The sequence below is a fragment of the Enterobacter cloacae complex sp. HYC042_NIDB genome (genome assembly GCF_056673315.1).
The window spans coordinates 3545029-3659977 of sequence record NZ_CP109650.1 but is presented as its reverse complement, the minus strand read 5'-3'; the positions used below and the strand labels follow the sequence as shown (position 1 = coordinate 3659977).

Here is a 114949-nt window from a genome sequence, read left to right as displayed (position 1 = left end):
TGCGTGCGGTGGAAACCATCGACTTCATGACCGCGCACTGGGCGCACCTGCCGTATGACTTCTTAGGCCGCGTGTCTAACCGCATCATCAACGAAGTGAACGGTATTTCCCGCGTGGTGTATGACATCAGCGGTAAGCCACCGGCTACGATTGAGTGGGAATGATTTCCCTCTGAATTAACACCCAAACCCTCTGCCTGCGCAGGGGGTTTTTTATTGCCTTATTTCCCTTCGCCCAACCGATACGCCAGCGCCACCACCAGCGACTGCACCAGGCACAGCGTTGCCGACTGAGACCGAAACGCGTCCACCTGCGCCTCTTTCACCACAAAGCAGAGATCGCTGAACGTTGCCAGCGGGCTTATCTGACTGTCCGTAATCACGATCTGCCGGGCGCCGACGCTGGCGGCGGTTTCGCTGACCATCACCGTCTCTTCCGCGTACGGCGAGAAGCTGATCGACACCACGATGTCGCGCGCCTTAATGCGGCTGATTTGCTCGCGCAGCATCCCGCCCATGCCGTCGAGCAGGATAGGGCGGCACTCCAGGTGGCTCAGGGCGTAGGTGAGGTAGGCCGCGACGCTAAACGAGCGGCGCAGTCCGGCGATGTAGATAGTGTCGGCGTCGGCCAGCAGCTGTACCGCGCGCTCCAGCATTTCCGGCTCGGCGCGGGCGGCCAGCTGCTGTAGCGCCTGCGCGTTCGAGCGGGCGAACTCCTGCAGAATATCGAGCGGCGTTTCCGGCACGGCCTCGCTCTCCATTTCGCGGAACAGCCGCGCGCGATCACTGTAGCTGGCAGTCTCCTCCACCAGGTTCATGCGAAACAGCTGTTTCATTTCGTTGAAGCCGGTGAAGTCAAAGGCGTTGGCAAAGCGGATCAGCGTCGAAGGCGGCACGTCGGCGCGCTCGGCAATGACGGCAACCGTATCAAAGGCCACGCTGTTGGTGTTATCCAGCACGTAGCGGGAGACCTGCTGCAGCCTCTTGCTCAGGCTATCGTAGCGATCGCGGATTTGCTGCTGCAGTTCGTTCAGGCTGGTTGCTGTCGTCATGTTATCCCCCAAATACAGTCTGATGATTCTAAACGCAAAACCGCGTCTTTTAAATGTCGGCCATCCATCTGGCAGCAAAAATGAAACAGAAGCTTCAGTCATTTCCTCGCCCGAAATCCCTTAATAGCGCACGCAGCGTCAGTGTTGCTGGCTGTTAACATAAAAATCCATCCTTGATCACAATAATCATCATTTATTTTATTTCAACTTAAAATGGAATATTTGTTTCATATATAGTGTCCAGTACACAGCGTTCAGGTAACAGTCACGTATCAACAGCGAGAGGTTAAGGATGGAGACGGTAGCGAATTTTATTCACGGCGAATGTGTCACCGGTTCAGGCCAGCGCGTTCAGGCGATCTTCAACCCGGCCACCGGCGAGCAGATCCGCCAGGTGGTGATGAGTACGGCACAGGAAACGGAGCAGGCGATTGCCGCCGCGCAGCAGGCGTTTCCCGCGTGGGCGCGCCAGGCTCCGCTTAAGCGCGCGCGCGTGATGTTCCGCTTCAAGGCGCTGCTGGAAGAGAACATGACGCGCCTGGCCCGCATCATCAGCGAAGAGCACGGCAAGGTTTTCTCCGACGCGGTGGGCGAACTGACCCGCGGCCTGGAAGTGGTGGAATTTGCCTGCGGTATCCCGCATCTGCAAAAGGGTGAACACTCTGCGAACGTCGGTACCGGCGTCGACAGCCACTCGCTGATGCAGCCGCTCGGCGTCTGCGCCGGGATCACGCCGTTTAACTTCCCGGCGATGGTGCCGATGTGGATGTTCCCCATTGCGCTGGCGACCGGGAATACCTTCGTGCTGAAGCCGTCGGAAAAAGACCCTTCTCTCGCGCTCGCGCTGGCGCAGCTGCTAAAAGAGGCAGGCTTGCCGGACGGCGTCTTCAACGTGGTGCAGGGGGATAAAGAGTCCGTTGACGTGCTCCTGACCGACCCGCGCGTGCAGGCGGTGAGCTTTGTCGGCTCCACGCCGATTGCCGAATACATTTACCAGACCGCCTCCGCCCACGGTAAGCGCTGTCAGGCGCTGGGCGGCGCGAAAAACCACTGCATTTTAATGCCGGATGCCGACATGGAGATGGCGACCAACGCCATCATGGGCGCGGCGTACGGCGCGGCGGGGGAACGCTGCATGGCGCTCTCGGTGGTGCTGGCGGTGGGGGATAAAACCGCCGATGACCTCTGCACCCGGCTGGAAAAACAGATTGAAGCGCTACGCGTCGGGCCGGGGCTGGACCAGACACCGGAAAACGAAATGGGGCCGCTTATCTCCTCCGCGCACCGCAGCAAGGTGCTGGGCTATATCGACAGCGGGGAAGCGCAGGGGGCGAAACTGCGCGTGGACGGGCGCGGCTTCAGCGTGAAGGGCCACGAGCAGGGCTACTTCGTCGGGCCGACGCTGTTCGATAACGTCACACCGGAGATGACCATCTATAAAGAAGAGATTTTTGGCCCGGTGCTTTCTGTGGTGCGCGTAGCAGATTACGCCAGCGCGGTGGACCTCATTAACCGCCATGAATATGGTAATGGCTCGGCGATCTTCACCCGTGACGGCGGCTGCGCGCGCCGCTTCTGCGAAGAGGTGCAGGCGGGCATGGTGGGGGTCAACGTGCCGATCCCGGTGCCGATGGCATTCCACAGTTTCGGTGGCTGGAAGCGTTCCATCTTTGGCGCGCTCAACGTACACGGCAACGACGGCGTGCGTTTCTACACCCGAATGAAAACCATCACCGCGCGCTGGCCGGAAATGCAGCAGGAGACAGGCGCTGCGTTTTCCATGCCGACGCTGGGCTGACAGGAGGCATTATGCAAACCGAACGTATGACCATGGCCCAGGCGCTGGTCCGGTTCCTGAATCAACAGTACGTCAGCGTTGACGGCAACGAAACGCCCTTCGTGGAGGGCGTGGCGACGATCTTTGGGCACGGCAACGTGCTGGGTATTGGCCAGGCGCTGGAGCAGGATCCCGGTCATCTGAAAATCATGCAGGGGTGCAACGAGCAGGGCATTGCCCACATGGCGACGGGATTCGCCAAACAGCACCGCCGCCAGCGCATATTTGCCGTCACCTCCTCGGTCGGGCCGGGCGCCGCTAATATGGTAACGGCGGCGGCCACCGCCACGGCGAACCGCATCCCGCTTTTACTGCTGCCGGGCGATATCTACGCCAGCCGCCAGCCGGACCCGGTGCTGCAGCAGATCGAGCAGTATCACGATCTCAGCATCAGCACCAACGACTGCTTCCGTCCGGTTTCCCGCTACTGGGACCGCATCAACCGCCCCGAGCAGCTCATGAGCGCCATGCTAAGCGCGATGCGAACGCTTACTGACCCCGCAGATACCGGAGCGGTGACCCTCTGTCTGCCGCAGGACGTGCAAGGGGAAGCGTGGGACTACCCGCTAAGCTTCTTCGCGCGTCGGGTGCACCACATCGAACGCCGTCCGCCCGATCCGCAGCGACTGGCACAGGCGCGGGCGCTGATCGCCCGCAAGCGCCGTCCGCTGGTGGTGTGCGGCGGCGGCGTGCGTTACTCCGGCGCGCATGAGGCGTTTCGCGAATTTGTCGAGACGCTGCAGCTGCCGTTTGCCGAAACGCAGGCCGGGAAGGGGGCGCTGGTAAGTGACCACCCACTTAACCTCGGCGGCGTAGGAGTGACGGGCGGAATGGCCGCCAACCAGCTCGCGCCACAGGCTGACTTAGTGATTGGCGTCGGCACGCGCCTGACCGACTTTACCACCGGCTCCAAGGCGCTCTTTTCCCATCCGGACGTCGAATTCCTGCTGCTGAACGTGGCCGAGTTTGACGCCCTGAAGCTGGACGCCACCGCGCTGATTGCCGATGCCCAAACCGGGCTCCAGGCCTTAACCCACGCGCTCGGCGATTACCGCAGCGGTTGGGGAGAGGCGATCGCCCAGGCGAAATCCGCGTGGCGCGATGAATGCCGCCGCTTGTGGGATCGCCAGTGGCATCCGGACGACGCGCCCGAAGTGGCGGGGCATCTGGACGCGCAGCTGGCGGAATACGGCGAGACGCTCAATACCCGCCTGACCCAGACGCGGGTGCTGGGTCTGATCAATCAGCATGTGGAAGATAATGCCATCGTGGTGGGCGCGGCCGGTTCGCTGCCGGGAGATTTACAGCGCCTCTGGCAGGTCAAAACGCCGGACAGCTATCACCTGGAGTACGGCTACTCCTGCATGGGCTACGAGATTGCGGCGGCCATCGGCGCGAAGCTCGCCCGACCCGGGCAGCCGGTTTACGCCCTGGTGGGGGATGGTTCCTACATGATGCTGCACTCCGAGCTGCAAACCGCCGTACAGGAGGGCATTAAGGTCACCGTTCTGCTGTTTGATAACGCCAGCTTCGGCTGCATTAACAACCTGCAGATGGGGCACGGAATGGGCAGCTTTGGCACGGAAAATCGCCATCGCAACCCGGAAACCGGGCGGCTTGACGGGCCGCTGGTGAAAGTCGATTTTGCGCAAAACGCGGAAAGCTACGGCTGTCGCGCGTGGCGGGTGAACGACGAGCAGAGCCTGCTGGCGGCGCTTGAGGCGTCACGCGCCCACCCGGGCCCGACGCTGCTGGACATCAAGGTATTGCCGAAGACCATGACCCATGACTACGCCTCGTGGTGGCGAACCGGTGACGCGCAGGTGGCAGAGTCGTCTGCCGTGCGTGAGGCCGCGGAGCAAACGCAGGCGCAGGTGAAAAAAGCCCGTCAGTATTAAGTTTTCCTGTCTTAACGAAATTTTCATTTCATTTTCCCCTCACCCTAACCCTCTCCCAAAAGTGGAGAGGGGATGGGGTGGTGCACGCTTTTCTCCCTCGCTCCTTTGGGGAGAGGGCCGGGGTGAGGGGTGAGCAGTAGCTTCTTTCATGTTGTGAGATTGATAACAAAAATTATCTCATATATCTCAAAAGTGTTAACCCGCACTCAAAAACATAATTTTCACTATTTATAAAAATGAAATAAATGTTTTATTTATAGGGTCGTTAGTTCACAGCATTCACCAACACCGGGAGCCGTTATGTTTAACATTGCTTTACTGGGCGCTGGCCGAATTGGCCAGGTACATGCAGCTAACATCGCCAGCCACGGCGCGACCACGCTCTGGTCCGTGGTTGACCCGAATCAGGAATTTGCCACCCGTCTCGCCGCACAGTATCAGGCCCGCCAGCAGAGCGTGGATGAGGCGATGACCGACCCTAACGTTCACGCCGTGTTGATCGCCTCCGCCACCGACACCCACGCGGATCTGATTGAAATGGCCGCCCGCCACGGCAAGGCTATCTTCTGCGAAAAGCCGGTACACCTCGACCTCGCCCGCGTGCGCGACTGCCTGAAAGTGGTTAAAGAGTACGACGTGCCGCTGTTCATCGGCTTTAACCGCCGCTTTGACCCGCAGTTCCGCCGCGTGAAAACCGATGCCCAGGCCGGACGCATCGGCAAGCCGGAATCGTTGCTGATCATCTCCCGCGACCCGTCTCCGCCGCCTGCGGAGTACGTGCGCGTCTCCGGCGGCATGTTCCGCGATATGACCATTCACGACTTCGACATGGCCCGTTTCATCATGGGCGAAGAGCCGGTGTCGGTGTATGCCCAGGGCAGTAACCTGGTGGATCCGGCGATTGGCGAGGCGGGGGATATCGATACCGCGTTTATCGTTCTGAAATATGCCTCCGGCGCGATGGCGACCATCGTCAACAGCCGCCGCTCCTCTTACGGTTACGACCAGCGCCTGGAGCTGCACGGCTCCGAAGGGCTGCTGTGCGCTGGCAATATTCTGGAAAACCAGGTGCAGCACTACGGCAAACAGGGCTGCACCAGCGCACTGCCGGAACACTTCTTCCTGCAGCGCTACAAATCCGCTTACGCCGCGGAATGGGAACACTTTGTTGCGGTCCTGCGCGGCGAAGCGGTGCCTGACTGCAGCGGCGATGATGGTGAACGTGCGCTGTACCTCGCGGATAAAGCGCTGGAGTCGCTGCGTAGCCAGCGCGAGATCGTCCTCTAAACACAACAACCCTACACAGAGAGACATAATAATGAAAAAACTGATCTTAGCCGCCCTCATCGCAATGACGTCCGGGGCCGCCCTCGCCGAAAACGAGCAGATTGTTTTCAGTACGCCAAACCTGGCCATGCCGTTTGAGGTTCACATGCAGCGTACGGCGGTGAAAGCCGCGAAAGAGATGGGCGTGAAGCTTCAGGTACTGGACGGGCAGGGCAGTTCACCGAAGCAGGTGGCTGACCTGGAAAACGCCATCACCCGCGGGGCGCAGGGCTTTATCGTCTCCCCGAACGACGTGAACGCGGTCTCCAGCGCGGTGGATGAAATTCAGGATGCGAAGCTGCCAGTGGTCACCCTTGACCGCTCCGTCGACAGCCAGAAAAAAGTGCCCCACTTTGGCGCCAACAACTACAAAGGCGGCCAGGCGATTGGCGACTTCGTCAAAACCAAATTCCCCGACGGGGCAGAGATCATCCTGCTCACCGGCCAGCCGGGTTCCTCTTCCAATATTGAACGCACCAAAGGGATCCGCGACAGCCTGAAGGCGGGCGGGGATAAGTACAAGATCGTCGCCGATCAGACCGGCAACTGGATGCGTTCTGAAGGGATGCGCATCGTCGAAAGCGTTCTGCCTTCGCTACCGAAACGCCCGCAGGTGATCCTCTCCGCCAACGACGATATGGCGCTGGGCGCGATTGAAGCCCTTCAGAGCCAGGGCGTGAAGCCGGGTGAAATCCTCGTGACTGGCTTTGATGCGGTACCGGAAGCGCTGGCCCGCGTGCGCGACGGCTGGCTGGCGGTAACGGCGGATCAGCGTCCGGGCTTTGCGGTGCAGACGGCGATGAGCCAGCTGGTGGCCAACGTGCGCGAGAAGAAAGCCATCACCGGGGCCGACTACCCGCCAACGCTTATCACCAAAGAGAACCTGCAGCAGGCTGAGCGTATCGGTGAGGCCGGTAACTGATATGTCCCGAGCCGCCTCTGGCGGCTCAACATGAGGAGGAGCAGACCGATGTCGCAACCCTTACTGAAAGTGACCGACCTGGCAAAAAGCTTTTCCGGCGTCTGGGCGCTAAGCAGCGCCCAGCTGACCGTCGGCGCGGGGGAGATCCACGCCCTGCTGGGGGAAAACGGAGCGGGAAAATCCACGCTGCTGAAGGCGCTTGCGGGCGCGCAGCCGCAAACCCGCGGGGATATCTGGTTCAACGGCGAAATGCTGCCGGTGGACGACTCTCCGGTGGAACGGCAGAACAAGGGCATTATCACCATCTATCAGGAATTCAACCTGCTGCCCAACATGACCGTCGCGGAAAACATGTTTCTCGGGCGCGAGCCGCGTAAACGGAACCTGATCGTCGACGAAAGGGCGGTAAACCAGGAGGCGCAGGTCATTCTCGATTACCTGCAGCTAAACGTTGCGCCTACCACGCCTGTCGCCCGTCTGAGCGTCGCCCAGCAGCAGATGGTGGAGATAGCCCGGGCACTGACCCTCAACGCTCGCCTGATCATCATGGACGAACCTTCCGCCGCGCTGAGCGACAGCGAGGTGGAAAGCCTGCACCGCGTGGTGCGGGAGCTTAAAAACCGCGGCGTGAGCATTATTTACGTTACCCACCGCCTGCACGAAGTTTTCCAGCTCTGCGATCGCTTCACCGTATTTCAGGACGGCCGCTTCACCGGCACTGGCGCGGTGGCGGAGACCAACGTCGAACAGCTGATCCGCCTGATGGTCGGGCGCGACGTGGCCTTTAACCGTCGCCCCGCCAGCGAAACCCATCATCAAGACAAACCTGTCCGCCTGGCGGTGAAGGGGCTAAGCCGCGAAAAGCCGCCGTTGGATCCGCACGGCATCGCCCTGCACGACATCAGCTTCCACGTCCATGCCGGGGAGGTCTTAGGGATTGCCGGGCTGGTGGGCGCGGGACGCACCGAGGTGGCCCGCTGCCTGTTTGGCGCAGACGCCTTTACCTCCGGGAGCTTTGAGCTGGACGGCGTGCCGTACCAGCCGCGCGACCCGCTGTATGCCCTCGACCAGGGCGTGGCGCTGGTGCCCGAAGACCGTAAAAAAGAGGGGGCGGTGCTCGGGCTGTCGATTCGCGACAACCTGTCGCTCTCGTGCCTCTCCTCGCTGCTGCAGTGGCGCTGGTTCGTGAACACCCGCAAAGAGGACGATCTGATTGAGTCCTACCGGCAGGCCCTGCAGATCAAAATGGTCAACAGCGCGCAGGAGGTGCGCAAGCTCTCCGGCGGTAACCAGCAGAAGGTGATCCTCGCGCGCTGCATGGCGCTCAACCCGCGGGTGCTGATCGTCGATGAGCCGACGCGCGGCATTGACGTGGGGACCAAATCGGAAGTGCACCAGGTGCTGTTTGACATGGCGAAAAAGGGCGTGGCGGTGATCGTGATCTCCTCCGATCTGCCTGAAGTGATGGCGGTGTCTGACCGGATCATCACCCTCAGCGAAGGCCGGGTGACCGGCGAGATCCACGGTGACGACGCTAACGAAGAACGGCTGATGACGATGATGGCCATCAACCACAACGCCCTGAACGCGGCATAACGGAGTTTCTCATGACGCAGATGATTTCTAAAACGCAGGCCCCGGTCAAACGCGCCGGACGCATCGATCCCATCGCCTTCTTCGAGCGCTTCGGGGTGTTGATTTTCATGATCCTGCTGCTGATCTTTTTTCAGTCGCAGAACAGTAACTTTTTCTCTGAACGCAACATTTTCAACATCCTGACCGAGGTGTCCATCTACGGGATCATGGCCGTGGGGATGACCTTCGTCATTCTGACCGCCGGGATCGACCTCTCCGTGGGCTCCATTCTGGCGGTGTGCGCCATGACCGCGGCGTACGTCATTAAGGGCGATAACTTCACCACCGTCGACCCGAACGCCTGGGGCGGCATGAGCTGGCTGATCGGGCTGGGGATTTGTCTGGCGATGGGCACGGCGATTGGCTTCCTGCACGGCCTGGGTGTCACCCGCCTGCGCCTGCCGCCGTTTATCGTCACCCTCGGCGGGATGACCATCTGGCGCGGCCTGACCCTGGTGATCAACGACGGCGCGCCGATTGCCGGTTTTGACCCTGGCTACCGCTGGTGGGGACGCGGGGAGTTGCTCGGCATCTCCATTCCGATCTGGATCTTCGCCATCGTCGCCGTTGGCGGCTATCTGGCGCTGCATAAAACCCGCTGGGGCCGCTTCGTCTACGCCATCGGCGGCAACCCGGAGGCGGCGCGCCTGGCGGGGGTTAACGTCAAGCGTGTGCTCGTCAGCGTCTACGTGCTGATCGGCTGTCTGGCCGGGCTGGCGGGCTTCATCCTGAGCGCGCGTCTGGGGAGCGCCGAGGCGGTGGCCGGGATCTCCTTTGAGTTGCGCGTCATCGCCTCGGTGGTGATTGGCGGCACCTCGCTGATGGGCGGCTACGGGCGCATCGGCGGCACCATTATCGGCTCCATCATTATGGGCATTCTGATTAACGGCCTGGTGCTGATGAACGTCTCGGCTTACTACCAGCAGATTATCACCGGGTTAATTATCGTTCTGGCGGTGGCGTTCGATACCTACGCCAAGAGCCGTCGCGGCGCACTGTGAGGATCACGATGAAAGAGGTTCGTATTGGATTGATTGGCACCGGGTATATCGGCAAGGCGCACGCTATCGCCTATGCCCAGGCCCCGACGGTGTTCAACCTGCGCGGCAGGCTGGTGCGCGAGATGGTGGCGGAAGTCACGCCGGAGCTGGCGGCAGAGCGCGCCCGGGCGTTTGGCTTTAACCGTTCAACGGGAGACTGGCGGGCGCTGGTGGCCGACCCGGCCATTGACGTGGTGGATATTTGCTCACCCAACCACCTGCATAAAGAGATGGCGCTGGAGGCGATCCGCCACGGCAAGCACGTCTACTCGGAGAAGCCGCTGGCGCTCAACGCCCATGATGCGCGCGAGATGGTCGACGCCGCGAAGCGGGCCGGGGTGAAAACGCTGGTGGGGTTCAACTACATGAAGAACCCAACGGCGCAGCTGGCGAAGGAGATTATCGCCCGCGGCGAGATTGGCGAGGTGATCCACTTCTACGGCACCCACAACGAAGACTACATGGCCGACCCGCTGTCGCCCATCCACTGGCACTGCTTTAAAGAGACCGCCGGGCTGGGCGCGCTGGGTGACCTCGCGGCGCATATCGTCAATATGGCTCAGTACCTGGTGGGCGATATCGAGCAGGTCTGCGGCGATCTGAAGATCGTGGTCCCGGCGCGCCCGGCGAAGGCCGGATCGTCAGAGATGATTGCGGTGGAAAACGAGGATCAGGCCCACGCGATGGTGCGCTTCGCGGGCGGGGCGCAGGGTGTCATTGAAACCTCCCGCGTCGCCTGCGGCCGCAAGATGGGGCTCTCGTACGTGATCACCGGGACGAAGGGCGCCATCAGCTTCACCCAGGAGCGCATGGCGGAGCTAAAGCTCTATCTGCATGACGATCCGGTGAACCGTCAGGGGTTCCGCACGCTGCTCGTCGGCCCGGCGCACCCGGACTACGCTGCGTTCTGCATGGGCGCAGGCCACGGAATTGGCTTTAACGATCAAAAAACGGTGGAGGTGCGCGACCTGGTGGACGGGATTGCCGCCGACGCGCCGATGTGGCCGGACTTCGAAGAGGGCTGGAAGGTGTCGCGCGTGCTGGACGCGATTGCGCTCTCGCACCTGCAGGGCCGCTGGCTGAACGTGAACGACATTGTCTGATGAGGTATCAACGTGGAAAAGCAGTTTGATGTGATATGCATGGGCCGCGTGGCGGTAGACCTCTATAGTCAGCAGATTGGTGCCCGCCTGGAGGACGTGTCGAGCTTCGCCAAATACCTTGGCGGATCCTCCGGCAACGTGGCGTACGGCACCGCGCGCCAGGGCCTGCGCTCGTCGATGCTGGCGCGCGTCGGCGATGAACATATGGGCCGCTTCCTGCGCGAAGAGCTCAACCAGGTAGGCTGCGATACCAGCCATCTGATTACCGATAAAGAGCGCCTCACGGCGCTGGTGCTACTCGGCATTAAAGACCGGGACACCTTTCCTCTGATTTTTTATCGCGATAACTGCGCGGATATGGCGATTACCGCCAGCGATGTGGACGAAAGCTACATTGCCTCCGCACGTTGTCTTGCCATCACCGGGACCCATCTTTCTCATCCGCAGACCCGCGAGGCGGTGCTGACGGCGCTGGGCTATGCCCGCCGTCACGGCGTGCGCACCGTGCTGGACATCGACTACCGTCCGGTGCTGTGGGGGCTCACCTCCTTAGGCGACGGCGAAACGCGCTTTATCGCCGCCGACCAGGTCACCCGCGAGCTGCAGGAGGTACTGCACCTCTTCGACGTCATTGTCGGCACCGAAGAGGAGTTCCACATTGCGGGCGGCAGCACGGATACCCTGCAGGCGCTGGGGCAAGTGCGCGACGTGAGTCACGCAACGCTGGTCTGCAAGCGCGGCGCGCTGGGCTGCTCGGTCTACACCGACGCCATTCCGTCCCGGCTGGACGACGGCCTGACGGTGACCGGCGTGCGCGTGGAGGTGCTGAACGTTCTCGGGGCGGGGGACGCGTTTATGTCCGGCCTGCTGCGCGGCTACCTGAACGACGAGGGCTGGGAGCAGGCGTGCCGCTACGCCAATGCCTGCGGCGCGCTGGTGGTCTCGCGCCACGGCTGCGCCCCGGCGATGCCGAGCAAAATCGAGCTGGATGACTATCTCTCCCGCGCTGCGGTTGTGCCGCGCCCGGATCTTGACCCGCGTCTTAATCATCTGCACCGGGTCACCACGCGCCGCCGCGAGTGGCCGGAGCTGTGCGTGATGGCCTTCGATCACCGCAGCCAGCTTGAGGATATGGCGATGCAGTGCGGTGCGTCGCTTAAGCGCATTCCGGCGCTGAAGCAGCTGATCCTGCAGGCCAGCCGCGAGGCGGCGAGCCGCGCCGGGCTTGAGGGCAAAGCCGGCCTGCTGTGCGACGGCACCTTTGGTCAGGACGCGCTGAACGCGATCACCGGGGAAGGGTGGTGGATTGGTCGCCCCATTGAGCTGCCGGGCTCCCGGCCGCTGGAGATGGAGCACGGCAATATCGGCACCCAGCTTATCAGCTGGCCGCAGGAGCACGTGGTGAAGTGCCTGGTCTTCTTCCACCCGGAAGACGCTCATGGCCTGCGCCTGGAGCAGGAGCAGAAAATCGCTGAGGTGTACCACGCCTGCTGCCGGTCCGGGCACGAGCTGCTGCTGGAGGTGATCCTGCCCGCCAGCATGCCGCGCAGCGACGAGCTCTACCTGCGCGCCATTTCCCGCTTCTACAACCTGGGCATTTACCCGGACTGGTGGAAGCTGCCGCCGCTTTCCGCCGACGGCTGGACGGCGCTCGGCGAGATTATCGAACGCCGGGACCCGCACTGCCGCGGGGTGGTGATCCTCGGTCTGGACGCTCCGGCGGAACAGCTGCGCGCGGGCTTCAAGGCCGCAGCGGGGCAGCCGCTGGTTAAAGGCTTCGCCGTGGGGCGCACGCTGTTTGGCGACGCCTCCCGCGCGTGGCTGAAGCACGATATTGACGATGCGCAGCTGGTAGCGCGCATCCGGGACAACTACCTGCAGCTTATCGCCTGGTGGCGCGAGCGCGGACACGCATAATGGAGATAACAATGAGTGTGCAATTAGGCATTAACCCGCTGACGTGGACGAACGACGATCTGCCTTCCCTCGGCGCGGAAACCTCGCTGGAGACCTGCCTGAGCGAAGGGAAAGAGGCCGGTTTTGCTGGCTTTGAGCTGGGCAACAAATTCCCGCGTGAAGCGCGCCTGCTTGGCCCGATTTTGCAGCGCCACGACCTGCAGCTGGTCTCCGGCTGGTACTCCGGCCGCCTGCTGGAGCGCAGCGTGGAGGCGGAGATCGCCGCCGTGCAGCCGCACCTGACGCTGCTGCGCGAGCTGGGGGCGAAGGTGCTGGTCTTTGCGGAAGTGAGCGGCTGCATTCACGGCGAGCAGCAGACCCCGGTGCATCTGCGTCCGCGCTTCCCTCAGGCGCGCTGGGAGGAGTACGGCGAGAAGCTCACCGAATTTGCCCGCTACACGCAGCAGCAGGGAGTCCAGATCGCTTACCATCATCATATGGGCACGGTGATTGAGTCCGCCGACGACGTGGACAACCTGATGACCCACACCGGAGAGGCGGTGGGACTGCTGCTGGACACCGGTCACCTGACCTTTGCCGGGGCCGATCCGCTGGCGGTGGCGCAGCGCTGGGCGTCGCGCATCAACCACGTTCACTGCAAAGACGTGCGCGCCGACGTGCTGTCGGACGTGAAAAACCGCAAAACCAGCTTCCTCGATGCGGTGCTGAGCGGCGTGTTTACCGTGCCGGGCGACGGCTGCGTCGATTACCCGCCGATCATGAGTCTGCTGAAGGCGCAGGACTATCACGGCTGGCTGGTGGTGGAGGCCGAGCAGGATCCGGCGATTGCCCATCCGCTGACCTACGCTCGTCTGGGGTATAACAACCTGAGCCGCCTGGCGCGCGACGCCGGGCTTATTTGAGGAGGTGACATGTCACGTCTGTTATCACGCTGGCAGCAGCCGAACGCGGAGGGGCGCACTCAGTCCGTCACCCCGGAACGAGCAGGGTGGGGGTACGTCGGGTTTGAGGCGTATGAGCTGCAGGAGGGGCAGACGCTGACGCTGCCCGCCGTCAGGGAAGAACGCTGCCTGGTGCTGGTCGCCGGGCGCGCCTCTATCACCACTCCTTCCGCGCAGTTTAACGATATCGGCGAGCGGATGAGCCCCTTCGAGCGCATCAAACCGTGGGCAGTGTACGTTACCCCGCAGGAGACGGTGCAGGTGAAGGCGCTGACGGCGCTGGAGCTGGCGGTCTGCGCCGCGCCGGGCAAGAGCTCGTACCCGACGCGGCTGATTGCCCCGCAGGATATCGACGCTGAAGCGCGCGGCAAGGGGCACAACCAGCGCTACGTGCACAACATTCTGCCGGAAGACAAGCCCGCCGACAGCCTGCTGGTGGTGGAGGTCTGGACTAGCGAGGGCTGTACCAGCTCGTACCCGAGCCACAAGCATGACACGGATAACCCGCCGCAGGAGACCTACCTGGAGGAGACCTACTATCATCGCCTCAACCCGGAGCAGGGGTTCTGCATGCAGCGCGTCTACACTGACGACAGAACGCTGGATGAGTGTATGGCGGTCTACAACCGTGACGTGGTGATGGTGCCGAAGGGGTATCACCCGGTGGCGACGATGGCGGGGTATGACAGCTACTACCTCAACGTGATGGCCGGTCCGGTGCGCAAATGGATGTTCACCTGGGAAGAGGACCACGCGTGGATTAATCGCGAATATCCCGCAGAGAGGGGGGGCTGAGACGGCCTTTCTTGTCGGGTGGCGCTGCGCTTACCCGGCCTACGAAATCGTAGGTTCGTGCAAGCGTAGCGCCGCCGGGCGAATTGTCCTCAGTGCGTCCGCCTCGCCTGCTCAATCGTCCGGGCGATGGCTTCCGGCTGACTCACCATCGACACGTGGCTCGCGGCCACCTCGGTGGTTTTCGCATGTATCGCCTTCGCCATCGCACGTTCCAGGTCGGGGTTGATCATCCGGTCATGCTTGCTGACCACAAACCAGCTCGGTTTATCATGCCACGCCGCGTGAGTCACCTTTTCACCAAACGCATCGGCCTTAATTGGCCCCTGCGTGGCCGCGATAGCGTTTTGTTCACCCGGCTTCACGTCAGGCGCGAAGTCCTTCCTGACGGCTTCCGTCGGCAGGTATAAATAGCCGTCCGCCGTTTTAGCGATGCCCGCGCTACCCGGCGGCGGAGGGAAGCTACCTGCCAGATCCGCCGTCGACTGGCCGGAATCCGGCGCGAACGCCGCCACATAGACCAGCGATTTTACCCGTGCATCGTTGCCCGCCTCGCTAATCACGGTGCCGCCCCAGGAGTGGCCTACCAGCACCACGTCGCCGTGCGCCCGGGCGATGGCCCGTTTTGTGGCGGCAACATCATCATTAAGCGAGGTGAGCGGGAGCTGGACGGCAATGACCTCTGCGTGCTGTTTCTGCAGAAGGGTTATCACCTTATTCCAGCTGCTCCCGTCGGCAAACGCGCCGTGCACCAGCACGACGCTGGTTTTATTTTCCGCGAAGGCGCTGGCAGAAAGCGCCAGCAGGCCCGCCGTCAGTACAGACAGTGCTTTCATGTTCAGACTCCTTAAAAATGGTGGATCGCCGCGTGGGGCGGGACGGTGAATTCAATGGTTTTGTGGTCGAGCGGCTTGTGCGTCGGGTCAGCCAGGATGATCGTTACCTTGTGCTTGCCGGCGGGCAGCCCCACCAGGATCACCGGCTCGCCGCTGGCGTCAGCCCAGTGCCACGGCGCACCGTCCACCACCACGTGAATGTGCCCGATGCGCAGGTTTTCGGCCCGGTACTGGATAAACACCGCGCCTTTGCTCAGTGGCCCGGCAAGCGGCGGATCGACGATCAGTTTTGCAGGCGGTTGCGGCTGCGCCAGCGGGGCAACGGCGGCGGGGCCGTTAACGTCCGCGGCGCTCAGGTTGTCCAGCGGCGTGGCCTGGGCATGTGTTACAGAGGCCAGGACGAGCAGGGGTAAAATTGCGTAACGACGAATCATGGTTCTCTCCTCATCAGTTCTGAATGACGACAGGGAAAGAAAACCATTTTTATGTATCGGAGATATTTGCCGGAGGGGGCGTTTTGTACCCGTTTGTCAGCGCGTCGCGCGGGATACAGTGCGATACAGTTTGCCTACCGGGATGGCGCACGATCGCTATCGCCAGCCCGGCAATCACCAGCGTTAACCCCGTCGACACTCCCATTGCACCCGCGATCCCCAGCGTTTTGTTCAGCCACGCATAGGCAAACGGTGCGGCTGCGGCCATCAGCTGGCCCGGGATAAGCAGCATACCCGTGCGGCGGGCATAGCTTTCCGTGCTAAACAGCTCCAGTGGCAGCGTGGCTTTTACTATGGTGACCAGCCCGTTGATGGCGCCGTAGCCCAGCACAAACCCGGCCGCGCACCACGCAAAGAGGGGGCTGCTCATCCCCAGAATAAAGCAGAGCGGCATGGCGAGGGCGGTGAAGAGCGTGAGTTTGAAGGGGGTTAAGCGGCCGCCTGCCAGCACCTCCAGCGAGCGCGCGCCCGTCTGTCCGATCCCCCACAGCATGCCGATGGCGACCGGCAGGCCAAAGTGGGCAATAAACTCCGGCAGATGGGTGGAGGTGCCGTTAGAGACAAAGGTGATAAGGGCGATGAAGGCCGCATAAAGCCAGGCGTTACGCCGCTCGTTGCGCAGGGGCGGCGCGATGGCCTTTGTGTTTTCCATCAGCCGCTGCCGGGGAAGCGTGCGGATCAGCACTGCGCTCAGCAGGCCAAGCAGGGCATAAATGCGTAACGCGTCCTGCCAGCTCATGATGTGAAGCAGGCCATCGCCCAGCGGCCAGAAGACGGCAGACGCCAGCCCGCCCATCAGCGTAATACGTGAGATCGTCCCGCGTGCCTGCTGACCATATAGATTAACCAGCGCGGCGAACAGTGCGTCATACAGCGACAGACGCATCCCGATGCCGCACAGTAGCCAGGCGCCGTACCAGCCAGACAGCGTCCGGGTATACGCCATACCGGCGCAGCTTGCGGCAATCAGCAGCGTTCCGCCCATTACCACTTTCTGTCCGCCAAAGCGTGCCAGCAGACGGGCGACGAAAGGGGAGACCGCGGCCATCACCAGCATCGCCAGCGTCAGGCCGAGGTAAATCTGCGGTGACAACCATCCCCGGTCGGCTGAAATGGTCCGCGCAAAGGTGCCGGGCAGGTAAAACGAGATCCCCCAGTTGATAAGCTGATTACATCCGGCAGTAAGGGCAAGGCGACGAGGCAGGGCAGGTGTTTCCATTGTTTTTCATTCCGTTATGCAGTTGTCCTGAGCATAGCGAGCGCGGTATTGTGCTGGCAGGCCTGCAACCTTATGCGCTGTATAAGAGAAACTTTGAATGACGACGCTTAACCTTGGCTATCTCGCGACGTTCCGTCTGGTGATCCAGCGCGGCAGCTTTTCGGCGGCGGCGGATCTGCTGGGCATTTCCCAGCCCGCCGTTAGTCTGCAAATACGTCAGCTGGAGCAGTTTCTGCAAACGCGGCTGGTGGAGCGTACCGGGCGGGGCATTAAGGCCACGGCGGCAGGAGAGTCACTGCTGGTTCACGGAGAGCGCATTCAGCAGGTTGTGGACGAAACCCTGCGGTCCGTGAGCGCGTTCAGCCACGATGTCAGCGGGACCATTACCCTTGGCACGGGGGCGACGGCCTGTATCCATCTTCTGCCGCCCCTGCTGGAGCAGCTGCGCCGCGACTATCCGCTCCTGCGGGTGGGCGTAACAACGGGCAACACCCTCGACATCGTCAGGGCCATCGAAGAGAACCGTCTCGATATGGGGCTGGTGACGCTGCCGGTCAGCGGCAGAGCGCTGGACGTTATGCCGGTGATGGACGAGGAGTTTGTTTTTATCGCGTCGCGGGAACAGCAGGATGCTTTCAGGGAGTTAACCCCGGAGGCGCTCCATGCTCAGCCGCTGATCGCCTTTGAGTCTGGCAGCGGTACCCGGGCGCTCATTGATGGCTGGTTTGCGGCCAATGGGTTAGCGATCGCGCCGGTGATGCAGCTTGGCAGCATTGAGGCGATTAAGCGTATGGTTCGAGTGGGGCTCGGCTACAGTATCGTTCCGCGAATGGCGGTTGAGCATGATGCTGACCGTGAAGGGCTCTGCGTCATGTCGCTCACGCCCGTGCTGCAGCGACAGCTCGCCATCGTGATGCGGCAGGACAAGATCCTCAGCAAAGGGATCGCGGGGATTATTCGGCTGGTGCAAAACCCATCGCAGGGCTAGCGGTCAGCGGCGTCGACGTTCAGGCTGGACTGCTGCGACTGGATTTTGTCCTGATGGTGATACCAGGCGCCGATGGAAGAGTAAACGAAGCGGCCAAAGAAAAACAGAAAGCTGATGAGCAGTATAATGCGGGTCATCCGGGTGTTAAAACGGTGTCGTTTGCGCATACGCGTGGCCTGACTCACTCTTCTTTTTCCTGGGCATGCCCTTCTGGGCGACGGGGATATTAAGGCACAGCGGAAAGAGAGGGTCAATTCCGTCATGTGTAAATAACCGTCAACGTTTACATTAATTATTGTTATTGAAATTAATATTTGCATTTACCATATTGATAATATGAAGAAAATTATTTCAAAAAAAAGCGGTGCAAAGCTTATTTGCGTAAAATAGTTTGATTTATGTCAACGGATTCCCGGCCCTGATATTTAAAATCCCTCCTCCATACCGTTCGCCCCGCACGTCGCCGGGCTGCGCCAGGTCAGGTTGGATGCCTGTCATTATTTTCCTTCTGGAGAAAAAGGGGTTTAACCGGGCATCTATGAACATTTTTGCTTTCCTGAAAAAGAATCAACACCGCTGGTGGGTATTGCCGCTTATTTTACCGGTGGTTTTACTTCCCGTACTGAGCGTGGCGAATACGTTCACGCACCTGGGCGACGGGATAGCGGCACTTTATTATTTACCGCTCTCGTTTTTGCTTTCGCTGATGATGTTTTTTGGTCTGGAAGCCCTTCCCGGGATCGTGTTGTCGCTGTTTATCCGCTATTATCCGTCGGTCGGGATGTTTGAAACCGTCGCCGGCGTGCTCCATTTTATTGTCCCTATAGTGCTTAGCTGGGGCGGCTACCGGGTGTTTGCGCCCAGACGCAATATGACGGCGTACGGCGACGTACGGCTGATGGCGCAGCGCATCTTCTGGCAGGCCTTCTGCCCCGCGACGCTGTTTCTGCTGTTGTTCCAGTTTGCGGTGTATCTGGGCGTGTATGAGAGTCGCCAGAGCCTGGCAGGGCTTAACCCCCTCAACATTCGCACGCTGATCAACTATCAGGCCTTGCTGGTCAGCGGTCTGACGGGCGTGCCGTTAAGTTATTTGCTGATCCGCCTGATTCGTCATCCGCGCTATCTCAAAAGCCTCATCTCGCAGATCCGTACCCAGATAGACAAAAAGGTGACGCGCGCTGAGTTTCTGGTTTGGGCCATTGCGCTTGCCGGGCTGCTTTCGCTCCTGCTGCTGCCGATGAATGAAAACAGTTCGATTTTCACCACTAACTACACCCTGTCGCTGCTGATGCCGGTGATGCTCTGGGGGGCGATGCGCTTTGGCTATAAGCTGATTTCGCTTATCTGGATCCCGATACTGCTGGTGTCTATTCACTATTTTTACCGCTATATCCCCGTGAACCAGGGGTACGACATTCAGCTGGCAATCACCTCTTCCAGCTATCTGGTCTTCTCGTTTGTGGTGATTTACATGTCGATGCTGGCGACCCGGCAGCGGGCGGTGAACAAACGCTCCCGCAGGCTGGCGCTGCTCGACCCGGTTCTGCATATGCCTAAACTGCGGGCGCTTTCGCGAGATCTGGCAAAAAACCCGTGGTCGGCGCTCTGTTTACTCCGCGTTCCGGAGCTTGAAATTCTGGGCCGTAACTATGGCGTGTTACTGCGCATTCAGTACAAACAGCAGCTGGCGCAATGGGTTAACGGCACGCTCCAGCCCAATGAGCAGGTCTATCACCTGACGGGCTGTGACATGGCGGTTCGCCTTAATGCCGAATCGCACCAGCAGCGGATTGAGACCCTGGACGAGCACATCAAGCAGTTCCGCTTTGTCTGGGACGGCATGCCGCTGCAGCCGCAGGTGGGGGTGAGCTACTGCTATGTGCGTTCGCCGGTTAACCACCTCTATCTGGTGCTGGGTGAGCTGGGGGTGGTGGCCGATCTGTCGCTCTCCTCTAACCACCCGGAAAATCTTCAGCAGCGCGGCGCCGTCCATCTGCAGCGCAGCCTGAAGGATAAAGTCGCGGTGATGAGTCGCCTGCAGCGTGCGCTGGATAACAACGCATTCACGCTGCTCGCTCAGCCCGTACGCGGCCTGCGTGGCGATAGGTATCATGAGGTCTTGCTGCGGATGACTGATGCAAACGGGCTGTTGATCTCCCCTGAACAATTCCTGCCGATAGCCCAGGAGTTTGGCCTCTCTTCGCGGGTGGATTTGTGGGTGCTGGAGCATACGCTGCGCTTCCTCGCCGCGCATCGCGAAAGGCTACCCGGCCAGCGCTTTGCCATTAATCTGGCCCCTTCAACGGTGTGTCGGGTGCAGTTCCCGCTTGAGGTGAGTCGCCTGCTGGCGAAATATGCCATTGAGCCGTGGCAGCTGATCTTTGAAGTGACGGAGTGCAGCACCTTCTGCAACGCGGAGCAGGGGCTCCATATTCTGCGGCAGCTGCAGAAAATGGGGGTACGCATTGCGATCGATGATTTTGGTACCGGCTATGCGAGCTATGCGCGGCTGAAAAGCGTGGATGCGGACATTCTCAAAATCGACGGCGATTTCATCCGCAATATCGTCAACAACAGTCTGGATTACCAGATTGTGGCCTCTATCTGTCATCTGGCGCGCATGAAGAAGATGCTGGTGGTGGCGGAATATGTCGAGACCGAAGAGATACGTAGCGCGGTGCACGCGCTAGGCATTGATTATGTGCAGGGCTATCTGATTGGCAGACCGGCACCGCTTGAGTCACTGCTGGAAGCAGAGGCGTCCACGGCGGACGCCTGAGCCGTTACGCGGCGACGTCGGCGCTATCTTCCTCGATTTTGAGCATCCAGCCGGTGACCGCTTCCCAGTACTGCTGCTCTTTTTCCAGGTCCAGCAGGACCAGCGCGTTCTGGCTGAACCAGTCGTGCGGGAAGCTCAGCGTCCAGTGGTGATCGTCGGTTTTCAGCTTCAGCGTCGGCGGTGTGGTGGTGGCCTGACGCTGATTGTTCAGCAGCACGCCCAGGCGCAGCAGCTGAATAAGCGGCAGGAACTGCTTTTTCTTAAACAGCGTGAAGCGCGGCAGATCGTCGAGCTTGATGGCTTTACGGTGATAGCGCACCAGGGTTGCCATCATGGTTTGCTGCTCCTGGTTGAAGCCGGGCAGATCGCTGTTTTGCAGAATATACGCTGAATGGCGGTGCATCCCGCTGTGGTTGATGTTCAGCCCCACCTCGTGCAGCATCGCGGCCCATTTCAGCAGCGCGGCAAGCTGCGGGTGCGCCAGCTTGGGGTTCTGCTCCTGCCACTGCTCGTACATCTGCACCGTGGTTTCCAGCACGCGCTTCGCCTGCTCGCGGTCGATGTTGTACTGGTTGGCCAGGCTTTGCGCGGTGCGGCTGCGAATGTCCTGATGGCGGAAGCGGCCCTCCATCTCATACAGCACCCCCTCACGCAGAGCGCCGTCGGAAAGGCGCAGCTCTTTAATCGCCAGGGCGTCAAACACGCCGCAGAGAATAGCCAGGCCCGGCACGAAGACTGCCTTACGCTCGTCGGAAAGCCCCGGCAAGCTTAGGGCATCAAAACTTTTATGCTTCAGCACCTCTTCGGTCAGCAGGGTCAGACGTTCAGGCGTGATAAAACCGTCTTTTTCACCCATCGCCAGCAGCACTTCATGCGCCGCCTTGATGGTGCCCGACGCGCCCAGCGCCACGTTCCAGCCCTGAATGCGGTACTGCCAGGCCAGATTCTCCAGCTTCTGGATCGCAGCCATTTTCGCCCGCTGGAAGTTTTCACGGGTAATGGTGCCGCCGGGGAAGTACATCTGCGCGAAGCTGACGCAGCCCATGCGACGGCTCTCCACCAGGCGCGGCTCAAAGTCTTCACCGATCACCAGCTCCGTAGAACCACCGCCGATGTCGATCACCAGCTTGCGCCCTTTTTCCGGCTGGGTATGTTCAACGCCCATGAAAATCAGACGCGCCTCCTCGTTACCGGAGATGATCTCAATCGGGTAGGGGATCACTTTTTCGGCCCGCTTGAGGAACTCCGGCGCGTTCAGCGCCTGGCGCAGCGTGTGGGTGCCCACGATGCAAACGCTGGAGGGCGAGAAGCCCTGCAGGCGTTCGGCAAACAGCGACAGGCAGTTTAAACCGCGCTCCATCGCCTCTTCGCTGAGCATGCTGCGCTCATCAAGCCCATCCGCCAGGTGTACGCGCTGCTTCAGACGACCGATGATCTGCAGCGCGCCATCAACCTCACGGGCGATGACCATGTGAAAACTGTTAGAGCCAAGATCGACCGCGGCGTATTCCTGCGGGCGTGGGGTCTTATCATTTATCGGCATAGGTTAATCGGGTTGCTCGAGTGATTTGATATAGTCGTAAATCGCCAGCTGTGACCGCACTTTACGGCGGTTGCCGCGCGGTACGTAGCGGTTACTGAGTTCTTTGTCGATATAGCGCGCCTTCACCGTATCGCTGAACAGGATCTCGATAATGTCGAGGATACGCTGTTTCAGACGCGGATCCAGCAGCGGCGTCGCGACTTCAATTCGATAGTCAATATTGCGCGTCATCCAGTCTGCCGAAGAGAGATAGACCTGTTTATCGCCCGCATTATCGAAAATATAGACCCGATCGTGCTCAAGGTAGCGGTCAACGATGCTGATAACGCGAATATTGTCGCTGATGCCTTCCAGTTCCGGAATAAGCGAGCACATGCCGCGGATCAGCAGGTTAACCGGCACACCGGAGCTGGACGCCGCATACAGCCTGTCCACCAGCCCTTTATCGACCAGATTGTTAAGCTTCAGCGTGATGCCTGACGACAAGCCTTTCTGGGCATTGGCGATCTCTTTATCGATCATATCGTACAGCAGGCGGCGCGAGTTCTGCGGTGAGACCAGCAGATAGTCGAAGCTCACCGGACGGTACGGGTTTTCGATAAAGTTAAAGACCCGGCGCACTTCGTTGGTAATGCGGGCGTCAGCGGTTAAGAGCGAGTAGTCGGTATAAATCCGCGCGGTTTTTTCGTTAAAGTTCCCGGTGCCGATGTGGGCATAGCGCACCACGTCATCACCCTCTTTACGCGAGATCAGGAACAGTTTGGCGTGAATTTTCAGACCCGGCGCGGAGAAGATCACGTGCACGCCCGCTTCCGTCAGGCGGCGCGCCCAGTGAATGTTCGCCTCTTCGTCGAAGCGCGCCTGCAGCTCAACCACCACGGTGACTTTTTTGCCGTTGTGTGCGGCATGGATCATCGCGTCGATGATGCGAGAATCTTTCGCCACGCGGTAGATGTTGATTTTGATCGCCAGCACGTTCGGGTCGAACGAGGCCTGACGCAGCAGCTCCAGCACGTGTTCAAAGGTGTGGTACGGGTAGTAGAGCAGCACGTCGCGCTCGCGGATGGCGTCGAATCCGTTGCGGAACTTATCGAACCAGATATGACGCAGGCGCGGCAGCGGTTTGTTCACCAGATTGGCTTTGCCAACGTTCGGGAAGCCAATGAAGTCTTTAAAGTTGTGATAACGGCCACCCGGCACGATGGAGTCATAGCGCGAAATGGTCAGCTTCTCGCGCAGCATCTCCACCATGGCGTCCGGCATGTCGCGCTGATAGACAAAGCGCACCGGCTCGGCCGTCAGGCGCTGTTTCAGGCTGGAGGACATCAGCTCCATCAGGCTGGCTTCCATCTCGTGCACCAGGTCATATTCGGCGTCACGGGTCATCTTCATTGAGTAGGCGTTTAACGCATCGTAATCGAAGAAGCCTTTGAAAATGTCGTCCAGGCAGTAGCGCAGGATGTTATCCAGCAGGATCATCGGCTTGCGTCTGCGCGGGGTTTCCGGCGGCAGGTTCACGAAGCGCGGCACCTTGTCGGACGGGATCTCCAGCAGGGCATAACGGATGGATTCACCGCGAATAATTTCCACCGCCAGGTAGGTGTAGTCATCCTTCAGGAACTGCACCAGATCGGTTTCGCGGTTGATGAGAATCGGGGTAATGTGCTGGCGCAGGTACTGTTTAAAGTAGTGGCGCAGCCAGTTTTGTTGGTTAACGGAAAGCTGACGTTCGTTAATCAGGAAGATTTGATTGCGCGCCATCTCCAGCAGCAGTTCGTTATACAGGCCGTCAAATTCCTGATCGGCTTTCAGCACGCGGGACTGGATTTTGCCCAGCAGATGCCGCGAGTGCGAGTTTAAGCCCTGTTCTTCGCTGATGATGATGCGTCTTTTCAGCTCGGCAAAGCGAACCTTGTAGAACTCATCCAGGTTGTTGGAATAAATGCCTAAAAAACGCATGCGTTCGATCAGCGGGTTACTTTTGTCTGCCGCTTCCTGGAGTACACGTTCGTTAAATGCTAACCAGCTTAGCTCTTTCTCGATATATAACTTTTCCTGACCCATTACAGCTCACACTCCAGTTCAATCACAGGACGTGGTAAATCCGTCTCGTCCTTATTATGGCGAGCATTTCCACGATATGTCCAACAGTGCCAGAAAAGTATGACAGTTATTTTTTTTGTTGAGGAATTTAGCGGGTTGGGGGAGGGAATATCGGGTAAGCGAAGCGCCACCCGACATAGCAAACTACTCTTCGGTCGCATAACCCTGCGGGGGCAACTTCACGCCGTCCAGCCAGGCTGCGCCGTCGCGCATTTCGAGACGCCCGTCGACAAACCAGCTTACCACCAGCGGGTAAATGGCGTGCTCCTGCGTCTGCACGCGTTCGGTCACGTCGTCTTCGTTGTCGCCGTCAAAGACCGGGACTTTCGCCTGCAGGATCACCGGGCCACCGTCCAGCTCGTCGGTCACGAAATGGACGGAGGTACCGTGCTCCTCGTCACCGTTTTCCAGCACCTGACGATGGGTATGCAGGCCGGGATATTTTGGCAGCAGGGAAGGGTGAATATTCAGCAGTCGACCGGCGTAGTGTTCGACGAAGGCCGGGCTCAGAATACGCATATAGCCCGCCAGCACCACGAGGTCAGGCGCGTAGGCGTCAATCTCCTGCACCAGCTCGCGGTCAAAGGCTTCACGTCCGGCGAACTGGCTGGCTTCCAGCGCGTGAGCGGGAATGTTCGCTTCCCGCGCGCGCTCAAGGCCGAACGCGTCGGCCTTGTTGCTGAAAACTGCCCGAATGGTGCCATTGATTTTCTTCTGTTTGCAGGCGTCTATGATGGCCTGCAAATTGCTTCCGTTGCCGGAAATGAGCACCACGATGTTTTTCATTCAATGACCACACGCTGTTCGGAATCGGAGGCTTTAATCGTACCGATTTTCCACGCGTTTTCACCTTTCTCGGTCAGCAGCTTAACCGCTTTATCCGCTTCGCTTGCCGGCAGGGCGATAACCATGCCCACGCCGCAGTTAAAGGTGCGGTACATTTCGTGAGAGCTGACGTTGCCTGCAGTCTGCAGCCAGTTAAAGACGGCTGGCCACTGCCATGAGGATTCGTCAATTACCGCCTGGGTGTTGTCCGGCAGCACGCGCGGGATGTTTTCCCAGAAGCCGCCGCCGGTCAGGTGAGCAATAGCGTGAACGTCAACGTTCTCGATAAGCTCCAGCACGTTTTTCACGTAGATGCGGGTTGGGGCCAGCAGGTGGTCGGCCAGCGGTTTACCGTCCAGCTCGGTGGTCAGCGGATCGCAGCCGCTTACTTCGAGGATTTTACGCACCAGAGAGTAGCCGTTAGAGTGCGGGCCGCTGGAGGCCAGCGCGATCAGCACATCGCCATCGGCCACTTTGCTGCCGTCGATAATTTCTGATTTTTCTACTACGCCGACGCAGAAGCCCGCGACGTCATAATCTTCGCCGTGGTACATGCCCGGCATTTCAGCGGTTTCACCGCCCACCAGCGCACAGCCGGACTGCAGACAGCCTTCGGCGATACCGTTAATGACGCTGGCTGCGGTATCCACATCCAGTTTGCCGGTCGCGTAGTAATCGAGGAAGAACAGCGGCTCTGCGCCCTGAACCACCAGGTCGTTCACACACATCGCAACCAGATCGATACCGATCGTGTCGTGACGTTTTAAATCCATCGCCAGGCGCAGCTTGGTGCCTACGCCGTCAGTACCCGAGACCAGAACAGGTTCACGATATTTTTGCGGCAGCGCGCACAGTGCGCCGAATCCACCCAGACCACCCATCACTTCCGGGCGGCGGGTTTTCTTCACCACACCTTTGATTCGGTCAACCAGCGCATTACCTGCGTCAATATCAACACCGGCATCTTTGTAGCTGAGAGAAGTTTTGTTGGTCACGGCTTAAATCCCCACGCGATTGCATAGCTAGTAAGAAAAATCGGCGCAATTCTAACAGTCCAGGCAAACGTTTGCGAGCCTATTCTGGACGTGGGGATCTTTTTTTCTGTATAGCCCGTAAATGCAGCCAAACTTGACTCCGTTCACGAAAATGAAACCGGTTTCGGCGATCTGCTTGCAACGAATATCCCCTTTGCACATCATCGAACTGAAACCGGTTTCTGTAATTGTTTTTGCAGAAAATAACGCAGAATGAGGGAAAGCGAATGTCAGGATTCAAAGCAGATTTTCTGTGGGGTGGGGCCGTTGCGGCGCACCAGCTTGAGGGCGGCTGGAAAGAGGGCGGTAAGGGCGTAAGTGTTGCCGATGTCATGACCGCGGGCGCCCACGGCGTGCCGCGTGAAATCACCAACGGCGTGCTGGAGGGGAAAAACTACCCTAACCATGAGGCTATCGATTTCTACCACCGTTATAAAGAAGACATCAAACTCTTTGCCGAGATGGGGTTCAAATGCTTCCGTACCTCCATCGCCTGGACGCGTATCTTCCCGAAAGGCGACGAGCTGGAGCCGAACGAGGCGGGCCTGAAATTCTATGACGATCTGTTCGACGAATGCCTGAAGTATGGCATTGAACCGGTTATCACGCTTTCCCACTTTGAGATGCCGTTCCACCTGGTGACGGAATACGGCGGCTGGCGCAACCGTAAGCTGATCGACTTCTTCGTGCGTTTTGCAAAGGTCGTTTTTGAGCGTTACCAGCACAAGGTGAAGTACTGGATGACCTTTAACGAGATCAACAACCAGGCTAACTTCCACGAAGACTTTGCGCCATTTACCAACTCCGGGCTGAAGTACGCGCCTGGTGAAGACCGCGAGCCGGTGATGTTCCAGGCGGCGCACTACGAACTGGTGGCCAGCGCCCTGGCGGTGAAGGCGGGCCGCGAGATTAACCCGTCGCTGCAGATCGGCTGCATGATTGCCATGTGCCCCATCTACCCGCTGACCTGTGCGCCGGACGACATGATGATGGCGATGAACGCCATGCACCGTCGCTACTGGTTTACCGACGTTCACGTGCGCGGCAAATATCCGCAGCATCTGCTCAACTACTTCGAGCGTCGCGGCTTCGCGCTGGATATCACCGAAGAAGATAAAGCCGCGCTGAAGCAGGGCTGCGTGGATTACATCGGGTTCAGCTACTACATGTCTTTCGCCACCAAAGCGACGGCAGATAACCCGGCGCTGGACTACGACGAGAGCAAGAGCCTGGTCTCCAACCCGTACGTGCAGAAATCCGACTGGGGCTGGCAGATTGATCCGGTCGGGCTGCGCTACTCCCTGAACTGGTTCTGGGATCACTATCAGCTGCCACTGTTTATCGTTGAGAACGGCTTTGGCGCGATCGACGTGCAGGAGAGCGACGGCACGGTGAACGACCAGTACCGCATTGATTACCTTTCCGCACACATCCGCGAGATGAAAAAAGCGGTGGTGGAAGACGGCGTGGATCTAATGGGTTATACCCCGTGGGGCTGTATTGACCTGGTGTCTGCCGGAACGGGCGAAATGAAAAAACGCTACGGCTTTATCTTTGTCGATAAAGATAACGAAGGTAACGGCACCCTGAACCGCAGCAAGAAGAAATCGTTCGACTGGTATAAGCAGGTGATTGCGAGCAACGGCGATAACCTCTAATTGTCGGGTGGCGCTAACGCTTACCCGACCTACAATACACGTAGGCCCGCGTAAGCGCAGCGCCACCGGGCAAGACCCCGCACCCAAGCCGGAGCCCAGCCTCCGGTTTTTTTGTTTTTGATTGATGTACGTCAAGCAAGTTGGGTATGGCGCAATCCGAAAAAAGCGGTATAATCCCGCGATTTTTTTGCGGATGCCACCTCAGAGGAGAAAGAGAATGAAGATTGTGGAAGTGAAACACCCACTCGTTAAACACAAGTTGGGCCTGATGCGTGAGCATGACATCAGCACGAAGCGTTTTCGCGAACTGGCTTCTGAAGTGGGCAGCCTGCTGACCTACGAAGCAACCTCCGATCTGGAAACGGAAAAAGTGACCATCGAAGGCTGGAACGGCCCGGTGCAGGTTGAGCAGATCAAAGGTAAGAAAATTACCGTAGTGCCTATCCTGCGTGCCGGTCTTGGCATGATGGAAGGCGTGCTGGAGCACGTACCGAGCGCGCGCATCAGCGTGGTCGGTATCTACCGTAACGAAGAGACGCTGGAGCCGGTACCTTACTTCCAGAAGCTGGTCTCTAACATCGACGAGCGCATGGCGCTGGTGGTTGACCCAATGCTGGCGACCGGCGGTTCAATGATCGCCACCATCGATCTGCTGAAAAAAGCGGGCTGCAGCAGCATTAAGGTGCTGGTTCTGGTTGCTGCTCCGGAAGGGATCGCGGCGCTGGAAAAAGCGCACCCGGACGTTGAGCTGTACACCGCCTCTATCGACCAGGGGCTGAACGAGCACGGGTACATCATCCCGGGGCTCGGCGATGCCGGCGATAAGATCTTTGGTACGAAATAATCGAATAACGATAAATAAGCCGACTTTGATAGTCGGCTTTTTTTTGAATAAAAACCAACAATACTACACAGAGGAAAACACTATGACGCGCCGTGCTATCGGGGTGAGTGAAAGACCGCCGCTTTTACAGACTATCCCGCTTAGTTTGCAGCACCTGTTCGCTATGTTTGGCGCAACCGTGCTGGTGCCAATCCTGTTTCACATTAACCCGGCTACCGTGCTGCTGTTCAACGGCATCGGTACGCTGCTGTACCTCTTTATCTGTAAAGGCAAAATCCCGGCGTATCTGGGGTCGAGCTTTGCTTTTATCTCGCCGGTGCTGCTGCTGCTGCCCCTTGGGTATGAAGTGGCGCTGGGCGGCTTTATCATGTGCGGCGTGCTGTTCTGCCTGGTCTCCTTCATCGTGAAGAAAGCCGGTACCGGCTGGCTGGACGTGATGTTCCCGCCTGCGGCGATGGGCGCCATCGTTGCCGTTATCGGCCTGGAGCTGGCGGGCGTGGCGGCGAATATGGCCGGCCTGCTGCCTGCGGACGGCCAGTCACCGGACTCCAAAACCATTATCATCTCGCTGGTGACGCTGGGCGTGACGGTATTTGGCTCCGTGCTGTTCCGCGGTTTTATGGCGATTATCCCGATCCTGATCGGCGTGCTGGCGGGCTACGCGCTCTCCTTCGTCATGGGCGTTGTGGATACCACGCCGATTGCCGAGGCGCACTGGTTCGCGCTGCCAACTTTCTACACCCCACGCTTTGAATGGTTCGCCATTTTCACCATTCTGCCTGCCGCGCTGGTGGTAATTGCGGAGCACGTTGGCCACCTGGTGGTGACGGCGAACATCGTGAAGCGCGACCTGATCCGCGACCCGGGTCTGCACCGCTCCATGTTTGCCAACGGTTTCTCCACCATCATCTCCGGTTTCTTCGGCTCCACGCCAAACACCACCTATGGTGAAAACATCGGCGTGATGGCGATTACCCGCGTCTACAGTACCTGGGTTATCGGCGGCGCGGCGATCATCGCCATTCTGCTCTCCTGCGTGGGCAAGCTGGCGGCAGCGATCCAGATTATCCCGGTCCCGGTAATGGGCGGCGTTTCCCTGCTGCTGTACGGCGTGATCGGTGCCTCCGGTATTCGCGTTCTGATTGAATCCAAAGTGGATTACAGCAAGGCGCAAAACCTGATCCTGACCTCGGTGATCCTGATTATCGGCGTGAGCGGCGCGAAGGTGCACATCGGTGCGGCCGAGCTGAAGGGCATGGCGCTGGCGACCATCGTGGGCGTGGGCCTGAGCCTGATTTTCAAGCTGATCTCGGTGATCCGCCCGGAAGAGGTGGTGCTGGACGCTGACGAAAGCGAAAAAGCCCCACACTGATCCATTAACTGGGCGAAGGATCGCCCGGTTCTCTCCTGGCGGGTTCCGTGTTAAACTCATCGCCGATTTTATGTAAGATCTCTGGTTGAGGTATTTCTGAACGGACCGGCACAGCTCTCTCTGCCACTCTATCTCCCTGACGACGAAACTTTTGCGAGTTTCTGGCCGGGTGATAACCCCTCTTTACTGGCTGCACTGCAAAACGTGCTGCGTCAGGATCACAGCGGATACATCTATATCTGGTCACGCGAAGGCGCGGGGCGCAGTCACCTGCTGCATGCGGCCTGTGCCGAGCTTTCGGCGCGCGGCGATGCGGTCGGCTACGTGCCGCTGGATAAACGTACCTGGTTTGTGCCTGAAGTGCTTGAGGGCATGGAACATCTCTCGCTGGTCTGCATCGATAATATCGAATGCGTGGCGGGGGACGAGCCGTGGGAAATGGCGATCTTTAACCTCTACAACCGCATTCTGGAGTCGGGCAAAACCCGGTTGCTGATCACCGGCGATCGTCCGCCGCGCCAGCTTAATCTTGGGCTGCCGGATCTGGCGTCTCGTCTGGACTGGGGGCAAATCTACAAGCTCCAGCCGCTGTCAGATGAAGATAAGCTGCAGGCGTTACAGCTGCGAGCAAAGCAGCGCGGCTTTGAGCTGCCGGAAGACGTGGGCCGTTTCCTGCTCAAGCGTCTGGACCGCGAGATGCGCACCCTGTTTGATACGCTCGATCAGCTCGATCGCGCCTCCATTACCGCCCAGCGCAAGCTGACCATTCCGTTTGTGAAAGATATTCTTAAGCTGTAGTTATGCCGGGTGGCGGCTGCGCCTTACCCGGCCTACATATGGCGTCCGTAGGCCCGGTAAGCGCAGCGCCACCGGGCTAAAGATCCCCCAGCAAGTGCTCCACCAGCAGCGGAATCGGCCTACCCGACGCCACGCTCCTGCCGTTCTCGCGCCACAGCGCCGTGCCGCTGATATCCAGATGCGCCCACGGGATCGTCTGCGGGCAAAAATGGTGCAGCAGCCACGCCGCCGACGCGCTGATTGCCGCGTTGTTTGTCGGGGTGTTGCACAGATCGGCAATCGCGCTGTCGGTCTGCTTTTTCAGCCGCGCGTCCAGCGGCAGAGACCACACTTCGTCGCCGCTCCGCTTACCCGCCTGCGTCAGCGCGGCGCGCAGCGGCTCGTCCTGCGTCATCAGCCCGCTCAGCTCATACCCCAGCGCTTTCACCACCGCACCGGTTAAGGTCGCCATATCAATGATATAGCGTGCCTGCGGATGGCGCTGGCTGGCCCAGGCGATGGCATCCGCCAGCACCAGTCGGCCTTCGGCATCGGTGTTGTTGATTTCAACCGTCATGCCGTTGCAGGCCGTTGCTACCGAGCCGGGCTGCATGGCGTCCGGTCCGATGGCGTTTTCCGCCAGCGCAAGCACGCCCATGATGCGTACGGGCAGCGCCAGCTCTGCTAAGGTCAGCATCAGCCCCAGCACGTTGGCCGCACCGCACATGTCGTATTTCATGGTGTACATGCCTGCGCCTTCCTTCAGCCACAGGCCGCCGGTATCGAAGGTAATGCCTTTACCTACGTAGCAGCGCACCGGGCCGTCAGAAACGCCGTCGTAATGAATAGCCAGCAGACGTGGCGGGCAGGTCGCCCCTTTGCCGACGGCGTTCAGCAGCCCAAGACCCTGCTCAACAATAGCCTTTTCGTTCAGCACCTCGCAGCGCAGGGCAGGGTAGGCGGCACACAGTTTTTGCGCCTCTTCGACCATAAACTGCGGCGTACAGCGATCGGACGGTATATCCGCCAGGCGACGCGCCGCGACCATGCCGTGGGCGATGGCCTGCTGCTGGCGGAAAATTGTTTCCAGCTTCGCCTGCTGCTCCGGCAGGCAGAGGGCGGTGATGTGCTTAATACGAACGCACTCACTGGTTTTTTTCAGCTGTAAATCGCTCAGCCTGTGCGCCTGATTAAAGAGAAAACGCAGCACCTGCGCCAGCACTACCTCGTCGATATTTGTTGCGTCCAGCACGATATCTGCGCTGACGGGAGAGGCAAACAGCGGTCGCAGGGCGGCAAGCAGGCCTTCAGTGAGCGCGTCATGCCAGAGCGCATCCGGCAGCAGGGTGATGCGCGCAAAGGGCGCGCAGCCAAAGCGGGTGTCCGCGATGCCGTCAGAGTCACGCATTTCCGCAACAAGCGCGGTTTGCGGCAACTGCGCACAGGAGACGCGGGCGATTAAATGGCTTCGCGGCTTTGCGTCAGAAAGTGCGGTGATAAACTGATACGCAATCATCATGACTCCTCAATCGGTGCGCGGATCCGCGCGGCGTAGGCCTGCATCCACTCTTCGTCCACGGCGTGATAGTGCGTTTTCTCCCGCAGGCGCTCGGTACGAAAAACGGTGAGGGGCTGACGGGCCGTCGCCACCACAAACGAGAAGGTTTTGATGTTAGTGGCGGCGCCAAATTCGCCCCTGTTGTTCATGCACACCACGGAGAGATCGCCCACGCGACCGAAGCGCGACATCAGCTTGTCTTCCAGCTCGAACACCACGGAGTCTGCCGCCTGCTGCGGCGTCATACCCTGCGCCATGCGACGAACGATTTCGTAGCTCGTGCAGCCTTTCATCAGATCTTCACCGACGCCCGTAGCGGTGGCCGCGCCGGTTTCGCTGTCGCAGTAAAAGCCGGAGCCGATAATCGGCGAATCCCCAATGCGGCCGCGTTTTTTCATAAACAGGCCGCTGGTGGAGGTGGCAACGCTCATCGACCCCTGCTTATCGAGGCCGATAATGCCGACGGTGTCGTGTCCGTCGTACGGGCTTAAGCCTTTATCCAGCGTCTCGCGGCAGCGTTTGCGGTAGTGCTGCATAGCCCGTTCGGTAAGCATGCTTTTGTCGGCAAAGCCCTGACTTAGCGCCCATTCACGCGCGCCCTGGCCGACCAGCAGGCTGTTGTAGCGCTGGCGGCTGAGCGCGTGTGCCACGCGCACCGGGTTGGCGATATCCACCAGGTTCCCCACGGCACCGAACGCCAGCGTGTCGCCGTCCATGAATGCCGCGTCCAGCTCGACTTCGCCGTTTTCGGTCGGCAGCCCGCCGTAGCCGACGGATTTATAAAACGGAAAGTCTTCGACGGCGGCGACGGCATCAACCACCGCCGTAGCGACCGGTTTTCCCGCCGCCAGGGCAGACGCAGATTCCGTTACCCCTTCAAGCGCCATTCGCCAGGTTGCGATAATTCCCCACATGCTTTACTCCTGTTTTGCAAGGGTGGTGTCGGTTTGCGTAACGGTGGCAATTTCCGCCGCGCGGTACTGTTTGTCCACGATACGCATGAAAGGCAGGTACAGCATGGCGCCAATCAGCAGGTTGATTAGCTGCATCACGCTGCCGCTCAGGTGTCCGGTGACGATAAAACCGCTGATCACCGGCGGCAGCGTCCAGGGGATAAACACCCCGGTGGTGACGGCGACCGCGCCAATCTTCATCGCCGCATATTGCACGGTGACCAGCACCAGCGGCACCAGGTTGAACGGAATAAGCATGATCGGGTTCATGATCACCGGTAGGCCAAACAGAATCGGCTCGTTGATGTTAAACACCGACGCCCCGGCGCCGAGACGCGCCACTTCGCGCATGTTTTTACTGCGGGCAAAAATCAGCATCGCAATTACCAGCGACAGCGTAGCACCCGCGCCGCCCATCCAGATCATGTCAAAAAACTGTTCCGTGATAATGTGCGGCGGCGTCGTCCCCGCCTGGATCGCGGCGATGTTGTCGGTCTGATTTTCCATCCACAGCGGACGAATGATGCCGTTAATCATCGAGCCGGAGTTAATGCCCACTGACCAGAGAATGGTGATGCTGAATACCGTCATCAGCGCACCGAAATAGGAGGTGCCGTAGTGGCGCACCGGGGTAGCAACCACTTCATAAATAAACTGGTGGATGGTGTTGTAGTGAGTGTTCTCGAAGACGATGCGGATACCCAGTACCAGAATCATCACCAGCAGGGCGGGGATCAGCGCCGCGAACGACTCCTGCACCGCAGGAGGCACGCCGTCCGGCATTTTAATGACCAGATTTTTGCGCTTCAGCCAGCAGAACAGCTCCGTCCAGAGCAGCGAGCCGATCATCGCCACGAACAATCCTTTGCTGCCAATCCACTCCACCGGCATCACGGTAATACCGCCGTTTTCCGCCACCTTAATAAACGGCGTCAGGATCAGAAACGCGACCAGCGCCAGAATGCCGCAGGAGATGCGGTCCTCGCCGTAGTGTTCCGCCAGGCGGAAGGCGACCAGGAAGCTGATGAACAGCGACATGGTGGAGAACACCGCGTTGAATGGAATTTCAATAATCGCGCTCCAGCTCTCACCAAAGGCCTGAGACATAAACTGCTGATAGGCCTGGTTAGGGAAGGAGGAGATAACCAGCAGAATGGAGCCGACGATAATAAATGGCATGAATGACACGTAGGCACCGCGAATGGCCCCGAGATGACGCTGCTGGGCCGTTTTCGCCGCCAGGGGCATCAGTTTTGCTTCAAGAAATCCCAGAACATTGTTCATTGTGAACTCCGTACAAGATTGAGGGGTGTTGTTTATGTTATGTCTGTGGATTATCAGTGAAGCGCGGCGAGCGAAAGGTGAAACCGGTCACAAAGCAATCGCCTGTGTTATATAAATCTCATATGATTAGTTAACGGAATTGTTGCGATGGAAATTAAACTTCACGCCAATGCGACCACCACGCCGCGTATCCGCCGCTATCTGCAACAGTCAGATAAAAGCGACAGAGAGCTTGCTCTTGAGCTGGGGATCTCGGTGACCACCGTCAGGCGCTGGCGCAACCGCGACCAGGTTTCGGATAACCACACCACGCCAAAAGTGATACACAAAGCGTTGAGACAGGAGCAGGTGGCGCTGGTGAATGCGCTGCGCGACATCTCAGGGGCGCCGTTAGATGAACTGCTGCAGATGGTTAACGACGTGCTGGGGATCCGCGTTTCAAGGGCAACCCTGAATCGCTATCTCAAACCGGCCTCCGCGAAGCTAAAAGGGGGGCCGTTGCAGGGAATAAAAGCGCTGAAGGCTGGCATGCGGCCGCATACGCTGATGCTCCATCATCTGCCTTTATCCCTGCACATGGACGATGGGGGCGAACAACATCTGCTCTGGGCGCGCGAACCGGTGAGCGGCTGGTGTTATGCCCGGCTCTATGCAGGACTGTCGCCCCAGTTGCTCAATACCTGGACGCGGGCGCTGCTTGATGACTGTCCGGCTGATATACAATCTATTGAGACTTTTGGTTTTGAGCTGACGGACGCTGCAATAGATGTGGCTGTAAAAACGCATCTCCAAAAACACAACACGCTTCAGGTAGCGGTGCCATTAGGCGATGTTATTCCTCGCGTGAATGATGAACCGGCGGGAGAGGTGTTGATCGCGCTGTGCGAGTTTTATAACCGGGGCAAAACGCAGAAAAAGCTGGGAGAGAGTACGCCGCAGGCGTTTCTGGAAGCGCTGCGGCGTAGGGACTAGAGAATTTCGAGCACATCTTCCGGCGGACGGCCAATGCGCGCCTTGCCGTTCGCCACCACAATCGGGCGCTCAATCAGCTTTGGATTGTCGACCATCGCCTGTACCAGCTCAGCCTCGGTGAGGCGGCTGTCATCCAGATTAAGCGATTTATACAGATCCTCTTTCTGACGCATCAGTTCGCGCGCGCTGCCCATCCCCAGCATGTGCAGCAGCTCGCGGATCGTCTGCGCGTCCGGCGGCGTCTCCAGATACAGCACCACTTCCGGGTCGATGCCGTTAGATTTCAGCAGGCTGAGGGTGTCGCGGCTCTTGGAGCAGCGAGGGTTATGGTAAATTTTTACCGCGTCTGTCATGACTTCTCCTTTATTACATCTTCTCGTACGGCTTAAAGCGTTGTTGCAGGCCGCGCAGCTGGTCGATACGCGCGTCGTAGCGGGCCTGCTGCAGGCTGCCGAGCTTCACCTGCGAGCTGGCGCTGCTGAGCAGGGAAATAGCCTGATCGAGACGGCCCGCCAGCGCCAGCCCTTCAGCACGCGCCGCCAGTTCCTGATCGCGGTTACCGAGTTGCCCCTGCGCCTGAGCGAGCAGCTCCCAGCCGTTCTGGTCATCTTTATTGTTAAACGTGTAGCGGTTCAGAATGGTCACGGCCTGCGCAGGCTGACCGCCCTGCAAGTAAGCGTTCGCCAGGTTAAGCTGCAGCACCGGGTTGGTCCGTATGTCTTTCGCCCCTTTCAGGCGGTTAATCGCATCAGTGGCTTTTTTCTGCCCCAGATCGATATCCGTCGAGAGATCGAGATACCACGGATTGTTCGGGTCGGCTGCCAGCAGCGGCTGCAGCGCTTTACGCGCCTCGTCGTATTTACTGGCTTCCATCGCCTGTAGCGCCTGACCATACTGCGCGGCATTTTTTTCCCGCACGTTGCCTTTCGCCAGGGTATCCAGCAGATCGCTGGTGAGCTGGTTACGTCCGGAGTTGTACATGCCGAGCGTTCTTACTTTCGCCATGTAGAAGTCCTGCGAAGACTGTACGACCACCGGGCGCATCTGGTTGGCACGGTTGCGTGCGTCCGAGAGACGGCTTTCCGGCAGCGGGTGGGTGAGCAAAATTTCCGGCGGACGGGAAGAATACCGTGCCTGGTCGAGCAGTTTTTCCAGGAAGCTCGGCATGGCCTGCGGGTCAAAGCCGGAGCGCTGTAAAACCTGAATGCCGATGCGGTCAGCTTCCTGCTCGTTTTGCTGGGTGAAGCTGATCATCCCCTGACGCGTTCCCGCAAGCGTACCGGTCAGGGCCGCCATCCCGGCTTGCGGGCTGGCCATCGCCAGCAGAATAGAGCCTAGTGCGCCCACCCAGGTGAGCGGGGCGTTACGCTTCTGGTCTTCCATTGCACGCGCGAGGTGGCGCTGGGTAACGTGCGAAATTTCGTGCGCCATTACCGAAGCCAGCTGGCTTTCGTTGTCTGAGTAACGGAATAACGCCGAATGCAGCACCACGTTTCCGCCGAAGAAGGCGAAGGCGTTGATTTCGTCGTTATTAATCAAATAGAAGTGGAAGGGCGTTTTTACCGAATCGGCGTGCGCCACCAGGCGCATCCCCAGCCCGTTAATGTACTGCACCAGCAAAGGGTCGTTGATCAGCGGGGCGCTACCGCGCAGCTGGCGCACATAGTAATCACCCATCTGCATCTCTTGCCCGATAGAGAGCGTGCTTCCTGCCGTGGTGCCCATGTCCGGCAATGAATCGGACGAGTCAGCGAAAGCGGGCAACACCTGACCGACCGTCACTGCGGCAATCAGTGTTGCAACCAGTGTTTTTCTCAACTGCCTGAACATAACCACTGTCCTGTATGTTGGAGGTGCTAATTTGACCGATGAACCGGCATATCGTTCATCTCTGCTGCCCTGCGAGTGTAGCCGTGTTACCGCATGAAGAAAATCCCATTCATCAGGCTTTTGCGGATTGTGACAGGGATACAAAAAGCGAAAGTCTTTTTTGTGACAGTTAGATACAATTCACCGTCTCACTCCCGCCAATCGATTCAGGGAAGGGTTGTATGCTCGAAATGTTAATGCAGTGGTATCGGCGTCGGTTCAGTGACCCGGAAGCCATTGCTTTGCTGGTTATTCTGGTTGCCGGGTTCGGTATTCTGTTCTTTTTCAGCGGCCTTCTCGCCCCTCTGCTGGTGGCGATTGTGCTCGCATACCTGCTGGAGTGGCCAACGGCGCGCCTGGAACATATCGGCTGTTCGCGCCGCTGGGCAACGAGTATCGTGCTGGTGCTGTTTGTCGGCATTCTGCTGCTGATGGCATTTGTGGTGATGCCGGTTGCCTGGCAGCAGGGGATCTACCTGATCCGCGATATGCCCGGCATGTTGAACAAGCTGTCTGATTTCGCCGCCACGCTGCCGCGTCGTTACCCCGCGCTGATGGATGCGGGGATCATAGATGCGATGGCCGAAAACATGCGCGCCCGCATCATGACGATGGGCGATTCGGTGGTGAAATACTCTCTGGCCTCGCTGGTGGGGCTGCTGACGCTGGCCGTCTATCTTGTGCTCGTGCCGCTAATGGTGTTCTTCCTGGTCAAGGACAAAGAGCAGATGCTGAACGCGGTACGCCGCGTGCTGCCGCGCAATCGCGGGCTGGCCGGGCAGGTCTGGCAGGAGATGAACCAGCAGATCACCAACTACATTCGCGGCAAGGTGCTGGAGATGATAGTCGTGGGAGTCGCCACCTGGATTGGCTTCCTGATCTTCGGCCTGAACTACTCGCTGCTGCTGGCGGTGCTGGTCGGATTTTCGGTTCTGATCCCGTATATCGGCGCGTTTGTGGTGACCATTCCGGTGGTGGGCGTTGCGCTGTTCCAGTTTGGGCTGGGTACTGAGTTCTGGAGCTGCTTCGCGGTGTACCTGATCATTCAGGGGCTGGACGGTAACCTGCTGGTGCCGGTGCTGTTCTCCGAGGCCGTGAACCTGCATCCGCTGGTGATTATCCTGTCGGTGGTGATTTTCGGCGGGCTGTGGGGGTTCTGGGGCGTGTTCTTTGCCATTCCGCTGGCGACGCTGATTAAAGCGGTGGTGCACGCGTGGCCGGATGTGCCTGCGGTGGAAGAGAAGTAGTTTTTGTGCGGCCTGATGCCCTCACCCCGACCCTCTCCCATAGGGAGAGGGGGAAAACACTAAAAACGGCAACCTGGGTTGCCGTTTTGCTGTTTATCAGGCGCTTTGTTTCAGCCAGTTCAACACCACGTCGTGGTGGTTGCTGGTTTTGAAGTCGTCAAACACATGTTCAACTTTACCGTCAGCGTCAATCAGGAAGCTGATGCGGTGAATGCCGTCGTAGGTTTTACCCATAAAGGTCTTTTCACCCCAGACGCCGAACTGCTCGCAGACCTGGTGGTCTTCGTCGGAAAGCAGCGTGAAGTTCAGCAGCTCTTTTTCCGCAAATCGTGACAGCTTTTCTGGTTTATCCGTGCTGATTCCCAGCACTTCCACGCCGACTTTCTTCAACTCGTCCATGTTGTCGCGTAAGCCGCAGGCCTGTACGGTGCAGCCGGGGGTCATGGCTTTCGGGTAGAAATAGACCAGAACACGCTGTCCCTGGAAGTCGGTCAAATTTACTTGCTCACCGTCTTGATCCGGTAAGCTAAATTTCGGTGCGATGTCACCGGCTTTCAGTGGATTCATTACTCAACTCCATCCTGTTCGTGCTGCGAATAATTGACGACGCTTATACTGCCCTGCGCGTTTAATTCTGTACAGAGGGCTTTGAACGCTTGCTCGATATTTGACGCATCCTGCGAGGCAGGGCTGTGTGCGGTAATTTGAATAAAGAGCGTAGGAACGGTGCTTTCGTCGCCCGGCTGCGTGCGAGAGACGAGTTCCGCAATGTTCATCTGATGGCTGTCGAACAGCGCGGTAAAGCGCTCAATCAGATGCGGAGAATCAGGGACTTCAACCTGCACCCAGACGGTCGCGGGCATGGCCGGACGCGGGCGCGCGGTGGTGCGCTTCATGACGATCAGCAAATCCAGCTCCGCGCCTTTCAGCGGCAGGGTGGATTCAATAAGGGTAATGGCATTCCATGTTCCGGACAGCAGCATGATAAACGTGAACTCTTCGCCGAGCATCGCCAGGCGGCTGTCTTCGATGTTACAGCCGCAGCTGCTCACGTGACGGGTGATGGTGTTCACGATACCCGGCCTGTCGGCACCCAGCGCGGTGATAACCAGGTAATGTTGTGATGAGGTTGTCAAACCTGTTCTTCCTTTGCATGGTTAAGTCTTCCTAAGGAAAGCATAAAAAAAACGTGCATACAACCGCCAGAGGGCCTCAGGTCGCTTGCTTTTATTACAGTTCCAAACGTACCATTGAGGCTCTTGTTCGCACAGAGGATGGCTCATGTTCACGGGAAGTATTGTCGCGCTTGTTACACCGATGGATGAAAAAGGTAATGTCTGCCGGTCCAGCATGAAAAAGCTGATTGATTACCATGTCGCCAATGGAACCTCGGCGATCGTTTCGGTAGGGACTACCGGTGAATCTGCAACGCTGAGCCATGAAGAGCACGGCGATGTGGTTATGCTGACCCTGGAACTGGCTGACGGACGTATTCCGGTCATTGCGGGGACAGGTGCTAATGCGACCGCAGAAGCGATCAGCCTGACCAAACGTTTTAACGACAGCGGCATCGTGGGCTGTCTGACGGTAACCCCTTACTACAACCGTCCTACTCAGGAAGGTTTGTTCCAGCACTTCAAAGCCATCGCTGAACATACTGACTTGCCACAAATTCTGTATAATGTGCCGTCCCGTACCGGCTGCGATATGCTGCCGGAAACCGTTGGTCGTCTCTCGGAAGTAAAAAATATTATCGGTATTAAAGAGGCGACAGGGAACTTAAGCCGCGTTCATCAGATCAAAGAGCTGGTTTCAGACGACTTTATCCTGTTGAGTGGTGATGATGCGACCTCGCTGGACTTTATGCAGCTTGGTGGTCATGGCGTGATCTCCGTAACGGCGAACGTTGCGGCGCGCGATATGGCTGAAATGTGCAAACTGGCCGCAGCCGGTCACTATAATGAAGCGCGTGTCATTAATCAGCGTCTGATGCCGTTGCACAATAAATTATTTGTCGAACCCAATCCGATCCCAGTGAAATGGGCGTGTAAGGAGTTGGGGCTTGTAGCATCCGATACGCTGCGTTTGCCAATGACACCGATTACCGACCACGGTCGCGACATCGTCAGGGCAGCGCTGAAGCATGCCGGTTTGCTGTAAAGTTTAGGGAGATTTGATGGCTTATTCAGTACAGAAGTCGCGCCTGGCGAAGGTTGCGAGTGTTTCGCTTGTTATGCTGCTCGCTGCCTGTAGTTCAGACTCGCGCTACAAGCGCCAGGTGAGCGGTGATGAATCCTATCTGGATGCGACCCCGCTTGCTGAACTTCATGCACCGGCTGGTATGATCCTGCCGATTCAAAACGGCGATTATAATATTCCCGTGACCAACGGCAGCGGCCTGGTTGGTAAAGCGCTTGATATTCGTCCGCCAGCACAGCCTCTGGCGCTGGTAAGCGGGGCGCGTACCCAGTTCACCGGTGACACGGCGTCTCTGCTGGTTGAAAGCGCGCGCGGAAGCAATCTGTGGCCACAGGTCGTCAGCGTTATTCAGGCGAAGAATTACACCATTGATAAGCGCGATGACGCCAGCCAGACGTTAACCACCGACTGGATCGAGTGGAACCGTCTTGATGAAGATCAGCAGTACCGTGGACGCTATCAGGTCTCCGTGAAACCACAGGGTTACCAGCAGGCAGTTAACGTTAAGCTGTTGAACCTGGAGCAGGCGGGTAAACCGGTTGCGGATGCCGCCTCTATGCAGCGTTACAGCACTGAAATGCTGAACGTGATCGCCGCAGGTCTGGATAAGACCGCTACCGATGCTGCCAACGCCGCGCAGAACCGTAACGGCGTCACTTACGACGTTCAGAGCGGCGCGGATGACACCGGCCTGCCAATGCTGGTGGTGCGTGCACCGTTTAACCAGACCTGGCAGCGCCTGCCAGCGACGCTGGAAAAAGTGGGCATGAAAGTGACCGACAGCACCCGTTCAACCGGCAGCATGACGGCGACCTATAAGCCGCTGTCCGACAGCGCGTGGCAGGAACTGGGCGCCAAAGATCCTCAGCTTGCCTCCGGTGATTACAAGATTCAGGTAGGTGACCTCGATAACCGCAGCAGCCTGCAGTTTATCGATCCAAAAGGTCACACGCTGACCCAGGCGCAGAACGATGCGCTGGTCGCTGTCTTCCAGGCAGCATTCAGCAAATAAATACGAGGGCGGGTTAATCCCGCCCTTTTTATTTTCGTGCTACGCAAACGTGTGCGTGGCATAATATACCCCGTTTTGAACGCAAATTATCACACCAGGAGTAATGAAGATGCAGAAGCAAGCTGAGTTGTATCGTGGCAAAGCGAAGACCGTATACAGCACGGAGAACCCGGATCTGTTGGTGCTCGAGTTCCGCAATGATACGTCAGCAGGGGATGGCGCACGCATTGAGCAGTTCGATCGTAAAGGCATGGTGAACAACAAGTTCAACCACTTCATTATGACCAAACTGGCCGAAGCGGGTATCCCGACCCAGATGGAAGCGTTGCTGTCCGATACGGAATGTCTGGTGAAAAAACTGGATATGGTTCCGGTTGAGTGCGTGATTCGTAACCGTGCGGCAGGCTCCCTGGTGAAGCGTCTGGGCATTGAAGAAGGTATTGAGCTGAATCCACCGCTGTTCGACCTGTTCCTGAAAAACGATGCCATGCACGACCCAATGGTCAACGAATCCTACTGCGAAACCTTCGGCTGGGTGAGCAAAGAGAACCTGGCGCGCATGCAGGAACTGACCTACAAAGCCAACGACGTGCTGAAAAAGCTGTTTGATGACGCGGGCCTGATCCTCGTCGACTTCAAGCTGGAGTTTGGTCTGTTCAAAGGTGAAGTGGTGCTGGGCGACGAGTTCTCCCCGGACGGCAGCCGCCTGTGGGATAAAGAAACCCTGGATAAAATGGACAAAGACCGTTTCCGTCAGAGCCTGGGTGGCCTGATTGAAGCGTACGAGGCGGTAGCTCACCGTTTAGGCGTTAAGCTCGACTAAGTTCCTCAGTTGCCAAAGGATGTTCGCATCCTTTGGCGTCTTACCTTTGTTTCCTATGGTAATCTTGCCGTTAACCGCCTACGATCATAGCTATTATTAATGGAATAGTTCGAGGTGGTTATGCGCTGGCAAGGGCGTCGTGAAAGTGACAATGTAGAAGACAGACGCAGTGATGGTGGCGGCGGTCCTTCAATGGGCGGGCCCGGCTTCCGCTTACCCAGCGGCAAGGGCGGTATCATCCTGCTGATTGTGGTGCTGGTCGCAGGTTACTACGGGGTCGACCTCACCGGTCTGATGACCGGTCAACCGCTGCAGCAGCAACAGCATTCTCAGCGCTCCATCAGCCCGAATGAAGATGAAGCGGCCAAATTTACCTCCGTTATTCTCGCCACAACTGAAGACACCTGGAGTCAGCAGTTCGAGAAGATGGGGCGCACCTACCAGCAGCCTAAGCTGGTGATGTACCGGGGCGCAACCCGCACCGGATGCGGTACCGGGCAATCTGTGATGGGGCCGTTCTACTGCCCGGCAGACGGCACCGTCTATATCGATCTCTCTTTTTACGATGACATGAAACGCAAGCTTGGCGCTGACGGTGATTTTGCTCAGGGCTACGTTATCGCGCATGAAGTCGGCCATCACGTGCAAAAGCTGCTGGGGATTGAGCCCAAAGTGCGCCAGCTTCAGCAGAACGCGTCTCAGGCCGAAGTGAACCGCCTTTCCGTCAAAATGGAACTGCAGGCGGACTGCTTCGCGGGCGTCTGGGGCCACAGCATGCAGCAGCAGGGCGTGCTGGAATCCGGGGATCTTGAAGAGGCATTAAACGCGGCTGAGGCCATCGGCGATGACCGTTTGCAGCAGCAGAGCCAGGGCCATGTCGTGCCGGACAGTTTCACTCACGGTACGTCACAGCAGCGCTACAGCTGGTTCAAGCGCGGCTTTGACAGCGGCGATCCGGCCCAGTGTAATACCTTCGGCAAAGCCATGTGATGGTGTCGTTTGAACATCTGACGCGCGAGCTTGAGCGTACCGGGCACCGCCGTCTGGTGGTGCTCACTGGCGATGAACAATGGACGTTGAGCCAGGCGGCTGGCCTGCGTGATGCCTTTCCGGGAGACTGGCTGTGGCTGGAGGAGAATCCCTCAAAAGCCGTTAGCGGGCTGCTGGGACGCGAATATCTGCACGCCGTTTTTGACGCGCGTGCCGGGTTTGATGTTTCAGCCTTTGCCGCACTCAGCGGGACGCTGCGCGCCGGAAGCCTGCTGGTGCTGCTGGTGCCGCCTCTCGCTGACTGGGCCGACAGGCCCGACGGCGATTCCGTGCGCTGGAGCGACAGCGCGGAACCCATCGCCACCCCGCGCTTCGTTCACCATTTTTGCCGGACCCTTGCCGCCGATGCGGATGCGATCGTCTGGCAACAGCATCGTCCTCTCTCTCTTCCCGCTGCGCCGGATTCGCCCGCCTGGCAGCCAGCCAGCGGCGAGCCGCAGCGCGAGCAGGCGGAGATCCTCGACGCGCTTCTGACCATGCCTGCGGGCGTCGCTGCCGTGACGGCGCCGCGGGGGCGCGGAAAGTCAGCCCTGGCGGGGATGCTGCTCAACAGCATTCAGGGGAGTGCGGTGGTCACTGCACCGGCCAAAGGGGCAACGGATGTCATTGCGCGCTTCGCTGGCGAGCGTTTTCACTTTATGGCCCCGGATGTGCTGCTGGCCTCCACCACAGAAGCCGACTGGCTGATTGTTGATGAAGCCGCAGCCATCCCCGGCCCGCTGCTGGACAAGCTGGTGTCGCGCTTTCCCCGCGTGTTGCTGACCACCACTGTCCAGGGTTATGAAGGCACGGGCAGGGGGTTTCTGCTTAAGTTCTGCGCCCGGTTCAGCGGGCTGCGGCGTTATACCTTATCCACCCCCATTCGCTGGGCGGCCGGGTGTCCGCTTGAGCGGATAGTGGCGAATACGCTGCTGTTTGACGACGCGCTTATTGACCGCAAACCGGAAGGTGACGTGCGTATACGGTTGCTGGAGCCGCGGATGTGGGAGAGCGACCCGGCGCGCGTGGCAAGCGTGTATGAACTGCTGTGTGCCGCGCACTACCGGACGTCCCCGCTCGATTTACGCCGGATGATGGATGCCCCCGGCCAGCACTTTGCGGTTGCACACGCGGGGGCGGATATGGCGGGCGCGCTCTGGCTGGTGGAAGAGGGGGGATTGCCCCCCGATCTGAGCCGCGCGGTGTGGGCGGGCTTTCGTCGTCCTCGCGGGAACCTTGTGGCGCAGTCACTGGCGGCGCACGGCGGGTCGCCTCTCGCGGCGACGCTGAAGGGGCGGCGGATTAGCCGCATTGCGGTGCATCCCCACCGTCAACGGGAAGGCATCGGCCAGCGGCTTATTCGCAGCGTCAGCGGTGAAGATTATCTCTCGGTAAGCTTTGGCTATACCGACGAGCTGTGGCGTTTCTGGCGGCAGTGCGGCTTTGTGCTGGTGCGAATGGGCAGCCATCGGGAAGCCAGCAGCGGGTGCTACACGGCGATGGCCTTATTGCCGCATAGCGAGGCCGGGCACCGCCTGTGCGCGCAGGAGCACCAGCGCCTGTGTCGTGATATGCGCGTTCTTTCAGCCTGGAACGGTGAAAAGATCCCGGTGACCGATGCCTGGGAAGCTACCCTTAATAGTGACGACTGGCTGGAGCTGGCGGGGTTTGCCTTTGCGCACCGGGCGTTTTCAACCTCGGTTGCTGCCCTGACGCGGCTGGTGTTAGCTACAGACATGCCGCTTCCGGCGCTGCGCGGGAAAATAGAGGGTAAGACGGAGGAGATGGGGCGAAAAGCGCTGCTGGCTAAACTGCGGAGTGAAACCGCGCAAGCGCTTGAGAGCCTTGATTATTCCCGCTGCCAACAGCTGAAAGCCGACATTTTGCAATGGCAATTTTTTCAATGACTTCTTCAGTAAAGTGGCATGGTCATTACCCCGCAGAGGCGTAAAATCCTGCTCATCAATTAAGGAGACCGCCATGAAACACGACCATTTTGTTGTTCAAAGCCCTGACAAACCGGCTAAACAGTTACTGCTCCTGTTTCATGGCGTGGGCGATAATGCCGTCAATATGGGACAGATTGGCCGCTGGTTTGCGCCCGTTTTTCCGGAAGCACTGATCGTCAGCATCGGCGGCGTGGAGCCGTGCGGTCCAGACGGACGGCAGTGGTTCCCGGTTCAGGGCGTGACGGAGGAGAACCGTCAGGCGCGCATTGATGCGATCATGCCCACGTTTATCGACATCGTGCGCTACTGGCAGCAGCAGAGCGGCGTAGGCGCTGACGCAACGGCGCTGATTGGCTTCTCGCAGGGGTCAATCATGTCGCTGGAAAGCGTAAAAGCGCAGCCCGGTCTGGCTTCACGCGTCATCGCTTTTAACGGGCGTTATGCAACGTTACCGACAAGCGCGACCACGCAGACCACCATCCATCTCATTCACGGTGGTGAAGATCGGGTGATTGAGCTTTCGCATGCGGTAGCTGCCCAGGAAGCGCTGGTGCGTGAGGGCGGGGATGTGACGCTGGATATTGTTGACGATCTGGGCCACGCGATCGACGACCGCAGCATGCAGTTTGCGCTCGACCATCTGCGCTATACCGTGCCGAAGCACTACTTTGATGAAGCGCTCAGCGGCGGTAAGCCGAATGATGATGATATTGTTGAATTTATGTGAGGTTATCCCCTCTCCACAGGAGAGGGGATACAGACCGATTACTTCTTCTGGTCTTTCTTCGGCCAGTCGTCGTCATCGTCCCACTTGTCGTTAAAATCACGGTGCGGCGGGAGATCCGGCTTATTCGCGAGAAACTTTTTGTGGTCAACGCGCTTAAGGTCTTTAATCACGTTCAGCAGTACGCCGACCAGAAACACCAGCACCAGAATCCACCAGTACTTTGCAAGCCAATCCATTCGCTATTCCTCTCTGAGCGCTCGTCAGGCGACGAGTTGCTCCATAATACGTTGATACATGCGGGCCAGCAGTTGTAAATCGGCTGCGTTCACACACTCGTTGATTTTGTGAATCGTCGCGTTAACCGGACCCAGTTCGACAACCTGTGCACCCATGCGGGCGATAAAGCGTCCGTCTGAGGTGCCGCCCGTTGTCAGCAGCTGCGGCTTAATTTCATTATAGTGCTCAATGGCGTTCACCACCGCATCCACCAGCTTGCCGCGCTGCGTCAGGAACGGCTGGCCGGAAAGCCACCAGTCAACGGTGTAGCGCAGGTTGTATTTTTCCAGCAGAGCGACAACGCGCGCTTTGATCGTCTCGTCGGTCAGTTCGGTACTGAAGCGGAAGTTGAACTGGACGAAGAAATCTCCCGGGATGACGTTGTTACTGCCGGTTCCGGCCTTGACGTTGGCGATCTGCATGCTGGTCGGCGGGAAGAACTCGTTGCCTTTATCCCACTCGATGCCTACCAGTTCGTTCAGCATTGGCGCGGCGCGGTGGACCGGGTTATCGGCCAGATGCGGGTAGGCCACATGCCCCTGAACCCCATGTATGGTCAGGTTACAGGTCAGCGAGCCGCGGCGACCATTTTTGACGACATCACCCACCACTTCGGTACTGGACGGCTCGCCGACCAGACAGTAGTCAAGACGTTCATTGCGCGCCATCAGCGCCTCAACGACCTTCACGGTACCGTTATGGGCGCTGGCTTCTTCATCGGAGGTGATCAAGAACGCGAGACGGTTTTTGTGGTTCGGATGCTGAGCCACAAAGCGCTCTGCCGCCACAACCATCGCCGCCAGCGAGCCTTTCATGTCAGCCGCGCCGCGGCCGAAGAGCATGCCATCGCGGATGGTCGGCTCAAACGGCGGATTAATCCAGCGATCAGCGTCACCCGCGGGAACGACGTCAGTGTGCCCGGCAAAGGCCAGCGTTTCGCCCTGGCCACGCCACGCCCAGAAGTTCTGGGTGTCGCCAAAATCCATGCGCTCAACGGTAAAACCGATGGCGCGCAGGCGCTCAATCATTAATGCCTGACAACCTGCGTCGTCCGGGCTAAGGGAGGGACGGCGAATAAGCTGTTGAGTCAGCTCAATGACCGGGCATGACATACACTACACCTCTACGAAAAAGTCAGAATAAAGGGTTTCACTGAAACCCAGCAGCATAGGCTGACCTGGCTTGCAGAGCAATGGGCGTTTGATAATTGCCGGCATGTCGAGCATCAACTTTGCCGCGCTGTCAGCGTCAACGATGCTGGCGCGCACGGATTCGTCCAGCTTACGCCAGGTGGTGCCGCGGGTGTTCAGCAGCGCTTCCCATCCCAGTTCGTTAATGGCGGTATGCAGAAATTCTGCATCAAGCCCGTCGGCACGATAATCGTGGAAGCGGTACTCGACGTTATTAGTTTCCAGCCAGCGGCGTGCTTTTTTGATGGTGTCGCAATTTTTAATGCCGTACATCACAACCATGTTGAATCCTTTTGCTCTTATGGCGATTAAACATTCAGTAAATTCGAAGATATATCTTTAGGTGGAATATAACACACTCAGGAATGCTCTGGATTTACACTTCTTCTTAATTCAACTCACACTTGTACGCTGAATATACTTTCACCATTTAAGCATAGATGTCCACCGTGTTTAAATTCTGAATAAACTCAGCGCGTAAAATAAAACTCACCCGTTCGTAGGGTTATTTCAAAATATTGCTGGCCGTCACACAAAATTTAAACTCCTCCGTTCATATTTATCATAAATCCCCAACGGTGGCGGGGTACAATCACAGCGATTGGTTAAGCAGTCTTCACAATGATGATACGTTTTCGTAGAATGCGCATAATAATAAGAGAGGTTGTTATGATTGAACGTGAACTGGGGAACTGGAAAGATTTTATCGAAGGCATGCTTCGTAAATGACATTCAGTAAGAATTGCAAGAGCACTAAAATAAGTAAAATAACCATAGTGTGAATTAATCACACAATAAAAAGGCGGCCGATTAAGCCGCCTTTTTTATGACTGCGGGTTATTCCTGTCGCTCCCGGAGCGGGAAGCGACGACGCACCAGCACAAAGAACAGCGGCACAAAATAAATCGCCAGGATGGTGGCCGAAATCATCCCCCCCATGACGCCGGTACCCACCGCATGCTGGCTGCTTGAGCCTGCACCCGTGCTGGTTGCCATCGGCAGTACACCAAAAATAAACGCCAGTGAGGTCATCAGGATCGGACGTAGGCGCTGGCGGCAGGCGTGCAGCGTGGCGGCCATCAGTTCGTGGCCTTTGGCATTCATCTCGTTGGCAAACTCAACGATCAGAATGGCGTTTTTCGCCGACAAGCCGATCACCGTAAGTAGCCCCACCTGGAAGTAAACGTCGTTCTCCAGGCCGCGCATCCAGGTCGCCAGCAGCGCACCGATAACCCCAAGCGGCACCACCAGCATGACCGAGAACGGAACCGACCAGCTCTCATACAGCGCGGCAAGGCAGAGGAAGACCACCAGCAAAGAAAGCGCATAGAGGGCAGGGGCCTGCGCCCCGGAGAGACGCTCCTGGTAAGACATGGCCGTCCATTCCAGACCAAAACCGGCGGGCAACTGCTGCACCAGTTTTTCCATGGTGTCCATGGCGGTACCGGTGCTGACGCCCGGCGCGGCTTCCCCGACGATTTCAACTGCCGAATAGCCGTTATAGCGCTCCAGGCGCGGCGAACCGCTCTCCCAGCGCGAGGTGGCAAAGGCGGAGAAGGGGACCATCCCGCCAGAATTATTGCGTACAAACCAGCGGTTAATATCATCCGGCAACATGCGGAACGGCGCGGCTGCCTGGACATACACTTTTTTCACGCGGCCGCGATCCATAAAGTCATTTACGTAGCTTGAGCCCCATGCGGTTTGCAGGGTGTCGTTGATATCCTCGATCGACACGCCCAGCGCCTGCGCCTTACGCTGGTCGATATCCACCTGAAGCTGCGGGCTGTCGTCAAGACCGTTGTGACGAACGCGGGTCAGGCCGGGATCTTTCCCTGCTAGTTCTAGCAGCTTATCGCGCGCGGCCATCAGAGCGGAGTGGCCCGCGCCGGCGTGATCCTGCAGCTCCATATCAAACCCGGCGGAACTGCCCAGGCCGCTGATCGCGGGCGGGCTGCTGGCAAAGACGCGCGCCTCTTTAATACGTGCAAACGCTTTAGTTGCGCGTTCAATGATGGCGAACGAGGTTCCCGTTCTGGCGTCGCGTTCGTCCCAGTCTTTCAGGCGGACAAACATGCGGGCGACGTTCTGCCCGTTCCCGCCCGGGCCGGAGCCGACGGTAGAGAAGACCGAAACAACGTTATTTTTCTCTTTGGTGAAGAAGTACTGCTCAACGTTCTGAACCACCTTCAGCGTCTGCTGCTGGGTGGATCCGCTCGGGAGCTGCACCGAGGTGATGAACATCCCCCGGTCTTCCTGCGGCAGGAACGAGGTGGGAAGATGCAGGAACAGCCACACCATGCCGCCCAGCAGCACAACGTAAATCATCATCCAGCGCAGGCTGCGGTGTAGCACTTTGCCGACGGCAGATTCATACCGCTCGGCGTTGCGGTTGAACATGCGGTTAAACCAGCCGAAGAACCCTTTCTGGCCATGATGTTCCCCTTTGTGCAGCGGCTTAAGGAGGGTGGCGCAGAGCGCGGGAGTGAGGATCAGCGCCACCAGTACGGAGAGCACCATCGCCGAGACGATGGTGATTGAGAACTGACGGTAAATCGCCCCGGTTGTACCGCCAAAGAAGGCCATCGGGATAAAGACCGCCGACAGCACCATCGCGATACCGACCAACGCCCCCTGAATTTGTCCCATCGATTTACGCGTCGCCTGACGCGGAGAAAGCCCCTCTTCGCTCATGATGCGCTCGACGTTTTCGACCACCACAATGGCATCGTCCACCAGCAGGCCAATCGCCAGCACCATGGCAAACATCGTCAGGGTGTTGATGCTGTAGCCGAACGCGTAAAGCACCGCAAAGGTGCCCAGCAGCACCACCGGGACGGCAATGGTGGGGATCAGCGTGGCGCGGAAGTTTTGCAGGAACAGGTACATCACCAGGAACACCAGGGCGATCGCTTCCAGCAGGGTTTTGACTACGTCCTCAATCGAGGCTTTAACGAAGGAGGTGGTTTCATAGGCGACCTTGTACTCCAGCCCGTGCGGGAAATACTGCGACAGCTCATCCAGACGGTCCAATACCAGCTTCGCCGTCGCCATTTCGTTTGCGCCGGAGGCCAGCTTAATTCCCAGCCCAGAGGCCGGGTTGCCGTTAAAGCGGCTCAGGTAATCGTATTTCTCCGCACCCATTTCCACCTTAGCAACGTCGCCCAGACGCACTTCTGAGCCATCCTGATTCACGCGCAGGGTGATGTTGCGGAACTGGTCCGGGGTCTGAAGCAGAGATTGCGAATTAATGGTGGCGTTCAGGGCCTGTTTATCGACGGAAGGCGTGCCTCCCAGTTGCCCTACGGCAATTTGGGCGTTCTGGGCTTTGATGGCGTCCGTCACGTCGGTTGCCGTCATCTGATAGCTGTTCAGCTTGTTGGGATCCAGCCAGATACGCATCGAGTACTGTGAGCCATAGGCGTCGATATCCCCCACGCCGTTAATACGGCTGAGCGGGTCCTGAATATTACTGGCGACGTAGTCCGCAATGTCCTGTTTATCCATTGAGCCATCGGTGGAGACAAACGCGATGGTCAGAATGTTGGTATCACCGGTTTTACGCACGGTGACGCCCTGGTTCTGCACGGCCTGGGGCAATTTACGCATGGCCGACTGCAGTTGGTTTTGTACCTGCTGCACCGCTTCGTCCGGGTCGGTGCCCGCCTCAAAGCTCAGGGTAACCGTGGCCTGTCCCGTGGCGCTGCTTTGGGAGGACATGTACATCAGATTATCCAGACCCGTCATGTTCTGCTCGATAACCTGCGTCACGGTATTTTCCAGCGTTTGTGCGGACGCGCCGGGGTAGTTTGCTGTGACACGCACGTTAGGCGGTGCCAGATCGGGATATTGCTCAACGGGAAGAGAAGTAATCGCCAGGACACCTGTCAGACACAACAGGATGGCAAGCACCCAGGCAAAAATGGGGCGATCGATGAAAAAATTCGCCATGAAAGTGTGACCTCGTTTTGCTGCACGTCATTATTGTTTATTGCCCGCATCACTTTAGCGGTAAGGCCCAGGCCAAACGTGGAGAAATAAAGGAGATAATGTAAATTATCATGCGCTTTTCCCGGCGCTTCCCCCTTTACCGTTATTTACCTGTTAACGGCGCGGGTGCGGGGAACGTCACGCTGACCTGCGTGCCGCCGTTTTGCGGCTGCGAGAAGTGCAGCATTCCGCCGAGCCGTTGCGCGCGTTCTCGCATAATGTTCAACCCGTAGTGTCCCGGCGGCTCGCTGGCCTCGCCAATCCCGATGCCGTTGTCGCGAATGCTGACGCTGTGCGTGCCGTCCACGGCGGTCACGCAGCTGACGGTGATATCGCTGGCCTGCGCGTGCTTAATCGCATTCAGGACGGCCTCCCGCACGATCTGCAGCAAATGCACCTGCTTCTGCGCGTCAAGCGCCAGGGTGGAGAGGCGGCAGTCGAGGTGCAGCTTCGCCTGCGTCTGGCTCTGCAGGGCATCGAGAGACTCCTGCAGCGCCGCGGGTAAATTCGCATGGTTTAGCGTCAGGCGGAAGGTGGTCAGCAGCTCGCGCAGTTGCTGCCAGGCGTTGTTCAGCTCGCGGGAGAAGTCGGTGATGATCGTCTGCGCGGAGGCATTTTCCGCCGGCACGGCGTGTTTAAGCAGCGTGAGCTGGATCCGCAGATAGGAGAGTACCTGCGCCAGCGAATCATGCAGCTCGCGGGCGATGGTGGCGCGCTCCTCCATCAGCAGCAACTGCTGGTAATGCTTCTGCGCCTGGTTAAAGTACAGCCCACGTCCGAGCATGGTCGCCACGCTTCTCATCAGCGGAAGAGGAACGCTGCCCGTCTCGCTTTGCCAGCGCAGCTCGCCGTAGAGGGTATCCTGCATCAGCACCGGCAGGGTTTGCAGAGAAATGCCGCTCACCTCTGTTCCTTCACACAGCCGCCAGTCGTCGCTGGTGCGTAGCTCCAGGTAATTCATCTGCGTGTATTCATGCACAATCTGCAAAATATGCCGGAAGCACAGGCTGTCTATCTGCCCGGTATTCAGCGCCTGGGAGCATTTGAACAGCATGTCGAGCTGCTGGTGGGCTTCATGCAAATGCCGCGTCTTTTCCGCGACGGAGGCTTCGAGCGATCGATAGAGAGTATGTAGCTCGCCCGACATATGGTTGAAGGCGCGGGAGAGCTGGCCAAGCTCGTTGGGGAGCGCGGTGTCCGGCGCCGGGGTGGTAAATTCCCCTCGCTCAATGCGTTCGCTGGCGGCCACCAGGTTGTTCAGCGGCAACACCACCTGGCGACGGATGCGCCGCAGGGTAAACAGCGTCAGCAGCAGGATCCCGAGCGCGCCAGCCAGAGAGAGGAGGGTCACCGTCTGGATTTTATTTTCGGTGTAGTGCTGGAGGGCGAGCACAAAGGCATCAATACGGCCGACAAAATCCTCAATGTGAGCGTCATACCATGCGCTGTCGCCGCGGGCGATGTGCTTGTCCATGTCCAGCCAGGCCACATGCAGCTGCTGATAGCGCGCCTTGACGTTGTCCGGGACGTACCAGCGGTTCAGCTTCTCCAGGGAAGGCGCGCTTAACGTTCGCTGCCAGTTCTCACGATGCGCCATAAGGGAGGGGCTGTTGCGCTGCATCTCGTAGCCGAGGCGGTAGCTCTGCATGCGCAGCGAGCCCGCAATGTTGATAGCTTCGGCGTCACGCTGGCTGCTGGCAAGCGTCAGCAGCGCGACGGTGCTGGTCAGCACGGACAGGGCAATGATCGAAAAGAAAGCCCAGGCAAGGCTTCCGGAAACGGGGCGTTTAACGGTCACGGAACGGATCTCTGCATAAAATGGCTCAGCCACAGGTCATGGGCAGTTGTACATTGCCTGATAACGCGGTAGCGAGCAAATAGCTTATTCATACTAAAGATAAGGTTATTGATCCAAAAGCCGCTTTGGGCATTAACCTGAAATCTGGCGAGAAGTAACGCGCCGCCTGAGCCGACGGACGACAAAGCGGGCTTCACGGAGTAGTATAAACAGACTCATTTAGCCGTGGAGCCCGTATGTCCCTGAACATTACCGTTATCAAAGACAAAATCCTTTCTGAAAATTACTTTGTCCTGCGTAACATCACTTACGATTTAACCCGTAAGAACGGTGACGTGATTCGCCACAAACGCGAAGTCTACGACCGGGGCAATGGCGCAACCATTCTGCTGTATAACCGTGAAAAGCAAAGCGTGGTGCTGATTCGCCAGTTTCGGGTCGCGACCTGGGTCAACGGCAATGCGGACGGGCGCCTGATTGAAACCTGCGCCGGCCTGCTTGATGACGATGAGCCGGAAGTCTGCATCCGCAAGGAGGCCGTTGAGGAGACCGGTTTTGAAGTGGGCGAGGTGCAAAAAGTCTTTGAGCTTTTCATGTCCCCTGGCGGGGTGACCGAGCTGGTCCATTTCTTCATTGCGGAATACACCGATGCCCAGCGCACGCATCGCGGCGGCGGCGTGGAGGATGAAGACATTGAAGTGCTGGAAATGCCTTTCACCCAGGCCGTTGAGATGGTGAAAAGCGGCGAGATCCGCGACGGTAAAGCGGTGATCCTATTGCAGTATCTGCAAACCAGCGGCTTAATGAACCCTAAACCGATGTCGTGATAACGTGTATTTCAGATAAATCTATCCGATAAATCCGATTGAGCCCGCCCGCCCTGGGCACGAAGATACGCCCCAGATTGACCTTTTCGTTTCCGGGGCTGTGCCATTCATGCGCTACTGCGTTTTGCTTTTCTTCTTTTTCTGCGTGCTACCCGCACCTCTGGTGTGGGCTGCGCCCGCGCAGCAGTCTTTTTCAGACTGGCAGGTTACCTGCAATAACCAGAATTTTTGTCTTGCCCGGAATACCGGCGAGCATCGCGGTCTGGTCATGACGCTGAGTCGTAGCGCAGGCGCAAAAACGGACGCCAGCCTGCGCATCGATCTCGGCGGGCTTTCGGCCCCGCCGGTTAAAGAGCCTGACATTGCCCCGCGCCTGCTGCTCGACAACGTTCCGTTAAAGCTCAATTCGCAGCACTGGCAGTTAACCCCCTGGCATCTCAAAACTGACGATGCGGGTACCATCACCACGTTTCTGAAAACCATTCAGGAAGGGCAGGCGCTGACCCTGCGCGGGGGGAAGCAGGCGATCTCGCTGGTCGGTCTGAAGGCGGCGCTGCTGTTTATCGACGCCCAGCAGAAGCGCGTTGGCAGCGAAACGGCATGGATTAAAAAAGGAGATAGCCCGCCGCTGAGCGTGCCTCCTGCACCGGCATTAAAAAAGGTGGCCGTGGTGAACCCGACGCCGACGCCGCTGACGCATAGCGAGCTGAACGATCTGCTGGATTATGGGACGTGGCGGATGAACAACAGCCAGTGCTCGCTGGATCCTAACCGTCGTGAAGTACGCGTCACTGCATTAACGGATGACAAAGCGCTGTTGATCGTCAGCTGTGAAGCGGGGGCCTATAACACGGTCGATCTGGCGTGGCAGGTCTCACGTAAAAAACCGTTCGCCGCCCGTAGCGTCAGGTTACGTCTGCCGTTCACCCCCTCCAGCCAGAGCAGCGATATGGAGCTGATGAACGCCCGCTTTGATGAGAAAACGCGTGAGTTGACGACGCTGGCGCTGGGACGCGGTATTGGAGACTGCGGGATCCAGACGCGCTGGCGTTTTGACGGCCAGCGTTTTCGCCTGGTACGCTACGCGGAAGAGCCAAGCTGCGATAGCTGGAATGGGCCAGACGCCTGGCCCACGCTGTGGATCACTCGCTAGTTTTGCCGGATGGCGCTGTCGCACTACAACACGCTCAGCGCTTTCTCCACCACGTTCTCAACGGTAAAGCCGAAATACGGGAACAGCTTGTCGGCAGGAGCGGATTCACCGTAACCCCGCATGCCCACAATTGCCCCTTTCAGCCCCACGTACTTATACCAGTAGTCGGCAATACCCGCTTCCACCGCCACGCGCGCCGCAACGCTGGAAGGCAGCACCGATTCCCGATACGCCTCGTCCTGGGCGTCAAAAATATCCGTTGAAGGCAGAGATACCACGCGCACCGCGTGACCTTCGGCGGTAAGCTTCTCCGCCGCTTTCACCGTGATTTCCACCTCGGAACCGGTGGCAATCAGGATCACGTCCGGCTTGCCGCCGCTGTCCTTGAGAATATAGCCGCCGCGGGCGATGTTTTTTACCTGCTCCGGCGTGCGCTCGATCTGCGCCAGGTTCTGGCGCGACAGGATCAGCGCCGTAGGTCCGTTATGACGCTCAACGGCCAGCTTCCAGCCCACCGCGGCTTCCACCTGGTCGCACGGACGCCAGGTGCTGAAGTTTGGCGTTAAGCGCAGGCTCGCCAGCTGCTCTACCGCCTGGTGCGTCGGACCATCCTCACCCAGCCCGATGGAGTCATGGGTGTAGACCATAATCTGCCGGGCCTTCATCAGCGCCGCCATACGCGCCGCGTTTCGGGCGTACTCGACGAACATCAGGAAGGTGGCGGTGTAGGGCACGAAGCCGCCGTGATGGGCGATGCCGTTAGCAATCGCGGTCATCCCAAACTCGCGCACGCCGTAGTGGATATAGTTCCCGGCAATGTCTTCCTTAAGGGATTTAGAGCCGGACCAGATGGTGAGGTTGCTTGGTGCCAGATCCGCTGAGCCGCCGAGCAGCTCAGGCAGGAGAGGGCCAATCGCGTTCAGGGTGTTTTGCGATGCCTTACGGGTAGCGATTTTCGCCGGGTTGGACTGCAGATTTTCAATCAGCGCCTGGGTTTTATCGTCCCAGTCTTCCGGCAGGCCGCCGCTCATGCGGCGGGAAAACTCGGCGGCCAGCTCCGGGTGCGCTTTTTTGTAGGCGGCAAATTTTTCGTTCCAGGCCTGCTGCGCTTTTTCACCCGCTTCGCGCGCATCCCATGCTCTGTAGATCTCTTTCGGGATCTCAAACGGCGGATATTTCCAGCCCAGTTTCTGGCGGGTTAACGCCACTTCCTCTTCGCCCAGCGCCGCGCCGTGCGCCTCTTCTTTGCCCGCTTTGTTCGGCGAGCCGAAGCCAATGGTGGTACGGCAGATAATCAGGGACGGTTTGTCCTTCACGCTCTGCGCTTCCTGAATCGCTTTTTTTACCGCTTCCGGATCGTGGCCGTCAATCTCGTGCACCACGTGCCAGTGATAGGCCTCAAAGCGTTTTGCCGTGTCGTCGGTAAACCAGCCCTCGGTTTCCCCGTCGATGGAGATGCCGTTGTGGTCATAGAAGCCAATCAGCTTGCCGAGCCCCAGCGTGCCCGCCAGCGAGCAGACCTCGTGGGAGATCCCCTCCATCAGGCAGCCGTCACCCATAAAGACGTAGGTGTAGTGATCGACAATCTCGTGGTCGGGTTGGTTGAACTGCGCGGCCAGCGTACGCTCGGCAATTGCCAGGCCGACGGCATTCGCCAGCCCCTGGCCCAGCGGGCCGGTGGTCGTTTCCACGCCAGGTGTATAGCCGATCTCCGGGTGGCCCGGCGTTTTGGAGTGCAGCTGGCGGAAGTTTTTTAACTCCTCAAGCGGCAGGTCGTAGCCGGAAAGGTGCAGCAGGCTGTAGAGCAGCATCGAGGCGTGGCCGTTGGAGAGAATAAAACGGTCGCGGTCGTACCAGCTCGGGTCAGTGGGGTTGTGCTTCAGGAAGTCGTTCCACAGCACTTCGGCAATATCGGCCATCCCCATCGGGGCGCCAGGGTGGCCGGAATTGGCTTTTTGTACGGCATCCATGCTGAGGGCGCGAATGGCGTTGGCGAGCTCTTTACGGGACATAGTTCACTCCGTGGCAAGGTTAAAGTTTGGCGGCGAGAAGATCTTCGAGTTTTCGCTGGTCGACGGCGAACTGGCGGATGCCGTCCGCCAGTTTTTCCACGGCCATAGGGTCCTGATTATGCTCCCAGCGGAACTCCGCTTCGGTCATGGCTTTCGGTTTTGGCAGGACGGTAGAGGTCGGTACCAGCTTGCGGATCACCGTTTCGTCGCTCTCCTGCAGCTTTTTCAGCAGGTCAGGGGAGATGGTCAGACGGTCGCACCCTGCGAGCGCGAGGATCTGCTCGGTGCGGCGGAAGCTGGCGCCCATCACGATGGTTTCGTAGCGGTGTTGCTTGTAATAATCGTAGATATTACGCACCGACTTCACGCCCGGATCCTCTTCCACCACGTACGGGTCCATCGGCTGTTTCGCCTGATACCAGTCGTAGATGCGCCCGACAAACGGCGAGATCAGGAATACGCCCGCTTCGGCACAGGCGCGCGCCTGGGCAAAGGAGAACAGCAGCGTCAGGTTGCAGTGGATCCCCTCTTTTTCCAGAACCTCTGCCGCGCGGATGCCTTCCCATGTGGACGCGAGCTTGATCAGAATGCGTGACTTATCGATCCCCTGTTCCTGGTAGAGCTCCACCAGGCGGCGCGCTTTGTTAATACTCTTTTCCTGATCGAATGAGAGGCGGGCATCCACTTCGGTCGACACGCGCCCCGGAATGCTTTTCAGAATTTCCGCACCAAAATTAACCGCCAGCTTGTCGCTGGCTTCTGCAACCTGCTGCTCCTGCGTTTTCCCGCGCTGTTTACCGTAGGCAATCGCGTCGTCAATCAGATGGCTAAAATGGGCAAGCCCCGCCGCTTTCAGAAGCAGCGAAGGGTTGGTGGTCGCGTCCTCTGGCTGATAGTGGCGAATCGACTCGATGTCGCCGCTGTCTGCAACCACGGTGGTGAATTGTTTGATGCCGTCAAGCTGGTTCATAAATAATTACTCCTTGGAAATAAAAGAGTTAGATGAGTGCGTTAGTTCACACTTCTGAGAAAATCATGATGGACTTAACAAAAAAGCATAGCAGACGGGGCAGGCATTGCTTTTGAGACGGGTAACATGGCTGTTATAAATTGATAACAATTTTTAATGTGTGATGGTGAGAGTTTGGCAGCCTTCAAAGTTTATGCGCTGCTCAGCGGCGATACTATCTGACCGATACGTAAAAGGAATAACAAGATGGACGATCAGTTAAAACAAAGTGCCCTCGATTTTCACGAGTTCCCTGTCCCCGGTAAAATTCAGGTCTCCCCAACCAAGCCGCTGGCGACCCAGCGCGATCTGGCGCTGGCCTACTCGCCGGGCGTGGCTGCGCCATGTCTGGAGATCGAAAAAGATCCGCTGGCGGCCTACAAATACACCGCGCGCGGCAACCTTGTCGCCGTTATCTCTAACGGTACGGCGGTGCTGGGCCTGGGCAACATTGGTGCCCTGGCCGGTAAACCGGTGATGGAAGGGAAGGGCGTTCTGTTTAAGAAATTTGCCGGTATCGACGTGTTCGATATCGAAGTGGACGAACTCGATCCCGATAAGTTCATCAACGTGGTGGCCGCGCTGGAGCCGACCTTCGGCGGGATCAACCTGGAAGACATCAAAGCGCCGGAATGTTTCTATATCGAGCAGAAGTTGCGCGAGCGTATGAACATTCCCGTGTTCCATGACGACCAGCACGGCACGGCGATTATCAGCACCGCTGCCATTCTCAACGGCCTGCGCGTGGTGGAGAAAAATCTCTCCGACGTGCGCATGGTGGTCTCCGGCGCGGGCGCGGCGGCCATCGCCTGTATGAACCTGCTGGTGGCGTTGGGCATGCAGAAACACAATATCGTGGTCTGCGACTCTAAGGGTGTTATCTACAAAGACCGCGAGCCGAACATGGCGGAAACCAAAGCGGCGTATGCCGTGGAAGATGACGGCAAGCGCACGCTTGAGGACGTGATTGACGGCGCGGATATCTTCCTCGGCTGTTCAGGCCCGAAAGTGCTGACCCAGGAAATGGTGCAGAAAATGGCGCGCGCGCCGATGATCCTGGCGCTGGCGAATCCTGAACCGGAAATCCTGCCGCCGCTGGCGAAGGCGGTGCGCGAAGACGCCATTATCTGTACCGGCCGTTCGGACTACCCGAACCAGGTGAACAACGTGCTCTGCTTCCCGTTCATCTTCCGCGGGGCGCTGGACGTTGGCGCGACGGCGATCAACGAAGAGATGAAGCTGGCCGCCGTTCACGCCATCGCTGAGCTGGCGCACGCTGAGCAGAGCGAAGTGGTCGCCTCCGCCTACGGGGATCAGGATCTGAGCTTTGGCCCGGACTACATCATTCCAAAACCGTTCGATCCGCGCCTGATTGTCAAAATTGCGCCAGCCGTTGCCAAAGCGGCGATGGACTCCGGCGTGGCGACGCGTCCGATTCAGGATTTCGACGCGTACGTCGATAAACTCACCGAGTTCGTCTACAAAACTAACCTGTTTATGAAGCCGATCTTCTCTCAGGCTCGCGCAGACGCGAAGCGTGTGGTGCTGGCGGAAGGGGAAGAGGCGCGCGTGCTGCACGCCACGCAGGAGCTGATCACCTTAGGGCTGGCGAAGCCGATCCTGATTGGTCGTCCGAGCGTGATCGAGATGCGCATTCAGAAGCTGGGCCTGCAGATTAAGCCGGGCGTGGACTTCGAGATCGTTAACAACGAATCCGATCCGCGCTTCAAGGAGTACTGGAACGAATATTACGCGATCATGAAGCGTCGCGGGATCACCCAGGAACAGGCGCAGCGGGCGGTGATCAGCAATACTACGGTCATCGGCGCGATCATGGTCCATCGCGGCGAGGCAGATGCGCTGATCTGCGGCACCATCGGCGATTACCACGAGCATTTCAGCGTGGTGCAGGAGATCTTCGGCTATCGCGACGGCGTCCATACCGCCGGGGCGATGAACGCGCTGCTGCTGCCGAGCGGCAACACCTTTATTGCAGATACCTACGTGAACGACGATCCAACCCCGTACGAGCTGGCGGAGATCACCGTGATGGCCGCGGAAACGGTGCGTCGCTTTGGTATTGAGCCGAAGGTGGCGCTGCTGTCGCACTCAAACTTTGGTTCGTCTAAATCCGCGGCGGCGTGCAAAATGCGCCAGACTCTGGAACTGGTGCGCGAGCGTGCGCCGGAGCTGATGATTGACGGGGAAATGCACGGTGATGCCGCGCTGGTGGAGAGCATCCGCAACGAACGTATGCCGGATAGCCCGCTGAAGGGATCGGCGAACATTCTGATTATGCCGAACGTGGAAGCGGCGCGTATCAGCTACAACCTGCTGCGCGTCTCCAGCTCTGAAGGGGTGACCGTAGGACCGGTGCTGATGGGCGTGGCAAAACCGGTGCACGTGTTAACGCCGATTGCCTCCGTGCGTCGTATCGTGAACATGGTGGCGCTGGCGGTGGTTGAGGCGCAGACGCAGCCGCTGTAAGGGCGCGTGTGCTTACCCGACCTGGGGATTGAGTAGGCCGGATAAGCGCAGCGCCATCCGGCAGTTAAATCCAGTCGCGTACTTTAAGGAACTCACTCAAGGCAGCCTCCGGGCTGCCTTCTTTTAGCTCGTAGCTGTACTCCCAGCGCACCAGCGGCGGCATCGACATCAGAATCGACTCCGTGCGTCCGCCGGTCTGCAGGCCGAACAGCGTCCCGCGATCCCACACCAGGTTGAACTCCACGTACCGCCCGCGACGATAAAGCTGGAACTCACGCTCGCGCACGCCGTAGTCGGTGTTTTTACGGCGTTCGACAATCGGCAGGTACGCATCGGTGAACCCTTCACCCACCGCGCGCATAAAGCTAAATGCCGTATCAAAATCCGGCGTGTTGAGATCGTCAAAGAACAGCCCGCCGATGCCGCGCTGCTCGTCGCGGTGCTTCAGGTAAAAATAATCGTCGCACCACTTTTTATATTTCGGGTAAACGTCTTCGCCAAACGGCAGGCAAAGGTCCCGCGCGGTGGTGTGCCAGTGCACGGCATCCTCTTCGAAGCCGTAGTAGGGCGTCATGTCGAAACCGCCGCCAAACCACCAGACCGGATCGGCTCCTGGCTTCTCCGCGATGAAAAAGCGGACGTTGGCGTGGCTGGTCGGAACAAACGGGTTATGCGGGTGGATCACCAGCGAGACGCCCATCGCTTCGAAGCTGCGGCCCGCCAGCTCAGGGCGGTGCGCGGTAGCGGACGCGGGCATGGCGTCGCCGTGAACGTGGGAAAAATTCACGCCCGCCTGTTCGAAGATGCCGCCGTTACGCAGCACGCGGCTGCGCCCGCCGCCGCCCGCTTCGCGCTGCCAGCTATCTTCCTGGAATTCACCGCCGTCTGCGGCGGCCAGTTTCCGGCAAATCTCATCCTGCAGCTGCAGCAGGAACGTTTTGACCAGCTGTGCATTAGGTTTCATCAGCGTTTCCTGGAGTGCGCTTTCTGGTTATCGAACCAGTTGAAGTAACTGATAATGCCGGAGGCGATGGCGTTGGCGATCTTCTGGCGAAACGCCGTGGTGCCGAGCAGGCGCTCTTCTTCCGGATTGGTAATAAAGGACGTTTCCACCAGCACGGACGGGATAGACGGTGACTTCAGCACCACAAACGCCGCCTGTTCGGTGCTTTTACTGTGCAGACGGTGCACCGGCTTAATCCGCTTGAGGATATGCGAGCCGAGCGTCAGGCTGTTTTTGATGGTGTCCGTTTGCACGAGATCGAACAGCACCTGCTGCAACAGATGATCTTTATCCGTGGCTTTCTTCCCGGCTACTTCATCCGCCCGGTTTTCGCGATCGGAAAGGTATTTCGCCATAGCGCTACTGGCGCCGCGGTTGGAGAGGGCAAACACCGACGCGCCCGCGGCGGAAGGGTTTGTGAAGCCATCCGCGTGAATGGACATAAACAGGTCGGCGCCGTGCTTGTGGGCAATTTCCACGCGGTCGTACAGCGGAATGAACGTGTCGCCCGTGCGCGTCAGGCGGGCGTCAATGCCGTTGCTGCGTAAAATCGATCGCACATTTTTTGCAATTGCCAGCACGACGTGTTTTTCTTTCGAACCGTTTCTGCCGATGGCGCCGGTATCAATACCGCCGTGGCCCGGATCGAGCATCACCAGACGCTTTGCGCCCGGCTTTTTGGTTTTCGGTTTGCTGTGTCCGTTACTGGTTTTGAGCGTGCTCTCGTCTTTTGCCTGAGCCTGCTTAGCGATGCCCGTTAACGTTAAGGCCGCCAGCCCCGCTTTGAGAACCTGACGACGCGATGTGAGTGCTTTTAATGGTTTGAATGTGCTCATGCGGCCTGAATACTGAAAAATGGGGTCCTGGTGTTATATCGTATCGTGTTTCCCGTTACGACAGTCCTTATTGAGAATTGTTTTACTTTTCATTTCAATACGTGACAAAGTGACATTATGCCAAATTTTGGCGAGATTTTCCCCGGTTATTGGCTAAACGCCCCGTTCACGCCATAATCACTGTTTTTAAACCCGAAAAGGCGGTTAATACCATGGAGATACGCGTTTTTCGCCAGGAAGATTTCGAAGAGGTGATCACCCTTTGGGAGCGCTGCGATCTGCTGCGTCCGTGGAACGATCCGGAAATGGATATCGAACGTAAGGTGAATCACGACGTTAGCCTGTTTCTGGTCGCGGAAGTGAACGGCGAGGTGGTCGGGACGGTAATGGGCGGCTACGACGGCCACCGCGGCTCGGCCTATTATCTGGGCGTCCACCCGGAATACCGGGCGCGCGGCATCGCCAACGCGCTGCTCAATCGTCTGGAAAAGAAACTCATCGCCCGCGGCTGCCCGAAAATCCAGATCATGGTGCGGGAAGATAACGACGTGGTGCTGGGCATGTATGAGCGTCTGGGCTACGAGCACGCCGACGTGCTGACGCTGGGTAAGCGCCTGATCGAAGATGAAGAGTACTGAGATCCACCCGGCTGACTATGACGCGCAGGGCCGCGTCAGGCTGCCGTTTTTATTCTGGTGCGTTTTGCTCCTCCAGGCCCGTACCTGGGTACTGTTTGTGATGGCTGGTGCGTCGCGCGGGCAGGGCGATACGCTGCTGAATCTCTTTTATCCCGACCACGATGCCTTCTGGCTCGGCTTACTGCCGGGCGTACCGGCGGTGGTGGCTTTTTTGTGCAGCGGTCGACGGCATGTAATCCCGCGTCTGTGGCGTGCGCTTCGCTGGCTGCTGATCCTCGCCCAGATTGCGCTGCTTTTCTGGCAACCCGTGCTCTGGTGGCTGGGTGAACCGCTTTCCGGTATCGGCATCGCGCTGGTGGTGGCGGATATTGTGGCGCTGATGTGGCTGCTGACGAATCCCCGCTTACGCGCCTGTTTTACGCAAGAGTCAGATTAGCGCGGCACTTTTTGCCGATGCCGCACTCCAACAAGCGTTGATTTAATTAGAAAGGACGTTTCAATGAAATCGCTGCGTTTACTTTTATGCGCTCTCCCGCTGGCGTTAACCGGCTGTTCGACGCTCTCCTCCATTAACTGGTCCGCCGCGTATCCGTGGAACTGGTTTGGCTCTTCCACCGAAGTGACCGAGCAGGGCGTAGGAAAAATTACCGCGTCAACGGCGCTCGATCAGGACGCCATTCAGGATGCCCTGAGCAGTGACTATCGCCTGCGTAGCGGGATGAAAACCGAGAATGGCAACATTGTGCGTTACTTTGAAGCGCTGAAGGGCGACAAGCTGGCGCTGGTGATTAACGGTGATAAAGGGACGGTGAACCGCATTGCCGTGCTGGACGAAGATATTCCGACCGCCAGCGGCGTAAAGGTGGGCACCCCGTTTAGCGATCTTTATAAACAGGCCTTTGGCAACTGCAGCAGCGCTCCTTCAGACGATGGCGTGGCGGTGGAATGTAAGGCGGAAGGCAGCCAGCACATCAGCTATGTCTTCACCGGAACCTGGAGCGGTCCGGAAGGATTGATGCCCTCTGACGACACGCTGAAGAGCTGGAAAGTGAGCAAAATACACTGGAAGCAGTAATTTGCGCCTGAACAAACCGCCTCGCTGAAATCCGGGTATAATAGCCGCCATCAATGCCACGCTGACGTGGCATCTTTATTTCAGGAGGAGCGATGTCTCAGGTTCAGAGTGGCATTTTGCCAGAACATTGCCGCGCGGCGATTTGGATTGAAGCCAATGTTAAAGGGGACGTGGATGCCCTGCGCGCGGCCAGCAAAGTTTTCGTTGATAAACTGGCCACCTTCCAGGCCAAATTCCCGGACGCCCATCTGGGTGCCGTTGTCGCTTTCGGCAATAACGTCTGGCGTCAGCTGAGCGGCGGCGAAGGCGCGGAAGAGCTGAAGGACTTTATCCCTTATGGCAAAGGCCTGGCGCCAGCCACCCAATACGACGTGCTGATCCACATCCTCTCTCTGCGCCACGACGTGAACTTCTCCGTTGCTCAGGCGGCGGTTGAAGCGTTTGGCGACAGCATCGACGTGCAGGAAGAGGTTCACGGCTTCCGCTGGGTGGAAGAGCGCGATCTGAGCGGCTTCGTTGACGGCACCGAAAACCCGGCGGGTGAAGAGGTTCGTCGCGACGTGGCGGTCATCAAAGACGGCGTGGACGCGGGCGGCAGCTACGTGTTCGTCCAGCGCTGGGAGCACAACCTCAAGCAGCTTAACCGCATGAGCGTGCACGACCAGGAGATGATGATTGGCCGCACCAAGGAAGCCAACGAAGAGATCGACGGTGATGCGCGCCCGGTGACCTCGCACCTGTCCCGCGTTGACCTTAAGGAAGACGGCAAGGGGCTCAAAATTGTTCGTCAGAGCCTGCCGTACGGCACGGCAAGCGGCACGCACGGCCTCTACTTCTGCGCCTACTGCGCGCGGCTGCACAATATTGAGCAACAGCTGCTGAGCATGTTCGGTGACACTGACGGCAAGCGCGACGCCATGCTGCGCTTCACCCGCCCGGTAACCGGCGGCTACTATTTTGCGCCGTCCGTTGAGCGCCTGCTGGCGCTGTAAAACGCTCCCCATACGTAGGCCGGGTAAGCGTTAGCGCCACCCGGCAATTTTCCCCGCACCCTTATTCCCTTTTCTGCTTGTAAATCACCAAACGGTATATAAAACCGTTACTCCTTTCATCCCCGTTATAAATATTATGACTATAAGATAGTCATCACATTTATAAGGGTGCGCAATGGCCGTTACTGTACTGAAAAAAGGAACTCTGGCGCTGGCAGGTTTACTGCTGGTGGCCCAGGCGCAGGCGACCGAGCTGCTGAACAGCTCGTATGATGTCTCCCGCGAGCTGTTTGCCGCCCTTAACCCACCGTTCGAGCAGCAGTGGGCGAAAGAAAACAATGGCGATAAGCTGACCATCAAGCAATCCCACGCCGGTTCATCCAAGCAGGCGCTGGCGATTTTGCAGGGGCTGAAAGCAGATGTCGTGACCTATAACCAGGTGACTGACGTGCAGATCCTGCACGACAAGGGCAAACTGCTCCCGGCTGACTGGCAGAGCCGCTTGCCAAACAATAGCTCGCCGTTCTACTCCACCATGGGCTTCCTGGTGCGTAAGGGCAACCCGAAGAACATCCACGACTGGAGCGACCTGGTGCGTTCCGACGTGAAGCTGATTTTCCCGAACCCAAAAACTTCAGGTAACGCGCGCTACACCTATTTAGCCGCGTGGGGCGCGGCAGACAAGGCTGACGGTAATGATAAAGCGAAGACCGAGCAGTTCATGACCCAGTTCCTGAAAAACGTCGAAGTGTTTGATACCGGCGGCCGCGGCGCGACCACGACCTTCGCCGAGCGTGGTCTGGGCGACGTGCTGATCAGCTTCGAATCCGAAGTGAACAACATTCGCAAGCAGTACGAAGCGCAGGGCTTCGAGGTGGTTATTCCGAAAACCAACATCCTGGCTGAGTTCCCGGTGGCGTGGGTGGATAAAAACGTGCAGGCGAACGGCACCGAGAAAGCGGCAAAAGCCTATCTCAACTACCTGTACAGCCCGCAGGCGCAGGCCATCATTACCGATTACTACTACCGCGTGAACAACCCCGACGTAATGAACAAACTGAAGGACAAATTCCCGCAGACCGCACTGTTCCGCGTGGAAGATCATTTCGGCTCCTGGCCTGAGGTGATGAAAACGCACTTTGCCAGCGGCGGTGAGTTAGACAAACTGCTGGCGGCGGGGCGTAAGTAATGTTTGCAGTCTCGACAAAACGCGTGCTGCCGGGCTTTACCTTAAGCCTCGGGACCAGCCTGCTGTTCGTCTGCCTGATCCTGCTGTTGCCGCTCAGCGCGCTGGTGATGCAGCTTGCTCAGATGAGCTGGGCGCAGTACTGGGACGTGGTCACCAACCCGCAGGTGGTGGCGGCCTATAAGGTGACGCTGCTGTCGGCGTTTGTTGCCTCCATTTTTAACGGCGTGTTTGGCCTGCTGATGGCGTGGATCTTAACCCGCTATCGCTTCCCGGGCCGTACGCTGCTTGATGCCCTGATGGATCTGCCGTTTGCGCTGCCGACGGCGGTTGCGGGCTTAACCCTCGCGTCGCTCTTCTCCTTGAACGGGCTGTACGGCGAGTGGCTGGCGAAATTTGACATCAAGGTGACCTATACCTGGCTCGGGATCGCGGTGGCAATGGCCTTTACCAGCATCCCGTTTGTGGTGCGTACCGTGCAGCCGGTACTGGAAGAGCTGGGTCCGGAATACGAAGAAGCGGCGGAAACGCTGGGCGCCACGCGCTGGCAGAGCTTCCGTAAAGTGGTTCTGCCAGAGCTCTCTCCGGCGCTGATGGCGGGCGTCGCGCTGTCGTTTACCCGCAGTCTGGGTGAGTTCGGCGCGGTGATTTTTATCGCCGGGAACATCGCCTGGAAAACGGAAGTCACCTCGCTGATGATTTTCATTCGCCTGCAGGAGTTTGATTATCCGGCGGCAAGCGCGATTGCTTCGGTGATCCTCGCGGCCTCGCTGCTGCTGTTGTACTCGATTAACACTCTGCAAAGTCGCTTTGGTCGACGTGTGGTAGGTCACTGATGGCGGAAGTTACGCAATTGAAGCGATACGATGCGCCCCGCATCAACTGGGGTAAATGGTTTCTGATTGGCGTGGGCGTGCTGGTGTCCGCCCTCATTCTCGTCGTGCCGACGATTTATATCTTCGTCCAGGCGTTCAGCAAGGGGCTGATGCCCGCGCTGGAGAACCTGGCGAACCCGGACATGCTGCACGCCATCTGGCTAACGGTGCTGATTGCGCTGATCACCGTGCCGGTGAACCTGGTCTTCGGTACGCTGCTGGCCTGGCTGGTGACGCGCTTTAACTTCCCGGGCCGTCAGCTGCTGCTGACCCTGCTGGATATTCCGTTTGCCGTGTCGCCTGTTGTGGCCGGTCTGGTTTACCTGCTCTTTTACGGCTCCAACGGCCCGCTGGGCGGCTGGCTGGATGAACATAACCTGCAGATCATGTTCGCCTGGCCGGGCATGGTGCTGGTGACGATCTTCGTGACCTGTCCGTTCGTGGTGCGTGAGCTGGTGCCGGTGATGTTAAGCCAGGGCAGCAACGAAGACGAAGCGGCGGTGCTGCTTGGCGCATCCGGCTGGCAGATGTTCCGCCGCGTGACGTTGCCGAACATTCGCTGGGCGCTGCTTTACGGCGTGGTGCTGACCAACGCCCGCGCCATCGGTGAGTTTGGTGCGGTGTCGGTGGTTTCCGGCTCGATTCGCGGTGAAACGCTGTCGCTGCCGCTGCAGATTGAACTCCTGCAGCAGGACTACAACACCATCGGCTCGTTTACTGCCGCAGCGTTGCTGACGCTGATGGCGATTTTGACCCTGTTTTTGAAGAGTGTGGTGCAGTGGCGTTTAGAGAATCAGGAAAAACGTCAGCATCAGGAGGGAAATCATGAGCATTGAGATTGCCAATATTAAGAAGTCTTTTGGTCGCACCCAGGTGCTGAATGATATCTCACTGGATATCCCTTCCGGACAAATGGTGGCGCTGCTGGGGCCGTCTGGCTCGGGTAAAACCACGCTGCTGCGTATTATCGCCGGGCTTGAGCACCAGACCAGCGGGCACATCCGCTTCCACGGCACCGACGTGAGCCGCCTGCACGCCCGCGATCGTAAAGTGGGTTTTGTCTTCCAGCATTACGCGCTGTTCCGCCATATGACCGTTTTCGACAATATCGCCTTTGGCCTGACGGTGCTGCCGCGTCGTGAACGCCCGGATGCAGCAACCATTAAGGCGAAAGTAACCAAACTGCTGGAGATGGTGCAGCTGGCGCATCTGGCGGACCGTTTCCCGGCGCAGCTTTCCGGCGGGCAGAAGCAGCGCGTGGCGCTGGCGCGCGCGCTGGCCGTTGAGCCGCAAATACTGCTGCTGGATGAACCCTTCGGCGCGCTGGATGCGCAGGTGCGCAAAGAGCTGCGTCGCTGGCTGCGCCAGCTGCATGAAGAGCTGAAATTCACCAGCGTCTTCGTGACCCACGATCAGGAAGAGGCGATGGAAGTCGCGGACCGCGTGGTGGTCATGAGCCAGGGCAACATCGAGCAGGTTGACGAGCCGGAACAGCTCTGGCGCGAGCCTGCGACCCGCTTCGTGCTGGAGTTTATGGGCGAGGTGAACCGCCTGCAGGGCACCATTCGCGGCGGTCAGTTCCACGTGGGCGCGCACCGCTGGCCGCTGGGCTACACCTCCGCGCATCAGGGGCCGGTCGATCTGTTCCTGCGCCCGTGGGAAGTGGACGTCAGCCGCCGCACCAGCCTGGATTCCCCGCTGCCGGTGCAGGTCCTGGAAGCTAGCCCTAAAGGACACTACACCCAATTGGTGGTACAGCCGCTGGGCTGGTATACCGAGCCGCTGACCGTGGTCATGCGCGACGACGTCCCGCCGCACCGGGGTGAGCGCCTGTTTGTCGGGCTGCAGCATGCGCGCATCTATAACGGTAAGGAGCGGATTGAGACGCGCGAGGATATTGCTCTGGCGGAGTCAGCCTGATAGGTTATTGAGTATGTTTTTCGCCCGGTGGCGTGATGCTTACCGGGCTTTTTATTGAGTAAAAAACGTGAATACACTCGAACACACCATCGGCAACACCCCTCTGGTCAAGCTTCAGCGCATGGGATGTGCCAACGGCAGCGAAATCTGGGTCAAACTCGAAGGCAATAACCCGGCAGGGTCGGTGAAAGACCGCGCGGCGCTGTCGATGATTGTCCAGGCCGAGAAACGCGGTGAAATTAAGCCAGGCGATGTGCTGATTGAAGCCACCAGCGGCAACACCGGTATCGCGCTGGCAATGATTGCGGCGCTGAAAGGCTACCGCATGAAGCTGCTGATGCCGGACAACATGAGCCAGGAACGCCGCGCCGCGATGCGCGCCTACGGGGCCGAGCTGATTCTGGTAACCAAAGAGCAGGGGATGGAAGGGGCGCGCGACTTAGCGTTAGCGATGGCCGAGCGCGGCGAAGGTAAACTGCTCGATCAGTTCAATAACCCGGACAACCCGTACGCGCACTACACCACCACCGGGCCGGAAATCTGGCAGCAAACCGGCGGGCGCATCACCCATTTTGTCTCCAGCATGGGCACCACCGGCACTATAACCGGCGTGTCGCGTTTTTTGCGCGAGCAGGAGAAAGCCGTCACCATCGTTGGTCTGCAGCCGGAAGAGGGGAGCAGTATTCCGGGCATTCGCCGCTGGCCTGCGGAGTATATGCCAGGCATCTTTAATGCACAGCTTGTGGATCGGGTGCTGGATATTCATCAGCGCGAGGCGGAGAATACCATGCGTGAACTGGCCGTGCGTGAAGGCATCTTCTGCGGGGTCAGCTCGGGGGGCGCGGTAGCGGGGGCGTTGCGCGTGGCGCAGGCAAATCCCGGTGCGGTCGTGGTGGCGATTATCTGCGACCGCGGCGATCGCTATTTGTCTACCGGCGTCTTTGGTGAAGAGAGTTATTCGCAGGGGGCGGGGATTTAAGCGTCATGGAGATGATTCTATTCCGGGATAACACCCGGGCGCAGCAAACCGACATTGTCGCGGTGCAGTCGCAGGTGGTTTACGGCAGCGTGGGGAACAGCATTGCGGTGCCAAATATTCGTACCCACCGGCTGAACGTCACCGCCGTGCCGACGGTGCTGTTTAGCAACACGCCGCACTACGATACCTTCTACGGCGGGGTGATCCCCGACGAGTGGTTCAGCGGCTACCTGAAGGCGCTGGAAGAGCGCGAGATCCTGCGCGAGCTTAAAGCGGTCACTACCGGCTATATGGGCAGCGCCAGCCAGATCGCGCTGCTGGCGCAGTGGCTGAGGGCGGTCAAAGCGCAGCATCCTGACCTGCTGGTGCTGGTCGACCCGGTTATCGGCGATATCGACAGCGGAATGTACGTGAAGCCGGATATCCCGGAAGCCTACCGGGAACACCTGCTGCCGCTGGCGCAGGGGATTACGCCAAACGTCTATGAACTGGAAGTGTTAAGCGGTAAGCCGTGCCGGACGCCGGAAAGCGCTATTGCCGCCGCGCAGGGGTTGCTTTCTGACACTCTGAAATGGGTGGCGATCACCAGCGCGCCGGTCGCCGACGACCCGCAAAACATCCACGTGGTGCTGGTGACGCGTGAGGGCGTGACCGTCAGCGCTCATCCCCGCGTAGAAACCGATCTGAAAGGGACGGGGGATCTGTTCTGTTCAGAACTGGTGAGCGGAATTGTTGAGGGGAAAACCGTTGCCGACGCCATTCGCATGGCCGGCGATCGGGTGACTGACGTGATGCTTTATACCCAGTCGAAAGGCTACGACGAGCTTATCCTCCCTGCATAAACAAAAATGGCGCCCGAAGGCGCCATTTTTCTGTGCGGCAAGAATTACTTCTTGATGCGGATAACCGGGGTTTCGCCCACGGTGACGCTGCCAGACAGTTTGATCAGTTCTTTGATTTCGTCCATGTTGGAGATAACAACCGGCGTCAGGGTAGACTTGGCTTTTTCTTCCAGCAGTGGCAGATCGAATTCAATCACCGGGTCGCCAACTTTAACACGCTGGCCTTCTTCCGCGATACGCTTGAAGCCTTCGCCTTTCAGTTCAACGGTGTCGATACCGAAGTGAACGAACAGTTCGATACCGCTATCAGATTCGATAGAGAACGCATGGTTGGTTTCAAAAATTTTACCGATGGTGCCGTCAACTGGAGCAACCATTTTGTTGCCAGTTGGTTTGATAGCAATGCCATCACCAACGATTTTCTCAGCAAACACTACATCCGGCACGTCTTCGATGTTGACGATCTCGCCGGAGAGCGGAGCAACAATCTCAATAGTTCCGGAGTCTTTCTTATCATCAGAAACCAGAGATTTCAGTTTATCGAACAAACCCATGATCTTCTCCTAAGCAGTAATTTGGGCCGCATCTCGTGGATTAGCAGATTGTTTTTTCTTCAATGAACTTGTTAACCAGCGTCATTAACTCGTCCGTTGTCGGTTGAGCAAGAGCCTGCTCTGCTAACACCTTCGCATCTTCGAAGTTCGTGTTACGGATAATCTTCTTAATGCGCGGGATGGAAATGGCGCTCATAGAGAATTCGTCCAGACCCATACCCAGCAACAGAAGTGTAGCACGTTCGTCGCCTGCAAGCTCACCACACATGCCAGTCCATTTACCTTCTGCATGAGAAGCATCAATAACTTGCTTGATCAAGTTCAGTACGGACGGTGACATTGGCTGGTAGAGATGTGAAATCATATCATTACCACGGTCAACTGCCAGGGTGTACTGCGTTAAATCATTGGTACCGATACTAAAGAAATCAACTTCTTTGGCTAAATGACGCGCAATGGTCGCCGCCGCTGGTGTTTCCACCATCACGCCGATCTCAATTGACTCGTCAAATGCTTTACCTTCGTCGCGCAGTTCCTGTTTGTAGATTTCGATCTCTTTCTTCAGTGCACGCACTTCTTCAACAGAGATGATCATCGGGAACATGATGCGCAGCTTACCGAAAGCGGAGGCACGCAGGATAGCGCGAACCTGGTCACGCAGGATCTCTTTACGATCCATCGCGATACGCACGGCACGCCAGCCCAGGAACGGGTTCTCTTCTTTCGGGAAGTTCATGTACGGCAGCTCTTTGTCGCCACCGATGTCCATGGTACGGACGATAACCGCCTGTGAGCCACACGCTTCTGCGACGGCTTTATACGCAGCAAACTGCTCTTCTTCCGTTGGCAGCGCGTCGCGGTCCATGAACAGGAATTCTGTACGATAGAGACCAACACCTTCCGCACCGTTGCGCTCAGCGCCATCAACGTCGCGTACGGTACCGATGTTTGCGCACACTTCTACCTGATGGCCGTCCAGGGTGATGGCTGGCAGGTCTTTCAGCTTAGCGAGTTCCGCTTTTTCAGTCGCAACCTGCTCCTGAACCGCGCGCAGTTTTTCGATCTCTTCGTTAGTTGGGTTGACGTAAACCAGATTGTTTACGGCATCCAGAATCAGATAGTCGCCGTTTTTCACCTGAGAGGTGACGCTACCGGTGCCCACGATGGCAGGCAGTTCCAGAGAACGCGCCATGATTGAGGTGTGGGAGGTACGGCCACCCGCGTCGGTGATGAAACCGAGAACCTTTTTCAGGTTCAGCTGTGCGGTTTCAGACGGGGTGAGGTCAGCGGCAACCAGGATCACTTCATCCTGAATCGCGCTCAGGTCGATAATGGCCAGGCCCAGGATGTTGCGCAGCAGGCGCTTACCGATGTCACGTACGTCAGCCGCACGCTCTTTCAGGTATTCATCATCCAGCTCTTCCAGGGCAGTTGCCTGACCTTCGATAACTTCATGCGCAGCCGCGTCGGCCGTCATGCCTTTATCTTTAATCAGGGCTATGATTTCCTGCTCCAGCTCCTCATCTTCGAGCAGCATGATGTGCCCTTCGAAGATGGCTTCTTTTTCTTCACCGAAAGTTTCGCCAGCTTTAGTTTTGATCGCTTCCAGTTGCGCAGATGCCTTGGCACGACCGCTCAGAAAACGTTCAACTTCCTGATCAACCTTGTCGGCAGAAATTTTTTTCCGGTCGATGACGATCTCGTCTTCTTTCAGCAGCAGTGCTTTGCCGAAAGCGATACCCGGGGATGCTAAAATGCCTGAAATCATAACCCTACCTTACTTGTGACTGATATTTAAAAGAACCCGGAAACTTACTCGAGCTCAGCCATCAGTTTAACCAGATGCTCAACTGCTTTCTGCTCGTCTTCACCTTCAGCAGAGATGGTAACAACGGTGCCCTGAGTCAGGCCCAGAGTCTGCAGTTTGAACAGGCTTTTTGCGCTAGCGCTTTTGCCGTTGGAAGTTACAGTGATTTCAGAAGTGAAGCCTTTCGCTTCTTTAACAAACTGAGCAGCAGGGCGGGTGTGCAGACCGTTCGGAGCGGTAATGGTAACTTCTTGCTGGAACATTGTATTTCCCCAACTTATAGGTTTAGTGTTGTGGAACTAAAGTCTAGCCTGGCGGCTTAACTTTAGCCTGTATTGTTAGCGCTGACGTTTCAATCGTCATTAAACATTATGCAGCGAAAGGAAGACTTGAACCAAATCATAAAATCGATTCAGCAAGGGTATTTCGTTCACTGATTAATTTCACGCTTCAAAATAATTGCTGGTTTAAATACCAGACACATCGGGGTGAAGCAATGCCAGGAGGGGCAAAAGTTTGAAGCAGGCCACAAAAAAGCACCCGAAAAGGTGCTTTTTTACGCGTTATTAACATACTGGCACTACTGTTGCAGCTCTTTTTCCGTGAACAGATCGGCAAACAGTGCGGTGCTCAAGTAACGCTCACCCGAGGAAGGAAGGATAACCACAATATTCTTATTGGTAAAGGCTTCATCTTCCTGAAGTTTGAGCGCTGCCGCAACGGCCGCACCGGAAGAGATACCCGCCAGAATGCCTTCTTCATCCATCAGACGACGCGCGGTAGAGATGGCCTCTTCGTTCGTGATGGCAACGACTTTATCGATCAGCTTCAGATCCAGGTTACCCGGAATGAAGCCCGCGCCGATGCCCTGAATTTTATGCGGGCCAGGCTTGAGCTCTTCGCCCGCCAGCGCCTGAGCGATAACCGGGGAGTCGGTAGGTTCAACGGCAACGGTAATCAGCTCTTTTTTACCTTTTGTGCCTTTAATATAGCGAGACACGCCGGTCAGCGTGCCGCCGGTGCCGACGCCGGAGATAAATACGTCAACCTGGCCGTCAGTATCTTCCCAGATTTCCGGGCCGGTGGTCTTCTCGTGAATTTCAGGGTTAGCCGGGTTGCTGAACTGCTGCAGCAGAAGATATTTCGCCGGATCGCTGGCCACGATCTCTTCCGCTTTCTGAATGGCACCTTTCATGCCCTTCGCGCCTTCGGTCAGGACCAGGTTCGCCCCCAGCGCTTTGAGCAGTTTGCGACGTTCGATGCTCATGGTTTCCGGCATGGTCAGGGTCAGCTTGTAGCCGCGTGCGGCAGCAACATAGGCCAGAGCGATACCGGTGTTACCGCTGGTCGGTTCCACCAGCTCAACGCCTGGCTTCAGCACGCCGCGTTTTTCAGCATCCCAAATCATGTTTGCACCGATGCGGCATTTTACGCTGAAGCTCGGGTTGCGTGATTCGACCTTCGCCAGAATGCGTCCATTACCGATACGGTTCAGTCGAACCAGGGGCGTATGACCGATAGTCAGCGAGTTGTCTTCATAAATCTTACTCATGGCCTGTCCTTAACTGTATGAAATTGGGATACCGACCCAGCATACCTGCTAAGCAGGTAGGGGGAAGTAAGGAATTCGCATATCTATATACTGCAAGGAAATAATGGGGATCAGTATGGAATAAGGGGCGGCATAAGCCACCCCTGCTTTACACATTTTTGCATTATTTCCATAACGCGTGCTTAGCACGATAGCAGTCCACCCACATCGCCGTCGCGCCGCAAACCGCAACCGGCATGATGAACAAGTTAAGGAAGGGAATCATGGTGAACAGGCTGGTCAGCGCGCCGAACTGCATATTGGCGACCTTCCGGGTGCGCAGGGCGGTGCGCATCGCTTTAAACGGCACCTTGTGGTTATCGAACGGATAGTCGCAGTACTGGATGGCCAGCATCCAGGCGCTGAACAGAAACCACAGCACCGGCGCAACCGTCTGGCCAATGCCGGGGACAAAGTAGAGGGCAAGCAGTACAACCGCGCGGGGGAGGTACCAGGCAAACTTCTGCCACTCGCGCTTCATAATGCGCGGGATATCTTTCACGATCCCCAGCACGCCCGTGTCCGGTGGCGTCGCGCCGGTAAGCCGCGCCTCCAGCTGTTCCGCCAGCAGGCCGTTAAACGGCGCGGCTATCCAGTTCGCGATCGTTGAGAATAAATAGCCGAATACCAGCAGCACGGAGATGACCGCCACCGGCCAGAGCAGGTAGTTAAGCCACTGCAGCCAGTCCGGCACGTAGCTCATCAGCGACGGGATCCAGCTTTCGAGCTTTGTGAACAGCCACCAGAACGCGCCGCCCATCAGAATAATGTTGATCAGCAGCGGCAGAATGACGAAGCGACGGATACCTGGCAGTGAAACCAGCTTCCAGCCCTGAGAAAAATACCAGACGCCGCTGCGCGGGGGAGAAGACGATGTTGAAACCATAACCAGGCTGTACTCCTTTTTTCACAACCAGTGGAATTGCCCGCCTATATTATCCACTTGCGGACCAATGACCAGTTCGGAAATGTTCGAAAAACCAGCAAAAAGCACGATTTACTTCATCTTTATGCTGCGAATGCTCTGCACACACTTGCACTTGACGTAAACGGCAAATACTCTTAGTGAGTAAATGTTTGCCGTGGTGGCAAGGTGTTAGAACAACAGAGAATATAATGATGCAGGATTTGCGTCTGATATTAATCATTGTTGGCGCGATCGCCATAATCGCTTTACTGGTACATGGTTTCTGGACCAGCCGTAAAGAGCGTTCCTCGATGTTTCGCGATCGCCCACTGAAGCGCATGAAGTCCAGTCGTGATGATGATGACACTGAAGATGACATCACCGGTAGCGACGACGACGGCGTGGGTGAAGTTCGTGTTCATCGGGTCAATACTGCGCCCGGCGCGGCTCATGGGGAGCATGAAGCCCCCCGCGCTCCGCAGCACCAGTATCAACCGCCGTATGCCTCTGCCCAGCCGCGCCAGCCAGCGCCGCAGCCAGTGGAAGAACCTGTACGTCAGCCGCCGCAACCGCCTGTACAACAGCAGCAGCCCGCTGCGCCACAGCCGGTTCAACAGCAACCTGTGCAGCAGCCCGTGCAACAGCAACCTGTGCAGCAGCCGCAGCAGCCTGTTCATGTACAGCCTGCGCCGCAGCCCGCTCCGGCTCCGCACGTTGAGCCAGAGCCGGTCGTCGAGCCTGAACCGGTTGTTGAAAAGCCGCAGCGTAAAGAAGCGGTGATCATCATGAACGTGGCCGCGCATCACGGCAGCCATCTCAACGGTGACGTGTTGCTCAACAGTATTCAACAGGCAGGCTTCAAGTTTGGCGATATGAATATTTTCCATCGCCACCTGAGCCCTGACGGTAGTGGTCCGGCGTTGTTTAGCCTGGCCAATATGGTCAACCCAGGCACCTTTGACCCGGAAATGACCGGTGATTTCGTGACGCCGGGTGTCACTATCTTTATGCAGGTGCCGTCCTACGGCGACGAGCTGCAAAACTTCAAGCTGATGCTGCAGTCCGCTCAGCACATCGCTGATGAAGTGGGTGGTGTGGTGCTCGACGATCAGCGTCGAATGATGACCCCGCAGAAGCTGCGCGAGTATCAGGACCGCATCCGCGAAGTTAAGGAAGCCAACGCGTAATTGTCGCGTTTACTTCAACTCCTCCTCAACCCCCGCCTGTCGGGGGTTTTTTCTCATTGATGGTGCGATATGGACTCAATCGAACAACAACTCACTGAACTGCGAACCACGCTTCGCCATCATGAATATCTCTATCATGTTATGGACGCACCGGAAGTGCCTGATGCGGAGTATGACCGGCTGATGCGCGAGCTGCGCGAGCTGGAGGCGCAGCACCCGGAACTGATTACGCCAGATTCTCCGACCCAGCGCGTCGGCGCCGAGCCGCTGGGGGCTTTCAGCCAGGTGCGTCACGAAGTGCCGATGCTGTCGCTGGACAACGTCTTTGATGAAGAGAGCTTCCTCGCGTTTAACAAGCGCGTGCAGGACCGTCTGAAAAGCAGCGATTCCCTCACCTGGTGCTGCGAGTTGAAGCTCGACGGCCTGGCGGTCAGCCTTCTCTATGAAAACGGCGTGCTGGTGCGCGCCGCCACGCGTGGCGACGGTACGACGGGTGAAGACATCACCACCAACGTGCGAACCATCCGCGCGATCCCGCTGAAGCTGCAGGGTGACAACATTCCCGCGCGTCTGGAAGTGCGCGGCGAGGTGTTCCTGCCGCAGGCGGGATTCGAGAAAATTAACGAAGAGGCGCGTCGCACCGGCGGGAAAGTTTTTGCTAACCCGCGTAACGCGGCGGCGGGCTCTCTGCGCCAGCTTGACCCGCGCATCACCGCGAAGCGACCGCTTACTTTCTTCTGCTACGGCGTCGGTATTCTGGAAGGTGGTGAGTTACCGGACACGCACCTCGGGCGTCTACTGCAGTTTAAAGCCTGGGGCCTGCCGGTGAGCAACCGCGTTCAGCTCTGCGACTCGCCGGAAGCGGTGCTGGCGTTCTACCACAAAGTGGAAGAGGACCGTCCGACGCTCGGCTTTGATATCGATGGCGTTGTCATCAAGGTCAATTCGCTGGCGCTGCAGGAGCAGCTGGGCTTTGTGGCGCGTGCACCGCGCTGGGCGGTGGCGTTTAAATTCCCTGCCCAGGAGCAGATGACCTTCGTTCGCGACGTGGAGTTTCAGGTGGGCCGTACGGGCGCTATTACTCCGGTCGCTCGACTGGAGCCGGTGCAGGTCGCAGGCGTGCTGGTGAGTAACGCTACGCTGCACAACGCCGATGAAATCGAACGCCTCGGCCTGCGCATCGGTGACAAAGTGGTGATTCGCCGCGCGGGCGATGTTATCCCGCAGGTGGTGAACGTTGTTGAGTCAGAACGTCCTGATGATACGCGCGAGGTCGTTTTCCCGACCCACTGCCCGGTATGCGGCTCTGACGTAGAGCGTGTGGAAGGCGAAGCGGTGGCCCGCTGTACGGGCGGCCTGATCTGCGGCGCGCAGCGTAAAGAGTCGCTTAAGCACTTTGTTTCCCGTCGCGCAATGGACGTTGACGGCATGGGCGACAAGATTATCGATCAGCTGGTCGAGAAAGAGTATGTCCATACGCCAGCGGATCTGTTCAGGCTCACGGCGGGCAAACTGACCGGTCTGGATCGCATGGGGCCGAAGTCAGCCCAGAACGTGGTTAACGCGCTGGAAGCAGCGAAAGAGACGACCTTCGCCCGCTTCCTGTACGCGCTGGGCATTCGTGAAGTCGGCGAAGCGACGGCGGCAGGTTTAGCCGCGTACTTTGGTACGCTGGAGGCGCTGGAAAAGGCAAGCATCGACGAGCTGCAGAAAGTGCCGGACGTCGGCATCGTCGTCGCCACGCACGTCTTTAACTTCTTTGCCGAAGAGAGCAACCGCGAGGTCATCGGCAAGCTGCTGGAAGAGGGCATTAAATGGCCTGCGCCGATGGTAGTCAACGCCGAAGAAATTGATAGCCCATTTGCCGGTAAAACCGTGGTGCTAACCGGTAGCCTTAGCCAGCTTTCACGCGACGATGCAAAAGCGCGTCTGGTGGCGCTGGGGGCCAAAGTGGCGGGCAGCGTGTCGAAGAAAACCGACCTGGTGATTGCCGGCGAAGCTGCGGGTTCGAAGCTGGCGAAAGCCCAGGAGCTCGGCATTGAGGTTATCGACGAAGCGGAAATGATGCGCCTGTTAGGAGAGTAACGTGGAGAAAGAGCAGCTCGTTGAGATCGCCAATACGGAAATGCCGTTCGGTAAATATAAGGGCCGCAGGCTGATCGATTTGCCGGAGGAGTACCTGCTGTGGTTCGCCCGCAAGGACGAATTCCCCGCCGGGCGCCTGGGCGAGCTGATGGCTATCACGTTACTGATCAAAACCGAGGGGCTGACCCAGCTGGTGCAGCCCCTGAAGCGTCCTTAAGCCTTCGCGGCGCGGGTCTCTTCCTGCGCCAGCTTTTCTGTCTGGCGCTTGTAGCGACGCGCCAGCACCGCGCAGACCATCAGCTGGATCTGATGGAAAATCATCAGCGGCAGCACCATCATCCCGATCACCGAGGTGGGGAACAGAATGTTCGCCATCGGGATGCCGTTCGCCAGGCTCTTTTTGGAGCCGCAGAAGACGATGGTGATCTCATCGGCTTTGCTGAAGCCGCATTTGCGCGCCACAAAAACGTTCACCGCAATGACAATTGCCAGCAGAACGAGGCTGACCACCACGATAAACAGCAGCGAGCCTGCGCCCACCTTATGCCAGATCCCGTTCACGACCGCTTCGCTGAAGGCGGAATAGACCACCAGCAGAATCGACGACTGGTCGGTTTTGGAGATCCATTTCTTATGCTTCGCCACGAACGCCCCGGTCCACGGACGCGAGAGATGGCCCAGGACAAACGGCAGCAGCAGCTGCAGGCAGATTTTGCCGACCTGCTCAAGGTTACCTTCCGCGCCGTGCATGTTCATCAGCAGGCCCACCAGCAGCGGGGAGACGAATATCCCTAACAGGCTGGATGCCGATGCGGAGCAGACCGCGGCTGCAACGTTCCCTCCGGCAAGAGAGGTAAAGGCAATGGCAGACTGCACGGTGGCCGGGAGAATACAGAGATACAGGAAACCGGTGTAGAGCGCCGGATCGACGTTAACCGGTGCCCACCAGGCAAACAGCACCCCGAGGATCGGGAACAGAATAAACGTGCTGCACATCACCCAGAGGTGCAGTCGCCAGTGGCTACCGCCAGCGATAATCGCTTCGCGGGAGAGCTTTGCGCCGTGCATAAAGAACAGCAGTGCGATGGCGGCTGTCGTCAGTCCCTCAAAAAAAGGGACGAAACCGCCGCGAGCAGGGAAGAACGAGGCCAGTAAAACGGTAGCCACCAGGGTGAGCGTAAACGGATCAAGAATACGAAATAGTTTCATAATGACTCCTGAAAACAGATGTCGCTATTGTGCTTTTTTCCATTTGAGAAATAAAATTAATTTATTGCATCCATTCATGAATTAAATAGATGAATTATTCCCTACGCCAGCTTCGCATTTTCGTCACCGTCGCCCACGCCTGCAGCTTTAGCCGGGCAGGTGAAATGATCGGCCTGAGCCAGTCGGCGGTCAGCCACAGCGTGAAAGAGCTGGAAAACCAGACCGGCGTTAGGTTGCTTGACCGCACCACGCGCGAAGTGGTCCTGACCGAAGCCGGGCAGCAGCTGGCCCTGCGTCTTGAACGGCTGCTTGATGAGCTGAACAGCACGCTCAGAGACGTGGGGAGGCTGGGGCAGCAGCTGTCGGGCACCGTGCGGGTTGCGGCCAGCCAGACGATCTCCGCGCACCTTATCCCGCAATGTATTGCCGAGGGAAACCATCGCTATCCTGATATTGATTTTGTCCTGCATGACAGACCGCAGCAGTGGGTGCTGGAGAGCATCCGCCAGGGCGATGTGGATTTTGGTATTGTGATCGATCCTGGCCAGGTGAGCGATCTGGAATGCGAAAGCGTTCTTTCTGAGCCTTTTTTGCTGCTCTGCCGTGACGACGACCCGCTGGCAGCGTTGCTCGAGGTCAGCTGGCAGTCCCTGCAGGGGGCGAACCTGGTTTTACAGGATTATGCCTCAGGCAGCCGCCCGCTGATTGATTCCGCGCTGGTGAATCAGGGCGTTAAGGCAACGATCGTGCAGGAGATTGGTCATCCGGCCACGCTGTTTCCGATGGTGGAAGCCGGAATTGGCATCAGCGTGTTGCCCGCTCTGGCGCTTCCCCTGCCGCAGGGAAGCCAGCTGGCGGTGAGGCGGCTGACGCCCGTTGTCGAACGAAAGCTGATGCTGGTGCGGCGAAAAAATCGTTCGCTCTCGGGTGCGGCGCAGGCCATCTGGGAAGTGGTGCGTATCCAGGCACAACGATTAACCGAGGCCCGCATACGCGATCCACTGTTTAACGCATCAGACGATTAGATGTAGATATCAATCTGATTAGTGTCTGACGGGCTATTCACGCCTTCTACTTTGCCCAGTTTTTGGTCCTGCTTCTTCTGAGCTTCTTCGGCCTGCTGGCGCTGCAGTGCGGCGAGCTGTGCCTGCAGCACTTTGATCTGGGTCTGAATCAGTTCCTGCTGCTTCTTCTTCTCATCTGCACTGCCGGGGCTGTTTGCCAGCTCTTTTAACTGCTGGGTCAGCTTTTTGATCTTGTCGAGAATGCGGGTGATTTGCGCAGAAATATCGTTACTGCTCGAAGAGCCACTCGCGCCGCTGGTTTGAATCTGTTGGGTTGAAGCCTGAATGGTCGTCATACTTTTTCCTCGCGTTATAAAACAGAGGTATCGGCACCGACGGGATTAGCTTGAGGAAAATGCGGCAGGTTCACATTTTTATATCGCAGATAGCAAAAAAGCGCCTTTAGGGCGCTTTTTTGCATTGGTGGGTCGTGCAGGATGACTCGCTTCGCTCGCCCTTCGGGCCGTCGCCGTAAACGGCTCCGGTGCCTCACTGCGTTCGGCTCGAACCTGCTGCAGGTTCGAATCATCCAGATCGCAGATAGCAAAAAAGCGCCTTTAGGGCGCTTTTTTACATTGGTGGGTCGTGCAGGATTCGAACCTGCGACCAATTGATTAAAAGTCAACTGCTCTACCAACTGAGCTAACGACCCGAAATGGTGGGCGATGACGGGCTCGAACCGCCGACCCCCTCCGTGTAAAGGAGATGCTCTACCAACTGAGCTAATCGCCCATTTCGGAACTGCTGTGATAAGGTGAGAATGGTGGGCGATGACGGGCTCGAACCGCCGACCCCCTCCGTGTAAAGGAGATGCTCTACCAACTGAGCTAATCGCCCAATCTCAATTCTTATCTACACTGCGAGTCTACCGAAGTAGATGGTGGGTGATGACGGGCTCGAACCGCCGACCCCCTCCGTGTAAAGGAGATGCTCTACCAACTGAGCTAATCACCCCCGCTGTGTGGAGTCGCATTATAGGGAGAGTTGAAAATGAGTCAACGCATTTTCTAAAGTTTTTATTCGTTCGTCGTAAAATTAAACAAAACGATCGCAAAATGGGCGGTGGCGCATGATTTCTAAACAAAAACAGCAAACTCCGCCACGATAAAGGGATCGACATTGAGGAATCCCCCCACAGTGATAGAATATTGCCCATCGTTTTTTCCCCGGGATTTGCCGATTGCCGGCATCTTTATAACGTAAGGCCATTTCATGAAAATCAAAACTCGCTTCGCGCCGAGCCCGACAGGCTATCTGCACGTCGGTGGTGCTCGTACTGCTCTCTATTCCTGGCTTTTTGCACGCCACAACCAAGGTGAGTTCGTGCTGCGTATAGAAGATACCGATCTTGAGCGCTCCACGCCGGAAGCAATTGAAGCCATTATGGATGGTATGAACTGGCTGAACCTGCAGTGGGACGAAGGCCCGTATTTCCAGACCAAACGTTTTGACCGCTATAACGCTGTTATTGATGAGATGCTGGTCGCGGGCACGGCGTATAAGTGCTACTGCTCCAAAGAGCGTCTGGATGCGCTGCGTGAAGAGCAGATGGCGAACGGTGAAAAACCGCGCTATGACGGCCGCTGCCGCCACGACCACAGCGAGCATGCCGCTGATGAGCCATGCGTGGTGCGTTTTGCTAACCCGCAGGATGGCTCGGTGATTTTCGACGACCAGATCCGTGGCCCGATCGAATTCAGCAACCAGGAGCTGGACGATCTGATCATACGCCGTACCGACGGTTCCCCAACCTATAACTTCTGCGTCGTGGTTGATGACTGGGATATGGAAATTACCCACGTTATCCGTGGTGAAGACCATATCAACAATACCCCACGCCAGATCAACATCCTGAAAGCGCTGAATGCACCTGTTCCGGTCTATGCGCACGTCTCCATGATCAACGGCGACGACGGTAAAAAGCTGTCTAAACGTCACGGTGCGGTCAGCGTCATGCAGTATCGCGACGACGGCTATCTGCCGGAAGCGCTGCTGAACTATCTGGTGCGTCTGGGCTGGGCTCACGGCGACCAGGAGATCTTCAGTCGCGAAGAGATGATCGAACTGTTCTCTCTGAGCTCTGTGAGCAAATCTGCCAGCGCATTCAACACCGACAAGCTGCTGTGGCTCAACCATCACTACATCAATACCATGCCGCCGGAATATGTGGCGACTTACCTGCAGTGGCACATTGAGCAGGCAAACATTGATACCCGCACTGGCCCTGAGCTGTCGGACCTGGTAAAACTGCTCGGCGAGCGCTGCAAAACGCTGAAAGAAATTGCCGAAAGCTGCCGCTACTTCTATGAAGAGTTTGATGAGTTCGACGCTGACGCCGCGAAGAAGCACCTCCGCCCGGTTGCGCGTCAGCCGCTGGAAGTGGTGCGTGACAAGCTTGCTGCGCTCACCGAGTGGACCGCTGAAAATGTGCATCACGCCATTCAGGCGACCGCAGACGAACTGGAAGTGGGCATGGGCAAAGTCGGTATGCCGCTGCGCGTTGCGGTGACCGGCGCGGGTCAGTCTCCGGCGCTGGACGTGACTGTCCATGCCATCGGCAAGTCACGCAGCGTGGCGCGCATCAACAAGGCGCTGGATTTTATTGCAGAACGTGAAAATCAGCAGTAATTAAGCCATCTATAAGAAAAACGGCAGGGTATCCTGCCGTTTTTTTGTCTTTTATTCGGCAATACCCAGACGAGCAAGAAAACCGCGTATGCCTTCGCGCTTCAGTAAGGTACCCAGACGCTGCTGTTCAAGCTCAGTCATACTCTCCAGCGTTTCGATAATGCCCGGACGCAGACGTGAAGGCTGTTCATTGTAGGATGAGGCCACCTCAGCCAGATGATAAACCGCCTGGCGGTTACGGATAGCCGGGAGGCTCATAATATGTTCCTTCACGCGTGCATCAACGTGAATGAGCCGCGCCCGACCGCCTTTTACGCCATTGAGTCCTTCGGTTTTCCACCCCTGCTGCCGTATCCAGCGATTTACCGTTTGTCTGGCAACACCCAAATTCTCCGCCAGCTCTTCCGTGGTCATTTTGCTACGTAGTCTTTTCATATTAATTCTGGTCGCGAATCCCTAAACGTTGCAACAAACCGGTAATCCCTTCCCGCAATAGCAGCGATGTCAACTGCTTCTGCTCTTCCGGCGTCATTTCATTGGCCAGCGTCAGGAGTAGGGTATGAAGTGAACCGTCAGTGCTGATGCCGTCAGGCACAGCGGATGTTTCCGTTGCCCGGCGTGCGCTGCGGATAAAGTCACGCACCTTTTCGTTCACATGCACCAGACGCGCTTTACCCCCCTGGACACCGGGCTTAGGCGACGTTATCCAACCCTCTTTGCGTACCCATTTATTGATGGTCTGTCGGCTATAGCCAGTGAGCAGGGCTAACTCTTCCGGCGTCATTCGTTCCTTGATCATGCAATTTCCTGAATATTCGTGGGGTTAATTAACGGCTCATTTTATAGCACCGTTTTACGTGAAAACGTGACAGGCTTAACTCATGACTGCGAGCAGGCTCGCAAAGTGATTCATTTGCATGATTTTTCGGCGATTGAACCGCGGCTATTGATTTTGCCGTTGACACTCCGCGGCGGAATTCATATTATGCCGCCCGTCAACATGACAGCTTTACGATGGGGCTATAGCTCAGCTGGGAGAGCGCCTGCATGGCATGCAGGAGGTCAGCGGTTCGATCCCGCTTAGCTCCACCAAACTCTGAACCCAACAGAGTGTGGTTAGTAAAGTAACATGTGGGGCTATAGCTCAGCTGGGAGAGCGCTTGCATGGCATGCAAGAGGTCAGCGGTTCGATCCCGCTTAGCTCCACCAAAATTTTAAACCCTCGTCAAAAGACGAGGGTTTTTTTTATGTTTTTGTAACACCCCTAAACGTATTTTGTTGCCAAAATGGTTTTTTTCCATATCCCACCTCAACCGAAATCAATAAATCAGTCTATAAATAGACTTCAACTTGATTCGCGTAATTAATAAACCTATTATCCATGCGGTCAATGATATGAATGGATAATAATCTCCCCCAGCTTAATGAATAGAAAATCGTATAATAATGTAAAGATATTTATAATTGCTCTGGCGATCTGTCTGATTGCGGTTCCCGTTTCCCGTTATCTCTCCCCGCGTGCAATTGTTAATGAACACGACGTTTATTTAGCGTGGCTCCCGTTAAGCGTTATGCTGGCGATTATGCTGTTATTGGGGCGCCGCGGTATTCTGCCTATTCTGATAAGTTTTATGGTTGCTAATATATTTAACGTTAATTTAGCACCACTACAATATTCAGTATTACTGTTCTGTCAGACTTTCTCCGTATTCGCTGCCTGCGGTGTTCTGCGCCTTGTGCTGGGCCGGCGCTGGCGCTACTGTATGCCCAACAGGCACATTGGGTTACGCATATTTTGGCTCGGCTTTATGGTGCCGATAGGCATTAAAATGTCGATGTATCTTGCTGGCTATTTCTTTGATTTTCCGGTCACAATCTCAACTTTCTTCGGCGAAGGAACGGTAATTTATAACGTTGTTGATATTCAAAGTCTGATATGCGCGGCGATGATTTTTACCATGATGTTCTATTATCCGTTAAGAATGATTATTAATCCTCGTTATGCCATCAAGTTCTGGCGGCGAAGTGTGAAGCCCGTGTTTTTACACAAGAAATCATTATATATATTCGTCTGGCTGATGCTGTTAATCGCCATCATCGCAATTTTATGTGCGCCTTTTGAGTCGCCTGTTATTGCGGGCTATTTGATGCCGATTATTTTCATTCTCTTTACGTTAGCGATTAGCCGTCTGAGCTACGCGCTTATCTCTCTGCTGTGGGCCACCTCTGCGCTTCTGCTGTTGACCTACAACTACAACTTTCTAAACGGAGTGGAGTCGGGCCATTCGCTCTCCTTTATCCTGTCGGTACTGATCTCTTTTGCTATCTGCCTGCTTTATATGTCGCGTATCTATCAGCGAAGCGAATGGTTGAAGCAGGGCTGGCAGGACAGAGCGCTCACCGATCCGCTGACAGGATTACCCAACATTCGTGCGCTGGAAGATTTTCTCCTCGACCACCCGGATGCCAAAGTGTGTTGCCTGAGAATGGATAATCTGGAGTTTTTGAGCCGCCATTACGGCATTCTCATGCGGGTGCACTGCAAACGAATGATCACGTCCTCTCTCCAGCCGCTGTTGCAAAAAGATGAGACGCTTTTCCAGCTGCCGGGAAGCGAGCTGGTGCTGGTATTGCTTGGGCAGGGAACGGCCGAGCGCCTCCAGCATATGGTTGATCGGCTGAACAGCCGTAAGATTTTCTGGAACAATACCGGGCTGGATATCGAATTTGGCGCCTCCTGGGGAATGGTCGAAAACGGTGAGAAACTGCACCACACGCTGGGGCAACTGAGCTGGCTGGCCGAGCAATCCTGCGGAGCGCACAACGTTCTTGCGCTGACGAATAGCCTGGAAGCTGCATCAGGACAAACAACGGAGCGTGTCCTGATGCTGGCGCGGATTAAGCACGCCCTGGAGGCGGGGCAGTTCCATTTGTATGCGCAGCCGATCCAGAAGGCGGACGGTAGCGGGTACTACGAAATTCTGGCGCGTATGGAGAGCGAGGGCGAGATCATCACCCCTGACCGCTTTATTCCCCTGATTGCCCAGTTCAACCTCAGCCACCGGTTTGATATGTGCGTCATGGAAAAATTACTGCTGTGGCTGCGCGATCACCCAGCGACGCAGGCTGGCGCCCGTTTCTCTGTCAATCTGATGCCGCTTACGCTGATGCAAAATGAGGTGGCGACTGAGATTTGTGCGCTCTTTGAACGGTACGGCGTTGCGCCTCAGGCTGTCGTGATTGAGATCACCGAAGAGCAGGCCTTCTCCAATTCCGGCTGCAGCATCCACAACATTCAGCAGCTGCGGGATTACGGTTTCAGGATTGCCATCGATGATTTTGGAACCGGCTACGCCAACTACGAGCGTCTGAGACGCCTGCAGGCAGACATCATTAAAATTGACGGCTGCTTCGTGAAAGATATTTGTACTGATGATATGGACGCAATGATCGTCCAGTCAATATGTAATCTGGCGAAGACGAAATCACTGTGCGTGGTGGCCGAATATGTTGAGACGCCAGCGCAGCGGGAGATGCTGCTACGCTTCGGCGTGGACTATCTCCAGGGCTACCTGATAGGCAAACCCAAACCGCTGGAAGAATTGCGGGCATAAAAAAACCGGGAGCAAGTCTCCCGGTTTTTTTTTACGCTAAACGTTACAGAACCAGCGCAGCAATAGAAGCAGACAGGACGCTCACCAGGGTGGAGCCGTAAACCAGTTTCAGGCCAAAGCGAGAAACCACGTTACCCTGTTCTTCGTTCAGGCCTTTAATCGCACCGGCGATAATACCGATGGACGAGAAGTTCGCGAAGGAGACCAGGAATACGGACAGAATGCCTTCCGCACGTGGAGAGAGCGTGCTGGCGATTTTCTGCAGATCCATCATCGCAACGAATTCGTTAGAAACCAGCTTGGTCGCCATGATACTGCCTACCTGCAGCGCTTCATGAGCCGGAACACCCATCACCCATGCGACAGGGTAGAAGATGTAGCCCAGGATGCCCTGGAAGGAGATGCCCAGCACTGCGGCGAACAGGGCGTTCAGTGCGGAGATCAGGGCGATAAAGCCGATCAGCATTGCGGCAACGATAATCGCCACTTTGAAACCGGCCAGGATGTACTCACCCAGCATTTCGAAGAAGCTCTGACCTTCGTGCAGGTTAGACATCTGGATGTTCTCTTCGCTGGCGTCAACACGATACGGGTTTATCAGCGACAGAACGATAAAGGTGCTGAACATATTCAGAACCAGCGCTGCAACCACATATTTTGGCTCCAGCATGGTCATGTACGCGCCCACGATAGACATGGAAACGGTAGACATCGCGGTTGCCGCCATGGTGTACATGCGGTTACGGGACATTTTGCCGAGGATATCTTTATACGCGATGAAGTTCTCAGACTGACCGAGGATCAGGGAACTTACGGCGTTGAAAGATTCCAGCTTGCCCATGCCGTTTACTTTGGATAACAGGAAACCAATGCCACGAATAACGAACGGCAGAACGCGGATGTGCTGCAGAATACCGATCAGCGCGGAGATGAAGACGATTGGGCACAGTACCTTCAGGAAGAAGAATGCCAGACCTTCGTCGTTCATTTTACCGAAGACAAAGTTTGTCCCTTCGTTGGCGAATCCGAGCAGTTTTTCGAACATTTCGGAGAAGCCTTTCACGAAGCCGAGGCCTACGTTGGAGTTCAGGAAGAACCACGCAAGTAAAACTTCAATGACCAGCAGCTGGACAACATAACGAATACGAATTTTTTTGCGGTCTGTGCTGACCAGCAATGCGAGTGCAGTAACGACAACAAGTGCCAGGACAAAATGAAGGACGCGGTCCATATTTGCTCCAAATATGAGGCAGGTTTAATTTTCGTGCACATTCTATGTAACAAGCGAAAAGAAAACGAGATCAGGGACACACTATAGTTACATCCTGTGACGAGTCTCAAAATTAGTGATCCACAATACATTTTTGTTATGTTAGGTAAATGAGTGAAAAGTTAAGTTTGTGTGCTACGCTTCACAAATGACCGCGCATTTTCACATTCTGTGATGTCGCACCACCTGCCCATCTATTGTTCTTAGCTATCAGAGAAATCATTTTAAACTCTCTAAATGATCTTGATAATCATTCTCATTTTGATAGCATTAAACATAGCAAAGGCTATATTTCCAGAGGCAGATAATGACAAACAGTCGCGTAGAGGGTAGCAGTGGTAGAGCCGCGCGCAAGTTGCGGTTCGCATTAATGGGACCTGCTTTTATTGCTGCCATCGGCTATATCGATCCGGGTAATTTTGCGACCAATATTCAGGCCGGGGCCAGTTTCGGCTATAAGCTGCTGTGGGTGGTCGTCTGGGCAAACCTGATGGCGATGCTGATTCAGATGCTCTCTGCAAAACTGGGGATTGCCACGGGTAAAAACCTGGCGGAGCAAATTCGCGACCATTATCCCCGTCCGGCGGTGTGGCTCTACTGGGTTCAGGCGGAAATTATCGCCATGGCAACCGATCTCGCTGAATTTATCGGGGCAGCGATCGGCTTTAAGCTGATTCTGGGCGTGTCGCTGTTACAGGGGGCGGTGCTGACCGGGATTGCCACATTCCTGATCCTGATGCTGCAACGTCGGGGTCAAAAACCGCTGGAGAAGGTCATTGGTGGCCTGCTGCTGTTTGTTGCTGCGGCGTACATCGTCGAGCTGATTTTCTCACAGCCGAATCTGGCGCAGCTCGCGAAAGGCATGGTGATCCCAAGCCTGCCAACCTCGGAAGCGGTTTTCCTGGCCGCCGGGGTACTTGGGGCGACCATTATGCCGCATGTCATTTATTTGCACTCCTCTTTGACCCAGCATCTGCACGGCGGGACGCGTAAAGAACGCTACTCGGCAACCAAATGGGATGTGGCAATCGCCATGACCATCGCGGGTTTTGTGAATCTGGCGATGATGGCCACCGCAGCCGCCGCTTTCCACTTTAACGGTCATACTGGTGTCGCCGATCTCGACCAGGCTTACCTCACGCTTGAGCCGTTACTGAGCCATGCTGCTGCCACGATATTTGGTCTGAGCCTGGTTGCCGCCGGTCTCTCCTCCACGGTGGTGGGGACGCTGGCAGGGCAGGTGGTGATGCAGGGATTTGTTCGCTTCCATATTCCATTGTGGGTGCGTCGTTTTATCACCATGCTTCCGTCGTTTATCGTGATTCTGATGGGGCTCGATCCAACGCGAATTCTGGTGATGAGCCAGGTGCTGCTGAGCTTTGGTATTGCGCTGGCGCTGGTGCCGCTGCTGATTTTCACCAGCAATAAAACTCTGATGGGCGAACTGGTTAATACGACGCTGGTGAAACGGGCCGGGTGGGCCATCGTGGTGGTCGTCGTAGCGCTAAACCTGTGGCTGTTGATTGGCACCGCGCTGGGGCTATAAAAGAAAAAGGAGCCGGGAGGCTCCTTTTTGCATTAATGATGACCGTGACCGTGACCGTGACCACCGCGTCCTTTTCCGCCGTGACCCCAGCCGCCGCGGCGGTCGTCACGATCTTTCCAGCCTTCGCGGTAGCCGCGCTCATAGGCGTTGTTTTTATACCAGCCGCGATGCAGGCCGTTATCGTGCCTGCGCCAGCGGTCACCCCGCCATTCATAATGACGGTGCCAGTAATCACGGTCGCGCCAGTAGCCACCGTCCCAGTATCTGCCGTAGTCGTCACGATCGCCAATTTGTAATTTTACTGATGGCAACAGGGTGATTTCGCCCGCAGTGGCGACGAGCGGGGCCGAAGCCAGTAATACCGCTGCAAGAATCAGTGACCTGAACATACTCTTTCTCCTTCACGATCGGGGCCTTCGTGGGGCCTGTTAACGCAATATTACGAGTTGGTAAAGGCTCGTTTCATCGCCTCAACTCCGAATTCCCGAGGGAGAGCACTTTTTGCTAAAAGTGGTTTTATTTTGAACTGCTCAGGATCTGGTCGATTAGAGAAAGTTCTTCTGCGGTAAACTGGCGGTTTTCCAGCATACCCACGGCATCATCAATCTGAGCCGTTTTGCTGGCCCCGATCAGCACCGACGTGACCTCCTCATGGCGTAACACCCAGGCAAGCGCCATCTGCGAGAGTTTCTGGCCGCGGCTTTCTGCCAGGGCGTTTAGCTGGCGCACCTTCTCAAGCTTCTCTTCGGTGATCTGTTCCGGGTTAAGGAATTGACTGCCGCTTGCCGCACGGGAATCGGCGGGAATACCGTTAAGATACCGGTTGGTCAACTGTCCCCCTGCCAGCGGCGAGAAGGGAATACAGCCGACCCCTTTTTCCTGCAGAACATCCAGCAAACCCTCTTCCGGCGCACGTTCGAACATCGAGTATTTCGGCTGGTGGATCAGGCAGGGCGTGCCCAGGTCATTCAGGATATCAATCGCTTTTCGCGCCAGCTCGGCAGGATAGTTGGATAACCCGACATACAGGGCTTTGCCCTGGCGCACCAGATGGTCAAGCGCTTTCATGGTTTCCTGTAGCGGCGTTTCCGGGTCCGGACGGTGATGATAGAAGATATCGACATATTCCAGCCCCATGCGCTTCAGGCTTTGATCGAGGCTTGCCAGCAGATATTTGCGCGATCCCCAGTCGCCGTAAGGGCCGTCCCACATGGTATATCCCGCTTTCGTGGAGACGATCAATTCGTCGCGCCAGGGCAGGAAATCCTCCTGCAAAATACGGCCGAAATTACGCTCGGCGGACCCCGGCGGGGGACCATAGTTATTGGCAAGGTCGAAATGCGTAATACCCAGATCGAACGCGCGCTGTAAAAGTTGACGGCTATTTTCGATGAGCGTGGCGTCACCAAAGTTATGCCACAGCCCCAGCGAGACCGCGGGCAACCTGAGTCCGCTTCGCCCACAGCGGCGATACTCCATTGTCTGATAACGATTTTTGTCCGGCTGATAACCCATTCGTATGACCTCTCGTGCTGAAGAGAAAAATCAGTGTATACGTTTACATTAACGTGAAAAAAAGCAGCATAGCTCAGCATTTTTTGTAAAGCATTCTTTCCATAGCCTTCTTATGGCCAATTCTGGACAGCCATCACGCTTATTTAATACTCAAAGTGAGGTCAACATCAGAAGGATACCTGTTTATGCGTACCCCGTACTGCGTCGCCGATTACCTGCTGGACCGTCTTACAGATTGTGGAGCCGATCATCTGTTTGGCGTGCCGGGCGACTATAACCTGCAGTTTCTCGACCACGTAATAGACAGCCCGGATATCTGCTGGGTGGGCTGTGCCAATGAGTTAAACGCCTCTTATGCCGCTGACGGATATGCCCGCTGTAAGGGCTTCGCCGCGCTGCTGACAACGTTTGGCGTCGGAGAATTAAGTGCCATGAACGGCATTGCGGGCAGCTATGCCGAGCACGTTCCGGTGCTGCATATTGTTGGCGCGCCGGGGATGGCGTCTCAGCAAAGGGGGGAACTGCTGCACCATACGCTGGGCGATGGTGAGTTCCGCCATTTTTACCATATGAGCGAGCCGATCACCGTTGCACAGGCGATCCTGACCGAACAAAACGCCTGTTATGAAATCGACCGGGTACTAACGACGATGCTCCGGGAACGTCGTCCCGGCTATTTGATGTTACCTGCCGATGTGGCAAAAAAAGCCGCTACGCCGCCTGTAAACGCTCTCACGCTTCGGCATGCGCATGCCGATAGCGCCTGCCTGAAAGCGTTCCGGGATGCTGCGGAGCGTCAACTGGCAGCGAGTAAGCGTAACGCGCTGTTAGCGGATTTTCTTGTCCTGCGCCATGGGTTGAAGCACGCGCTGCAGAAGTGGGTGAAGGATGTGCCGATGGCGCATGCCACGATGCTGATGGGCAAAGGCATATTCGACGAACGTAACGCCGGTTTTTACGGTACATACAGCGGTTCAGCCAGTGCCGGTCCGGTAAAAGAGGCGATAGAGGGAGCGGATACGGTGCTGTGCATCGGCACGCGTTTTACCGATACTCTGACGGCCGGGTTTACCCATCAGTTAACGCCTGCACAGACGATAGAAGTCCAGCCTCATGCCGCCCGCGTCGGCGATATCTGGTTTACCGGCATCCCGATGGCCCAGGCCATTGAAGCGCTGCTGGAGCTGTGCAAACAGCATATTCACGATAAGCCTGTTCCGGCATCGTACAGCGCGATGAATTTCCCTCAGCCGGACGGCTCGCTTACGCAGGAGAATTTCTGGCAAACGCTGCAAACGTTTATTCGCCCGGGAGACATCATCCTGGCCGATCAGGGCACCTCGGCCTTCGGCGCGATTGATCTGCGTTTGCCTGCCGACGTGAATTTTATCGTCCAGCCGCTGTGGGGCTCGATCGGCTACACCCTGGCCGCGGCGTTCGGGGCGCAAACGGCATGCCCGAACCGGCGCGTGATTGTGCTGACGGGGGATGGCGCGGCACAGCTGACCATTCAGGAGCTCGGGTCAATGTTGCGTGATAAACAACATCCCATCATTCTGGTGCTCAACAACGAAGGATACACGGTTGAAAGGGCAATTCACGGGCCGGAACAGCGTTACAATGACATTGCGCTATGGAACTGGACGCAAATCCCGCAGGCCCTGAGCCTCGATCCTCAGGCCCAGTGCTGGCAAGTCAGTGAAGCGGAGCAGCTGGCGGACGTGCTGGAAAAAGTAGCGCACCACGAGCGGCTCTCGCTAATTGAGGTGATGCTGCCAAAAGCGGATATCCCACCGCTGCTGGGGGCTATTACCAAAGCGCTGGAAGCGCGCAATAGCGCCTGATTATTTGTCGTTTCGCCAGGCCATCATCATCGGTTTGCCCGCCAGCAGGAGCCAGGCGGGCAACATCACGATGCAGAGCAGCGGGAACAGCGTCGAATCCGGCACCACCACTGCCGCCATAAACAGGCTCAGCCATGCATCGCGCGTCACCACCAGTACCAGCCCCAGAATAGAGCAGGAGACGGTAATCGCCGCCGGAACCGCGTCGACATGCTCGTGCAGCATCAGCCCCAGCGCCACGCCGACAAACACCGCCGGGAAGATACGCCCGCCGCGGAAACCGCACGCTGCAGCAACGACAAGCGCCGCCAGCTTGATGACGGCAAACAACAGGTAATCGGACACGCTAAACACCTGGCTGAAGGCCAGCTGCTGCATCTCGTCCAGACCTTTGAACAGGGTCACCGTTCCGCCAATTGCCCCTAAAATACCGAGGATTAGCCCCCCTGTTCCCAGAATCAATACCGGATGTTTGAGTTTATGCACCAGCCGGTGCAGGCGCGGAAGACACCATACCGCCACCATGCCCAGCGCGATGGCGATCGCGACGACGATGGCGCCGCTGAATATATCTGCAATCCGCATCTCTCCGTAGTGCGGCAGAGAGAGGGAAAAATGGGGATGGAAAAACAGGCTTGTCGTCAGCGCGCCGGCAGCCGCGGCCATCAGTGGAGCGAACAGCTTATCCCAGAGTGGGACGTCGTTATCACTGGCCAACGTCTGAGAAAAGATCAGGGCAGCAGCGACAGGCGTGCCAAAAAGCGCCCCGATGGTGCCTGCGGAGGCGAGGATGGTCCAGTCCAGCGCGCCGACGCGAGGCAGAATGCGTGCGCCGAGGAACACCGCCAGGCCAATATTCACCGCCATAATCGGATGCTCGGGACCCAGGCTGACGCCGCCCGCCAGGCCCACGATCAACGCGACGATCAGCCCCGGCAGTGCAGAGGGGGGAACCGGAGCGCCAATCAGAGGTTCAAGCGCCGGGTCCGGTCCGGCGTGGCCGGGACTGAAACGGATCGCCAGACCCACCGCAATACCGGTTAACGTCAGCATCAGGATGATCCACGCCGAAGAATCCGCGGTGACCCCCAGTTTTGCCGGAAGCGCTGTCCATAAGAGAGTTTGCAGCACCGACGCGATTTTCATCACGACGATAAGGACCAGGCTTGAGGCCACGCCAATGATCAGCGCCGGAATTGCCAGCAACAGCATGGTTCTGGCTCGCGGGTGGAGCATGATGATTTCCTTGTACAAAATGCAATGACGTTACTTTGCATATTAAGCCTTATGGCAATAGTGCAAAAGGTGCTGAAACGGTAAAGTTATTCTGTGACGAAGATCGATAATCCACGGGCATTCACCTTCCGGTCGTTGTTGTTATCACGCCTTGAATTTACAGTGTCCGAAAGATTTATTCTGACTTTAGCGGAGCAGTAGAAGAATGACAAAGTATGCTTTGGTAGGCGATGTGGGCGGCACGAACGCGCGTCTCGCATTATGCGATGTAAGTAGCGGTGAAATTTCCCGGGCGAAGACCTACTCAGGGCTGGATTACCCAAGCCTTGAGGCCGTTGTTCGCGTCTATCTGGAAGAGCATCAGGTGAGCGTCGAAGACGGCTGCATCGCCATTGCCTGCCCGATAACCGGCGACTGGGTCGCAATGACCAACCATACCTGGGCATTCTCCATCGCAGAGATGAAAAAGAATCTCGGTTTTGCGCATCTGGAAATCATCAATGACTTCACCGCGGTGTCCATGGCGATCCCGATGCTGAAGCCGGAGCACCTGATTCAGTTTGGCGGCGCTGAACCGGTCGAAGGCAAGCCGATTGCGGTTTACGGGGCCGGTACCGGCCTGGGCGTGTCGCACCTGGTGCATGTTGCTCAGCGCTGGGTGAGCCTGCCGGGTGAAGGCGGCCATGTGGACTTTGCGCCAAACAGCGAAGAAGAGGGCATTATCCTCGAAGAGTTACGCGCGGAGATCGGCCACGTTTCCGCCGAGCGGGTCCTGTCAGGACCGGGGCTGGTGAACCTGTATCGTGCGATTGTGAAATCGGACGGTCGTCTGCCGGAAAATCTGCAGCCGAAAGACGTCACTGAACGCGCGCTGGCGGACAGCTGCATCGACTGCCGTCGCGCTCTTTCGCTGTTCTGCGTTATTATGGGACGGTTCGGCGGCAACCTGGCGCTAACGCTGGGCACCTTTGGCGGGGTCTATATTGCGGGCGGGATCGTGCCGCGCTTCCTCGACTTCTTTAAAGCCTCCGGTTTCCGCGGCGGGTTTGAAGATAAAGGGCGTTTCAAAAGCTACGTACAGGACATTCCCGTTTATCTCATCGTGCATGATAACCCAGGCCTGCTGGGTTCGGGTGCCCATCTGCGTCAGGTTCTCGGTCAAATTCTCTGATGTATCATTACCCTCTCCCGCGGGAGAGGGCTCTTTCGTTACAGGTGCATCAGCTGGCGGAATTCTTTCACTTTGCTGCGGCTCACTGGCACCTGAAAATCCAAATCCTTAAGGCGCAAAATATAGGTGTTGTTAAACCACGGTTCGATCTCGCGGATCTTGTTTAAATTGACGCAAAACGAACGGTGGCAGCGGAAAAAGTGGGCTGCCGGAAGCTTGCTGCAGAATTCGGTAATGTTCATCGCCATGACATACGATTCCCGCCGCGTATAGACAAACGTCATCTTTTCGTGCGCTTCGGCGTAGTAGATATCGTTGACCGGGGTCACGATGATGCGCTCATCTTTGACCAGATTAATGGTGTCGTTTTCCCGTATCGTCGGGCTGGCGGTAGCCGGAGCGCTCTGTTGCTGCCATGCGGCCTCCAGCTTTTGCAGCATGCTGACAATTCGCGACTCCTGGTAAGGCTTCAGAATATAGTCAAATGCCTCCAGCTCGAAGGCTTCTACGGCATGCTCTTTCCATGCGGTAACGAACACAATAAACGGCTTATGGGCAAACTGATTGATATTTTGCGCCAGCAGCACGCCGTCCAGCGAGGGAATATTGATATCCAGAAAAATCGCGTCAACCCGGTTATGCTGCTGAAACTTCAGCACGTCCAGACCATCATCAAACGTACCCACAATCTCCATCTGGCTGTGGGTTTTGATAAGCCAGGTTAGTTCCTGTTGAGCCAGGAATTCATCTTCAACGATGATGACTTTCATATTACTCACCCTGAGGTAATAAAGATGTCGCCGCATGAACAGGGGAGCGCTCATTCGGGACGTAAAAAGCGATTTCAGTGCCTGGTTCAAGACGATGAATATGCAGCCCGTCGCCGTAGAGAAGCTTGACTCTGTGGTGCACGTTCAGCAGCCCGATTTTATTCCCGGGCATCTCGTTAGACTCCACGCGCTCAATGACTTTTGGGTCAATCCCGTGGCCGGTATCGCGCACCGCAATTCGCACCCGGTTGCCGCTTTCGGTGATGCTGATGGTGACCACCCCTTTGCCTTTACAGGGCTGAATACCGTGAACAATCGCGTTTTCAACCAGCGGCTGGATCAGCAGGCTCGGGATCACGCAATTGACCTCTTCATCAATATCGTAAATCACCGTGAGCTTGTCGCCAAAGCGCGCCTGCTCAATCGCGATATAGTCTTTGATCTGATAAAGCTCTTTTTTAATGTCTATCTGCTCGTCATCTTTCAGTTCGATGTTGTAGCGCAGATAGCGCGACAGGTTAAAAATCAGCTGGCGCGCGGTGTCCGGATTCAAACGAATGGAAGAGGAGATAGCGTTGAGCGCGTTAAACAGGAAATGGGGATTAATTTTGCTCTGCAGCGCGCGCAGCTCTGCCTTATTTGCCATCTCACGCAGCTGTTCTGCCCGGGAGACCTCCAGCTGAGTAGAGATAATCTGCGACAGGCCAATGGCCATCTCCTGCAGCGTGGAGGTGATCTGATGCGCGTGGCAGTAATAAATTTTCAGCGTGCCCGTTACAACGCCTTTTTCCCATAGCGGGATCACCAGCATCGAGTGAATTTCCGGCGTTCGGTGAGCTTCATCATTGTTTTTAATGATGATTTTTCCGTAGTTAATCGCCTGTCTGGTGGTCGGACTAATGGTGTCATCACTGTCGCGATAGTTGTGTTCTCCAACGCCTACGTAGGCCAGCACGTGGTCGATATTGGTAATGGCGACGGCGTCAGCGTGAATGTCATGGCGGATGATCTCGCAGACCTGGCGCAGCGACTCCGCGTTAACGTGGCGAAAGAGCGGCAGCGTTTTGTTGGCAATATCCAGCGCCAGCTTGGCCTGACGGGCGGCGCTGGCCTCTTTTTCCCCTTCAACGCTCTGTACCAGCAGCACGATAAAACCGATGCAGACGCTGCCCAGGATCATAGGAATACCGATTTTCGAGACGATATCCAGCCCCAGCGCGGTGGTGGGGGCCCAGACGACGACAAGGACCATGGTCAGCGTTTCGCACACCATGCCCGCAGCAATCCCGGCGCGCCAGCGCTGTTTTTTGGGGATCTTGCGGCCGATCCAGCCGGAAAGCACCCCGGCGATAATGCTGGTGATAAAGCATGGCACTGCCGTTACGCCACCGATATCAATCAAGTAGCGATGGGTCCCGGCAATCACGCCGGTGATGACACCCACCCACGGGCCAAACAAAATTCCGCCGGACATGACGGCGATAATGCGCACGTTAACCAGCGAACCCTCTACCGGCACCCCGGACCAGGTGCTAAACAGTGCGAACAGAGAAAAGATGGCGGTAACGGCCAGCAGCTCTTTCGGCGAGTGTGCGGATTTATGCAAAAGCTCGCGAAACAGGCGAATGCGAATCAGGAAGAACAGGCAAATCAGCATTAATGCCGCACGGTCAAAAACCGCCAGCAGCATAGTGAATATCTCGTGCACGGAGCAGACCTGGGCAAACGGGAAAGAACCATGATAAAAAACCTGGGGCGTATTGACCAGCTATCCGTCGGGTTTATCAAATGAGGAAAAACCATATTTTACAAAGGGGATTGTCAGGTGAGGATTGATGCTACCCGATTTTTTCTCAGCGCCAAATCACCAGGTAACTGTTTTGATATCATTGTGTTAAATAACGGCTAACGGAAAGCCAATATCAGAACCCTGCTTTTACTTTCATGTATTGCAGTGTTCCGGTTTTCACGCGGGCGCTTTTTTTTCATTTCCCTCTCGACAGCGTGATTTTTTTCAGGTTATTTTCTAAGCACGCCACATCGGTGGCAGCGTCGCTCGGACGGTCCGGGCGCTAACGTTAATCTGAGGAATCTATGGCTGAATTCAGTCCTGAACGCCGTTTTACGCGTATCGATCGTCTCCCCCCTTATGTTTTCAATATCACTGCTGAACTGAAGATGGCTGCGCGTCGGCGCGGCGAAGATATTATCGATTTCAGCATGGGTAACCCTGACGGCCCAACGCCACCGCATATCGTTGAAAAGCTCTGCACGGTTGCCCAGCGTCCGGATACGCACGGCTACTCAACCTCGCGCGGTATTCCCAGGTTACGTCGCGCGATCTCGCGCTGGTATCAGGATCGTTATCAGGTTGATATCGATCCTGAAAGTGAGGCGATTGTCACCATCGGCTCGAAAGAAGGGCTGGCACATCTGATGCTGGCCACGCTGGATCACGGTGATACGGTGCTGGTACCCAATCCAAGTTACCCAATCCATATCTACGGCGCGGTGATTGCCGGGGCGCAGGTTCGCTCTGTTCCGCTGGTGGAAGGTGTCGATTTCTTTAACGAACTGGAACGTGCCATTCGCGAAAGCTACCCGAAACCCAAGATGATGATCCTCGGTTTCCCGTCGAACCCAACGGCCCAGTGCGTGGAGCTTGACTTCTTCGAGAAAGTTGTCGCTCTGGCCAAGCGTTATGACGTGCTGGTGGTTCATGATTTAGCCTACGCCGATATCGTCTATGACGGCTGGAAAGCCCCGTCGATAATGCAGGTTCCGGGCGCGCGTGACGTGGCGGTGGAGTTCTTTACCCTGTCGAAAAGCTACAACATGGCGGGCTGGCGTATTGGCTTTATGGTGGGTAACAAAACGCTGGTAAGTGCACTGGCGCGTATCAAGAGTTACCACGATTACGGTACCTTCACGCCGCTGCAGGTTGCCGCTATTGCCGCTCTGGAGGGCGATCAGCAGTGCGTTCACGACATTGCTGCTCAGTATAAACGTCGCCGCGACGTACTCGTAAAAGGGTTACATGAGGCTGGCTGGATGGTGGAGATGCCGAAAGCGTCCATGTACGTCTGGGCGAAAATTCCGGAACCGTACGCAGCGATGGGTTCGCTGGAGTTTGCTAAAAAGCTGCTGCAGGACGCGAAGGTGTGTGTGTCCCCGGGCATCGGCTTTGGTGATTATGGCGATACCCACGTGCGCTTTGCTTTAATCGAAAACAGCGACCGTATTCGTCAGGCGGTGAGGGGAATCAAGAGTATGTTCCGTGCCGATGGCCTGCTCTCAGCAAAGAGCGTTGCTGAAAACCCCGTGTCCTCATGACAAAAAAACAGGAGCCAAATGGCTCCTGTTTTTTTGACTGCATGTTCTCACTAGATCATCAGGGCAAAGGTTCCGGCCCAGACTAAAACGATCACCGAAATGCCCATAAAGAAATATTTCACGTTTCATCGCTCCGCGTATCTTGTGGTACGCATTTAAAAACAGAGTCCAACTGATTATAGAGAACTGAAATCCCGGCTAAACAGAAATGAGAATTTTCCCGTTACGCCGATGACTCCCGCTCAGAATTCTGTGCTTTCCTGGTGCCAGACGGCGCTAATGTACGCTTAAAAATGAGGGGTGACAAGAGGGATTTTTTTAAATAATTTCCGCCACTTACGAGTGTCGTGGAACGGCGACAGTTTGATTTCACAGCGCAATAAATTCACTTTGGGCGACGCCATCAAAGACGGTTTTGCAGTGAGATGACAGGTGATTGAAAAGGCTAGTTTCTTAGCGAAACTAACCTTCACGCAGGGCTTAAATATAGAGGGAGGCTTCGCCAAGAGGACGCGTTTTGAAACGGCGATGCATCCAGAGATATTGCTCCGGTGCGCGCATGATTTCAGTTTCGATGACCTTATTGATAAACGCTGCCGCTTCGCACTCGTTTTCCGGATAGTTAGCCATTTCCGGAGAGATGTGCAGACGGTAGCCTGACTTATCCGCTTTTCTCACCATCGTCACGGTCAGCATGGAGGCACCTGACAAACGCGAAATGACGAAAGTCCCGTTGGTCGTCGCTACATCCTTCACGGCAAAGAAGGGGGCAAAGCTGCTGCCTTTGCGTCCGTAATCCTGGTCTGGAGCAAACCAGACGGCCTCACCTTTCTTCAGGGCGCCAACCATACCGCGCAGGTTGTTACGGCTGATCATCGCTTTATTGGAGCGCATGCGGCCTCGCGTCTGAACCCACTCCATCAGTGCACTGTTGTGCGGTCTGTAGGTTGCCATCATTGGCTGACAAAGGCCCATCACGCGCCCGCCAAGCTCCAGGGACATAAAGTGCACGCCAACAACCATCACGCCGCGTTTTTGCAGCTGAGCGCGTTTAAGGTTGTCCAGTCCTTCTACATCAAACCATTTGCGGACGCGTTCATCCGGCCAGAACCAGGCCATGCCGGTTTCAAGCAGCGCCATGCCGATGGATTTAAAGTTTTCAGAGATCAGTTTTTCGCGCTCTTCAGCATTGTACTGAGGAAAGCAAAGCTCGATGTTTTTACGGGCGATAGATTCGCGACGCTTCAGGAAATAGCGGGATGCGCTGCCCAGTTTCGACCCCAGCATACGCAGCACAGGGTAGGGGAGCTGTACCAGCAGCCAGAGAACGCCAAGACCAAACCATGTAAACCAGTAACGCGGGTGTAAAAACGCGCGTTGAAATTTGGATTGAGACAAAATAGAGAAACCTATGTAGAGCCGGTGAAAGTAACGCTTAGTGCGATACCACGTGCCTATTAGACCGTAGTACAAGGTCATGGTTGCAGGCTTTACCGATCTTTACGGCGTTACCTGGCCATAGCTGACGTTGGGTGGGCGGCATAATGTAACACCGTTAAACGATATGTGCTATTACTCGTTTTTGATTAAAAAAGCGACGATCCAGGAGGTGTTTGATTTTACAGATTTTATAAACAGCCGCATTGAGAGCATCCCTCCTTCTTGCGCGGCGAGCAGAAGCCTCTGCGCAAGGATAAAGTCAATTCGCGAGCAAGCACGGTATTAATGATTGACGACTCGTTAAGTATCCGGAAATGAATTTTTTACCACATATAATAAATAAGAATTTTCATAAGGAAAAATCTTATATATTATTCATGCCATCAATAAAATATTCACTTTTCATACTTCTTTCGTATCTTCTTTTTTTGCGTCCCTCAATAGCTTCTTTCAGTTAATTCATGCTTTTTTGACAAAGTGTCGTGATGCAAATCAAAATAAGATGTTTTTATTAGTATCTCACTGGTTGCGATCCTTTAAACGATATAAATATTTGGTTTGCGCGAAAAGAGTAGTTCCTTTTTCTGCCTTGGCAGGGCATTACACAATAATAGTTCAGCAGAAAATTCTTAAGAAATTTCTCATTGCGGGTTAATGATCTGCGTATTTGATTTTGTGTCGATCATTATTCTATTATTGCGCATCAACGCGATACCGTGAAGTTGGCATAGCAAAACCAAAGAGGGATGATGAGATGGCTGACAGTTTTCAGAATGAAGTGCCTAAGGCACGTATTAACCTAAAGCTTGACCTGCATACTGGCGGAGCAAGCAAGAAAATGGAATTACCATTGAAATTGCTTGTTGCGGGTGATTTTAGTAATGGGCAGGACACAGCGCCAATATTTGAGCGCGAAAAGGTTAATATCACGAAGAACAATTTTGATAGCGTTCTTTCCGAATATTCCCCAAAAGTTAATCTGACCGTTAAAAATACGCTGGCTGATGATGGCGGTGAGGACAACATTCAGCTGACTTTCCAGAGCATGAAAGATTTCACGCCAGAGCAGGTGGCTGCTCAGATACCGCAACTGAAGGCGATGCTGGCGATGCGCAACTTGCTCCGTGATTTGAAAGCCAACCTTTTGGATAACCAGACTTTCCGAAAAGAGCTGGAAAAAATCGTTCTTGACCAGTCGCTTAGCGCTGAGTTGCGAAATGAATTATCCGCACTGGCGTCAAAAAAATCGTAACCATCAGGCTGTTTTAACGGATTAATCAAGGAATGCTCATGTCTGTACAAAATAATATTACTGGCGGTGAAAGCGTGGTGCTGGAGCGCCCAGCAGCGGGTGGGGTTTACGCTTCCCTGTTTGAGAAAATCAATCTGAGCCCGGTCTCTGAGCTGAGCGCGCTGGATATCTGGCAAGATGCACAGGCGATGTCGGATGCCACCGCCGATGAACGTCTGACTGCAGGTATGCAGGTCTTTCTGGAGTGTCTGACCAAAGCAAGCTCGAAAGTAGAAAAACTGGATAAAAGCCTGATTGATCACCACATCGCTGAGCTTGATTTTCAGATCAGCCGCCAGCTGGACGCTGTAATGCACCATGATGAATTTCAGGCGGTTGAGAGCCTGTGGCGCGGTGTGAAGTCGCTGGTGGATAAAACCGATTTTCGCCAGAACGTGAAAATTGAGCTTCTGAGTATGTCTAAAGAAGACCTGCGCCAGGACTTTGAAGACTGTCCAGAGGTGATCCAGAGTGGTCTGTATAAACACACCTACATCGACGAATATGATACCCCGGGCGGCGAGCCGATTGCGGCGCTGATTTCCGCTTACGAGTTCGACGCTTCAGCGCAGGATGTCGCTCTGCTGCGCAATATCTCTAAAGTCTCTGCTGCGGCACATATGCCGTTTATCGGCTCGGCAGGCCCGAAATTCTTCCTCAAGGAGTCAATGGAAGACGTTGCGGCGATTAAAGATATTGGTAACTATTTTGACCGCGCCGAGTACATCAAGTGGAAATCGTTCCGCGATACGGACGACGCGCGCTACATCGGTCTGGTGATGCCCCGCGTACTGGGACGTTTGCCTTATGGCCCGGATACCGTTCCGGTTCGCAGCTTCAATTATGTCGAAGAGGTCAAAGGTCCGGATCACGACAAATACCTGTGGACCAACGCATCGTTTGCTTTTGCGTCCAACATGGTGCGCAGCTTCATCAATAATGGCTGGTGTGTACAGATCCGTGGGCCGCAGGCCGGTGGTGCGGTTCAGGACCTGCCTATCCATCTGTACGATCTTGGTACCGGCAATCAGGTAAAAATCCCGAGCGAAGTGATGATTCCTGAAACCCGTGAATTCGAATTCGCGAATCTGGGCTTCATTCCTTTGTCCTACTACAAAAACCGCGACTACGCCTGCTTCTTCTCGGCTAACTCCACGCAGAAACCGGCGCTGTATGACACCGCAGATGCAACGGCGAACAGCCGCATCAATGCGCGTCTTCCGTACATCTTCCTGCTGTCGCGTATCGCCCACTACCTGAAGCTGATTCAGCGCGAAAACATTGGCACCACTAAGGATCGCCGCCTTCTGGAGCTGGAGCTGAACACCTGGGTCCGCAGTCTGGTGACCGAAATGACCGATCCGGGCGATGAACTTCAGGCGTCTCACCCACTGCGTGACGCGAAGGTAGTGGTGGAAGACATTGAGGACAACCCGGGCTTCTTCCGCGTGAAATTGTACGCTATCCCGCACTTCCAGGTGGAAGGTATGGACGTCAATTTGTCGCTTGTTTCACAGATGCCGAAAGCGAAAGCGTAAAAACAGGCAGGAAGCCGATGAAAACGGAACAACCGTTATGGGGTAGGGGCATTATGGTCTCTCCCCAGCATTTTCAGCAACAGGTCGCGTATGCGGCCTGGTCTGCCGAATGTATTGCCCGGCTGGGACTCATCTCACCCTGGGGGGTCATTGACGCCACTTTCGAACCGGAATCTCTCAAGCTTGGACGTCTCCAGGCCCGTCATCTGCATGTCCGTTTTCAGGACGGAACGCTGATTGATACAGACAATGCAGATTCTCTGCCGCCTGTGTTGTCGCTTGAAAGTGAATCGCAGGAGGTGACGGTGATGCTGGCGCTTCCGCTACTGCGGGCGAATGGCGGTAACTGCCTTAAACCCGATGAAGTGGCCGAGCGCCCGGTGCGTTATCGCCAGCGCTGGCGGGATGTGCGCAATGCATTTGGGGAAGACACCCGTCAGATTGCGGTGATGCAACCGGAACTGACGCTGCGTTTTGACCATCAGAACAACAGTGATTATCTGACTTGTCCGGTCGCCCGCCTGCAGCAAGATTCGCAGGGGTTATGGCAATTAGATGAGACGTTTCTCCCCCCTCTGTTGACCATTCAAGGCAGCCGCTGGCTGGTGACGCAACTGGAACAGTTGATGACCCAGCTGCGGGCTCGTCTCTGTCGTTTGATGGCAATGCGGCGCGAAAGCAATGAGCGTATGGCTGACTTTGCCGTGGCTGATGTCTCTCTGTTCTGGCTGCTCAACGCGCTGAATAGCGCTGAGCCCGTACTGGGTCAGTTCCAGCGTAATCTGCAAAGCCCGCCGGAACGTCTGTATCCGGAGCTTTCTCGCCTGGCGGGGAGCTTGCTGACATTTTCTCTGGAGCACCAGGTGAACGCCATTCCGGTCTGGCATCATGAGCAACTCAACGCGGTATTTCCGCCGTTGTTTGATTTACTTAGCGATCTGCTTGAAGCCAGTCTGCCGTCCCGCGTGGTGGCTCTGACGCTCGACTATGACCCACGACTGCACTTCTGGCAGGCTCGCCTGCATGACCCGCGTCTGCGCGAAGGAGCGGATTACTATCTTTCTGTACGGTCGCCGATACCGGTGGCGCAGTTGCAGGAACAGTTCCCGCGCCAGTGTAAGGTCGGCAGTCCTGACCATGTGCGTGGGATCGTCAACTCATCCCGCGTGGGTGTACCGCTGATGCCGCTGCGTCATGTGCCAGCCGCCATTCCGCTGCGCCTGGAAAATCAGTATTTCAGTCTCGACCTCTCGCATCCTTTGGCAGCCGAAATGCTCCAGAGCGGGACATGCATGTTTTACGTCCCGGGCATGCTTGGTGAGCCTGAACTTGAACTCTTTGCGGTACTGAGAACATGAGTGAGCGTAAACGCGGCATTGCCGTGCCTGTTGATATTGACGCACTGCTGCAGGATACCTGGCTTCAGGTCATCAGCCTTCGCCATGGCCCGCTGTTTCAGGAAGGTGAAGGTCGGGTCTTATGGGAACGCTGTATCGCTGATGTAGAGCGCGTTCAGCGTGAACTAAAAGCGAGTGAACTCGATGAAGCCAGCTGTAGGCATATCCTCACTGCACAATGTGCATTGCTTGATGAAGCGGTAAAAGGCCGCGGTGTAGAGGATGATGCCTGTGTGCAGTGGTATGACATTCCTTTGCAGGGACACTTCCTCGGCACGATGGACGCCGGTGACACCTTGTGTGACAGGATGCGCGATGTGCTGCGTGAACCTGCACCAGACAATGCCGTACTGACCTGCTTTCAGCTTCCGCCCCGAGCCGGGAGAACGTCCGGTGATGGCCGGTACGCTGCCGGCCCGCGTAACCAGTACCACCGAAAATGACACCTACGGGCATATTGATAAAGACGGCCGTTACCGCGTCAACATGCTGTTTGACCGTGATAACTGGGAAACCGGGTTCGAAAGCCTGTGGGTGCGCCAGTCCCGCCCTTATGCAGGGGACACCTACGGTCTGCACCTGCCGCTGCTGGCGGGCACCGAGGTGGCGATTGGCTTTGAGGACGGTAACCCGGACCGGCCGTACATTGCCGGCGTGCTGCATGACTCGGCGCACGGCGACCACGTCACCATCCGGAACTACAAACGCAACGTCCTGCGTACCCCGGCGAACAACAAAATCCGCCTTGATGATGAGCGCGGGAAAGAGCATATCAAGGTCAGCACGGAATACGGCGGCAAGAGCCAGCTGAACCTCGGGCACCTGGTCGACAGCGGGAAGCAGCAGCGTGGCGAGGGCTTTGAGCTCAGGACGGACAGCTGGGGTGCGATACGGGCGCAGAAAGGGATATTTATCAGCGCGGACGCGCAGGCGAAGGCGCAGGGTCAGGTGCTGGAGATGAAGCCGGCGGTGAGCCACCTGGGTGATGCCCGGGCGCAGATGCAGGCGATATCGGATGATGCACAGACGGCGACGGCGAACCCGGCAGACCTTCAGGCGCAAATCACTCTGCTGGAACAGCATCTGACGGACCTGAAAAAATCGGTGCTGCTGATGAGCGCCCCGGACGGTATGGCGCTGACCAGCGGACAGCATCTTCAGGTATCGGCCGGCCAGAACCTGATTGCCACGGCCGGTAAAAATGCGGACGTCAGCGTGGTGAAAAATCTGTTCATCGGGGTGGGCAATGCCCTGAGCGTGTTCGTCCGCAAGCTGGGCATCAGGCTTATCGCGAACCAGGGGGCGGTGCAGGTACAGGCCCAGAACGATCTGATGGCACTGCTGGCACGCAAGGAAATCAGCATTGTCAGCACGGAAGATGAAATCAGGATTATCGCGAAGAAGAAGATCACGCTGAACGGTGGCGGAAGTTATATCACGCTGGATGCGAATGCGATTGAAGCGGCGACGCTCGGGGATTACCGGACACGGGCGGGATTTTATGACCGGCAGCAGAAGGCTTCAGCGAAACCTTCATTTTTAACGTTCCCCGTACTGGATGCGTCAGAGTCCGGCACAGATCCCGGCGAAACAGGTACAGACGAACAGGGAAGCAGTAAGGGAGAATCAGAAGAACGACAACTCCAAATATCTCCTTTTTATAATCGAATGTTCAGTTTCAAGGATGAGAAAGGATTCCCTTATTCTCAAACCAAATATTATGCACTTATGAGTGACGGTACGAAAATTTCAGGAACTACAGACGAAAATGGAAATACGAAAATTTTCAGTGGAAATAAAATAGATAATATCCGTGTGCATTTGGCTATTTAGTAAGGGGTTAATATGGATGTTTTTGATCAAGAAACGTCATCATCCGCTGAGTTATCTTGGGCGGAATCATCAAATGATATAAACATAACAAATGTACAAATAAGAAGAAAGTTATATATTCTTACTGTTGGTTTTGAAGTCAATCATCCAAGTGCATTTGTCGATGGAGTTCAAGACCTTTCAATTGATTATGGACATGCTTTTTTTTATGTTACTAAAAACGATATAGTTGATGTTTTTTTAGCTTTGGACCAAAGGGATTTGCTGCACAAGGAAAGATCACAGATGAATATTCAGGGGCAAGACCAGGAGATACAAGTTATAGTATAACTGAAATCACACGCCTGTTTAGACTTAAAATCAGTGAAGAGATGGCGATAAAGGTGAAAAAAAAGGCTGATAGATTTACAGCTAAGGTCAATGCAGGCACGGAGCACTATTATGCCTTTATGAATGATACATGTGCTGAAACGGCAAGAGATATTTTAAAGGAAGCAGGAGTCTCTACACCTTCTGGGAGTGGCCCTGTCAAAGGTGTGGGTTCTGATGGTATTACAACAATGGGAACATTTGTGAATCCTTACAAATGGCATTTTGACTTCTCGGAGAAATATAAACAAACAGGGATTATATGCTATGGGAATGGTGGAAGTAGCGATGTGGCCAATGATTTGATTACGCTCAATAGTTCATGGGTTCTTTATCCGGGAGATAATGATGTATTGATTTCTACAGACCAGGAGGGGGTAATTCATGGTGACCTCACAAAAGATTAAAATTTCGGTGAAGGTCGTGGCTTTTTCTCTATGCGTTATATTACTTTCAAACCATGAAGTATCTTCATCTGAATATGCTATAAATGTTGTTAGTACTTTCGAGGAGAAATATATGGGGTGCGACAACCAAGTCTCATTGCTTCATGCTATTGATGCTGCAACGAAGATCATTTCACAAAAAAGTTCTATTGAGGAGCAACTAGAAGTATATAAAAACTTTTTCGATAGAGCAACACCTCATTATCCTAAAAATGGCCCCGTAGATAGATATTATTTTTCCCACAAACGGAAAATTGAGGTGAATTTCTTCAGAGATAATAGTTCTGGTAAATGGAACTCTGCTTACATTTCATTTGGGACTTGTAGTGAGGTACTTAAAAATGGAGGTGCATTGAATTTTGATAATATCAGGAGGGCCCAGTTGACATTCGTAGGTCTATATGAAAAAGAAGGAAAGTTCCCAGATGAAAAAGGAAATAAGAAAATATATAAATTTAAGCTCGCACGATATCGTTATAAATGCGATATTATCGTTGATTTTAAATTAAGTAACAAAGAACAGAGTAAAGAGGTATATCCAGTGAGATTCACTCAGATATATATATCGCCGCGTGAATTAATTGAATGATTCTTCTAATGCTCTTCCTTTAATATCGGGGTTATAAGTAAATAAGTAAATAAGTAAATAAGTAAATAAGTAAATAAGTAAATAAGTAAATAAGTAAATAAGTAAATAAGTAAATTGCCTTATTTTTTTTACCTTGATAAGGTCTGATGTATTAAAGAAATTAAATCAAGATTATTTATCTTTGAATTATCGTCTGAAAGGATCCTCATGAATACCAATCCCCCGCTAAGATTCAGCCACAGCCATCACCTGCTTTCGGTGAAGGGCTGCGACGCAGGGCTTGATGTGCTGGCCTTTGAAGGCGATGAAGCCCTGAGCACGCCGTTCCGCTACCGTATTGAATTCACCAGCGGTAGCGATCCTGGAGGCTCTGATTAGCCACCAGTGGGAGGTTTTCTGGCCGCATTCGCAACACGTGCGAATGGAAATCCTTAGCAGCCTGAGCCAGCGCCTGCAGCAACTCATGCGTATGCTCACTTTGGATGACAGCAATCTGAGTGAGCTATATAACGCTGAAGCGTTGCTTTCCAGGCTGGGGGCGGTGCTCCAGACCCTTGAGCTTAAACACCTTAGCCAGTTCGAGACATTACGAACGGTGATACATTCTAATGCGGCAAGACTGGAAAAAAATCATGGAATAACAGATTCGCATGAGATGAAGCCCGACAGGGAAGCGCCTTTGGAAAAGGATGAACCGATCCAGGCGGTGAAAAGGGTATATGTTGTCCAGCAGAAAAATGAGCCGAACGGTGAGGAACCTGTGATGCCCTCCCGGATTGCCGGGCAGTGGAAGCCCTTTGTCGCCGGGATGTGTTCTATGCTGGTGGTCTGCCTCGCCATAGCGTGGGGAGGGGGCTTTCTCTCCAGACCCGATCCCTTAACGACTCAGGCCATTGCCTCGCTGGCGCCGTTACCTGAAGTGCTTACACCTGTTCAGCAAGACGCGTTAACGCAGCGAGGAACGTTACCGTCTACGTTTATCTCAGATACGCAGCAGCAGCTTGCACGGCTGGATAAACTGTCTCCTGACTGGAATATTTCCTACAGCCTACAGCTGTTAAAGCAGCTCCAGACATTACGGCCCGAAGAGGCTAAAGCGCTGATAATACAGTGGCAAAAAAAGTTTAACGCGACGGCGTTGCCTGTAGACGCAATGAACAGCTGGTATCAGGGGATGATGACGCTTCAGCAACTGAGTGATCGGCTGAGTAGTCTGGATGAGCAAAAAGGAAAATATATAACCGTGAGTGAGCTTAAATCAGTGGTTTTTTCGACTATACAGTCATTTAACCATGCGATACCCGCTGAAGAGCAGCTCAGGCGCCTGTCGCAGTATCCTGCAGGAAGTGCGCTCCCTGAAGCAGAAAAGACCCAACTTGAGCTTCACCTAAAGCAACTGGCAACGCGTTATGCTCAAATAAAGCAGGATGCTTCTGCTCAATGAGTTTTTGCAGCGAACAGACTAATTTGGGTTAAAAACAAGGAAGATAAAAGTGTCCCCTGCAGGAATCGAACCTGCAACTAGCCCTTAGGAGGGGCTCGTTATATCCATTTAACTAAGGGGACGAGGCGGCACGAGTATAGCGTTATTTACACTTTGCGTTAAGCGCGTTGCCGCCTGACTGCTCAAAGAGTCACCATTCAGGTTGATTTTTTTGCTGCTTTATCCTTTTCTGCCTGCGCCTTAAGCTCGGCTTTGCGTTTATTCGACATGTCGTTACGGATTTGGGCATGGCTTAACAGCGCGAAGATAAACGTTCCACCGCAGATATTCCCCGCCAGCGTCGGAATGGCGAACGGCCAGAAAAAATCGCTCCAGTGAAGCGTGCCATTAAAGACCAGGTAGAGTATCTCAACGGTACCGACCACGATATGCGTGGTATCCGCCAGCGCAATTAACCAGGTCATGAGTATGATCACCACGATTTTAGCGCTACCGGCAGAAGGGAACATCCACACCATTGTGGCGATAATCCACCCAGAGATGATGGCATTAGAAAACATTTCGACTGGCGTGTTTTTCATCACATCCATACCGATCTTCACAAACGCGTCCCGGGTGGGTTCATCAAATATCGGCATATATTCAAATGCCCAGGCCGCGATGCCCGTGCCGATGATATTTCCCAGCAGAACCACGCTCCAGAGCCTCATCAATAAACCAAAATTGCCGAGGGTAGGGTTTTGCATCACCGGCAGTACGGCGGTCACCGTGTTCTCAGTAAACAGCTGCTGGCGGGCCATGATGACGATAATAAAGCCGAAGGTGTAGCCGAGGTTCTCCAGTAAAAATCCGCCGGGAACGCCCTCCAGCTGCACATGAAATATCCCTTTAGCAAGCAGCGAGGCGCCCATTGACAATCCAGCCGCGATAGCTGACCAGAAGAGGGCCATGGCATCGCGCTCCATCTCCTTTTCGCCGTCCTGGCGTATATGTTCGTGAATTGCCATCGCGCGGGAGGGGAGGCGATCTTCATCAATCTCTATCTCCTCCCCGCGCGCTTTCTCCTCGCTTTCAATTTCATGTTCCTCATTACTTTCGCCAATTTTGTCTTCACCCACTTCTTTCATATCTACTCCCGGAGGTTGATCTTTCTTTTAAGCGTAGCGGCTTTTATCGGGATGCCTGTGGGGATGCTCTTAAATTGGCGGGAATGACAACAAAGGTGATACATCTTGTTCAAAGACATTATAAAATTGCCAGCGAAACGAATTCCAAAAGTCAGGCTATGCTGAGATCAGAGTCACGGTGATTACTGCCCGTAACTGTACTCATAGACATCGGTAAACGTGCTGTTACAATCACTTGCACGTTTTCAGACGGAGCGCCAGATGCTCCGTTACGGATGGCAATCAACGATAGCCATACTGAACAGGGAGATATTTATGAAACTTCGGCTGTCGGCGCTTGCGCTGGGCGCGACGATGCTTGTGGGCTGCGCCAGCTCCGGGGAGCAAACGGGACGCTCCGATCCTCTCGAAGGATTTAACCGCTCTATGTATAGCTTCAACTACAACGTGCTGGACCCGTATGTGGTTCGCCCGGTGGCAGTAGCATGGCGCGATTACGTTCCACAGCCCGCGCGTAACGGGTTAAGCAATTTTACCAGCAACCTCGAAGAGCCTGCGGTGATGGTCAACTATTTCCTGCAGGGCGATCCGTATCAGGGGATGGTGCACTTTACGCGCTTCTTCCTGAACTCCCTGCTGGGTATGGGTGGTTTTATCGATGTTGCAGGTATGGCAAACCCGAAACTGCAGCGTGAACAGCCGCACCGTTTCGGCAGTACGCTGGGGCATTATGGTGTCGGTTACGGTCCTTACGTCCATCTGCCGTTCTATGGCAGCTTCACCGTGCGTGATGATGGCGGCGATATGGTCGATACGCTGTATCCGGTTCTGTCGTGGCTGACCTGGCCGCTGTCGGTGGGTAAATGGACGGTGGAAGGGATTGAAACCCGAGCGCAACTGCTCGATTCAGACGGCCTGCTGCGCCAGTCGTCCGATCCGTACATTATGGTGCGTGAAGCGTACTTCCAGAATCATGACTTTATCGCCAACGGCGGCAAGCTGAAGCCGGAAGATAATCCAAACGCGAAGGCAATTGAAAACGAACTTAAAGATATTGATTCGGAATAAATAAAAAAGGTGAGCAACGCTCACCTTTTTTGATCCCTGCGCGATTAGAACGCGTAGTTGAAGTTAGTACCGAACAGCCAGGCTTTACCTTCAGAGGTAAATTCGTACGGGCCTTCCTTGAAGGTCACTTTCTGGCCATGCATATAAGATACGCCCGCATCGACAGAAGCATTCTCGTTGAACGCGTAGGTTGCACCAGCACTCACCCAGAAGCGGTCCTGATCCGGAATGGAAATGGAGCGCTTATCAGCCGGTACCGGGCTGTCATCGAATGCGATACCGGTACGGAATGTCCAGTTATCATCCATATAATAGGTGGTACCCAACGCAATGCGATAGGCGTCGTGGAAGCTCTCGTCCTTATAGAACAGCGTTTGACCGTTGGTGCCGGTCGCTTTCAGCTCCTGGAACTGGCTCCAGCTGGTATAGGCCAGGCTATAGTGAATAGCCCACTGTGGCGCTACGCGGTTGTAACCCGAGACTTCCCACATTTCTGGCAGATGCAGTGACAGTGAGCCAGGGACAGTTTGACCGGAAGTCCCCCACGGGATAGTGGTACCCGCACCAGGGACCAGGCTGTTGACCGGCGTCAGGATGCCGCTCTTGTAATCGCCGTCGAAGTCAATTTTTACTTCGGAACGATAGGTCAGGCCCCAGCGGTTGTTTTTGTCCAGCTCGTACAGAATACCGGCGTTCCAGCCATAGCCCCACTCATCGCCCTTCAGGCTGGCAATTTTGTTGCTGTTTTTCGGCAGGCGAGCCGTTTGTTCACCGGCGTAACGCTCAATTTTTGCATCGGCGTAGACGGCATCAAAGCCCAGACCGAAGCTCCAGCTGTCGTTCAGACGATAAGCACCGCTCAGGTTCAGGTTTAGCGTTGTCAGGTCTGTTTTACCGCCGTATTCGCCTGCCGGGTAGTTGTTGTTGAACTCGGTAGCAAGGCCATAGTTAGACGTGACGGATGCGCCCCAGCCAAATTGTTCATTGATTGGTGCAACGAAGTGCAGGTTAGGTACCCACGCCGTTGGCGCAATGTTATCTGCTTTCAGGCTCGCACCAGAAGGTGACGTGCCGGAAATGTTGACATCAGGATCGATATACACCGCACCAGCAGAGAAGGTCGGGCGATCGAACATCATGATTAATGCAGGGTTACGGCTTGCGTTACCCGCATCATCAGCGATTGCACCTTCCCCTGAATACGCGCGGCCAAGGCCAGAGGAAGAAAATTCGTTTAGCTGAAAGCCCGCTGACCAGGCGGAAGTAGAGACGATTGCCACTGCGACTGCCAGCGCAGTCTTGTTGAACAGGGTTTTCTGGCTCATGACCATAACCTCATTGAGTTATTTTTATTCAATAATTGTTACATACCGTAACAGGAGCGCGAAGTGTAGGGTCTGAGGTATGACAGACAAATCAGACCAGTGGCCAG

General features: G+C 56.4%; 102 protein-coding genes, 7 tRNA genes, 1 other RNA gene and 2 pseudogenes (1 of these 112 cut by a window edge). 62 read left to right on the top strand and 50 right to left on the bottom strand.

The genetic code is table 11. From position 1 onward, the window contains the following. Nucleotides 1-164, top strand: partial view of a glutamine-hydrolyzing GMP synthase gene (gene guaA / locus OKF39_RS17495; protein WP_003860599.1) — the 3' end only. Its footprint begins 1414 nt before the window's first position; the window shows 164 of its 1578 coding nt (coding positions 1415-1578); its start codon lies beyond the left edge, outside the window; the stop codon is at nt 162-164. A 56-nt stretch (nt 165-220) separates the two neighbouring features. Here guaA and OKF39_RS17490 read toward each other — a convergent pair whose 3' ends face one another. After that, nucleotides 221-1051, bottom strand: a complete 831-nt coding sequence (locus tag OKF39_RS17490; protein ID WP_008502123.1) for a MurR/RpiR family transcriptional regulator — start codon at nt 1049-1051, stop codon at nt 221-223. A 292-nt stretch (nt 1052-1343) separates the two neighbouring features. Between OKF39_RS17490 and OKF39_RS17485 the strand changes: the two genes are divergently transcribed. From OKF39_RS17485 to iolB, 10 genes are all read left to right on the top strand, one after another. After that, the gene (locus tag OKF39_RS17485; protein ID WP_045630997.1) at nt 1344-2849 is read left to right on the top strand and encodes a CoA-acylating methylmalonate-semialdehyde dehydrogenase; all 1506 of its coding nucleotides are present in this window, start codon (nt 1344-1346) and stop codon (nt 2847-2849) included. 11 nt (nt 2850-2860) lie between these two features. Beyond that, nucleotides 2861-4786, top strand: a complete 1926-nt coding sequence (gene iolD, locus OKF39_RS17480; RefSeq protein ID WP_479983198.1) for a 3D-(3,5/4)-trihydroxycyclohexane-1,2-dione acylhydrolase (decyclizing) — start codon at nt 2861-2863, stop codon at nt 4784-4786. Between the two features lie 300 nt (nt 4787-5086). After that, on the top strand, nt 5087-6073 hold the full coding sequence (iolG, locus tag OKF39_RS17475; RefSeq protein WP_047368086.1) for an inositol 2-dehydrogenase: 987 nt from the start codon (nt 5087-5089) through the stop codon (nt 6071-6073). A gap of 31 nt (nt 6074-6104) precedes the next feature. Then, on the top strand, nt 6105-7034 hold the full coding sequence (locus tag OKF39_RS17470) for a sugar ABC transporter substrate-binding protein (protein ID WP_041908742.1): 930 nt from the start codon (nt 6105-6107) through the stop codon (nt 7032-7034). 48 nt (nt 7035-7082) lie between these two features. Then, a complete protein-coding gene (locus tag OKF39_RS17465; protein WP_028014046.1) occupies nt 7083-8630 on the top strand; it encodes a sugar ABC transporter ATP-binding protein in 1548 nt (515 codons plus the stop codon). An 11-nt stretch (nt 8631-8641) separates the two neighbouring features. Beyond that, nucleotides 8642-9670: an ABC transporter permease gene (locus OKF39_RS17460; protein WP_028014045.1), complete on the top strand. Its 1029-nt coding sequence runs from the start codon at nt 8642-8644 to the stop codon at nt 9668-9670. 8 nt (nt 9671-9678) lie between these two features. Continuing rightward, nucleotides 9679-10812 carry a Gfo/Idh/MocA family protein gene (locus OKF39_RS17455; protein ID WP_100169885.1) on the top strand — a complete coding sequence of 378 codons (1134 nt, stop codon included), beginning with the start codon at nt 9679-9681 and terminating at the stop codon, nt 10810-10812. A 12-nt stretch (nt 10813-10824) separates the two neighbouring features. Continuing rightward, nucleotides 10825-12729, top strand: a complete 1905-nt coding sequence (locus OKF39_RS17450; protein WP_108780342.1) for a bifunctional 5-dehydro-2-deoxygluconokinase/5-dehydro-2-deoxyphosphogluconate aldolase — start codon at nt 10825-10827, stop codon at nt 12727-12729. Nucleotides 12730-12740: 11 nt separating this feature from the next. Beyond that, nucleotides 12741-13631, top strand: a complete 891-nt coding sequence (iolE, locus tag OKF39_RS17445) for a myo-inosose-2 dehydratase (RefSeq protein WP_479983197.1) — start codon at nt 12741-12743, stop codon at nt 13629-13631. A gap of 9 nt (nt 13632-13640) precedes the next feature. Then, nucleotides 13641-14465 (top strand): 5-deoxy-glucuronate isomerase, encoded by an 825-nt coding sequence (gene iolB / locus OKF39_RS17440; protein WP_479983196.1) that lies wholly within the window; start codon nt 13641-13643, stop codon nt 14463-14465. 89 nt (nt 14466-14554) lie between these two features. On the opposite strand, the gene OKF39_RS17435 is transcribed toward iolB, so the two are convergent. The 3 genes from OKF39_RS17435 to OKF39_RS17425 are packed head-to-tail and all read right to left on the bottom strand — an operon-like array spanning nt 14555 to nt 17011. Next, nucleotides 14555-15298, bottom strand: a complete 744-nt coding sequence (locus tag OKF39_RS17435) for an alpha/beta fold hydrolase (RefSeq protein WP_048959921.1) — start codon at nt 15296-15298, stop codon at nt 14555-14557. An 11-nt stretch (nt 15299-15309) separates the two neighbouring features. Further along, nucleotides 15310-15732 carry a DUF6130 family protein gene (locus tag OKF39_RS17430; RefSeq protein ID WP_479983195.1) on the bottom strand — a complete coding sequence of 141 codons (423 nt, stop codon included), beginning with the start codon at nt 15730-15732 and terminating at the stop codon, nt 15310-15312. 49 nt (nt 15733-15781) lie between these two features. Continuing rightward, entirely contained in the window at nt 15782-17011 is a 1230-nt protein-coding gene (locus OKF39_RS17425; protein WP_479983194.1) for an MFS transporter, read from the bottom strand. 97 nt (nt 17012-17108) lie between these two features. On the opposite strand from OKF39_RS17425, the gene OKF39_RS17420 reads away from it, so the two are divergent. Beyond that, complete coding sequence (locus OKF39_RS17420) at nt 17109-17999, top strand: LysR family transcriptional regulator (protein WP_045631007.1); 891 nt, start codon at nt 17109-17111, stop codon at nt 17997-17999. Here the strand turns inward: OKF39_RS17420 and OKF39_RS17415 are convergent. Beyond that, nucleotides 17996-18166, bottom strand: a complete 171-nt coding sequence (locus tag OKF39_RS17415; protein ID WP_023337595.1) for a YfgG family protein — start codon at nt 18164-18166, stop codon at nt 17996-17998. The two genes, OKF39_RS17420 and OKF39_RS17415, sit on opposite strands and share 4 nt — an antisense overlap. Before the next feature lie 371 nt (nt 18167-18537). Here OKF39_RS17415 and OKF39_RS17410 point away from each other — a divergent pair, with 371 nt between their 5' ends. Beyond that, nucleotides 18538-20778 carry an EAL domain-containing protein gene (locus OKF39_RS17410; protein ID WP_479983193.1) on the top strand — a complete coding sequence of 747 codons (2241 nt, stop codon included), beginning with the start codon at nt 18538-18540 and terminating at the stop codon, nt 20776-20778. A gap of 4 nt (nt 20779-20782) precedes the next feature. Here the strand turns inward: OKF39_RS17410 and ppx are convergent, their stop codons facing one another. The 4 genes from ppx to purM form a co-directional block, all read right to left on the bottom strand. Beyond that, nucleotides 20783-22321, bottom strand: coding sequence for an exopolyphosphatase (gene ppx, locus OKF39_RS17405; protein ID WP_028014034.1), 1539 nt, complete (start codon nt 22319-22321; stop codon nt 20783-20785). Nucleotides 22322-22324: 3 nt separating this feature from the next. Next, nucleotides 22325-24385: a polyphosphate kinase 1 gene (gene ppk1 / locus OKF39_RS17400; protein WP_028014033.1), complete on the bottom strand. Its 2061-nt coding sequence runs from the start codon at nt 24383-24385 to the stop codon at nt 22325-22327. Nucleotides 24386-24568: 183 nt separating this feature from the next. Continuing rightward, nucleotides 24569-25210 (bottom strand): phosphoribosylglycinamide formyltransferase, encoded by a 642-nt coding sequence (purN, locus tag OKF39_RS17395; protein ID WP_479983192.1) that lies wholly within the window; start codon nt 25208-25210, stop codon nt 24569-24571. Further along, nucleotides 25207-26244, bottom strand: a complete 1038-nt coding sequence (purM, locus tag OKF39_RS17390) for a phosphoribosylformylglycinamidine cyclo-ligase (RefSeq protein ID WP_008501643.1) — start codon at nt 26242-26244, stop codon at nt 25207-25209. Before purM ends, purN begins: the two co-directional genes overlap by 4 nt. Before the next feature lie 266 nt (nt 26245-26510). Between purM and OKF39_RS17385 the strand changes: the two genes are divergently transcribed. From OKF39_RS17385 to OKF39_RS17370, 4 genes are all read left to right on the top strand, one after another. After that, a complete protein-coding gene (locus tag OKF39_RS17385; RefSeq protein WP_041908761.1) occupies nt 26511-27941 on the top strand; it encodes a 6-phospho-beta-glucosidase in 1431 nt (476 codons plus the stop codon). A 217-nt stretch (nt 27942-28158) separates the two neighbouring features. After that, a complete protein-coding gene (gene upp, locus OKF39_RS17380; RefSeq protein WP_008501641.1) occupies nt 28159-28785 on the top strand; it encodes a uracil phosphoribosyltransferase in 627 nt (208 codons plus the stop codon). An 82-nt stretch (nt 28786-28867) separates the two neighbouring features. Continuing rightward, complete coding sequence (uraA, locus tag OKF39_RS17375; RefSeq protein WP_017692944.1) at nt 28868-30157, top strand: uracil permease; 1290 nt, start codon at nt 28868-28870, stop codon at nt 30155-30157. Between the two features lie 96 nt (nt 30158-30253). Next, entirely contained in the window at nt 30254-30955 is a 702-nt protein-coding gene (locus tag OKF39_RS17370) for a DnaA inactivator Hda (RefSeq protein ID WP_211438414.1), read from the top strand. 76 nt (nt 30956-31031) lie between these two features. Here OKF39_RS17370 and OKF39_RS17365 read toward each other — a convergent pair whose 3' ends face one another. The 3 genes from OKF39_RS17365 to celB are packed head-to-tail and all read right to left on the bottom strand — an operon-like array spanning nt 31032 to nt 34729. Then, entirely contained in the window at nt 31032-32450 is a 1419-nt protein-coding gene (locus OKF39_RS17365) for a leucyl aminopeptidase family protein (RefSeq protein ID WP_479983817.1), read from the bottom strand. Then, nucleotides 32450-33406 carry a glycosylasparaginase gene (locus tag OKF39_RS17360; protein WP_028014028.1) on the bottom strand — a complete coding sequence of 319 codons (957 nt, stop codon included), beginning with the start codon at nt 33404-33406 and terminating at the stop codon, nt 32450-32452. The genes OKF39_RS17365 and OKF39_RS17360 overlap by 1 nt, the downstream gene beginning before the upstream one ends. A gap of 3 nt (nt 33407-33409) precedes the next feature. Beyond that, nucleotides 33410-34729, bottom strand: a complete 1320-nt coding sequence (gene celB, locus OKF39_RS17355; RefSeq protein ID WP_045261167.1) for a PTS cellobiose transporter subunit IIC — start codon at nt 34727-34729, stop codon at nt 33410-33412. A 147-nt stretch (nt 34730-34876) separates the two neighbouring features. Here celB and OKF39_RS17350 point away from each other — a divergent pair, with 147 nt between their 5' ends. Next, on the top strand, nt 34877-35701 hold the full coding sequence (locus tag OKF39_RS17350; RefSeq protein WP_479983191.1) for a transposase family protein: 825 nt from the start codon (nt 34877-34879) through the stop codon (nt 35699-35701). On the opposite strand, the gene arsC is transcribed toward OKF39_RS17350, so the two are convergent. Together arsC and bepA are read right to left on the bottom strand one after the other, a co-directional pair. Continuing rightward, nucleotides 35698-36054, bottom strand: coding sequence for an arsenate reductase (glutaredoxin) (gene arsC / locus OKF39_RS17345; RefSeq protein ID WP_048959914.1), 357 nt, complete (start codon nt 36052-36054; stop codon nt 35698-35700). The two genes, OKF39_RS17350 and arsC, sit on opposite strands and share 4 nt — an antisense overlap. 13 nt (nt 36055-36067) lie before the next feature. After that, nucleotides 36068-37531 (bottom strand): beta-barrel assembly-enhancing protease, encoded by a 1464-nt coding sequence (bepA, locus tag OKF39_RS17340; protein ID WP_041908772.1) that lies wholly within the window; start codon nt 37529-37531, stop codon nt 36068-36070. A gap of 221 nt (nt 37532-37752) precedes the next feature. On the opposite strand from bepA, the gene OKF39_RS17335 reads away from it, so the two are divergent. Next, entirely contained in the window at nt 37753-38817 is a 1065-nt protein-coding gene (locus tag OKF39_RS17335; RefSeq protein ID WP_028014023.1) for an AI-2E family transporter, read from the top strand. A 96-nt stretch (nt 38818-38913) separates the two neighbouring features. Here OKF39_RS17335 and bcp read toward each other — a convergent pair whose 3' ends face one another. Together bcp and OKF39_RS17325 are read right to left on the bottom strand one after the other, a co-directional pair. Continuing rightward, entirely contained in the window at nt 38914-39384 is a 471-nt protein-coding gene (gene bcp, locus OKF39_RS17330) for a thioredoxin-dependent thiol peroxidase (RefSeq protein WP_014171119.1), read from the bottom strand. Beyond that, nucleotides 39384-39953 (bottom strand): glycine cleavage system transcriptional repressor, encoded by a 570-nt coding sequence (locus tag OKF39_RS17325; RefSeq protein ID WP_028014022.1) that lies wholly within the window; start codon nt 39951-39953, stop codon nt 39384-39386. Before OKF39_RS17325 ends, bcp begins: the two co-directional genes overlap by 1 nt. 145 nt (nt 39954-40098) lie before the next feature. Here OKF39_RS17325 and dapA point away from each other — a divergent pair, with 145 nt between their 5' ends. The 6 genes from dapA to ypfH all read left to right on the top strand — a co-directional run bounded on the left by dapA (nt 40099) and on the right by ypfH (nt 46556). Beyond that, nucleotides 40099-40977: a 4-hydroxy-tetrahydrodipicolinate synthase gene (gene dapA, locus OKF39_RS17320; protein WP_028014021.1), complete on the top strand. Its 879-nt coding sequence runs from the start codon at nt 40099-40101 to the stop codon at nt 40975-40977. 16 nt (nt 40978-40993) lie between these two features. After that, nucleotides 40994-42028 (top strand): outer membrane protein assembly factor BamC, encoded by a 1035-nt coding sequence (gene bamC / locus OKF39_RS17315; protein WP_028014020.1) that lies wholly within the window; start codon nt 40994-40996, stop codon nt 42026-42028. A 109-nt stretch (nt 42029-42137) separates the two neighbouring features. Next, nucleotides 42138-42851: a phosphoribosylaminoimidazolesuccinocarboxamide synthase gene (purC, locus tag OKF39_RS17310; protein WP_023332985.1), complete on the top strand. Its 714-nt coding sequence runs from the start codon at nt 42138-42140 to the stop codon at nt 42849-42851. 120 nt (nt 42852-42971) lie between these two features. Beyond that, complete coding sequence (gene ypfJ, locus OKF39_RS17305; RefSeq protein ID WP_041908778.1) at nt 42972-43841, top strand: KPN_02809 family neutral zinc metallopeptidase; 870 nt, start codon at nt 42972-42974, stop codon at nt 43839-43841. Continuing rightward, nucleotides 43841-45787, top strand: coding sequence for a tRNA(Met) cytidine acetyltransferase TmcA (locus tag OKF39_RS17300; protein ID WP_440670277.1), 1947 nt, complete (start codon nt 43841-43843; stop codon nt 45785-45787). Before ypfJ ends, OKF39_RS17300 begins: the two co-directional genes overlap by 1 nt. Before the next feature lie 73 nt (nt 45788-45860). Continuing rightward, entirely contained in the window at nt 45861-46556 is a 696-nt protein-coding gene (ypfH, locus tag OKF39_RS17295; RefSeq protein WP_028014017.1) for an esterase, read from the top strand. Between the two features lie 38 nt (nt 46557-46594). Here the strand turns inward: ypfH and OKF39_RS17290 are convergent, their stop codons facing one another. Genes OKF39_RS17290 through OKF39_RS17280 form a run of 3 tightly spaced genes read right to left on the bottom strand, consistent with a single transcriptional unit; the run spans nt 46595 to nt 48304 of the window. Next, on the bottom strand, nt 46595-46792 hold the full coding sequence (locus OKF39_RS17290; protein WP_013098222.1) for a YpfN family protein: 198 nt from the start codon (nt 46790-46792) through the stop codon (nt 46595-46597). A 24-nt stretch (nt 46793-46816) separates the two neighbouring features. Further along, nucleotides 46817-47944, bottom strand: a complete 1128-nt coding sequence (gene dapE / locus OKF39_RS17285; protein ID WP_028014016.1) for a succinyl-diaminopimelate desuccinylase — start codon at nt 47942-47944, stop codon at nt 46817-46819. Nucleotides 47945-47947: 3 nt separating this feature from the next. After that, nucleotides 47948-48304, bottom strand: coding sequence for an ArsC family reductase (locus tag OKF39_RS17280; RefSeq protein ID WP_045261161.1), 357 nt, complete (start codon nt 48302-48304; stop codon nt 47948-47950). 387 nt (nt 48305-48691) lie between these two features. Between OKF39_RS17280 and ypfM the strand changes: the two genes are divergently transcribed. Continuing rightward, nucleotides 48692-48751: a protein YpfM gene (ypfM, locus tag OKF39_RS17275; protein WP_015572204.1), complete on the top strand. Its 60-nt coding sequence runs from the start codon at nt 48692-48694 to the stop codon at nt 48749-48751. A 108-nt stretch (nt 48752-48859) separates the two neighbouring features. Here the strand turns inward: ypfM and acrD are convergent, their stop codons facing one another. Both acrD and narQ read right to left on the bottom strand, forming a co-directional pair. After that, nucleotides 48860-51973 carry a multidrug efflux RND transporter permease AcrD gene (gene acrD, locus OKF39_RS17270; RefSeq protein WP_048999955.1) on the bottom strand — a complete coding sequence of 1038 codons (3114 nt, stop codon included), beginning with the start codon at nt 51971-51973 and terminating at the stop codon, nt 48860-48862. 142 nt (nt 51974-52115) lie between these two features. Beyond that, entirely contained in the window at nt 52116-53810 is a 1695-nt protein-coding gene (gene narQ / locus OKF39_RS17265) for a nitrate/nitrite two-component system sensor histidine kinase NarQ (protein WP_479983816.1), read from the bottom strand. 236 nt (nt 53811-54046) lie between these two features. Between narQ and nudK the strand changes: the two genes are divergently transcribed. Then, complete coding sequence (gene nudK, locus OKF39_RS17260) at nt 54047-54637, top strand: GDP-mannose pyrophosphatase NudK (RefSeq protein WP_041908784.1); 591 nt, start codon at nt 54047-54049, stop codon at nt 54635-54637. A 109-nt stretch (nt 54638-54746) separates the two neighbouring features. Next, nucleotides 54747-55790, top strand: coding sequence for a DUF1176 domain-containing protein (locus OKF39_RS17255; protein ID WP_479983190.1), 1044 nt, complete (start codon nt 54747-54749; stop codon nt 55788-55790). Between the two features lie 23 nt (nt 55791-55813). On the opposite strand, the gene tkt is transcribed toward OKF39_RS17255, so the two are convergent. Together tkt and tal are read right to left on the bottom strand one after the other, a co-directional pair. After that, on the bottom strand, nt 55814-57802 hold the full coding sequence (gene tkt / locus OKF39_RS17250) for a transketolase (protein WP_479983189.1): 1989 nt from the start codon (nt 57800-57802) through the stop codon (nt 55814-55816). A 19-nt stretch (nt 57803-57821) separates the two neighbouring features. Beyond that, nucleotides 57822-58772 carry a transaldolase gene (tal, locus tag OKF39_RS17245; RefSeq protein ID WP_028014009.1) on the bottom strand — a complete coding sequence of 317 codons (951 nt, stop codon included), beginning with the start codon at nt 58770-58772 and terminating at the stop codon, nt 57822-57824. Nucleotides 58773-59018: 246 nt separating this feature from the next. Here tal and maeB point away from each other — a divergent pair, with 246 nt between their 5' ends. Beyond that, a complete protein-coding gene (gene maeB, locus OKF39_RS17240; protein WP_479983188.1) occupies nt 59019-61298 on the top strand; it encodes an NADP-dependent oxaloacetate-decarboxylating malate dehydrogenase in 2280 nt (759 codons plus the stop codon). A gap of 64 nt (nt 61299-61362) precedes the next feature. Here maeB and hemF read toward each other — a convergent pair whose 3' ends face one another. Both hemF and amiA read right to left on the bottom strand, forming a co-directional pair. Next, nucleotides 61363-62262 (bottom strand): oxygen-dependent coproporphyrinogen oxidase, encoded by a 900-nt coding sequence (hemF, locus tag OKF39_RS17235; protein WP_479983187.1) that lies wholly within the window; start codon nt 62260-62262, stop codon nt 61363-61365. After that, the gene (gene amiA / locus OKF39_RS17230) at nt 62262-63137 is read right to left on the bottom strand and encodes an N-acetylmuramoyl-L-alanine amidase AmiA (protein WP_028014006.1); all 876 of its coding nucleotides are present in this window, start codon (nt 63135-63137) and stop codon (nt 62262-62264) included. The genes hemF and amiA overlap by 1 nt, the downstream gene beginning before the upstream one ends. 212 nt (nt 63138-63349) lie before the next feature. On the opposite strand from amiA, the gene OKF39_RS17225 reads away from it, so the two are divergent. The 10 genes from OKF39_RS17225 to pdxK all read left to right on the top strand — a co-directional run bounded on the left by OKF39_RS17225 (nt 63350) and on the right by pdxK (nt 71644). Next, nucleotides 63350-63775: a GNAT family acetyltransferase gene (locus OKF39_RS17225; protein WP_003861292.1), complete on the top strand. Its 426-nt coding sequence runs from the start codon at nt 63350-63352 to the stop codon at nt 63773-63775. Continuing rightward, a complete protein-coding gene (locus OKF39_RS17220) occupies nt 63762-64211 on the top strand; it encodes a DUF2919 domain-containing protein (RefSeq protein WP_041908792.1) in 450 nt (149 codons plus the stop codon). Before OKF39_RS17225 ends, OKF39_RS17220 begins: the two co-directional genes overlap by 14 nt. Before the next feature lie 63 nt (nt 64212-64274). Then, nucleotides 64275-64850, top strand: a complete 576-nt coding sequence (locus OKF39_RS17215; RefSeq protein ID WP_047368061.1) for an RpoE-regulated lipoprotein — start codon at nt 64275-64277, stop codon at nt 64848-64850. 92 nt (nt 64851-64942) lie between these two features. After that, on the top strand, nt 64943-65842 hold the full coding sequence (locus OKF39_RS17210) for a Dyp-type peroxidase (protein ID WP_047368060.1): 900 nt from the start codon (nt 64943-64945) through the stop codon (nt 65840-65842). A 175-nt stretch (nt 65843-66017) separates the two neighbouring features. Further along, nucleotides 66018-67031: a sulfate ABC transporter substrate-binding protein gene (locus OKF39_RS17205; RefSeq protein ID WP_059358548.1), complete on the top strand. Its 1014-nt coding sequence runs from the start codon at nt 66018-66020 to the stop codon at nt 67029-67031. Next, nucleotides 67031-67864, top strand: coding sequence for a sulfate/thiosulfate ABC transporter permease CysT (gene cysT / locus OKF39_RS17200; RefSeq protein ID WP_479983186.1), 834 nt, complete (start codon nt 67031-67033; stop codon nt 67862-67864). The genes OKF39_RS17205 and cysT overlap by 1 nt, the downstream gene beginning before the upstream one ends. After that, entirely contained in the window at nt 67864-68739 is an 876-nt protein-coding gene (gene cysW, locus OKF39_RS17195) for a sulfate/thiosulfate ABC transporter permease CysW (protein ID WP_063155457.1), read from the top strand. The genes cysT and cysW overlap by 1 nt, the downstream gene beginning before the upstream one ends. Then, nucleotides 68729-69823, top strand: a complete 1095-nt coding sequence (cysA, locus tag OKF39_RS17190; protein WP_047368057.1) for a sulfate/thiosulfate ABC transporter ATP-binding protein CysA — start codon at nt 68729-68731, stop codon at nt 69821-69823. Before cysW ends, cysA begins: the two co-directional genes overlap by 11 nt. A gap of 67 nt (nt 69824-69890) precedes the next feature. Beyond that, nucleotides 69891-70802: a cysteine synthase CysM gene (gene cysM, locus OKF39_RS17185; RefSeq protein WP_248203849.1), complete on the top strand. Its 912-nt coding sequence runs from the start codon at nt 69891-69893 to the stop codon at nt 70800-70802. 5 nt (nt 70803-70807) lie between these two features. Beyond that, on the top strand, nt 70808-71644 hold the full coding sequence (gene pdxK / locus OKF39_RS17180; protein WP_028013997.1) for a pyridoxine/pyridoxal/pyridoxamine kinase: 837 nt from the start codon (nt 70808-70810) through the stop codon (nt 71642-71644). Nucleotides 71645-71688: 44 nt separating this feature from the next. On the opposite strand, the gene crr is transcribed toward pdxK, so the two are convergent. The 5 genes from crr to cysZ form a co-directional block, all read right to left on the bottom strand. Then, nucleotides 71689-72198, bottom strand: coding sequence for a PTS glucose transporter subunit IIA (gene crr / locus OKF39_RS17175; protein ID WP_003861316.1), 510 nt, complete (start codon nt 72196-72198; stop codon nt 71689-71691). A gap of 40 nt (nt 72199-72238) precedes the next feature. Next, nucleotides 72239-73966 carry a phosphoenolpyruvate-protein phosphotransferase PtsI gene (gene ptsI, locus OKF39_RS17170; RefSeq protein WP_008501604.1) on the bottom strand — a complete coding sequence of 576 codons (1728 nt, stop codon included), beginning with the start codon at nt 73964-73966 and terminating at the stop codon, nt 72239-72241. 44 nt (nt 73967-74010) lie between these two features. Further along, on the bottom strand, nt 74011-74268 hold the full coding sequence (ptsH, locus tag OKF39_RS17165; protein WP_000487600.1) for a phosphocarrier protein Hpr: 258 nt from the start codon (nt 74266-74268) through the stop codon (nt 74011-74013). A gap of 317 nt (nt 74269-74585) precedes the next feature. Further along, nucleotides 74586-75557: a cysteine synthase A gene (gene cysK, locus OKF39_RS17160; RefSeq protein WP_028013996.1), complete on the bottom strand. Its 972-nt coding sequence runs from the start codon at nt 75555-75557 to the stop codon at nt 74586-74588. Between the two features lie 163 nt (nt 75558-75720). Beyond that, nucleotides 75721-76482, bottom strand: coding sequence for a sulfate transporter CysZ (cysZ, locus tag OKF39_RS17155; RefSeq protein WP_028013995.1), 762 nt, complete (start codon nt 76480-76482; stop codon nt 75721-75723). A 230-nt stretch (nt 76483-76712) separates the two neighbouring features. Between cysZ and zipA the strand changes: the two genes are divergently transcribed. The 3 genes from zipA to OKF39_RS17140 all read left to right on the top strand — a co-directional run bounded on the left by zipA (nt 76713) and on the right by OKF39_RS17140 (nt 79992). Then, nucleotides 76713-77690, top strand: a complete 978-nt coding sequence (gene zipA, locus OKF39_RS17150; protein WP_302232838.1) for a cell division protein ZipA — start codon at nt 76713-76715, stop codon at nt 77688-77690. 69 nt (nt 77691-77759) lie between these two features. Continuing rightward, nucleotides 77760-79775 (top strand): NAD-dependent DNA ligase LigA, encoded by a 2016-nt coding sequence (gene ligA, locus OKF39_RS17145; RefSeq protein ID WP_479983185.1) that lies wholly within the window; start codon nt 77760-77762, stop codon nt 79773-79775. A gap of 1 nt (nt 79776) precedes the next feature. Then, nucleotides 79777-79992: a DUF3820 family protein gene (locus OKF39_RS17140; RefSeq protein WP_003861328.1), complete on the top strand. Its 216-nt coding sequence runs from the start codon at nt 79777-79779 to the stop codon at nt 79990-79992. Here OKF39_RS17140 and OKF39_RS17135 read toward each other — a convergent pair. Then, on the bottom strand, nt 79989-80984 hold the full coding sequence (locus OKF39_RS17135) for a bile acid:sodium symporter family protein (RefSeq protein WP_041908807.1): 996 nt from the start codon (nt 80982-80984) through the stop codon (nt 79989-79991). The two genes, OKF39_RS17140 and OKF39_RS17135, sit on opposite strands and share 4 nt — an antisense overlap. A gap of 89 nt (nt 80985-81073) precedes the next feature. Between OKF39_RS17135 and OKF39_RS17130 the strand changes: the two genes are divergently transcribed. Continuing rightward, the gene (locus OKF39_RS17130) at nt 81074-82009 is read left to right on the top strand and encodes a LysR family transcriptional regulator (RefSeq protein ID WP_479983184.1); all 936 of its coding nucleotides are present in this window, start codon (nt 81074-81076) and stop codon (nt 82007-82009) included. On the opposite strand, the gene OKF39_RS17125 is transcribed toward OKF39_RS17130, so the two are convergent. The 6 genes from OKF39_RS17125 to OKF39_RS17100 form a co-directional block, all read right to left on the bottom strand. Next, nucleotides 82006-82344, bottom strand: coding sequence for a FlxA-like family protein (locus OKF39_RS17125; RefSeq protein WP_045631028.1), 339 nt, complete (start codon nt 82342-82344; stop codon nt 82006-82008). The genes OKF39_RS17130 and OKF39_RS17125 overlap by 4 nt on opposite strands. 125 nt (nt 82345-82469) lie before the next feature. Then, a non-coding RNA gene (locus tag OKF39_RS17120) (RtT sRNA) lies at nt 82470-82598 on the bottom strand. Nucleotides 82599-82624: 26 nt separating this feature from the next. Next, nucleotides 82625-82700: transfer RNA gene (locus OKF39_RS17115), tRNA-Lys, on the bottom strand. A 4-nt stretch (nt 82701-82704) separates the two neighbouring features. Continuing rightward, a tRNA-Val gene (locus tag OKF39_RS17110) sits at nt 82705-82780 on the bottom strand. Nucleotides 82781-82809: 29 nt separating this feature from the next. Further along, a tRNA-Val gene (locus OKF39_RS17105) sits at nt 82810-82885 on the bottom strand. Between the two features lie 41 nt (nt 82886-82926). Next, nucleotides 82927-83002, bottom strand: a tRNA-Val gene (locus OKF39_RS17100). Between the two features lie 258 nt (nt 83003-83260). Between OKF39_RS17100 and gltX the strand changes: the two genes are divergently transcribed. Beyond that, a complete protein-coding gene (gene gltX, locus OKF39_RS17095) occupies nt 83261-84676 on the top strand; it encodes a glutamate--tRNA ligase (RefSeq protein WP_479983183.1) in 1416 nt (471 codons plus the stop codon). A gap of 51 nt (nt 84677-84727) precedes the next feature. Here gltX and OKF39_RS17090 read toward each other — a convergent pair whose 3' ends face one another. Both OKF39_RS17090 and OKF39_RS17085 read right to left on the bottom strand, forming a co-directional pair. After that, nucleotides 84728-85111, bottom strand: coding sequence for a YfeC-like transcriptional regulator (locus OKF39_RS17090; RefSeq protein WP_479983182.1), 384 nt, complete (start codon nt 85109-85111; stop codon nt 84728-84730). Nucleotide 85112: 1 nt separating this feature from the next. Next, on the bottom strand, nt 85113-85475 hold the full coding sequence (locus OKF39_RS17085) for a YfeC-like transcriptional regulator (protein WP_047368054.1): 363 nt from the start codon (nt 85473-85475) through the stop codon (nt 85113-85115). Nucleotides 85476-85692: 217 nt separating this feature from the next. Between OKF39_RS17085 and OKF39_RS17080 the strand changes: the two genes are divergently transcribed. From OKF39_RS17080 to OKF39_RS17070, 3 genes are all read left to right on the top strand, one after another. Continuing rightward, nucleotides 85693-85768, top strand: a tRNA-Ala gene (locus OKF39_RS17080). A gap of 41 nt (nt 85769-85809) precedes the next feature. Further along, nucleotides 85810-85885 (top strand) — tRNA-Ala (locus OKF39_RS17075). Nucleotides 85886-86100: 215 nt separating this feature from the next. Then, the gene (locus OKF39_RS17070; protein WP_479983181.1) at nt 86101-88290 is read left to right on the top strand and encodes a sensor domain-containing phosphodiesterase; all 2190 of its coding nucleotides are present in this window, start codon (nt 86101-86103) and stop codon (nt 88288-88290) included. A 43-nt stretch (nt 88291-88333) separates the two neighbouring features. Here OKF39_RS17070 and OKF39_RS17065 read toward each other — a convergent pair whose 3' ends face one another. Further along, complete coding sequence (locus OKF39_RS17065; protein ID WP_008501591.1) at nt 88334-89521, bottom strand: NupC/NupG family nucleoside CNT transporter; 1188 nt, start codon at nt 89519-89521, stop codon at nt 88334-88336. A 346-nt stretch (nt 89522-89867) separates the two neighbouring features. Here OKF39_RS17065 and OKF39_RS17060 point away from each other — a divergent pair, with 346 nt between their 5' ends. Beyond that, nucleotides 89868-91106 carry an Nramp family divalent metal transporter gene (locus OKF39_RS17060; protein ID WP_028013986.1) on the top strand — a complete coding sequence of 413 codons (1239 nt, stop codon included), beginning with the start codon at nt 89868-89870 and terminating at the stop codon, nt 91104-91106. Nucleotides 91107-91138: 32 nt separating this feature from the next. Here OKF39_RS17060 and OKF39_RS17055 read toward each other — a convergent pair whose 3' ends face one another. Both OKF39_RS17055 and mgrA read right to left on the bottom strand, forming a co-directional pair. Next, entirely contained in the window at nt 91139-91495 is a 357-nt protein-coding gene (locus OKF39_RS17055; protein WP_049138779.1) for a DUF2502 domain-containing protein, read from the bottom strand. 127 nt (nt 91496-91622) lie between these two features. Further along, nucleotides 91623-92621: an L-glyceraldehyde 3-phosphate reductase gene (mgrA, locus tag OKF39_RS17050; RefSeq protein WP_088204740.1), complete on the bottom strand. Its 999-nt coding sequence runs from the start codon at nt 92619-92621 to the stop codon at nt 91623-91625. A 185-nt stretch (nt 92622-92806) separates the two neighbouring features. Here mgrA and ipdC point away from each other — a divergent pair, with 185 nt between their 5' ends. Beyond that, complete coding sequence (gene ipdC, locus OKF39_RS17045; RefSeq protein ID WP_479983180.1) at nt 92807-94465, top strand: indolepyruvate decarboxylase; 1659 nt, start codon at nt 92807-92809, stop codon at nt 94463-94465. On the opposite strand, the gene OKF39_RS17040 is transcribed toward ipdC, so the two are convergent. Next, nucleotides 94466-95701, bottom strand: a complete 1236-nt coding sequence (locus tag OKF39_RS17040; RefSeq protein ID WP_236299352.1) for an ion channel protein — start codon at nt 95699-95701, stop codon at nt 94466-94468. A 205-nt stretch (nt 95702-95906) separates the two neighbouring features. On the opposite strand from OKF39_RS17040, the gene glk reads away from it, so the two are divergent. Continuing rightward, the gene (glk, locus tag OKF39_RS17035; RefSeq protein WP_479983179.1) at nt 95907-96872 is read left to right on the top strand and encodes a glucokinase; all 966 of its coding nucleotides are present in this window, start codon (nt 95907-95909) and stop codon (nt 96870-96872) included. Nucleotides 96873-96910: 38 nt separating this feature from the next. On the opposite strand, the gene OKF39_RS17030 is transcribed toward glk, so the two are convergent. Together OKF39_RS17030 and OKF39_RS17025 are read right to left on the bottom strand one after the other, a co-directional pair. Next, entirely contained in the window at nt 96911-97642 is a 732-nt protein-coding gene (locus tag OKF39_RS17030; protein WP_479983178.1) for a LytR/AlgR family response regulator transcription factor, read from the bottom strand. Nucleotide 97643: 1 nt separating this feature from the next. Next, the gene (locus tag OKF39_RS17025) at nt 97644-99350 is read right to left on the bottom strand and encodes a sensor histidine kinase (RefSeq protein ID WP_088204741.1); all 1707 of its coding nucleotides are present in this window, start codon (nt 99348-99350) and stop codon (nt 97644-97646) included. A 386-nt stretch (nt 99351-99736) separates the two neighbouring features. Between OKF39_RS17025 and alaC the strand changes: the two genes are divergently transcribed. Then, on the top strand, nt 99737-100975 hold the full coding sequence (alaC, locus tag OKF39_RS17020) for an alanine transaminase (RefSeq protein ID WP_028013978.1): 1239 nt from the start codon (nt 99737-99739) through the stop codon (nt 100973-100975). 50 nt (nt 100976-101025) lie between these two features. On the opposite strand, the gene ypdK is transcribed toward alaC, so the two are convergent. Beyond that, nucleotides 101026-101097, bottom strand: coding sequence for a membrane protein YpdK (gene ypdK, locus OKF39_RS17015; protein WP_099458937.1), 72 nt, complete (start codon nt 101095-101097; stop codon nt 101026-101028). Between the two features lie 358 nt (nt 101098-101455). Beyond that, entirely contained in the window at nt 101456-102376 is a 921-nt protein-coding gene (lpxP, locus tag OKF39_RS17010) for a kdo(2)-lipid IV(A) palmitoleoyltransferase (RefSeq protein WP_028013977.1), read from the bottom strand. 793 nt (nt 102377-103169) lie between these two features. On the opposite strand from lpxP, the gene tssB reads away from it, so the two are divergent. The 10 genes and pseudogenes from tssB (at nt 103170) to OKF39_RS16960 (ending at nt 111322) form a co-directional block, all read left to right on the top strand. Further along, nucleotides 103170-103667, top strand: a complete 498-nt coding sequence (gene tssB, locus OKF39_RS17005) for a type VI secretion system contractile sheath small subunit (protein ID WP_041908834.1) — start codon at nt 103170-103172, stop codon at nt 103665-103667. Between the two features lie 32 nt (nt 103668-103699). Further along, complete coding sequence (tssC, locus tag OKF39_RS17000; protein ID WP_479983177.1) at nt 103700-105244, top strand: type VI secretion system contractile sheath large subunit; 1545 nt, start codon at nt 103700-103702, stop codon at nt 105242-105244. 17 nt (nt 105245-105261) lie between these two features. Next, entirely contained in the window at nt 105262-106602 is a 1341-nt protein-coding gene (gene tssK, locus OKF39_RS16995; protein WP_288765578.1) for a type VI secretion system baseplate subunit TssK, read from the top strand. Continuing rightward, nucleotides 106599-107006: pseudogene (tssL, locus tag OKF39_RS16990) on the top strand (type VI secretion system protein TssL, short form); the annotation flags it as partial. The gene tssK and the pseudogene tssL, both read left to right, overlap by 4 nt. Beyond that, a pseudogene (locus OKF39_RS16985) lies at nt 106996-108474 on the top strand (DUF2345 domain-containing protein); the annotation flags it as partial. The pseudogenes tssL and OKF39_RS16985, both read left to right, overlap by 11 nt. A 12-nt stretch (nt 108475-108486) precedes the next feature. After that, nucleotides 108487-108804: a hypothetical protein gene (locus OKF39_RS16980; RefSeq protein ID WP_479983176.1), complete on the top strand. Its 318-nt coding sequence runs from the start codon at nt 108487-108489 to the stop codon at nt 108802-108804. Between the two features lie 53 nt (nt 108805-108857). After that, nucleotides 108858-109250, top strand: coding sequence for a hypothetical protein (locus OKF39_RS16975; RefSeq protein WP_479983175.1), 393 nt, complete (start codon nt 108858-108860; stop codon nt 109248-109250). Further along, nucleotides 109228-109878 (top strand): hypothetical protein, encoded by a 651-nt coding sequence (locus OKF39_RS16970; protein ID WP_479983174.1) that lies wholly within the window; start codon nt 109228-109230, stop codon nt 109876-109878. The genes OKF39_RS16975 and OKF39_RS16970 overlap by 23 nt, the downstream gene beginning before the upstream one ends. Nucleotides 109879-110085: 207 nt before the next feature. Beyond that, nucleotides 110086-110256, top strand: coding sequence for a hypothetical protein (locus OKF39_RS16965; RefSeq protein ID WP_479983823.1), 171 nt, complete (start codon nt 110086-110088; stop codon nt 110254-110256). 43 nt (nt 110257-110299) lie between these two features. Then, nucleotides 110300-111322, top strand: a complete 1023-nt coding sequence (locus OKF39_RS16960; RefSeq protein WP_479983173.1) for a VasL domain-containing protein — start codon at nt 110300-110302, stop codon at nt 111320-111322. Between the two features lie 50 nt (nt 111323-111372). Here the strand turns inward: OKF39_RS16960 and OKF39_RS16955 are convergent. Together OKF39_RS16955 and OKF39_RS16950 are read right to left on the bottom strand one after the other, a co-directional pair. After that, nucleotides 111373-111444: transfer RNA gene (locus tag OKF39_RS16955), tRNA-Arg, on the bottom strand. A 75-nt stretch (nt 111445-111519) separates the two neighbouring features. Then, complete coding sequence (locus OKF39_RS16950) at nt 111520-112449, bottom strand: formate/nitrite transporter family protein (RefSeq protein WP_041908869.1); 930 nt, start codon at nt 112447-112449, stop codon at nt 111520-111522. A 315-nt stretch (nt 112450-112764) separates the two neighbouring features. Here OKF39_RS16950 and mlaA point away from each other — a divergent pair, with 315 nt between their 5' ends. Further along, nucleotides 112765-113517 (top strand): phospholipid-binding lipoprotein MlaA, encoded by a 753-nt coding sequence (gene mlaA / locus OKF39_RS16945; RefSeq protein ID WP_041908870.1) that lies wholly within the window; start codon nt 112765-112767, stop codon nt 113515-113517. A gap of 44 nt (nt 113518-113561) precedes the next feature. Here mlaA and fadL read toward each other — a convergent pair whose 3' ends face one another. Beyond that, the gene (fadL, locus tag OKF39_RS16940) at nt 113562-114842 is read right to left on the bottom strand and encodes a long-chain fatty acid transporter FadL (protein WP_041908871.1); all 1281 of its coding nucleotides are present in this window, start codon (nt 114840-114842) and stop codon (nt 113562-113564) included. Between the last annotated feature and the right edge of the window lie 107 nt (nt 114843-114949).

Coding starts and splice junctions, on each gene's coding strand:
- OKF39_RS17205 (WP_059358548.1), top strand. CDS start 66,018: ATGGCCGTTACTGTACTGAAAAAAGGAACTCTGGCGCTGGCAGGTTTA.
- OKF39_RS16965 (WP_479983823.1), top strand. CDS start 110,086: ATGAATACCAATCCCCCGCTAAGATTCAGCCACAGCCATCACCTGCTT.
- OKF39_RS17090 (WP_479983182.1), bottom strand. CDS start 85,111: ATGAAAAGACTACGTAGCAAAATGACCACGGAAGAGCTGGCGGAGAAT.
- OKF39_RS17430 (WP_479983195.1), bottom strand. CDS start 15,732: ATGATTCGTCGTTACGCAATTTTACCCCTGCTCGTCCTGGCCTCTGTA.
- OKF39_RS17290 (WP_013098222.1), bottom strand. CDS start 46,792: ATGGATTGGCTTGCAAAGTACTGGTGGATTCTGGTGCTGGTGTTTCTG.
- OKF39_RS17030 (WP_479983178.1), bottom strand. CDS start 97,642: ATGAAAGTCATCATCGTTGAAGATGAATTCCTGGCTCAACAGGAACTA.
- crr (WP_003861316.1), bottom strand. CDS start 72,198: ATGGGTTTGTTCGATAAACTGAAATCTCTGGTTTCTGATGATAAGAAA.
- OKF39_RS17300 (WP_440670277.1), top strand. CDS start 43,841: ATGGTGTCGTTTGAACATCTGACGCGCGAGCTTGAGCGTACCGGGCAC.
- OKF39_RS17425 (WP_479983194.1), bottom strand. CDS start 17,011: ATGGAAACACCTGCCCTGCCTCGTCGCCTTGCCCTTACTGCCGGATGT.
- OKF39_RS17490 (WP_008502123.1), bottom strand. CDS start 1,051: ATGACGACAGCAACCAGCCTGAACGAACTGCAGCAGCAAATCCGCGAT.
- zipA (WP_302232838.1), top strand. CDS start 76,713: ATGATGCAGGATTTGCGTCTGATATTAATCATTGTTGGCGCGATCGCC.
- cysA (WP_047368057.1), top strand. CDS start 68,729: ATGAGCATTGAGATTGCCAATATTAAGAAGTCTTTTGGTCGCACCCAG.
- tal (WP_028014009.1), bottom strand. CDS start 58,772: ATGAACCAGCTTGACGGCATCAAACAATTCACCACCGTGGTTGCAGAC.
- mlaA (WP_041908870.1), top strand. CDS start 112,765: ATGAAACTTCGGCTGTCGGCGCTTGCGCTGGGCGCGACGATGCTTGTG.
- purC (WP_023332985.1), top strand. CDS start 42,138: ATGCAGAAGCAAGCTGAGTTGTATCGTGGCAAAGCGAAGACCGTATAC.
- arsC (WP_048959914.1), bottom strand. CDS start 36,054: ATGACAGACGCGGTAAAAATTTACCATAACCCTCGCTGCTCCAAGAGC.
- tssC (WP_479983177.1), top strand. CDS start 103,700: ATGCTCATGTCTGTACAAAATAATATTACTGGCGGTGAAAGCGTGGTG.
- OKF39_RS16980 (WP_479983176.1), top strand. CDS start 108,487: ATGGATGTTTTTGATCAAGAAACGTCATCATCCGCTGAGTTATCTTGG.
- upp (WP_008501641.1), top strand. CDS start 28,159: ATGAAGATTGTGGAAGTGAAACACCCACTCGTTAAACACAAGTTGGGC.
- ppk1 (WP_028014033.1), bottom strand. CDS start 24,385: ATGGGTCAGGAAAAGTTATATATCGAGAAAGAGCTAAGCTGGTTAGCA.
- ppx (WP_028014034.1), bottom strand. CDS start 22,321: ATGCCGATAAATGATAAGACCCCACGCCCGCAGGAATACGCCGCGGTC.
- OKF39_RS17360 (WP_028014028.1), bottom strand. CDS start 33,406: ATGTGGGGAATTATCGCAACCTGGCGAATGGCGCTTGAAGGGGTAACG.
- OKF39_RS17125 (WP_045631028.1), bottom strand. CDS start 82,344: ATGACGACCATTCAGGCTTCAACCCAACAGATTCAAACCAGCGGCGCG.
- OKF39_RS17210 (WP_047368060.1), top strand. CDS start 64,943: ATGTCTCAGGTTCAGAGTGGCATTTTGCCAGAACATTGCCGCGCGGCG.
- cysW (WP_063155457.1), top strand. CDS start 67,864: ATGGCGGAAGTTACGCAATTGAAGCGATACGATGCGCCCCGCATCAAC.
- cysT (WP_479983186.1), top strand. CDS start 67,031: ATGTTTGCAGTCTCGACAAAACGCGTGCTGCCGGGCTTTACCTTAAGC.
- OKF39_RS16970 (WP_479983174.1), top strand. CDS start 109,228: ATGGTGACCTCACAAAAGATTAAAATTTCGGTGAAGGTCGTGGCTTTT.
- OKF39_RS17065 (WP_008501591.1), bottom strand. CDS start 89,521: ATGGACCGCGTCCTTCATTTTGTCCTGGCACTTGTTGTCGTTACTGCA.
- tssB (WP_041908834.1), top strand. CDS start 103,170: ATGGCTGACAGTTTTCAGAATGAAGTGCCTAAGGCACGTATTAACCTA.
- OKF39_RS17135 (WP_041908807.1), bottom strand. CDS start 80,984: ATGAAACTATTTCGTATTCTTGATCCGTTTACGCTCACCCTGGTGGCT.
- iolB (WP_479983196.1), top strand. CDS start 13,641: ATGTCACGTCTGTTATCACGCTGGCAGCAGCCGAACGCGGAGGGGCGC.
- OKF39_RS17055 (WP_049138779.1), bottom strand. CDS start 91,495: ATGTTCAGGTCACTGATTCTTGCAGCGGTATTACTGGCTTCGGCCCCG.
- ligA (WP_479983185.1), top strand. CDS start 77,760: ATGGACTCAATCGAACAACAACTCACTGAACTGCGAACCACGCTTCGC.
- gltX (WP_479983183.1), top strand. CDS start 83,261: ATGAAAATCAAAACTCGCTTCGCGCCGAGCCCGACAGGCTATCTGCAC.
- OKF39_RS17085 (WP_047368054.1), bottom strand. CDS start 85,475: ATGATCAAGGAACGAATGACGCCGGAAGAGTTAGCCCTGCTCACTGGC.
- OKF39_RS17215 (WP_047368061.1), top strand. CDS start 64,275: ATGAAATCGCTGCGTTTACTTTTATGCGCTCTCCCGCTGGCGTTAACC.
- glk (WP_479983179.1), top strand. CDS start 95,907: ATGACAAAGTATGCTTTGGTAGGCGATGTGGGCGGCACGAACGCGCGT.
- uraA (WP_017692944.1), top strand. CDS start 28,868: ATGACGCGCCGTGCTATCGGGGTGAGTGAAAGACCGCCGCTTTTACAG.
- OKF39_RS17130 (WP_479983184.1), top strand. CDS start 81,074: ATGAATTATTCCCTACGCCAGCTTCGCATTTTCGTCACCGTCGCCCAC.
- bepA (WP_041908772.1), bottom strand. CDS start 37,531: ATGTTCAGGCAGTTGAGAAAAACACTGGTTGCAACACTGATTGCCGCA.
- OKF39_RS17040 (WP_236299352.1), bottom strand. CDS start 95,701: ATGCTCCACCCGCGAGCCAGAACCATGCTGTTGCTGGCAATTCCGGCG.
- OKF39_RS17335 (WP_028014023.1), top strand. CDS start 37,753: ATGCTCGAAATGTTAATGCAGTGGTATCGGCGTCGGTTCAGTGACCCG.
- OKF39_RS17365 (WP_479983817.1), bottom strand. CDS start 32,450: ATGATTGCGTATCAGTTTATCACCGCACTTTCTGACGCAAAGCCGCGA.
- tssK (WP_288765578.1), top strand. CDS start 105,262: ATGAAAACGGAACAACCGTTATGGGGTAGGGGCATTATGGTCTCTCCC.
- OKF39_RS17385 (WP_041908761.1), top strand. CDS start 26,511: ATGTCAGGATTCAAAGCAGATTTTCTGTGGGGTGGGGCCGTTGCGGCG.
- hemF (WP_479983187.1), bottom strand. CDS start 62,262: ATGAAACCTAATGCACAGCTGGTCAAAACGTTCCTGCTGCAGCTGCAG.
- cysZ (WP_028013995.1), bottom strand. CDS start 76,482: ATGGTTTCAACATCGTCTTCTCCCCCGCGCAGCGGCGTCTGGTATTTT.
- alaC (WP_028013978.1), top strand. CDS start 99,737: ATGGCTGAATTCAGTCCTGAACGCCGTTTTACGCGTATCGATCGTCTC.
- OKF39_RS17485 (WP_045630997.1), top strand. CDS start 1,344: ATGGAGACGGTAGCGAATTTTATTCACGGCGAATGTGTCACCGGTTCA.
- ypfH (WP_028014017.1), top strand. CDS start 45,861: ATGAAACACGACCATTTTGTTGTTCAAAGCCCTGACAAACCGGCTAAA.
- OKF39_RS17280 (WP_045261161.1), bottom strand. CDS start 48,304: ATGGTTGTGATGTACGGCATTAAAAATTGCGACACCATCAAAAAAGCA.
- OKF39_RS17465 (WP_028014046.1), top strand. CDS start 7,083: ATGTCGCAACCCTTACTGAAAGTGACCGACCTGGCAAAAAGCTTTTCC.
- dapA (WP_028014021.1), top strand. CDS start 40,099: ATGTTCACGGGAAGTATTGTCGCGCTTGTTACACCGATGGATGAAAAA.
- acrD (WP_048999955.1), bottom strand. CDS start 51,973: ATGGCGAATTTTTTCATCGATCGCCCCATTTTTGCCTGGGTGCTTGCC.
- OKF39_RS17350 (WP_479983191.1), top strand. CDS start 34,877: ATGGAAATTAAACTTCACGCCAATGCGACCACCACGCCGCGTATCCGC.
- OKF39_RS17415 (WP_023337595.1), bottom strand. CDS start 18,166: ATGCGCAAACGACACCGTTTTAACACCCGGATGACCCGCATTATACTG.
- pdxK (WP_028013997.1), top strand. CDS start 70,808: ATGGAGATGATTCTATTCCGGGATAACACCCGGGCGCAGCAAACCGAC.
- OKF39_RS17225 (WP_003861292.1), top strand. CDS start 63,350: ATGGAGATACGCGTTTTTCGCCAGGAAGATTTCGAAGAGGTGATCACC.
- OKF39_RS17435 (WP_048959921.1), bottom strand. CDS start 15,298: ATGAAAGCACTGTCTGTACTGACGGCGGGCCTGCTGGCGCTTTCTGCC.
- iolD (WP_479983198.1), top strand. CDS start 2,861: ATGCAAACCGAACGTATGACCATGGCCCAGGCGCTGGTCCGGTTCCTG.
- ypfJ (WP_041908778.1), top strand. CDS start 42,972: ATGCGCTGGCAAGGGCGTCGTGAAAGTGACAATGTAGAAGACAGACGC.
- OKF39_RS17420 (WP_045631007.1), top strand. CDS start 17,109: ATGACGACGCTTAACCTTGGCTATCTCGCGACGTTCCGTCTGGTGATC.
- OKF39_RS16960 (WP_479983173.1), top strand. CDS start 110,300: ATGGAAATCCTTAGCAGCCTGAGCCAGCGCCTGCAGCAACTCATGCGT.
- cysK (WP_028013996.1), bottom strand. CDS start 75,557: ATGAGTAAGATTTATGAAGACAACTCGCTGACTATCGGTCATACGCCC.
- bamC (WP_028014020.1), top strand. CDS start 40,994: ATGGCTTATTCAGTACAGAAGTCGCGCCTGGCGAAGGTTGCGAGTGTT.
- mgrA (WP_088204740.1), bottom strand. CDS start 92,621: ATGGGTTATCAGCCGGACAAAAATCGTTATCAGACAATGGAGTATCGC.
- tkt (WP_479983189.1), bottom strand. CDS start 57,802: ATGTCCCGTAAAGAGCTCGCCAACGCCATTCGCGCCCTCAGCATGGAT.
- celB (WP_045261167.1), bottom strand. CDS start 34,729: ATGAACAATGTTCTGGGATTTCTTGAAGCAAAACTGATGCCCCTGGCG.
- OKF39_RS17410 (WP_479983193.1), top strand. CDS start 18,538: ATGAACATTTTTGCTTTCCTGAAAAAGAATCAACACCGCTGGTGGGTA.
- OKF39_RS16950 (WP_041908869.1), bottom strand. CDS start 112,449: ATGAAAGAAGTGGGTGAAGACAAAATTGGCGAAAGTAATGAGGAACAT.
- ptsH (WP_000487600.1), bottom strand. CDS start 74,268: ATGTTCCAGCAAGAAGTTACCATTACCGCTCCGAACGGTCTGCACACC.
- OKF39_RS17070 (WP_479983181.1), top strand. CDS start 86,101: ATGAATAGAAAATCGTATAATAATGTAAAGATATTTATAATTGCTCTG.
- iolG (WP_047368086.1), top strand. CDS start 5,087: ATGTTTAACATTGCTTTACTGGGCGCTGGCCGAATTGGCCAGGTACAT.
- OKF39_RS17220 (WP_041908792.1), top strand. CDS start 63,762: ATGAAGAGTACTGAGATCCACCCGGCTGACTATGACGCGCAGGGCCGC.
- fadL (WP_041908871.1), bottom strand. CDS start 114,842: ATGAGCCAGAAAACCCTGTTCAACAAGACTGCGCTGGCAGTCGCAGTG.
- OKF39_RS17470 (WP_041908742.1), top strand. CDS start 6,105: ATGAAAAAACTGATCTTAGCCGCCCTCATCGCAATGACGTCCGGGGCC.
- OKF39_RS17060 (WP_028013986.1), top strand. CDS start 89,868: ATGACAAACAGTCGCGTAGAGGGTAGCAGTGGTAGAGCCGCGCGCAAG.
- maeB (WP_479983188.1), top strand. CDS start 59,019: ATGGACGATCAGTTAAAACAAAGTGCCCTCGATTTTCACGAGTTCCCT.
- OKF39_RS17455 (WP_100169885.1), top strand. CDS start 9,679: ATGAAAGAGGTTCGTATTGGATTGATTGGCACCGGGTATATCGGCAAG.
- ptsI (WP_008501604.1), bottom strand. CDS start 73,966: ATGATTTCAGGCATTTTAGCATCCCCGGGTATCGCTTTCGGCAAAGCA.
- nudK (WP_041908784.1), top strand. CDS start 54,047: ATGTCCCTGAACATTACCGTTATCAAAGACAAAATCCTTTCTGAAAAT.
- amiA (WP_028014006.1), bottom strand. CDS start 63,137: ATGAGCACATTCAAACCATTAAAAGCACTCACATCGCGTCGTCAGGTT.
- OKF39_RS17460 (WP_028014045.1), top strand. CDS start 8,642: ATGACGCAGATGATTTCTAAAACGCAGGCCCCGGTCAAACGCGCCGGA.
- iolE (WP_479983197.1), top strand. CDS start 12,741: ATGAGTGTGCAATTAGGCATTAACCCGCTGACGTGGACGAACGACGAT.
- purN (WP_479983192.1), bottom strand. CDS start 25,210: ATGAAAAACATCGTGGTGCTCATTTCCGGCAACGGAAGCAATTTGCAG.
- OKF39_RS17255 (WP_479983190.1), top strand. CDS start 54,747: ATGCGCTACTGCGTTTTGCTTTTCTTCTTTTTCTGCGTGCTACCCGCA.
- dapE (WP_028014016.1), bottom strand. CDS start 47,944: ATGTCATGCCCGGTCATTGAGCTGACTCAACAGCTTATTCGCCGTCCC.
- bcp (WP_014171119.1), bottom strand. CDS start 39,384: ATGAATCCACTGAAAGCCGGTGACATCGCACCGAAATTTAGCTTACCG.
- ipdC (WP_479983180.1), top strand. CDS start 92,807: ATGCGTACCCCGTACTGCGTCGCCGATTACCTGCTGGACCGTCTTACA.